The organism is Thermogemmatispora aurantia, assembly GCF_008974285.1.
Taxonomy (GTDB): domain Bacteria; phylum Chloroflexota; class Ktedonobacteria; order Ktedonobacterales; family Ktedonobacteraceae; genus Thermogemmatispora; species Thermogemmatispora aurantia.
In genome coordinates, this window is the sequence record NZ_BKZV01000004.1 from 339,041 (window position 1) to 454,383 (window position 115,343).

The following is a 115,343-nucleotide window of genomic DNA, read 5'->3' on the forward strand; positions in this document are numbered from 1 at the left end:
TATTGATTATTGCTCCCCTCGTCCGCTTTGGCCGAAACCAGTTCCAGTTGATCCCGGCTGCCCACTTGGCGATCTCGCTGTCTCACCCGACCAGCACGACGGGCACGCGGGCGCCGCGTGAGCCGAGGAACGGCCCGGCCAGAGGGCGAAGGGCGAGAGTGGTGAACTAGCTGGCCATGTCAAGGGTACGCCGCTCGCGGGACCACTGGCCGGCGGCCCGTCCAGCACGGCGTCCAAAGACCGAGCCGGCCATCAGACCGGCACCGCCCGGGTAGTTATGGTAGAAGAGGCCGCCGACCAGCTCGCCAGCAGCGTATAGACCGGGCATTGGCAGATTGAGCCGGTCCAGTACGCGCCCATTGGGATCAATGCGTAGCCCCCCGAAGGTGAACGTAATACCGCAGGTGACCGCGAAGGCGTAGTAGGGTGGCGTATCCAGCGGCTGGGCCCAGTTCGATTTTCTAGGGGTGATGCCGACCGTGCCCTTGCCATCCTTGATGGCTGGATTAAACTTCACATCGCGCATCACCGCAGCGTTGAAGGTGGCAACCGTCTCCTCCAGACCATCGGGATCGATTCCTGCCTTCTGCGCCAGCTCGCGAATCGTCAGCGCCTCGAAGCGCGAGACGCCGGGGGCAGTGTACTCATCCTTGCGCAGCAGCGGCTCAGTTTTGGCATCGAAGAGCTGGAAAGCGACGCCATCGGGTTGCTTCATGATCTCGGCGCCGTAGCGAGCGTAGGTATAGTTGCGGAAATCGGCCCCTTCATCGAGGAAGCGCTTGCCCTGGCTATTGACCACAATCCCCAGCGGGTAGGACTGCTTGGTCAGCAGGTTGGTCAGGAAGCGATCGCCGTGGGGAGGAGAGGCGATGTCCCAGGCCACCGAATGGCAGCCGCTCCAGTGGCCGTAAGCCTGCGCTCCCAGTGCCAGAGCAGCAAAGAGGACCTCGCCCGTATTGTAAGGCGTGCCACGCACACGCGCCAGATCCCAGCCGGGCCCCAGGTAGCAGGTACGAAGCTGCGGATTGGCCTCGAAGCCGCCCGCCGCCAGGACCACGGCTCCGGCCCGGATACGCTCCCGCTCTCTGCCTGGTGGGGAGCAAATCACGCCGCAGACTGCTCCCGTCGCGTCGCACTCTAGGTCGACCACCGGGCTGTTGAAACGCACCTCAATGCCGCTGGCCATCGCTGCCTGCAGGTGCTGCTCGATCAGTCCCTTGCCGCCGTTGACCGTCCCCAGGGCCAGCCCGCCCCAGAAACGGAACTCGCCATCAACCTGGAACGACTGGCGATCGTACATCAGGCGGAAGCGCAGTCCTTTCTGATGCAGCCAACGGATGGTCTCGCCGGCCTCCTGCACCAGAATCGCCGTCAACTCAGGATCACAGCGGCCCTTGGTGGTGCGCTGCATATCCTGCAAGAACTGCTCGGGTGTGTAGGGGGGGAGCGCGGTCCGCTGCAGAAAAGCCTCGTCACGCTCGTCCAGGAGCGGCAGCAGCTCCTCCAGACTGGAGAAGGTAGTGCGGAAGGCGCCCGCGGTGAAATAGCTGTTGCCGCCTGCCCAGTCGCTGCCGGCCTTCTCCAGCACTAGCACCTTGTCCACCTGCTCGCGCGCCGCCTGCGCAGCGCTGAGGCCGGCGTTGCCGCCGCCGACCACGATGACATCGTAGTACTCTGTCATTGGTCCTCCATTACCAGTTGTACCATTGCGCGCCCGTCTCTGTGAATCAGTTTGGACGTCAGACGCTGGCTGATCGCCACATGAGCGGGATGCTGCATATAACGCTCCCAGGCCCCCATATCGTCAAGATCAGCCACCAGCGCTACGGTGTACTGTTGATCGCGCGGACTGATGTTGCGCCCGGCCACCAGGCTGCGCAAGCCTGGCACCTGCCCGACGAGCGAGCGCCAGGCGGCGCACAGCTCCTCTAGCTGCTCCGGCGTCGCCTCGGCGCGGGCCTTGCCAAGAAAAATATGGCGTATCACCTTGCTGTGTCCCTCCTTTCTCCTGGCCTGCCATGAGCTAACTGAGCTTACTTGCTATCATGCTGACTGAGCAAGGCGCTTGGCGGTGGGGCCGTGATCTGCCCCACCGGCCTGCCTCGCTACATAGTGAGCCAGCCGCCGTCGACATAGAGCGTGATTCCCGTGATATAGGCCGACTCGTCGGAGGCCAGAAAGACCGCCGCCCCCGCCAGATCGCTCGGCTGCCCAACGCGCCCCATCGGAATATGAGCCAGCGTAGCCGCTAACGATTGCGGATCGTCCAGCCGGTCCTTGCTCAGCTCCGTATAGATCGGGCCGGGGCCGATGGCGTTGACGCGAATATTGGCCTTGACCAGCGCCAGGGCCATCGCTTTGGTCAAGGTGCGCACCCCGCCTTTGCTGGTGCAGTAATGAACGGTTGTCGGATTGACGCTCTCGGCATTGACCGAGGCGATATTGATGATCACGCCGCCCCCCTGCTCTTTCATGCAGCGGGCAAAAGCCTGGCCGCACAGGAAGGTTCCTTTCAGATTGATATCCAGCACCCGATCCCATTCAGCTTCCGTGATCTCCAGAAAATCGTAACGTCCAATGACGCCGGCATTGTTCACCAGAATATCGACCCGCCCGAATTCGCGAACTGTCCAGGCGGCCAGCTCATTGACCTCTGTCGCATTGGTGACATCGAGATGCCTCCCGACAACCCGTTGACCTGTCGCCTGAGCAAGCTCGGCAGCGGTCTGGCGGGCCGCATCCTCCATGATGTCGGCAATCACCACGGAAGCCCCTTCGCGGGCATAAGCTTCAGCAATGGCCCGTCCGTTGCCGCGCGCCGCACCGGTGATCACTGCAATGCGCTCCTTCAAACGCTCTCCCATGATGGTCTCCAACTCCTTTCTGAAGATTGCTTCTCTCGATGGACGGCCTGTCGCCTACCACAGGGCCAGGCGGATAGATGAACAGACAGCCAGTGGGGAGACGGCGGGCCGAGCCGGAAGCAGCCGGCCCGGTCTCCGCTGGCCGTGGTACTGATAGACGTCGCATCTCCAGATGGGCCAGCGCGGCGATGATCAGGCGCTGGGGCTGGCAGATTCGTCGGGATGGTCGACCTCGTCCTCGCGGCGGTCGCGGCGCTCCAGCTCGCCGGCGGGCACCGTCACCACGATGAAGAGCAGGTCCTCCAGGCCCGTATTGGCCAGAGAATGCACTACCCCGGGCGGGATGAAAATGGCCGTATGCGGCTCAACCACGTATTGGCGCTCGCCCAGGCGCATCAGCCCACGTCCCTTGAGAATGTAGTAGACATGTTCAGCCTCTGTGTGGGCATGATTCTCGGCATAGCCGCGCGGCTGATAGAGCGAGAGCCGAAAATCAAAGTAGCGCGTCCTGCTGTTGTCCGGGTTCACCAGCAGCTTAGAATAGGCCTGGTGGTGCTGCGGCGGCTCAACCCAAACCAGCTCTTCGGCGCGTACCGGGCGCACCTCGTCGACCTCCTTGAGGATCGACGAGGGCCGCGGATCAAAGGACGGCGAGGTACTCATAGCTGATCCTCCTGCCAGCCGAAATTGGGCAGCGGATAGGGCAACGGTGGCAGCTCCCAGCTGGCCGTGGCTGGTGGCTTGACCTCGCGATCGACGCGCACATCGAGCACCGTCGGGCGCCCGCTCGCCAGAGCCTGGTGCAAGAGATCGCCCAGGTCGCTGGGACGCTCGACCAGATAGCCATCGGCCCCCATAGCCCGCGCCAGAGCCGCAAAATCTGCCGAGAAGAGGCGCCCACTCTGCTCCTCGACAAAGCTCGTCATCAGCTCGCGCCCGCTGCCGAAGTAGCCGAGCTGTTGATCGCGAATCGAGCAATAGCCATAGTTGTTCCAGACCAGCCAGACCACCGGAATGGCGTATTCGACCGCCGTGGCGACCGTACCCGGCCACATCAAGAAGCCACCGTCGCCGCAGACACTGACGACGCTGCGCTCCGGGGCGGCCAGCTTGGCCCCCAAGGCTCCGGCGACGCCAAAGCCCATCGAGGCGAAACCGAAGCTCTGCAGCAGGGTCCGCGAACGATAGGCCGGAAAAGCTGAGACCAGCCAGTTATGGTGCACCCCCACATCGGAGACAACGATAGCGTCCTCGGGCAGGGCGGCGCGCAGCTCACTGATGACGCGCTCGGGTCGCAGGGGGACTGCCTCCGAGCGGCGCGGCTCATTGACGTGCGCCTCCCATTTGCGTTGCCATTCCCCGATCTTCTCCAACCAGGCCCGGCGCGCTGTAGCTCCCGCCTCCAGCGCTGTTGTGGCACATGACGACAGGGCCTCCAGTAGCTGGCGTAGCACCGTCCTGATATCGCCGACAATGCCGACCGCCGGCTGATAGTTTCTCCCGATCTCGCTGGGATCGATATCGACATGGATCAGCCTGGTAGGTGGAATGCGGTAAGTAAAGCCCGGCAGCCAGGAACTGGTTGAGCGATCGTCGAAGCGTGTCCCCAGGGCCAGGATAACATCGGCGTTGCGAGTGGCCGCATTGGCCGGGTAGCTCCCGTTGCGTCCCGTGGCCCCCAGGCTCAGCCGATGGCGCGCGTCGATGACGCCCTTGCCGAGCGGCGTGGTGACCACTGGAATCGACAACTGCTCGGCCAGGCGCAGCAGCTCCGGCTCGGCCTGGCTTAGCTCAACACCGTGGCCGGCGACAATCACCGGGCGCTGGGCAGCGAGCAAGAGCCGCAGGGCCTCCTGCAGATCGGCGGGATCAGCACCGGCCCGTGAAGCAATGGGGCAGTCCCATAACTCGCGCTCAGCCTCCTCACGCTCCACGGTCTCCACAAAGACATTGAGCGGTACATCGAGGTGGACCGGCCCTGGGCGCCCGCTCAGCATCAGCGTATAAGCCTGGCGTAGTGCCAGCGGTAGCATGTCGGCCCGCGTCGGCTGGAAGCTGCGCTTGACGTAGGGGCGCAGTACGTTGACAAACTCCCCCTGGAAATAGCGACCGCTCTCCTGAAAGGGGCCACGGTTCCACTGGGAAGTGGGAACATTACCAGTGATAGCCAGGAAGGCCGACGAATCCATGAAGGCCGAGGCGATCGCCGGCACCAGATTGGTCGAGCCGGGGCCGCAGGACGTGAAGGTTGCAACCGGCCTCTGGGCCACGCGGAAGTAGGCGTCGGCCATGAAGGCGGCGCAGGCCTCGTGGTGCACAGAGATAGCTTTCAGCTCGTCCCGACGGTCATAGACGGCATCCAGAAAGCCGAGAATGCCGTGACCGCAGAGACCAAAGACATAGGGGACGCCGCGCCTGATCAGAAAATCAACGATCAGTTCCGCCCCCTTGATCGCTGCCATTGATAATCAATCCTCCTCCTACGGATGGAATAAATAATGAACTGTCGGCTGCTATGGCTGACGTGCTCGCTCAGATGCGCTTGACCGGTTCTGCGTCAATCGAGCCGGAGCCTTAGCTGCTCGCCATTGGACTGGCCCGCCCGACGTAGGACTCTACCAGGCGGGGGTCATGCAGCAGCTCGCTGGCGGGGGCCACGCGCGTAATGTGACCATCCTCGAAGACATAGCCACGCTGGGCGAAGCGCAGGGCCGCGTAGGCATTCTGCTCGACCACAAAGACCGTCAGGCCGCTGGCATGTAAGGCCCGCAGGGCCTGGTACAGCTCGCCAACCACCCGCGGAGCCAGACCGGTCGACGGCTCGTCGAGGATTAGCAGCCGCGGCTGGGTCATCAAAGCCCGCCCAACCGTGACCATCTGTTGCTCGCCGCCGGAGAGCAGTCGACAGCGAGTCTGGCGCAGGCGCTGCAGCCTGGGAAAGATCTGGTAGATATAGGCCAGGCGCTGGCGAAGTTCGGTTCTGCTGGCGCGATAGGCGCCGATCTCCAGGTTCTCCTCGACGGTCATCTCGGGAAAGAGTGCACGCCCCTCGGGCACGTAGCCGATGCCCAGGCGCACACGCTCAAAAGTTGGCAAGCGCCCCAGATCATGGCCTGCCAAGAAGACCTGGCCACCGCTCGGCGGAAGCTGGCCCATGATCAAGCGCAACAAGGTCGTCTTGCCAGCTCCATTGGCGCCGACCGCGGCCACCGCCTCGCCCTCGGCGATGCTCAGGCTGACCTCATGGACCACGGTGCGACCGTGATAGCCGCCCGAGACCTGCTGTAACTGAAGCAACTCAGGCATTGACCGGCGCCTCCTCTCCCGTGCCCAGGTAAGCCTCGATCACAGCGGGATTGCGCAGAACCTCGTCCGGGCGGCCCTGGGCGATAGTGGTGCCGAAGTCAAGTACATAGACATGATCGGCAATGGGCATAATGGCGGGCACCACATGCTCAATCGCCACAACGGCGCAGCCCGCCGCTACCGCCTCGCGCAGCAGCGCGTGTACAAGATGGATCTCCTCGGGCGACATCCCTGCCATCACCTCATCAAGGAGCAAGACACGCGGACGCAGCATCAAGGCCCGTCCGATCTCCAGGAAACGGAGCTGACCCGGTGGTAGGCCCTCGGGTGAGGCATCCCACTGTTCGCGCAGGGCCAGACGCTCTAGCATCTGGGTGGCCGCCCTGATGGCTTCCTCCTTCGAGAGGCCCGCCGCCAGAGCCGGCAATAGCAGGGTCTCCCAGGCTGTCAGCGAGGGGAAAGGCCGGCAAGTCTGGAAGGTGCGCGCAATACCGGCCCGCGCAATGCGGTAGGGAGCCAGACGGTTGAGGAGCGTCTCCCCGAAGCGAATGGTCCCACCGTTGCAACGGTCAAAGCCCGTAATCAGGTTAAAGAGGGTGGTTTTGCCGGCTCCGTTGGGACCGATCACGGCGGCGATCTGCCCGCTGCGAGCTTCCAGGTTAACCCGCTTGAGCGCTGTCAGGCCACCGAAGCGCCGGGTAATCTCCTCGCAGCGCAGCGCCGGCTCTCCCGTACTGCTGACCGCGGCGGGGAAGAGTGCCCGAGGCGCCTCAGCCTCTATCATTGGAGGCGGCCCCCATACCGGATGGCGCCGCAGCCAGCCGAAGCGCTGGAAGAGCGAGACCAGACCGCCCGGCATCCAGATCACCGCGATCAGAATCAAGGCCCCTAGAATGATCTGCTGCTGCTGAGGGAACTGGGCCCAGAGGGCATTACTGATCAAGGAAATGACTACTGCGCCCAGCAGCGGCCCCCAGAGCGTGCCAATCCCGCCGAAGAGCACCATCAGGATCGTCTGCAGCTCATAGGTGTTGTTGAAGGCGCTGCCGGGATCGATGAAGCCCACGTTCCACACATAGAGCGCGCCCGCCAGGGCAGCCAGGCCGGCGCTCAAGCAGAAAGCCACCACCTTGCTCGCGTTGGTATTGACCCCCGAGGCCTCAGCGGCCTTCTCGTCGTCGCGCAAGGCCAGCAGGCGTAGCCCCAGCGGCGAGCGCAGCAGCCAGGCCGTTAGCAGAACGGACCCCACGGCGCAGACCAGCATAACCAGGGCGGTCTCCTGGGTGCTACCCACGATGGGCACTGGCTCGCCCATGCTCCCACCTACCAGCGGTGTCGAGGTGGCGATCAAGGCCCCGATGTGACTCAGTCCGAACATCCCCAGGGCGAAAAAGATGCCCTGCAGGCGCAGCATCACTGTCCCCAGCGGCAGGGCCAGGACCACTGCCGCCAGAACCGCCCCCAGCGCTGCCAGGTACCAGTCCCACTGCCAGGCGATCTGGCAGGTAGCGGCCACATAGGCCCCGATGCCGAAGAAGCCCACCTGGCCGAAAGAGACGTAGCCGCTCAGCCCACTGATAATGTTCCAGGCATAGGCCAGGACCACGAACAGGCAGGTGGAGAAGAGGAGCTGGGCCTGATCGCCGTTCCCAAAGAGCGCAATCAGGACCCCGGCAACGGCGGCCACCCCGAAAATCAGCCAGGCGCCCGCTTGCTTGAAGAGTCGTGTGGCTCGCCGCGCGGGAAAGGTCAGCCTGAAGTGCCTCTGTCTCATATGCGCCCCCTTTGGCCAAGCAGGCCCTGTGGTCGCACAATCAGCACCAGGATAAAGATCACATAGATCACTGCTGAGGCGGCACTGGCGCCCAGAAAGTAGCTGCTGCTAACCTCGATCACTCCCAGGAGAATGGCAGCCAGGAGGGCGCCCAGGTAATTGCCGAGGCCACCGAGAGCGATCAGGGTAAAGGCCTGGACCGTCATGAAGCCGCCGGAAGCAGCCTGCACTGGGATCAGGACCACTGTCAGAGCGCCGGCGGCGCCAGCCATCGCTGCCCCCAGCGCAAAGGTCAGCAGACGGATACGTCCCGTGTTCAGACCACAGCTCGCTGCCCCCAGCTCTGACTGAGCGGTGGCCCGTACCAGCCGCCCTGAGCGTGTGCGTGTCAGCCAGAGCTGGACAGCGAAGGCCAGGGCAAAGGCCAGCAGCGACGAGACCAGCAAGGACTCTGGGAAGAAGAGCGCCCCCAGGTGCACCGCCGATTGAAAGAACGGGACCGACTGGTACTGACCTCCCCAGATGAGCAGGGCGATGTTCGAGATGATTGAGGAGAGGCCGAAGGTAATGAGCAGCGTACGCAGCTCACCCTGTGGGGCCGTTGTCTCTACCCGAGCCAGCAGGCCACGGTAGATCAGACCGCCGACAAGCAGGAAAAGGAGCGTGGCCACAGGAATGGCCAGGGCTGGTCCGGCCCGGAAGGCGCCATAGAGGCTCACGGCCAGTAAACCGGCCACGACAATGAAGTCGCCGTGGGCCAGATTGACGACCTTCATGACGCCGTAGATCAGATTGAGGCCGGAGGCCATCAGCAAGTAGACACCGCCCCACATGATGCCGGTGAGCAGGAGCAACAGATAGGTCTGGAGCTGGAGCATTGTTAGTGTTTCCCCCTGTTTCTGGCTCAGATGTGCCTGTCTGCCCCGTGCGGAGCGACGCAGTGCCGGCTCCAGCATTTACCAGTTCGGATGCGGCAACTGCACCGGGCTGGTAGCCACTGCTGGCGGCCAGACCAGTTCCTGCTTACCGTTCTGCCACTGCAGGACATAGGCCTGGTAGCCCAGTTGCTGACCAAGGTTGTTCAGTTTGAACTCACCGGCCACTGTCTGCAAGTCGAGCTTGAGATAGGCGTCACGGATCTTGGTCTGGTCAAGACTGCCGGCCATCCTGACGGCTGCCGCCAGGGCCTGCATCGTAGCGTAGGCCATAGCGGCGTGATAGTCGGGGTCACGCCCAAAGTGGGCACGGAAGTTCTGAACAAACTCAGCATTGCCGGCGGTCTTGAGCGTCGGGAACCAGAGCGTCGTCCCCAGGATGCCATTGGCGGCGTTGGCCAGAGCGCTGCCAAATTCCGGCTCGACCGGTCCGATGCTGAAGGCGAAGAGCTTGGCATTGACATTGGAGGCGCGGGCAGCCCGGATAATGCCCTCAGCGTCGGCCAGATAGGTGGCACCGATGATCATGTCCGGCTTGGCGGCGCCGGCCTTGAGAACAAGGGCGGTGAAATCATTGGTGTCGGCGGGATAGGTCGCTTCGAAAACCACGCGAATGCCACGCGCCGCAGCTTCTTGCTTGATGCCCTGGGCCAGCTCAAGCGGAAAGGCGGTATCCTGGATCAGCAGGGCCAGCGTCTTATAGCCTTTGGTGGCTGCCAGGTCGATGACGGGAATCATATAACGAGGGGTCTGGGTAATCGACTGCACCAGGTAGGGATAGCGTCCGCTGAACGGCTCCAGGTTGGCGGCCATTGCGGGCATGGCCATCTTGTAGCGCGTCACCAGGGGAGCGATAGCCGAGGTCAGGTCGGTCTGGTAAGGCCCAACCAGCAGGTCTACTTTGTCGCTGGTGATGAGACGCTGATAGAGCTGGACAGCGGTCGAGGCGCTTCCCTGATCGTCATAGTAGACCAGCTGCACTTTGCGCCCGAGTAGCCCCCCTTGGGCGTTGATGGTGTCGGCGCCGAGCTGGTAGCCTTGCAGATCAAATTTGGCTGGAGCTGCGTCCGGCCCGGTTTCAGTAATGGAGAAGCCAATGCGGATCGGGGCCGAGGTCGAAGAAGCACCGCCGCCGGAGGTGGAGGAGGCGCAAGCCGAAAGCGCCAGAGCGATCAACAGCAGGCTCGCGATGAGGGTGTGGCCGATAGGAGGACGGGGCGCGCGCGGTCGCTGAAATAGTGCCATGTCGAGACACCTCCTTGTGATGATTGGATTGGGCCGCCTTGGTTCATGCGTTCGTCCGTTCGATAGGCTGGAGGCTCTTTCCTCCGGCGCTGCTGGTGTGGCCGGGCCCTGCCAGAGTGCGCTGGCCGGCGAGGCGTTCGCTACCGTAGGGCAGACAGGCTAAAAGACAAACAGGCGTAAGGCTGCTCTGCCGCTCTCCTCGGGAGCGGAAGATGACAGGGCAGGGAGCAGCTGCGGACCGGCTGGGCCGTTCTGCCTGCCAGTCGACTGGATGATCGCCTGGCTGGGCTGGCCGATTCTTGTCGTGCTCCTTGCTCTGATGGGCGCTTTTCCGCTCGTCCTATCGTACACCTGATAGGGCATACTGCTGTATGTACAACAACTGAAGAAAGATGTGCTGACGCACCTGTCAGCTCTACCCCTCCTCCTGAGCCGGGTAAATAGGAGCGTCTCAGCCAGGTCGCTGGTGAGCTGGGCATAATGGGAGAGCGAGACGATGGGACCATCCTGGACAGCGTCCGTTCCGTTCGCTGCGTCGCTGCAGCTCTTGGGGCCTGCCCTCCGCAAGTCTGCTGCAGGGGAGGGCTGGTGGTCCCACACCTGATCGCCCGTTGCCCGGCTCGCCACATCACAAACCTGTCACTGTATACAGTCGTATACAGTTGTATAACAGTTATATACACTGGCGAGAGGGCCTTGTCAAGGGGGCGGGTTGTCGGCTGGAGTGTGTTCATTGGCCCTCTGCTGAATGAGGGTAGAAGCGGTATCTGCTCCTTCTCAGGAAATTCCGGCTCTCTTGACAGCGTCTTGCATACGGATGTATACAATTATGGAGAGCAAGGAAAGCTCTCCATCACACTTCTCTCTCAGGAAAGTGGGTGAAGCACATGCCTCTCTCTCGAATCCAGCTCCCGGGTGAGCGTTCCAGAGCCCAGGAACTGTATGAATTTCTGCGCAATGCCATTCTTGACGGTACCTTAGAGCCGAATGAGCGCCTGGTTGAAGAGAATATCGCCGCGCTGGCCTCGGTCAGTCGGACGCCGGTGCGGGAGGCGCTGCGCAAGTTGGAAGCGGACAATCTGGTGAGGGACACTGGTCAGGGGATCGTGGTAGGAACCACCTCGCCGGAGGAATTAGAGGAATTGTGCGCGGTGCGTGAGACGCTGGAGGGGATGGCTTCGCGGCTGGCGGCGCGTTTGCGGTCGGAGCTGGAGGTGGCTAGTTTGCGGCGCATTCTGGAGGAGTATCGGGAGGCGACGCAGCAGCGCGATGTTGAACGGCTGGTGGTGCTCAACCATGCCTTTCACGAGACCATCTGGCAGGCGGCGCGCAATCGCTATCTGTTCCGTGAGCTGACGAATCTGCGCGACCTGATTGAGCGCTTACAGAAGACGACGCTGGATAAGCCAGAGCGCCAGCAGGCGGCTCTGCCGGAGCACGAGGCGCTCTTTGGGGCGATTGTACGGCAGGATGAGGATGAGGCCGAGCGTCTGGCTCGCCAGCATTTCCGCGAGGCGATGGCTATCCGCCTGATGATGGCCCGGCTGGCGCAGAAGCGGCTGTAGTCAGCCGGCTTCTCTCCTGGGCTGGGGGAGTAATCGGTCTGCTCTTTTCCTTTCTTGTCCTGAACGGTGCCTTTCTTCCTTTGTTGTGATCTTCCTGGTCGGGTTGGTCTGTCTGCTTGCCTGTATCTCTCCTCGTCCTGTGAGCAGCGCTGTCGCGGGTTGTGCAAGTGGGGGAGTAGGGGGACGGTCTGCTCTGGTGAAGAGGAGTGGTTGGGAACGGCCTGCTGCGTCGGTGCACGGCGCGGGGGAATTTTTTTGGTTTGGGCAGCGCTGGGCCGTCGCCCCTGGAGGACGGGCGGGTTGGAGAGTATTGAGCGAGGGCTGGGAACACGGGCTTCCTTTCTCTCTTCGTGGCCGGGTGAGGATCTCCATCGTTCTGGTAGAGCAGTGATAGTGCACGAGAAGGATGGGGCCGCTGCCGCGCTTCTCGCTGCTCTTGGCAGAGCTTGGCCTCCTGGCTGCTCTGCTGGACCATTCATCGCATCCTGCATGGAGGGACAGATCGACGCGATGCACGCTCCTCTACTGGTGGCTCTCGCTGAACCGGTACGGCAGGGGGAGCCAGTTGAAGCTTTTCTAACTTTTCTCTGGGGCCCTGGTGCTCGCTGGTCCTGGGATCTGAGGCGGCGGGCGCTGTCGGGGTGGGAATCGAAAGGAGGCGGCCATGTCTGACTGGCGTCCTTCCTCGTTGGGCGTCTATCCTGCGGGGCAGATGCCGCCCTCGCCTGCCCCCTCGCCCCGTCAATGGCAGCCGCTGCTGGTCAAGGTGCCGGAGATCACGGTCTACTTCTGGGTGATCAAGCTCCTGACGACGGCTTTGGGTGAATCGACCTCAGATTTCCTGGTCTACCAGATCAATCCGTATGTGGCGGTGGGCTTGGGCTGTTTTGGCCTGGTGGCGGCTTTGATCTTGCAGCTCTCGCTGCGCCGCTATATCGCCTGGGTCTACTGGCTGGCAGCTTTGATGGTGGCAGTCTTTGGGACGATGGCCGCCGATGTGCTGCATGTGGTGCTCGGCATCTCGTATGTGGTCTCGACGACTTTTTTCTCGGCTGCCCTGGCGGTGGTCTTTGTGGTCTGGTATCTGTGTGAGCACACGCTCTCGATCCACAGTGTCTATCGCGGGCGCCGCGAGCTGTTCTATTGGGCGGCGGTGATTGCCACCTTTGCCCTGGGAACGGCGGCGGGTGATCTGACGGCGGCAACGCTCAATCTTGGTTACTTCCCTTCGATCCTTCTCTTCGCGGTCCTTTTTGCACTGCCCGCGCTGGGATACTGGTTGCTACGTTTCAATGCAATTGCGGCCTTCTGGTGGGCCTATATTGTGACCAGGCCCCTGGGAGCCTCGATTGCGGACTGGCTGGGCAAGCCCTATCTGGGGGGCCTCGGCCTGGGTGATGGTAAGGTCTCGCTGGTCTTACTGATCCTGCTGGTCCTCTTTGTGGTCTACTTGAGCGTCACACATCGTGACGTGCAGGGTCGTTCCGCTGAGAGACGCTGATCAGCTCTGATCAGCTGACTAGCTGACTGAGAACGGACGGGCCTGTGCTGCGCTGGACAGGATCGTGATGGGTGCCTCACCGTCTTCAGCGGCAGATGGTGGGGCACCCTGTTTTTGGCTGGTTCTGTGCTGTGTGCGTGACTGGCCGGAGCTGTTCCTCATGGTGAGTCAGCTCAACTCCAGCCGGAGCCTTGACCGGGCCTGAGCAGGGCCGTGCTGGGGACGATAGCGTAGAGGCGCACACTGATGCCACCGGCGCTGCTCATGGAGGCGAGGAGCTGATAGTGTTGGTCTAGCCAGCTCTCGACGGCGCTGACTTGCTGGGCAGCCTGGCTATCGGGGACGCGCCCGACAATGTAGAAGAGGCGCGGGTGTTGGCGGGCGTAGGCGGCGACGGCGTTGATGTCGAGGGCGGCGTCTGGTGTGCGTCCCGGGGCGGCGTAGCCGCTGTCGGTCTGCCAGGAGAGCAGGTTACCCGGGGCGTCATTGGTGAAGTGGGCCTGGCTGATGGGGTAGGCGGCGAAATAGTATTCGAAGGAGACCTGACAGCCCTGGATAGTGTTGTAGCAAACAAGGCCGTCGTTGGGCTGATAGTGGTGCTGGAGCCACATGGCAGCGCTGCGCCAGTCTTCGAGCTGAGCGTGGGGGTAGTAGTTGAGGGCGTTGACGAAGGAGAGGGCGACGAGGAGGAGAGCGAGCGCTCCCTGGAGCAGGCGCGGACGCACGAGTGAGAGGCCCAGGGCGCTGAGGAGGGCGAAGGCGGGCATGGTGACCACCAGGTAGCGGGAGGAGAAGAGGCGGGCTGGTCCGAGTGAGAGGCCGAAGCTGAGCAGGATGGTCACGATGAACCAGCAGCTGATGAGCCAAAGCAGCGGCAGGTGGTCAGCGGCCAGATGCCTGGCATAGGTCAGCCAGCGATTGCCGTGCTGGACAGAGAAGGCTAAGCCCTGACGTTCGGCCCGGCGCAGGATGAGGGCCAGCGGGATCAGTAGCAGGGCTGGCAGGCAGCTCAGGACCAGCAGGGTCACGAGTGGATGATCGCCGCCGAGCATGACGGCCAGCAGGTTGAGCAGGTCGTGGAAATGTGGCTGTGCCAGCCAGTCGGTCTTACCAGTTTGCCTGGCGACGGGGATCAGCGGGAGGGCGAGCAGGCCAATAGCGACGAGGGCGCTGGCGATGAGCTTCCAGCGCTGGCGGGCGCCTTCGCGCCAGGCTGTGGGCAGCAGCCAGAGGCCGGCAATGGTTACAAGCTGGATGAAGAAGATGACCAGGCTGAAGAGCTGGGCGTAGAAGGCCAGGGTGGTGGTAACCACGTAGAGGGTCCACCAGCCGGCCAGGCGTCGGCGGGCGGTGTAGCAGGCAGCCAGGGCGTACCAGGAGAGGGTGAGCAGCAGAAGCTGCAGGGCGTAGGCCCGCGTTTGCTGGGCGTAGATGAGCGTCGAGTAGTTGAGCAGGTAGAGCAGGGCGGCGCAGAGACCGGCGGTGACGCTGAGGTAGCGTTTGCCGAAGAGGTAGACGACAATGACGCTGAGGGCGGCGCAGATGGCCGAGGGGAGGCGGACGATGAATTCGGTGGGTGCCAGTCCGAGAGTGCCGGTGAGTTGCAGCCAGAAATGCAGCAGGAGATAGTATAGTTCCATATTCGGCTCAGGTCCCCAGATGGCTTGCCAGAGCCGCGGCAGTGGTTGGCGCGCCAGTTCGACGGAGAAGGCTTCGTCAAACCAGAGGCTGGGCGATCCCAGAGCATGCAGGTAGAGCAGCAAGGCGAGTAAGAACAAACAGCTGACGGATAGCCAGGCTATGGCCAGGTCGCGCGACGCACGCGAGCGAAGCTGCGGGCTGAGTGGACCGGTTGCATTCCGGGCGACAGGGTTCATTCTTGCTTCATCCTTTATTAGGTAGAGTCACAGTCGCAAGCAAGCTTTCGATATGGATGAGCATATCATAAGCAAGCGAGAGGCAAAAGTGACCAGGACAGAGGTAATGGAGAGGGGAGGGAGAGGAGGCAGCCGTGGGCGAGCGGGGGAAGATAGCTGACACTGGGACATAACAATGAAGGCGTGCTAGCTAGGTAGGAGCCTCTGACTCGTGCTGTAGGGGTACGAGGTCAGAGAGGTGCTCGATCTGGCTCCAACCGCGGAGACGACGGTAGGTGCGGATGAGGTGGCCGAAAGTATTCTTGGGTAACATAACGAAGGCATCCTCCGCTTCTAATAGGTGACATTGTGTGCCGTCGTAAGGAACATGTAGCACCGTTATCGCCCTGATATTCCTGCTATGATACAAGTCAGAGAAGCATCTGACTATCTCGATGGACAGTATAGTCGTTCGACGAAGATACTGACAAGTAGAGAGGAGGGAACTTCAACATGGCCACCGCGCCCCAGCCCTGTCTCCCAAGCGTAGCGCGCAAACAGCCGCTCTGCGAGCGCTGCCTCTGCCGCAGCCTCTATTTCAACTCAACCAGCCGCAGCTTGCCGCCGTCAACCATCTCCCTCGCGAGCAGGTGGCCGAGACTCTCGCCGCTCTGCCCCAGGAATGGGAGCGCCTGCGCACCAGCAGCGGAGGACTGGCCGTCTGGGGGCGCAAACCATGAGCCGGCGCCGTCCTTCTCCTCAAGAGCGCCAGCCGAGACGCCCGCGCCGCCGTTCGCTGCTGGCCGGCATGCCGCAGTTTCCACTGACCACCCTGGTTGAATGGGTCCTTGCCGGGCGTCTGCTGGCCGAACTCCAGGAGCAGCTCTTTGCCATGCTCTCCCCTGGCGGACAAGCCTGCTGGGAGCACTGGCTCCAGGCGCGAGAAGTTCTCTGGCTCCAGGGACCCATTGCCCGAGAGCTGAGTGATGAGGAGCGAGCCACCCTGTCGGCATGCGAGAAATAGAGGAAGTGCTCACCTTGCTGCAGCGGCGCTGCCAGCAGACGATGACCAGCCGGACAGCCTGCCTGGTCTATTTCACCGAGCCGGAAATGCACCAGATCCGCTGGCTCCTGGGCCTGGTCGAAAGCTTACTGAGGCGCTTCTGCCATAGAGTGGAGACGAGAGATCTGTCGCTCGAACGGCGCCTTGGGAGAACCCTGCGCGACCAGCCGCGGCGCGAGAGCCTCAACTGAGCCGTCCCCCAAAAGTGCCCTTGTCAGCCTGGGCTGGCTCCGCTACAATAGGACCGACCGCGTCGCCTCAGCGCCTCGCCGGAGCAGAGCGCAACCGGGGCCACGAGGCAGAGCGAGCCAGAGACATCACAGCAGTGAGCGAGGGGGACAGGTAGAATGATGCAAGAGGGCAGGCCCCTGGATTTCATGCGCGAGCGGCTGGAGGCCCTGCGTGAGGCTCAACTCTATCGGCGGCTGCGCCCGGAACTGGGGAGTAGCGAACCCTGGCTAGAGTGCAACGGGCATCGCCTGCTCAATCTCAGCTCCAACAATTATCTTGGCCTGGCCACCCATCCAGCCCTCAAAACAGCCGCCAAGCAGGCCAGCGAGCGCTACGGTTGCGGCGCCGGCTCCTCGCGGCTCATCGCCGGCAGCAGCGATCTCCACGCCGAACTAGAGCGGCGCCTCGCCCGCTTCAAAAGGAGCGAAAGCGCCCTTCTCTTCAACAGCGGCTACGTTGCTAATGTCGGCGTCATCACCGCCCTCGTCGGTCCCGGCGACCTCATCCTCAGCGATGCCCTCAACCATGCCAGCATCATCGACGGCTGTCGACTCAGCCGCGCCACCTGCAAAGTCTACCCGCACAACGACAGCGATACCGTTGCACAGCTGCTTGCCGAAGCATATCGCAGCGGGCAGTATCGCCGAATCCTCGTCGTCACCGACTCCGTCTTTAGCATGGACGGCGACGTCGCTCCCCTGGAGGACCTGATCGCCCTCTGCCGTCAGTATGGTGCACTTCTGCTCGTCGACGAAGCCCACGCCACGGGCTGCCTTGGGCCGGGTGGGCGCGGGCTGCTCGCCGCCGTCGCCAGCGACTACGAGGGCATCATCGCCGTCGGCACTCTCAGCAAGGCCCTGGGCGGCTTCGGTGCCTTCGTCGCCGGTCCCACCCTCCTCATCGACTACCTGATCAACGTCGCGCGCCCCTTCATCTTCACCACTGCCCTACCTCCGCCGGTCATTGCTGCCTCCCTGGCTGCGCTCACCCTCCTTGAAGAGCAGCCCACACTCGTCGAGCGTCTCCAGGCCAACGCTGCCTACCTGCGTCGGGGACTGCAAGCCCTCGGCTATGACACCCTGACCTCCCGCACCCATATCGTGCCGGTGCTCGTCGGCGATGCCGGGCTGGCCCTCAAGATGGCGGCGCGCCTGCAAGATTATGGTGTCCTCGCCGTCGCCATCCGTCCGCCAACGGTCCCAGCGGGCATGGCGCGCATCCGGGCCAGCGTCATGGCCGTGCACGAGCGCAGCGACCTCGATTTGGCCCTCGAAGCCTTCGAGCGTGTCGGGCGCGAGCTGGCGCTGCTCCGCTGAGGGCGTAAGGCACGGCAGAGCTGAATCAGGCTCGGCCTGAGCAGCCCGAAGCAGGCCAGAACGCGGTAGAGGTGGAAGTCTGGACGTGCCGGCAGAGAGATGGAAAGAGACAACGGAGGAGAAAGGAGAAGCTATGGCCTCTCACAGCGAGAGCATTCGCTGGCAGAATCTCGACAAAAGCGTCCTCTGGCACCCCTTCACCCAGCAAAGCGACTGGGAGGCGGAAGCCCAGCTTGTCATCGAGCGCGCCGATGGCTGCTATCTCATCGACAGCGACAACAATCCCTACCTTGATGGCGTCTCATCGCTGTGGGTCAACATCCACGGGCATCGTCACCCGACCATCGATCAGGCCATTCGCGAGCAGCTAGAGCGCGTCGCCCACACCACCTTTCTCGGCCTGACCCACCCTCCTGGCATCGAACTGGCGCAGCGGCTCGTCGATCTCGCGCCGGGGCGCCTGCAGCGCGTCTTTTACTCCGACACCGGGGCTGCCGCAGTCGAGATCGCTCTGAAGATGGCTATCCAGTACTGGCAACAGTGTCCCTCGCCCCAGCCGCAGCGCACCAAGTTTTTCGCCCTGCACAGCGCCTATCACGGCGACACCGTCGGCGCCATGAGCGTCGGCGGTATCGACATGTATCGTCGTTCCTATCTGGCGCTGCTCTTCCCTCATGTTGAAGCTCGCAGCGCCTACTGCTATCGTTGCCATCTGCAAAAAAGCTATCCGGCCTGTCAGATGGCCTGTCTTGAAGAGGTGGAGCGAGTCATCAGCACCCATGCTCACGAGCTGGCGGCGGTCATCATGGAGCCATTGGTCCAGGCAGCGGCGGGCATCTATGTTTATCCCAAAGGCTACACGCGCGCCGTCTGGGAGATCGCCAAACGTCATGGCATCCTCTTCATCGCCGATGAAGTCGCCACCGGCTTCGGGCGCACCGGCAAGATGTTCGCCTGCGAGCACGAAGGTATCGAGCCTGACCTGATGGCCATCGGTAAGGGCCTGACCGGGGGCTACCTACCGCTGGCGGCCACTCTGGCCACCGAAGAGATCTATCGCGCCTTCCTTGGTCCCGGGCGCACCTTCTATCACGGCCACACCTATACCGGCAATCCGCTGGCCTGTGCGGCGGCCCTGGCCAACCTGAAGGTCTTCGAGCAGGAGGAGACTCTGCAGCGGCTGGAGCTGCGCATTGCCTTGATGGAGGAGTGGCTGCGCTCGTTCCGCGCCCTACCGATCGTCGGAGACATTCGCCAGTGCGGTTTTATGGTTGGGATCGAGCTGGTACAGGACAAGAAGACAAAGACGCCTTTCCCGCCCGAGCAGCGGGTGGCTGTGCGCGTTATCAAGGAAGCACGGAAGCGTGGCCTGATCTTACGTCCACTTGGCGATGTTCTGGTCATCATGCCGCCGCTGGCGATCTCGCATCCCGAGCTGGTGCGCTTATTGGACATTACGTATGCTGCTATCGAGAAAGTTGCGGAGGAAGTGCTCTCATGAAATGGGCCTGCTTTATTACTGGCACCGATACGGGCGTTGGCAAGACCGTGGTTACGGCGGCCCTGGCTGCGGCCCTGGTACAGCGCGGGCTGCGCGTCGGGGTGATGAAGCCGGCAGAGACCGACTGTCCCCCGGAGCAGGGACGTGAGGGGGCCCATGATGCGCAGTGGCTGCGTCAGGTGGCGCACTGTACGGCGCCGCTGGAGCTGATCGTCCCATATGCCTTGCCGCTGCCGCTGGCCCCGGCCCTCTCGGCGGAGGAGGCCGGGGTCACCATCGAATTGGCCGAAATCGTCCACTGCTATCGACAGCTCCTGGCGACCCATGATGCGGTGCTTGTCGAAGGAGCGGGTGGTCTCTTGGTGCCGCTGACGGCCCAGCAGACTATGCTTGATCTGGCCGTCACGCTGGGGCTACCGCTGCTGGTCGTCGCGCGCAACGTCCTGGGAGTCATCAACCACACCTGTCTGACCGTCGCCGTGGCCAACCGGCGGACGCGCGTCCTGGGCGTTGTGCTCAACCATCCGGGAGCACCTGACGAGAGCGATCTGTCGGTGCGCAGCAATGCCGACGCCTTGCGGCGCTGGTGTCCGGTGCCGTTGTATGGTCCCTTGCCCCATCTCACCGACCTGAACGAGGAGGCCCTGGCGGCTGCCGGCAGCCAGCTTCTGGGCGCCGGATTGCTGGAGAGCATGGCGCTGGACATCGCCGAGGGTCAGGGAGTTGGCACGACTGCGGCGGCATCGGCGTCGGCGACGGAAGAGGGGATTCCCACCGAGCCGCTCAATGAAGCGGGCGCCTGATTACCGGCAAGCTGCCTGGGGAGGAAAGAAGATTGATGATTGTTGATTTTCAGCATTTGGCTGACAAAGCCATCAATGGAGAGGTTTTGACGCGCGAGGAATGTCTTGCGGTGCTGACCTGCCCGGATGAGCGTGTCTTAGATCTCCTGGCTGCGACCTATCGCGTGCGACTGACCTTCTGTGGTCGGCGTGTGCATCTGCACATGCTCATCAACGCCAAGAGCGGGATCTGTCCCGAGGATTGTCATTATTGCTCGCAGTCGAGTATTTCGCGGGCGGCCATCGAGCGCTATCCGCTGGTCAGTCTGGAGCGTCTGCTGGAGGGGGCGCGCCGGGCGAAGGAGGCGCACTGTCGGCGTTATTGCATTGTCATCAGCGGGCGTGGTGCCAACAATCGTGAGATCGATTTTCTGGTGCGGGCCGTGCGGCGTATCAAAGAAGAGGTGGACATTGCCATCTGCTGCAGCGTCGGGCTGATCTCGGAAGAGAAGGCGCGCCGGCTCGCTGAGGCGGGAGTGGAGCAGCTCAATCATAACTTGAATACCAGCGAGCGCTACTATCCGACCATCTGTACGACACATACCTATGAAGATCGCTGGCAGACCCTCCAGGCGGCGCGGCGGGCTGGCTTGCACCTGTGTAGTGGGGCGATCTTTGGTCAGGGGGAGTCGCTGGAGGATATTATCGATGTGGCGCTGGCCCTGCGCGAGCTGGAGCCGCAATCGATTCCGGTGAATTTCCTGTTGCCAATTGCGGGGACGCCCCTTGAGAACACGCGCTATTTGCGCCCCTATGACTGCCTGCGCATTCTCTGCCTGATGCGCCTGACGAATCCAAAGCAGGAGATTCGCGTCTCAGCGGGGCGTGAGGTGCACTTGCGTTCATTGCAGCCATTGGCGCTCTATGCGGCCAATTCGGTCTTTGTGTCGGGCTATCTGACGACGCCGGGGCAGCATTATGAGGAGACGTGGCAGATGATTCGTGATCTAGGCTTTGAGATTGAGGAGCATGTCCCTGAAAGGCCGGAGGAGGCGGCAGCGGTCCTGACGGTTGATGAGGTCGGTGAGGCCGGCAAGTCGGTTCAAGCTGGTGGGGCTGACTGAGGAAGGCTGCTGGACCAGGCTGCCTGCCGGTTCATGGATCACGAAAAAGCAGAGGGCAACCGTCCTGCTTTGAGCGAGCGGGATGGTTGCCCTCTTTCTGCACAGGTCTGGGAGTGCGGGGGGGTGAGCTTTAGGGTTCAGTGTCGTCGCTTTCGTGCTCGAGGAGATAGGGGAGCAAGAGAGCGCGCAGGTGCTCGGCGTCAGGGGCCTGGCCGATCATGAGCAAGAGCTGATGGATGGTGCGCAGCGAATGGATGTGAGCGGCCACGGTGGTGGCGAGGGGCTCCAATTGGGGGAAGCAGCTGCGCACACCGGTGACGAAGTCTTCGCGGCCCTCTAGCAGGTCTTGCTGGATGGCTTGCTGAATACCTTGCTGCAGTCCTTCCTCAATGAGGGCACGGGCGGCGTCGGTCTGTTTGAGTTCGGCGATGAGGTCATCGAGTGACATAGCGGCCTGCGATCCTTTCCTTATCTTCGTAGGGGGTGAGTGATCAGCTCCCGCTCGTGACGAGTGGGAGCTGACCAGAGAAAGGGAGAAGCTAACTCCGACGGCGGTGAAAGTGGGTGATGAGAGAAAGGGTCTGGCTAAGGCTGGGAGCCGTTGCCGGTCGGCGGCTGACCCGTGTTGTCAGGCAGATGGGCGAGCAGCAACGACTGGAGCTCCTCGGCGCTGCGTGCGAGGCCGATCGTGAGCAGGAGCTGATGGATGGTGCGCAGCGAATGGATATGAGCGGCCACGGTGGTGGCGAGCGGCTCCAACTGGGGGAAGCGGCTGCGCACGCCAGCGATGAAGTCCTCGCGGCCCTCTAGCAGGTCTTGCTGGATGCCTTGCTGAATACCTTGTTGGATGCCTTGCTGAATACCTTGCTGCAGCCCTTCCTCAATGAGGGCACGGGCAGCGTCGGTCTGTTTCAGTTCTTGTAAAAATTCGGTCAGCATCGTGAACTGCTCCTGAAGCCACTGGCGCTCGCTGGCGGGAGCGTCGGCCCAGGCCAGCGAGGCTAACAACAAACCCACTTCGAGTAACTCATACTGACGTGCCTGCTGCAGGCGCTCGATCATCGCCCGGATGACCTGGCGACTGCGCCCCTCGCGAGTGAGTGGCAGCAGAGGTAATAACCCTGGCAATTGTCTCGCAAGCAACTCCTGCGCTGGCAGCTCCCAGAGCTTGATCACCTGAAAGTAGAAGTCGTAAACGGGGGTAGCGTTAGGCAGTTGACGCCGGTAGGGTGTCGCAACTACCCCGCAACGACGCAGATAGATCACGCAGGAGAGCACAGGATAGCCGTAGCGTTCGTCTGCAAGGATATTATACATCAGCAGACGCTGGGCCATCTTGCCATCGGCCCGGCTCTGAAACTCTAGATGAATGAGCAGCGTTTTCCCCTCCAGAGAGCAGGCGCTCAATGTGTCGGCGGCGAGCAGCCCTAGCTCAGGAAGGGACGGATCGGGTTTCAGGACAAACTCCCCAGAGGCATGCTGCAGCAAGCGAGCCTGCGGCAGAATAAAGGTGATCAGGTCCTGTGCCGCCAGCCCGAAGAGTCGCTTCATGCTCCGGTCCCAGTGGGAAACCATCGCCCGGTGCACTTCCTCCTTGATGGCAGAGCTTCTGAGAGGAGTATACCAGCTTGAGTAATAGAGATCAATATCTAAAACGATAAATTTTCCTGAGAATGTGTGATCATTTCTAAACAAGCAAGCTATATTTAAAGAAGAGAGCAGTGAAATGGGAGCCACGACTCTGCCCGGGTAGTGGTGGTGAGGAGGAGGGCCGTCAGCGCAGAGCGAGCAGGTGGGTGCGAGAGGGCGTGCTCGCTCTGCGGGCCGACGGGATCTCGGAGCAGGATCAGCTCTTGGACTCGCTAGCGGGAGCCGTGGTCGGTGGGAGCGCTTGGGGGCTGGTCATCGCTTGCGGGCAGGTGGGCGAGCAGGAGAGCGCGCAGACGCTCGGCGTCGGGCAGAGTAGCGGCCTGTCCAGTGAGCATCAAAAGCGTGTCAAGATCGCTGATGGCGGTAGCGGCCAGAGCGGCAAGCTCGCTGAGAGAGGAGAAACGGGCACTGACAATGTCTACCAGGAGCCGCCGGTTCTTCTGGAGACTTTCTTGTAAGCCCTCTTGACGGCCCTGCTGGAGGCCTTCTTGTAAGCCCTCTTGGCGACCCTGCTGGAGGCCTTCTTGTAAGCCCTCTTGACGGCCTTCCTGGATAAGAGCGCGGGCGGCGTCGGTCTGCTTCAATTCTTGTAAAAATTCGGTCAGCATTGTGAACTGCTCCTGAAGCCACTGGCGCTCGCTGGCGGGAGCGTCGGCCCAGGCCAGCGAGGCTAACAACAAACCAACTTCGAGTAATTCATACTGGCGCGCCCGCTGCAGGCGCTCGATCATCGTGCGGATAACCTGGCGACTGTGCCCCTCACGCGAGAGCGGCAACAAAGGCAGCAACCCCGGAAGCTGCCGCGCCAGCAAGGCCTGTGCCGAAAGTTCCCAGAGTTTGACGATGCGAAAGTAGAACTCATGCACAGGCGAATCATCAGGCAGAAAGCGCTGATAGGGCGTCGTCGGGACACCACAGCGGCGCAGGTAGATGACACACGAGAGCACCGGGTACCCGAAGCGCCGGTCTGCAAGAATATTATACATCAGCAGGCGCTGGGGCATGCTGGGGTCAGCCCGACTCTGAAACTCCAGGTGGATGAGCAGAGGCTTGCCCGCCAGCGTGCAAGTGCTCAAGGCATCAGCGTACAAGGCTCCTAGCTCGGTGAGCGGCGGATCAATGGCAAGCACAAACTCGCCCGAAGCCTGCTGGACATGGCTGGCCCCCGGCAAGACAAAGGTGATCAGATCCTGCGCGGCCAGCGAGAACAGCCGCTTCAGGCTGAGATCCCAGGACGAGACCATAGAGTGAGGCGCTCAACCTCCTTCAGCGTGCTGAGGGAAGTATAGCAGATTTGGAAACATAGATCAAGGGCTTTTGATGGAAAGATCGCTTGAAAAAGAAGTGATCATTTCTAAACAAGCAAGCGATATTTAGTAGAGCCACTGCGAAAGCCTCTCACAGCCGCTCGCCGGCCTGCTTGACGGAAGGAGAAAACTGCGGCAAGGCGCTGCCCCGTCCGTCCGCTCCGCGGGCAGGGACCTCACGCCGCCTGCTCGCGCTCAAGAGAAAGTCGGTCTGAAGGGGCCTGACGACGGCCAGACTGGCAGGCTGAAACTTCGAAGGCACACAGCATGATCAGTGAGGCAGTCGCCGGGAGCAGCTAGCCCATATCTCGGCGCTCACAGTGCAAGACGAATGGGGACAGGGAAGACGACGGCTCACTCTTCCTGGTCCTGGTGCCCGTTCTCCGCTTCTTCCTCCGGCCCCTCAACCTCTTCAAGCAGCTCTTCCATCGGCACCTTGAGGTAACGCGCTACTTTCCAGAGCGTCAGCGAACTCGGCATGTAGTGCTTGTCGTGTACCATGCGGTACACCATATTCAAAGGGATATTGGCTTCTCGTGATAATCGCCCCTGGCTGATCCCTTTCTCCTGGAGGACTTCTTTGATTCGGAGCCGTATCATGCAGATTCCGCCCTGGTGGACATATTCGCTCTGAGTATACAGAGCAGAGTGCCTCATGTTAACTCCTCTAGAGGGTAGCCACTTATCGATATACCTTGATTACGATATAGTCTTTGTGGTATTATGATAGAGGGTTAGCGAAAGAGAACACTGATAGATGTACTCTGTACGATAGCCACCGATTAGTGCCTTCTTAAAAAGAAAGGAGCGTGCAAGATGACGCGCCAGGAAGCTGAAGCGCTGGCCGAGCGCATCCGCAACGATCGAGAAGCGCGGGTCACGGTCCTGCGCATTCAAGAGCAGCGCGAGCCGCCGGGCAGCTATCATCTGCTCTGCGCCCATGCCAATGGTCTCTGTTTCCTGGTCACCAAAGAACAGGACTGGCAGCGCCAGCGCCAGCACGCGCTAGAAGGTCATCCCCTGACCAGGCTCGCTCTGGAGAAAGAGAGGTGGGAACCGTTGTCGCACTTCGACAGTGCCTTGTGAGGTGGTGAGGGCGGCCTGCCTTGCGCTGCTGGTCTTGCTTTGCCTTGCCTCGCCTCGCCTGATGTGATGGTGATGGCCTGCTATTTCGTGGAGTTGGCTTTGTTGCCTTGCTGAAGAAGTGGAGAGTGGTTCTGATGTTACGACGCACCCTCTTGCTCGGCTCGCCCGCGCTGGCTCTGGCCCTGACCGGGACCGGAACGGCTGCGCAAGACGCCGACGCCTGTGACGATCCGACCGTGGTCCTGGCGCTGGATAAAGACGAGTGTCAGGCGCGCCTGCTGATGCGAGCGGCGACGCTGGCCGAACGCAGCGGCAGGCTCGTCGAAGCCCTCCGCCTGACGCAGGCGGCCTCTGAGCTGGCCCGGCGCTCGACTTCTCCCTACGCCGAGGTCCCCATCGCCTATCTGGCGGTCCTCTGCGGCGAATATGCCCGTCAGCACCACGATACCCCCATGTTGGAGACGGCCCACAGCCTGGCGCACAAGCTCCGCGGCACGCTCCTGCACGATGGCGACCTGGCTCAGCTCCGCCTGCAGCTTGCCCTGTTGACCAGGCCCCAGGCCGCTGCTGAGCTGGCCCGTCTCACGCTCGACGTCTGGTGGCACCCTGAGCTGATGCTCAGTGACGGAACCTGGCACTGGGCACGCGGGGGCTTTGTGGTGAAGTCGCTGGAAGCTCTGATCCTGGGCGGCTACCTGGCGCAGGCCCGCGAGCTGGCCGACTATTTCGCCCGCCATCCGCAGACCTTCACCGCCTACGAGGCCCTGCGCTGGGAATGGGCCGCCATTCGCACCCGCCTCTACGGCAGCCTGACTGAGCGCCGCGCCTTCCGCCGCCAGGCCTGCTGTCGCGGCTACGTCCGTCAAGCCGTGGTTGCCCTCTAATAAGGAATGCCTGGAGGAGGCTCGATGCAATGATCACTGTTCAGGGAAGCGCAGAAGAGAGCCAGCCCACCACGATGGCCATCTATAAGGCGATCGCGCGCCGTCGAGAGAAGGATTACCGCCGTCGGCTGGTGGCCTCGGGACGCGCCTGCCGACCCTATGGCTCCTTCGGCGATGATCCTGTCGCCGTAATGGTGCTCACCCCACGTTTCGAACGTGCCGAGCGCGAATTTCTGCCGGCCCGCATTCGACGCCGCCTGCGCCGCTATCGCCTGGGCCAGACCTGCGCTGAGACACCCGCCAGACCCGCCAGCGCCCAGCCCGCTGCAGCGTCTGGCTCACAAGCAGACCCCTTTCCGATCCGCTCTTCGAGTGTTCGTTTGCTCTCTTAACCCTCTGGCCCGCTCAGGTTGGGGAGGGCGAGTCGGTCGCGACCGGTCGCTCTCCCCCGTCTTCTGATCCTGCCACCGGTCCGGGTGACGACGACGTGCAAGAGCGTCGCGCCGCCCGGACCGGTCCCGTGTCGACTCAACAGCCAGGCTGCTGGCCTGCTGCTGCCAGGGCAGGAAGCCGCAAAGTGGGGAATAATCAGGACATGGGGTGATTCATAAAGAAGGTGTACATGGCGTTGGTCGCGCTCGGTCCGGCGGGATCGGTATAGCTACCGCTGCTGCTGCCGCCCGACCAGGCATGGCCCATGCCGTAGACCTTCCAGTATTCCTGGATCTCTCTGCCACTGCTATCGGTCCAGGTCTGGACCGTATAGGCGTGTCCCCCAGGAACCTGGCCGTTGCTGCTGCTCGACGGGCTGCCGAAACTGGCGTTGTAGCTACCGCCCGAGGCGAGAGAGTCGGTCGTCATCCACTGCTGCACTACCTGATCACCATTGATCGGATAGACCACGTAGTCGCTCTGACCGTGGAAGACAATGGTCGGCACAACCCGCGCCCGGCTGCCCATCTCCTGGTAGGCAAGCTGGCCCTGCTGCTGCGGATCAGGGCCGCCATAGAGCTGGGCCAGCGGCGCAGTGTAGGCCGAGGTCGCCGCCTGGTATTCGAGGCCCGAAGCCACACCGATAGCCGCAAAGAGATCAGGATAGGTGACACCCATAATCACGCTCATCGCCGCCCCGGCTGAAAGGCCGGCCACATAGACACGCTTACGATCAATTGTCCACTGCGACGTATTCTGCTCAACGGTCTGGACAATGCCAGCGATGATGGCCGGCTCGCCATAACCTCGTACCTGGTTGCTTGGCAGGAACCAGTTCCAGCAGGCAGAAGCATTATACAGGGTCGTCTGCTGGGGATAGACCACAATGAACTGCTGCTGATCTGCCAGGGCGTTCATCTGCGTCCCAGCGGCGAAGTCAACGGGTGTCTGCAGGCAGCCATGCAGCATGACGATCAAAGGCACTGCAGTGCCGACATGGTAGCCGGCAGGGGTGTAGACGTAGTAGGGACGGCTCCCCGCTGGTCCGCTATAGAGATACTGGACAAAGGTGCCGCCGCTGGCATGGGCCGCCGGCGCTGGCAGAAGGAAAAGGCTCGTCAGCATGAGGACGAGAAGACCGACGAGCAGCCAACGGCTGTGAGGAAGAGGACCAGGGGACGTGGAGTTCGGCATACGGCAATCTCCCTTGCTTGCTCATGGATGCCCTCATGGCATCGCGAGGCCGCGGTCTGTCTGCGGACAGACCTGAACAGGTTGTCTGGACAGGAGGGGCAGCGCTGTCGCCATCCTGCGCTCGCCGCCTCCGGCCAGCCCCGAGCCGTTCGTGAGCACCCCAGCTCGACCAGGAGACTGATGGCTCCGCGACGGATCGGGCCTGCCTCGGCTGACCGGAGGAGCGAACATGACACATGATTCATGTATCATATTTCGCCTGATCCTGTCAAGGGTAGAAGGTGGAGAATTCCCCCTTGACAATGGCGGTTTTCCGACTATCATGATACATGAATCATGTGTCATATGATGAGTGACTCATGATTCACTCAGCTGATCACTGCGATAGCCCACGCATAGCCCAGCACAGCGATCGGTGTGGCTGCTAAGCAACGAGGCTGTCACCAGCGGAAGGAGGAAAGCGAGACCATGAGGCTTCAGCGACCACCAGCACCAATGGAGCAGCGCAGACGCGGCGGTTCCGGTGTGGGCCTGCTTCTCCCCAGCGTACTCCTGTTCCTGCTCCTCTTGAGCGCCTGTGGGAGCACCAGCGGCGGCGGAGGCGGGGGAAGCAGCACCAGCGCGCCTGGAGTCAACGCCGATACTATCACCATTGGAGGAGTGCTTGACACCACTGGCCCCATCAAAGTCATCTGTGCTCCTATCTTGCAGGGGGACCAGCTCTATTTTAACCAGATCAATGCCGCTGGCGGGATCAATGGGCGCAAGATCAAATTCATCCAGGTCAGCGACAACGGCGACTCCACGCGCACGCGCGATGCGGTGCGTCAACTCGTCGAGCAAGACCATGTCTTCGCCATCTTCCAGGTCTGCGGCTCCGGCAATGCCAACGTCGCCGAGAGCTACACCGTCCCGCGTGGCATTCCTTTTATTGATCCCATTGGCGGCGGCTCCCAATACACCGACCAGAGCGGTAAGGCCCTACCCTGGGTCTGGATGACCCAGCCCAACTATGGAGACGAAGGGCACGTCATTGGCTACTATGTCGCCACCACCCTCAAAGCGCGTAGTGTTGGCCTCCTCTATGAAGACGACGTCCTCGGGTTGCAGCAGAAGACCACCTTGGCTGAGGCGCTGCAAAAGTACGGCAGCAAGCTCGTGGCCTCCGTCGGCTACAACGCCACTCAGACCGACTTTTCGGCGGCTCTCCAGACCCTCAAAGCCGCCGCGCCCGACCTGATCGTCCTCAACGGCCTGCCCAGTCCCACAGCGCGCTTTGTCGCTACCGCTGCCGCCCAGGGCTATCGTCCGCGGCTGGGCTACCTGGCCAACTATCCGATGGCTGACAACTCCTGGGCCAAGGTCCTGGGTGCTGCCGGCGAAGGCATCTACGTCAGTGGCTACACCAGCATGGACACACCCGTGGCGCAGCAATATTTGCAGGCCACCCGCAGCGATCCTGTCTTTAGCGCCTACAAGTTCTACGGCTACATCAATGCCAAGATCATGGTCGATGCCCTGCGCAAGGCCGGCAGTAATCCCACGCGCGCCAGCCTGCGCGACGCTCTCGACCACGATTTCGTCAACTACGATACTGGCTTTGGGCCGACGCTGACCTGGACGCCGGAGCGTCACGGGGGGGTGAGCGACTTCATGTTCTTCCAGATCAAGCAAGGGCAGCTCACGCCTGTCAGTTCGTTCATCAAAGCCAGCGCCGTCTGGCCCTAGAGCCTGCTCTGTCTGCATGGGCGTGGGGTGAGCGACGGTGCTCGCCTGCCGCCTGCAACTCGACAGCCAGCGCCGCTGCTGTGGCCTTCCTTATAAAAAAATAAGAAAGGCGCCGGCGGTCTAAGGCTCTGGCTGTCGTTCTGCTTGTTTGCTGACTGGCTCGTCCTGGCTGACGAAGAGAGGAGGCACCTTGTGCTTGCACTGCTCCAGGTCCTGCTGTCGGGGCTGGTCACCGGCAGCCTCTACGGCTTGCTGGCGCTGGGCATTGTTCTGATCTATCGCACGACGGGCGTGCTCAACTTCGCCTACGGAGCGCTGGCTGCCACCTCGACCTGCTTACTGTATATCCTGCTGACGGGGCCGCGGCTTCCTTTCTGGCTGGCCGTCCTGCTCAGCCTGCTCTTTGCCCTCCTGCTTGGCGCCGTCGTTGAGCGCGCCTTTGCACGTCCGCTGCTGGCGGCCCCTATTCTCACCAAGGCCATTGCTACCCTCGCTTTAGCCCTGGTGCTGCAGACGCTCGTTCAGGCGCTCTGGCCGCAACTGACCTCGCCGGTGCACTTCCCAACGCCTTTCGAGGGCCACGCCCTGCGTCTCGGCGGCCTCTATCTCTCGCTGAGCGATGCTCTGGCGCTCCTGACGACGGGCCTGCTGCTCATCGTGTTGCAGCTCTTTCTGCTGCGCACGCGCCTGGGTATTGCCATGCGAGCGACCGCTGATAGTCTCGAGGCGGCGCGGCTGATGGGCATTCCCGTGGGGCTGATCTTCCTGCTCGTCTGGATACTGGCCAGCCTTCTGGCTGCCGTTGCCGGCATCCTGATCGCCGCCCGGCAGACCGTGATCGACGTGCAGTTCATGGACCCGGTGCTCTTACTGGCCTTTATCGGCGCCGTGCTGGGCGGCCTCGACCGTCTGGAGGGGGCGGTACTCGGCGGTCTGCTCGTGGGTCTGGCGGAGAATGTGCTGGCTCTGCTGCTGGCCGGCCACAGCCTGGGCGCCCTGGACCTGGGCAATCCGGGCGTCCGTGAGGCCCTGATCTTCGCCGGCTTTGTGCTCTTGCTGCTGCTGCGTCCCCGCGGACTCTTTGGCGGGGCCGCCCTGCGGCGTGTCTAGCGCGGAGGGAGATGAGTGGCCATGAAACGCATTGTCTCACCCCTGAAGAGGGGCCAGGTTTCGCAGGATGCCCCCATAGAGGAGGTGCCCCTGACAGCAAGCGGACGAGCGGAGAGAGCGTCGGGGGGCGCGCGTCACGCCTGGCCGCGAGCGACGGCGTCGCTCCTGGCGCTCATCGCCCTGGTCCTGCTGCCATCGCTCTTCGACCTGCTCTTTGGCGACAGCGCCGATTTCCAGCTGCACCGTGTCACGTTGATCCTGATCCTGGCGATCGCCGCCCTGGCCCAGAACCTGCTCACCGGCTATGCAGCCCAGCCATCGCTGGGCAACGCCGCCTTCTTTGGTGTCAGCGCCTATCTGTTGGCCTGGCTGAATAGCGACCTGCAGCAGCCCTACTGGCTGGCGGTGCTGGTCGCGCTGCTCGTCTGTGCCTTCCTCGGCCTGATCATCGGCGGCCCGGCCCTCAGCGTCTCGGGGGCCCATCTGGCCATCGCCACCCTGGGCCTGGTTGTCTTGACCGGTTCACTGCTGACGCTGTGGGATACCAGCGCTGGGCGCCAGAGCTACGAGCTGACGGCCCTACCCGAGGCCCTGGGCGACGATCGCGTCCTCTATTATCTGGTGCTGGTCCTGACAGCGCTTGTCTTCTTTTGTGCCTTCCACCTGCTGCGCTCGCGCATCGGGCGGGCCTGGATCGCTCTGCGCGACAGCGAGGTGGCGGCGGCGGCCTGTGGGGTGGCTCTGACGCGCTACAAGCTGTTAGCCTTTGTGGTCAGCGCGGTGCTGACCGGGCTGGCGGGCGTGCTCTATGCGACCTGGGGCACGACGGCCACGGCCAGTATGTCGAGCGTTGACCAGACCATCGCCTTTTTGACGATGATCGTCGTCGGCGGGGCCGGCTCCCTGTCCGGCTCCCTACTGGGGGCGCTCTTTGTGGGCCTTGTGCCGCTACTCTTAGGCGAGCTACCTGATCCGCTGACGCTGGGGCCGCTGCAGCTCCCAATTGCCACACTGACCACGGGCATCTACGGCGTGCTGCTGCTGCTCGCCTTGATTTTCTTCCCCGGCGGCCTGAGCGCAGTCTTTAGCCGAGGCGGGCGCCTGGCTCAGGGAGAGGGAGGAAAGCCATGAGTGCTGAGTGGCAGACAGCTGCACAGGAGGTGCGCCAGCGCAGGCCCTTGCTGGAGGTGCAGGGGCTGACCGTGCGCTTTGGCGGCCTGGTAGCGGTGGCCGATCTTGATCTGCGTGTCGAGGAGGGCGAAATCTTTGCCCTGGTCGGCCCGAATGGGGCTGGCAAGACGACGGTTCTCAATTGCATCAGTGGCTTCGTCAGGCCGAGCAGCGGCAGCATTCGCCTGGCCGGGCAGGATCTGCTCGCCCTGGGCGCGGAGCGCCGGGCAGCCCTTGGAATCGGACGGACCTTTCAAAATGGACAGCTGTTCAGCAGCATGACGGTCCTGGAAAATCTACTGGTGGGGCGCCATAGCCGGCTGCGTGCTGGTCTCTTCCAGAGCCTGCTTCCCATTGGCCCGGCCAGGCGCGAAGAGACAGCCGCGCGTCAGCGGGCAAGGGAGGTCCTGACCTGGCTCGGGCTGGAGAGCTACGCCGATCGCCTGGTGGCCACGCTGCCGGCGGGCCTGCAAAAGCTGATTGGAGTAGCGCGGGCCCTGGCCGGAGAGCCACGCCTGCTCTTGCTGGATGAGCCGGCGGCGGGGGTCCCTCTGCGCGAAGTAGCGGCCCTGGCCGAGCAGCTGCGACGCTGGAATGCGGAGCTGGGTCTGACCCTGCTGCTGATTGAGCACAACATGGAGGTGGTCCAGGCGGTAGCGCAGCGCGTCTGTGTCCTCAACTACGGGCGCAAGCTGGCCGAAGGCGAGCCGGCGACGGTGCTGCGCGAGCCTGCCGTCCTGGAAGCCTACCTCGGGCGCGAGGAGGAGATCGGCGCTCGTGAGGAATGGGAGGTGAGCGACCATGCTGCGGGTTGAGAATTTACGCGCCGGCTATGGGCCGCTGGAGATTCTTCATGGTGTCTCGCTGGAGGTCCCCACGGGGAGCCTGGTGGCCCTACTGGGGGCCAATGGGGCCGGGAAGACAACCCTGATGCGCACACTGCTGGGCCTGTTGCCGGCGCGGAGCGGGCGCATCCTGTTCGCTGGCCAGGAGGTACAGCGTGCCAGCGTTGAGCGGCGGGTGCGCCTGGGGTTGGGACTGGTGCCCGAGGGACGAGAGTTGTTTCCATCCTTGAGTGTGCGCGAGAATCTGCTCATGGGGGCCTTCACGCGCCGCGGGCGTGCGGCCATCGAGGCTGATATCGAGCGTGTTCTGACCTGCTTTCCGCGCCTCAAGGAGCAGTTGGCTCTGCCAGCAGCCAGCTTGAGCGGTGGCGAGAGCCAGATGCTGTCCATCGGACGAGCCTTGATGAGCCGGCCTCGTCTGCTGCTCATCGACGAGCTGTCTCAGGGCCTGGCGCCGGCCATCGTCGAAAGCGTGCTCGCCGTGTTGGCGCGCCTCAACCGCGACGAGGGGCTGACCATCCTGCTGGTCGAGCAGAATGCGCGCAAGGCGCTCAAGGTAGCCAGTCTGGCCTACGTGCTCCAGAGCGGCAGCATCGTCCTGCAGGGCCGGCCAGCTGACCTGGCAGCCAGCCCGGCTATACAGCATCTCTATCTGGGCGGCGAGGCGAAGGCCGAAGGGCCAGACGAGAAAAGCCTTGACGCGCGCTCCCTGGTGCGCGGGGGCCTGAACAACGAAGCAAGAGGAGAGGAGTGAGCAAGCAATGGAAGGTTTGACAGGCAAGGTGGCGCTGGTCACGGGCGCCGCCTCGGGTATTGGCTTGGCCATTGCGCGTGATCTGGCAGGGCATGGGGTGCGCGTGACGCTGTGCGATGTCAACGCCGCCCAGGGGGAGAAGGTGGCGGCGACCCTACCACAGGCGCGCTTTGTGGCGGCGGACCTGACGCACGAGGCCGACATTGAACGTCTCGTCGCCACAACGCTGGACGCTGAGGGGCGCATCGATATTCTGGTCAATAATGCTGGCTTCCAGCATGTGGCGCCGCTGGAGCAGTTCCCGGTCGAGAAGTGGCGTCAGATGATCGATCTGATGTTGACAGCTCCCTTTCTGCTGACACGGGCCGTGCTGCCCGGCATGTATGAACGTGGTTGGGGGCGCATTGTCAATATCGCTTCGGTGCATGCCTTGCGAGCGTCGGCGCTGAAGGCGGCCTATGTCAGCGCCAAGCATGGCCTGCTGGGACTGACGCGCGTGACGGCCCTGGAGGGGGCGCCCCACGGCGTTACCTGCAATGCTGTCTGCCCTTCGTACGTGCGCACGCCGCTGGTCGAGGGCCAGATTCCGGCCCTGGCCCGCCAGCATGGGATTGCCGAGGAGCGCGTGGTGGCAGAGGTGATGACGGCGCGCAGCGCGATTCGCCGCCTGCTGGAGCCGGAGGAGGTGGCTCAGTTGGTGAGCTATCTCTGTAGCGAGGCGGCGGCGGGGATCACAGGGAGCGCCCAGGTGATCGACTGCGGCTGGACGGCCCAGTAGCCCAGCCGGGGAAAGGGCGGGTGAAGATCGTGGGGACCGGCCTGGCCCGGCCCGGCTGGGCCGCAGTCAATCAGGCTGCGGCTCCGACGGCCTGGCCTCCGGTCCTGGCTCTGTCGGGGACGAAGTGAGGGCCAGACCGTGGGTGATGAAGTCCATGAGCGTTGCAAAGACCTGGGGTGGCAGCACCTGCTCTGCGCTCTGCTCGCTCTCGTCCTGGCTCTGGGGGGCTGCAGCAGGTGCAGTACGCGCCTCAGTCGCAGCGGCGGACTCCGGCGCGTTCGTCAACTGGGGCCAGACGATCCAGCGCAGGGCCAGGAAGTGGCCGATGCCCATCAGGGCGTAGGCCAGCGTCTCCGGGTCCATTGGACGGATCTGGCCGGCCTCCATCGCGGCACGCAGGCCGCGCGCATAGCCCCGGCTGATGCTCTGGTAGTATTCTTGCGCCGCTTCGGGGGCGACACGCTCAGCTTCTTCGACGATGCGGTAGACGCTGCGATGAGCGGCAGCAAAGCGGAAGAAGGCGATGAACCCCTGCCGCTCGATCTCCAGACGGTTGGTCAGACCAGCGGTGGCCGCCGCCGAGGCTTCGCGCAGGCGCCGACCCAGGTCTTTGACCAGCTCGACAAAGATCTCGCGTTTGGTACGGAAATAGATGTAAAACGTGCCTTGGGCGACGCCGGCGCGCCGCGTGATTTCTGAAATGCTGGCCTCATAGTACCCCAGCTCGCCAAAGACTGCTTCGGCGGCCTCCAGAATGCGTTGACGCGTGATCTCACCGCGCGAGGGACCTGGCGTGCTCAGGCTCTCTCTGGCCGGAGTGGCGCGCTCATTCTCTGGGGCACTGGGCTGAGCTGCTTCGTCCATCATGTACTCTTGACTCTTCCTCCTAGCCGTCCTTCTAACGGGCCTCACGTGGCCTCCTTTCTCTATGGTCACATACCGGGCGCTTCGTGTCCAGTCCCTGTTATCGCCTCTGGCCGTCGCTCTATCGCTTCGCTTCCTTGCTCTGGTGCGGCGATGGCAGCGCTCTGGGCTAGTGGCGAGATGCCGAGGATCGAGGAGCCTGCTGGCCCCCTCTGAGCTTGATTTTCGGCCCGGCCTCGGGTACAGTTAGCTACATGATATATGATTCACGTATCATATTTTAGCATATCGGCCAAGAACCTGGGTAGCCGAGTCGCGGCTGGCGCTGGTGCGAGCCGCAAGAGTTTCCTCTGTGAGGAGGTCCTGCATGGAGAAAACCTTTCTTGGTCTGGGCGAATGGTTGGAGCGCCGGACCCAGCTGACGCCCGAGAAGATTGGCCTGGTCGATGTTGAGAGCGGGACCCGGCTGAGCTATCGCGCCTTGAACGAGCGGGCGCGGGCGCTGGCGATCCTGCTCAGCGAGGACTACGGAGTCGGCCCGGGCGAGCGCGTGGCGGTGCTGGCCTACAATGCGCCCGAGTATCTGGATGCCCTCTTCGCTGTGGCTCTGCTCGGGGCTATTCTCGTGCCTCTCAACTGGCGCTTGACGATTCCTGAGCTGCTGACGATTATGCGCGATTGCGAGCCGCGCCTGCTCTTGCACGATGAGGAGCACAGTCAGCGGGCCAGCGAACTGGTAGAGGCGCTGACGTCTACCGCTGGGTCTGCAGGCCCGGCGCCACGCTTGCTCTCTTGGGCAGCCTTTCCAGGGGAGGATCAGCAACTGGCGGCGCGAGCGCATCCCTTTAGGAGTACCGACGGTGAGGAGCCGGTGCTCATTCTCTATACCTCTGGCACCACGGGCGTGCCCAAGGGGGCGATGCTCTCGCATCGAATGATTACCTGGAATGCCATCAATACACAAATCAGCTGGGGACTGCGCGATGACGATATCACGCCGACCTTTGCCCCCTTCTTTCATGCTGGCGGCCTGAACGTGTTGACGACGCCGCTCTACCACTGTGGCGGCACCGTGGTTCTGCTGCGCTCCTCTGATCCAGCTCTGATCTTGCACACGATCGAGGCCGAGCGCTGCACGGTGGTCTTTGCTGTGCCAACCGTCTTTCAACTCATGCTGGAGCACCCGGCTTTTGCTACTACGGACCTGTCATCGCTGCGCTTCTGCGTGACGGGCGGCTCTTCGTGCCCGCTGCCGGTGATTCGGGGCTATGGAGAGCGGGGCGTGTTGCTGCGCCAGGGCTATGGCCTGACCGAAGTTGGCGTCAACTGTTTCAGTCTGGCGCCCGAGGATGCCCTGCGCAAAGCTGGCTCGGTGGGGCGCCCGGTCTTCCATTCGCGGGCGCGTATTGTCGACGAGCACGATCAGGACGTGGCGCCCGGCGAGGTGGGGGAGCTGGTGCTGGCGGGACCGCATGTCTGCTCAGGCTACTGGCGGCGCCCGGCGGAGACGGCGGAGGCCACACGCGGTGGCTGGTGGCATACCGGCGATCTGGCGCGCTGCGATGAAGAGGGCTACTACTACATCGTGGGGCGCAAGAAGGACCTCTTCATTTCAGGCGGAGAGAATGTCTATCCCGCTGAGGTGGAGGCCGTGCTACTCTCCCATCCGGGTGTGGCTGAGGCGGCGGTGATCGGCAGGCCAGACCCGCGCTGGGGCGAGGTGGGCCTGGCGATTGTGGTGCCGCGCGCGCCCGGCTCCCTGCGCTCTGAAGAGCTGCTGGCCTTCTGTGGCGAGCGCCTGGCCCGCTATAAGATTCCCAAGCAGATCGTCTTTGCCGAGGCCCTGCCGCGCAATGCGATGGGCAAGGTACTCAAGGCAGAGCTGCGGGCGCGCTATGTGCAGGAAGGAGAACAGTAAGGCTCCCAACCGGCAGGCAGATCTGGGGCTGGCTTTCAGGCTGCCTGGCTCAGCCGGGCAGCCTGAGCCAGACGCGAGGCTTCGCTAGGAGGTAGCTGATGGCTGGGTTCGTCTCCAGCTGCCGGCCCCAGGCCGTTAGCACAGTCCAGAGGCCGCAGAAATCTTCTTGCTGCATGTCAGCGATGGCCTGCTGGTAGAGACGGCTTAGCTCGGTCTCGCTGGCCAACCCCAGCTTGAGGTAGAAGGGGCGACCCAGCTCCAGGGTCATGACGGCATCCTGGAAGACGCTCTCATGGGCCGGGGTACCATAGGACCAGTCGATGGCGCTGGCGCGCAATCGCACATCCCGGAAGCCGGCCCGGCGTAAAAGAGGCGCCAGCATGGGGGTCATGCCGCCGTGTCGGCCATCGGCTGAGAAGCTCTGGCCAGCCTGTTTGAGACCCGCTGTGGCCAGGGCCATGAGCTGTTCGAATGCCAGACTATTGGTGAGCGGCCCCTCGGTCTCGGTCAGGCGAATGGTTCCCCCGGGTTTGAGCAGACGGCGGCACTCAGCCAGCAGGCGTGGCCAGGATGCTGGCAACATGAAGCTGGCCATGAAGCGCCCATTAATGAGATCGAAGCTGGCGTTAGGGAAGGCCAGTGCCTCCATGATGTTCATGGTTTGAAAGCGCACGTTGGTCAGGCTACGCTCTCTGGCGCGGGCGGTGGCGCGCTCAACGGCTCGCGCGCTGAGATCGATGCCTACCACCTCAACGGCGGGAAAGGCGGCGGCGACCTCAATGGCCCAACCGCCGGGGCACAGGCCAGATCGAGCACGCGCCCGCCAGCCGGTAGGGTGTGCCCTTCTTCTGGCAGGAGGCCCCCCATACCGGCGGTAATCAGTTGATCCTGATGAGCCAGGCGGGTCAGCTCAGCCTCATCTTCGGCATTGAAAGGGTAAGTGGTGCCGGGAAGTGGCCTCGGCTCGGGAGCTGACTGTGGCTGGCTGCTTGCTGCTCGGTTGGCCAGAGACTGCCTCTGAACTTCGTGCTCGCTCATACGATCACTGCTCCTTCTTGGTGAGCATCTTGGAAGAGACGACAAGGCGCGGCTTTGTCCTTGGAGAGCGGCAGCGCTGCACGAGCAGAGCTTGAGCTTCTTCTTATGGCAGAGAGAAAAGTCTCTTTTTTCTCCTCTTTACAACCTGCAACTATCCCGGTCATTCTGCTAATATCTGCTGCTTCATAGATATGTGGCATCAGCATAACATCGGTAACGCTGTATTGCAAGGGAGCGGCATAATCGGGAAGGATGAAACAGAGCAAAGGGTACAGCTGTCTTGGCCAGACTTGGGCAAGAGAACGAGCAAGATGGGCGCCCCAGGTGATGGCGATGGTGCTATAATAGCAAGGGACTTCTCCCGTGTGATATGTGAAGAAAGGAGGCACCGGACGTGAGCGAAGCAGCAGAGAGCGGCGAGAAGCGGCGTCGCGTCCTGGTGCCCGTTCGTGAGCGGGCCTTGCGCGTCGAAGATCTGGTCGTCATCGACGGCCATCGAACGCAGCGTCGCGTGCTGGCCGAGCGCTTGCAGGCGGGGGGCTATCGGCTGCAGCACACGCCCCACTTTCTCATGGCGGAGCGGGCCGAGGAGCCGCGGCGCCTGCTCGTGCACTTTTTCGCACGTCAGGAGCTGGATGCCGATCTTGGGGCCTGTTTTCTCGAAGAGTTGCGTCCTGCCGGCTGGCTGGCGACCCCTGCTGACCTGGCTCAGCTCTTTGCTGGAGTCATTGGTTCCTGTTCCCCCCGTGATCCGGCTCTGGCCTGGCGACGCTACGGCGAAAATACTCTCCAGCGCTATCGTCTTCTCCTGCAGAGCGCTCAGCCGCAGGAGCTGCCTGGACCAGCCTCGCCCATTGCCGTCTTCTCCAGCCTCTATCGTCGTGTCGCGGCCCTCATCGGGCGAGAGCCTGCCACTGCCGCTGGCACTCTGCTCGATGCCGGCTGCTCCTTCGGTTTTCTGCCTTTGCTGCTCGCCGAGGTCTGTCCCGAGTTGAGGGAGATCGTCGGTCTCGATCTGCTCCCCGACGCCTTTCTCGTTGCCCGTCAGCTAGCTGCTGAACGCGGTTGGCCGCAGGTGCGCTTTGTGCAGGCTGACCTGCGGGTGGCCGGCGAGCTGGCCCCGCTTGGGAGGTTCGACACAGTTGTGGCCCTGCACGTCCTGGAGCACTTCGGTCCCGAGGAAGGTGAGCAGGTCCTGAACAATCTGCTGGCGGCCACCAGGCGTCTCCTGGTGATCGCTGTCCCCTATGAAGAGCGGCCTGAGCCGGTCTATGGGCATCTGCGGGTCTTCTCGCCTGCCACCCTGGAAGCGCTGGGGAAGCGCTGTCTGGAGCGCTGGGGAGGACAGGGGGGACGCTACTGGTGTGAGGACTGCGCGGGCGGCCTGCTCATTGTCGAGCGCAGCCAGGACGAGGCCGAAGCGGCGAGCACTGCCGCGACGCTCTCAGGAGCACCTGCTGAGGCTTAAGGCGCCAGCGCCTGGCTGCTAGACGCGAGCCTGCTCCGCCCTGCCGGGTCTCTGCGGCAGAGGCTGACGCGGTTGACAAGGGGAGTGCCTGCCTTTTACAATACTTCTCAAGGTTGCACGTTGGTGCAAAGATCGGCGTTTGTGCCGAAACGGGCGTGCGAACGATCTCTGTTGCTCAGGGAAAGGGCACAACAGTATGACTCAGGAAAGTGACGATATTTATCTCCTGACCGAGGTGGCCAGCCTCTACTATGAAGAGAACTACACGCAGGAGCAGATTGCCAAAATGATCGGCATCTCGCGCTCCGGCGTTTCCCGCTTGCTGAGCCGCTCACGGGAGCTGGGTCTGGTTGACATTCATGTCCATCAGGTGCTGCGCACCTCTGCCGCCCTGCAAGAGGAGCTGATGGCGCGCTTTGGTCTGCAGGATGCGCAGGTGCTGGAGGCGGCGGAAGCGGAGGGGGTGGCGCTAGACCGCGTAGGGGCACTGGCGGCGCGCTATGTTGACCGGCGCATCCAGGAATCGCACGCAGAGGGGAAGCGGCCCATTCGCACGGTCGGCATTTCATGGGGGACCTCAATGCTGGAGATGCTCAAAGCATTGCGACCCCGGCGGCGCCTGCCGCTCAACGTTATCCAGCTCATGGGCAGCGTTGACACCTCTGCCCGGCCCGACATCGATGGGCCGGAGATCGCCCGTCGCCTGGCGGATGCCTACGGTGGGCGCTGCTACTACCTGCATGCGCCCCTGCTGGTGGCCGATGCCACGGTGCGCGAAGGTCTGCTCAAGGAGCGCAGCCTGCGTCGCTCGTTCCAGATGATGGAGCAGATGGACATGGCGCTGGTGGGCATCGGTGGCGCACGCCCGGAGGCCTCTGGTCTCTTCCGCGCTGGCTACCTGGATGAGGAAGAGCTGCAGGTGATTCGCAGTCAAGGTGCCGTCGGCGATATCTGCGGCTGCTACTTTGATATTGAGGGCCGCCTCTGTGCCCAGGAGCTACTCTGTCGCACGGTAACCGTCTCGTTTGAGACCTTGCGCAAGGTCCCGCTGGTAATCGCCGTAGCGGCGGGTGCAGCCAAGAAGGAGGCCATGTTTGGGGCCTTGCGGACCGGCGTGGTCAAAGTGCTGATCACTGATGAACCGGGGGCGCGCGCCCTGCTGCAGCTTGCTTCCAGCCAGGAGCTGGCTCAGCTCCCTGGCTAAGCCAGGTGCTCGCCCGCCTCGCCTGCCTGAGAAACCAGGGGACGGTGCCGCGCCGTCGAACACAGTGAGTGGGCGCCAGGCCCGCGCCGTGCTCGATCAGTCTGTCGTCCGTCCCCTCCTCCGTTCAGAGTACCACTCTGTCACCTCCTATGAAGAGGGAGGCAGAGCTTCCTCGGCAAAGTCGCGCTCGATCAGGTCGACCAGGGCCGCAACGGCCTGCTGCTCGTCTTCGCCTTCGGCGGTGATCTCCACCTCGGTGTTCTTCCCCACGGCCAGCGTCAGAATCAGGACCAGGCTCTTGGCGTTGACGCTCTTGCCTTTGCTGCTGATGGTGATTTTGCTCTTGAACTGATTGGCCAGCCTGACGAATTGCGCTGCAGGGCGGGCGTGCAGGCCAACCTCATTGCGCACAATGGTTTTTGCTTGCTGCATGCACCTCTCTCCTTCAGTCGGTGGTAGAGCACTCTGCTCCAGAGGACAGTGTACCATCTCTGCCGCTCTCTGTCGCCTCTCTGGGGCCAGCGCCGGAGCAACCCGCGATCAGAGCCGTGGGCACCGATGAGGACCGTTCACCCTGCCTGCTGGCGGATGAAGGCCCGGCACCGGTGCCCACTCCTGTTGCTGAACGGGGGGAGTGGCCAGATAGTGCCTCTATTCCGTCCGCTCGTCGAGAGCGCCGCCGTGCCTTCGACAGGGCCTCCTGGACCAGCCGAGCCGCAGCTGCGCTTAGAGCAGTAAATAGGGGTTTTCCAGCAGCTGCTTGCAGCGCTGCAGGAAGCGGCTGCCTGTAGCCCCATCGAGGACGCGGTGGTCGGCGGAGAGCGAGACCTTCATCACGGGGCGGATCTCCAGATGGGCCGTCGGCTCGGCTGGGCCATCCTTGCGCTCTTCGACGACCACGCCGCGCCGCGTCACCTTGCCGACGGCGAGGATGGCGCTCTGGCCCGGGGGAATGATAGCGTGGAAGGTATCAATGCCGTACATGCCCAGGTTGGAGATGGTGAAGGTGGCTCCGCTGAGGTCGTCGGGTGAGAGCTTGCCGGCCCGTGCTCCCTCCACGAGACGGCGCAGATTGCGGGCCAGTTCAGGCAGGCTCTGGCGATCGGCATAGCGGAGGACGGGTGTCAGCAGAGATTGGCCGGTATCGACGGCCACGCCAATGTGAACCGCGCGCCAGCGGCGAATAACCTCCTTGCCTGGGCCGCGGCTATCGTCGAGCGTGGCATTGACCTCGGGAGAGGCACGCAGAGCAGCAGCCACCGCGCGAATGATGATGGCCGTCAGGGAGGGGACCTCTTCGCCCTGGGCTGCGAGGCTGGCGGCCAGGCGCTGGCGACAGCGTTCCGCCTCGCTCATATCGATCTCCAGGTCAAGATAAATATGGGGCATGGTAGTGACGCTGGCCAGCATGCGCTGCCCGATGAGGCGCCGCGTCGGCGAGAGTGGGATGACCTCGGCCTCCTCGCTCTCTGCTGAGGTGGCCACAGGCGTGGGCGCTGCAGGAGCCTGTGACCGGGACTGGGCCACTGCCGCACTGGCCGTGGCGCCATCGACCGGGGTGCTTTGAACCGTCTCCTGCTGCTGGCGGAGCGCCAGGGCTGTCTCGACATCGGCGCGCGTCACCTTCTCGCCTCTCTTCTGCTCGGCCAGAGCCGCCAGGTCTACCTGATGCTCGCGAGCCATCTTGCGCGCCAGCGGCGTGGCCCGCACCTCTGGGCCTGCCTGCTGAGCCGGCTGGGTGGCCACGAAGGCCAGGATATCGGCGCGCGTCAGCGGAGGCTCGAAGCCAGCCGCTACCACGGCGCGCAAATCGACGGCGTGCAAAGCCGCCTCGCGCTTGGCTGCGGGCGTACTGGCGATGCGCGTTTCTTCCGTGGGTGCCTCTGCCGGGCTGGACGGGGCTGAGACTGCGGTTGAGGAAGGAACGTCGGCGGCAGGAGAGGAGAGAGAAGGATGCTCCTGGCGATGGGCGGAGGCCACAGCCGCAGTGGCAGCCGAGCTAGCAGCAGCGGCAGCAGCAGCCGGATCGCGCCCCTCCGCCAGCAAGAGGGCCAGCGGGGCGCCCACCTCCAGTGTCTCCTCCTCGCCGGCCAGAATCTTCAGGAGCTGACCCGTACAGGGGGCCTCGACCTCCAGAGCGACCTTATCGGTCATCACCTCGACCAATGGCTCCCCTTTCTCAAAGCGCGCCCCCTCGCTGAGAAGCCAGCGCACCACCGTGCCTTCGGTCATCGTCATGCCCAGCTTGGGCATTGTCAGCGTACGTTGCTCATGCTGCGTCTGCATCGCGCCGTCACCTCTGCCTTGTCTGCTTAGCTGGATTACCTGGGACTGCCCGGCGGCTGAGCCAGCTCACAGCGGCCTCCGCTGCAACAGGCGTCTGGCGGCCTGATAAATATCCTCTTCCTGGGGCGTGGCCCGTCGTTCGAGAGTTCGGTTGTAGGGAATGGGCGTCTCGGCCCCGCCCAGGCGCAGGATCGGTGCATCGAGATAGTAGAAGGCCTCGCTAGAGGCAATGCGGGCCGCGATCTCACCACCGAAGCCGCCGGTCAGCACGGCCTCATGGACGATCAGCACCCGCCCGGTCTTGCGCGCCGAAGCGATCAGGGTCTCCTCATCGAGGGGACGCAGCGTGCGGGGATCGACCACCTCGGCCTCGATACCCTCCTCGGCCAGGCGTGCGGCCACGGCCAGGGCGCGCGGCACCATAATCGAGAGGGCGATAATTGTCAGGTCCTTGCCGGGACGCTTAACTTCGGCCTGCCCGATAGGGATCGTCCATTCGCCACGAGGCACGGGCCCTTTGTAGCGATAGAGCAGCTTGTGTTCGAGGAAGATCACCGGATTGGGGTCGCGGATGGCCGAGAGCAGCAGCCCCTTGACGTCGGCAGGCGTCGAAGGGAGGACCACCTTCAGACCGGGCACGTGGGCAAACCAGGCCTCCAGGCTCTGCGAATGCTGAGCTGCCGCGCCGGTGCCCGAGCCGAGCGGGGCGCGGAAGACCACCGGCACCTGCGCCTTGCCGCCGAACATAAAGCGTAGTTTGGCCCCCTGGTTGACGATCTGGTCCATGCCGATGGCCATGAAATCGCTGAACTGGAATTCGGCGACCGGGCGCATACCGGTGAGGGCGGCGCCGATGGCACAGCCGGCCAGAGCGGCCTCCGAGATCGGTGTATCGCGCACGCGCTCCTCGCCAAACTCATCGATGAGGCCATAGGTCACGCCGAAGGCCCCGCCATAGATACCGATATCCTCGCCCATCAGGAAGACGCGCGGATCACGCCGCATCTCCTCGCGCAGGGCCTCGCGAATGGCCTCGGCGTAGGTCATCTCCTGAACCTGGCTCTGAGCCGCTTCTGCCTGCTGAGGCGTGCCGGCGGCGACGGTTGTCGGGAGAGAAGAAGGACCGCTCATGCGTACACTCCTTCCAGCAGAGAGTCGGGATCGGGTTCGGGGCTGGCCAGGGCGAACTGATAGGCTTCCTCGATAGCCTGGTAGGCCGCAGCTTCCTCGCGCTCGATCTCCTCTTGAGTCATCAGGCTGTGCTCGCGCAGATAGGCGGTCAGCCGCTTGATGGGATCGCGCTCCTGCCAGGCGCGGATCTCATCGCGTGTGCGGTAGCGGTTCTGGTCGCTCTTGGAGTGACCTTTGTAACGATAGGTGACGGCCTCGATCAGAGTGGGACCCTGGCCGGAGCGGGCGCGAGCAGCGGCGCGTGAGACGGCTTCGTAGACGGCAAAGACATCGTTGCCATCGACGCGCTCACCGGGGATACCGTAGGCCACAGCGCGCTGAGCAATGGTCTCGCAGCGCATGGCCTTCCGTACGGCCATCGACATGCCGTACTGGTTATTCTCACAGAGGAAAATGACGGGCAGGTCCCAGATGGAGGCCAGGTTAAGTGACTCGTGGAAGGTGCCTTCGTTGGCGGCGCCATCGCCAAAGAAGCAGAGACAGACACGATCAAGACCCTGCATCTTGATGCTGAGGCCGACACCGGTGGCAATGGGAATGCCGCCGCCGACCACGCCGTTGGCTCCAAGGTTACCGGAGGCCACGTCGGCGATGTGCATCGAACCGCCGCGTCCGCGGCAGTAACCGGTCTCCTTGCCAAGCAGCTCGGCCATCATCAACTTGAGGTCTGCCCCTTTGCTGATGCAATGACCGTGACCACGGTGGGTGCTGGTGATATAGTCATCGGGCCGCAGGGCCTGTAAAGCCCCAGCGGCGGTGGCCTCTTCTCCGATGGAAAGATGGGTCGTGCCGTGGACCTCGCCGCGCATGAAGAGTTCGTCCACCTTCTCTTCGAAGGCGCGAATGCGGTACATGGTCTGCAGCAGGCTGCGCATCTGCTCGGGGGAGAGGGCGGGAACCGCTTCAGACATAGCTGGCGTCTCCTGCTGTGTTGCACAAATATTCAATGATGCACACATATTCAATGTACCATGAGAGGGAGAGCCTGTCAATAGGCGGGGCGGGAGGCCACTTTCGGCTCTCCAAGCCGGGTTTCTCTAGAGAGAGCATGATCAAGAGGCTCTTGGAGAGCTTTTACTATGAAGCCAGTTTTCCTGCTCAGGGGGTGCTGGAGAGAAGCCCTGAATGAAGGGAGGCATAGCCGGGCAGCCGGGGTCCTGCTGGGACAGGAGTGCTGGCTGACCTGTCGCCAGCAGGACTGGCCTCTTGCTACCCCTCGTTCACGGCGATCTGCAGCATGCTTTGCAGGCAGGCACTGATCTCCTGGGGCGTCTGCAGGGAGATAAGGCGTGTGTAGAAACCGGGTTGCTGCAGCGCGCAGGTCACGGCCTGGAGGAAAGCCAGCTGTGTATCACCCGAAGTCAGCACGGGGAAAATAGCCAGCCGGCAGAGATGCTGCCGTGTGGGATCATCCATTGCCTGAAAAGGCAGGGCCTCGCTGAGCAGAGCCACGACCAGCGCTGGGCGCAAGACGTGCTCGAAGTCGACGTGGGGTAGGGCCACGGCGAAATCGCCGAAGTCCAATCCTGTTGGATACTGCCGTTCGCGCTCCTGGACCCCCTCCAGATAGCTCGGGCGCACCTGGCCGCGCCGCAGCAGCTCCTCATGCACGCGGGCAAACAACTCCTCCTTGCTCCTGACCGTCAGGCCCCACAAGACCAGCACTGGCATCGTGACCCCGTTGAGGGTCAACTCTAGCTCGATCGGTTCCATTTCCCGAACAATACTCTCTCCTCGCGTAGTCGATCGCTTCCTTTCTTATCTGATGCTGTCTCCTGATGAGTCGGGCGAGTGGCCCACGGGCCAGGCTCTCAACGCCGTGTCCGATTCGTGGCGCTGGCGGGATGAAGGTGCCGCACTGGCTGGTGTAGCTGACGCGGCGCTGCCGACTGAGGGGCCAGGCGAGCCAGTAAACGGGCCAGGCCCTCTGCAGTAAAGCCCGCCTCTGCGCGCAGGGCCTCGGGAGTGGCCCGCCGTATCCAGAGGCCGTGGCGCGTTGGCATATAGCGCACGCGGGCCGCCGCTTCCTGCCAACGCGGCTCCAGAGCCTGCAGAAGCTGCTGTGGCGTCTCCGGCTGAGCGGGATCGTAGGCCGGTAGCAGCTCCTGCACCCAACGTCGCAGCTGCTGGCGCAGACGGATCACCCCCCGCAGGCCCCAGCAGACCACGCCCATCCAGGCCAGCAAGAGCAAACCAATGGGCAAGGAATGGGTCAGATAAGCGTTTTCCAGGGCGCGCCCCAAAGGCCCCATCAAATAGTCGACCAGAACGCCGATCATCGTTGGTTGGCTCCCTTTCTTCTGCTTGCTCTCCGTCCCATTAGCCTGGCCAGGCCAGGCAGGCCCTTCCTCGGCCCACAGCCAGCCGGGCGCTCGATCGCCCTGGTTCCAGCCGCACCGCGGCGGGCCAGAGCGATCCGCCCGCTGACCGTGTAGTGAGCCTGGCCGGCAGGCAGACAGACAGGCAGACAGGCAGGCAGACAGACAGACGGTCCAGAGCTGCCTTTAGCCCTGGCCAGCGATCGCCTGGCCGCCGGCGCCCTCGGCCTCGATCCCGACCCCGGTTTCGTTCTCCGGTGTCTCTACCTCCTCGCGCACGTAGAGGGCCTTATCGTCGATGCCCGGCACATGCGAGCGGCAATAGAGGAAGTAGGCGATATAGCAGGCCACCGTGAAGGCCACCCACAGTGCCGACCAGATCAAGAAGACCGGTCCGTAGGAGCCAACCTGCTGCAGCGAGAAGAAGAAGACCAGTGCAAAGGAAATCAAGTGAGCGCCGGAGTCGAGGCTAGAGATCGAGATCGCTCCCTTGGGGATAGCGAAGTGAGCGCCCTTAGCCAATACCACCGTCATCGGTGCCAGGAAAGTACCCACCGACAGAATGCCGGCCATAAAAATCGTGGCGATGATCACCCCACGGATCACATTGCCGCGTGACCAGGTGGTGGCCCAGATCACCAGGAAGGGCAGGACCGCCAGATCGGTAAAGGGCAGCACATGGTTCAAACCGAGGAAGCTGAGGACGATCGCCAGGATGAGCGTAATCGGCACCATCAGCAGGGCCACCGTCATGTTATTGGCGAAGCCGATCACAATGGCGGCATCCAGGCCGATGTAGAGTTCCCGGCCCGGGAAGCGCTGGCTGATGAACGTCTGTGCGCCCTCCGAGAGCGGAACCAGACCCTCCATCAGGATAGCCACCATGCGCGGCAGGACCAGCATCACGGCGCCCAGCGTAATGCCAGTCGTCAGGATCTTGGCGAAGGACCCACCGAAGTCGCTGCTCAGGCCCGGGAAATAGGCCAGGAGGCCAATGAGCAGGCCCAGGACCAGCCCGATGATCATCGGCTCGCCGACGATGCCGAAGCGCTCCTGAATGGTGCCGGTATCGGCGTGCAGCTTATTGAGGCCGGGAATGCGGTCCAGCAGCTTGTTCAAGACCCAGCCGACCGGCGACCAGTCGACGGTACTGCTGTGCGGCAGCGAGATGCCCGGCAGGCCGTAGTAGTCCTGAACGATGGGCGCTGAAAGATCGGCCAGCTTGAGGATGAACAGCTCAGTGAGCAGAGCCAGCGCCAGGGCGATAAAGAAATTCCCGGTGATGACGTAGACGAAGGCCGCGGTAAAGATAAAGTGCCAGTAGTTCCACATGTCGATGTCGAGCGTCTTGACGAAGCGCACGACAATCAACAGCAGGTTGAGCAGGATACCCAGAATGAAGACCCAGGGAACAACGGAGACGGTGCCGAAGGAGATGGCGGCGGCCACCGGCCAGCCAACATCGATGACGTCGAGATGGATGCCGAGGTTGTTGACCATCGCCTGCGCCGCCGGCCCCAGCGTATTGACCAGTAGGCCGATGACGAGGTTGATGGCGATGAAGCCAACGCCGATGGTGATGGCGGCCCGCAGCGAGCGCCCAAGAGGCATGCGGAAGATCATGCACAGAATGAAGATGATGATGGGCATCATGACGCTGGGGCCAAGATTCAAGATATAGTTGATAACGGCCATAACAGCGGACATGGCTGGTTCCTCCTACCCGTAGTGAGGATAAAAAGCCGACTCTTGGCGTACATCTTCGCTCTTGCTCGCGATGTACGCCCGTTCGCAAACCTTGCGGTGATTGTCTGCCGTTTTGCCTGCCTATCCTCTACGCACTTGCCAGGGGCCTTCCTTGTTGGAGCACCTCAGCTCAGCTGGCGCTGAGGGTCTTGAGATAGGCGGCAATCTCGTCGGCGAGCTGGTCGGCGCCCACGCCGCTGATGAGCGGCAGGCCATTAAAGACCTTGATAGGGACCTTCACAGCGACCTGGGTGGTCGAGACGATAGCGTGTGGTCGGAAGGTGGAGACTTTGCCAGCGACTTCGGCGGCTTTACACGAGGCGGTTGTAACGCTGAGGCCGCGACTCTTGAGCAGGCGCTTGAGTTTGTCGGCGGCCAGGGTCGAGGTGGCGATCCCGGTACCGCAACTGACGAGGATGCGTAGATCGGACATGGGCGGAAAAACCTCCTGGCAACTGGTCACAGCTCTGTGAAGTGCTCCCGACTCGTTTCTCCGCTGCCCAGCTGGAGACACGAGAGGGGCGACGGCTCTTCCTTGAAGAGAAAATATCAGGAAGGAAGGCTGATGCTTCTGCTGGCCTTGTCCCGCGACGCCGCAGGGGGCCATATGTTGCTCTCCTCTGCTCTTCTTGCTCTCCCTCCTTTCAAAGGGCACACCTGAAGATTTTAAAATGGTCGATCGCTCGATTTGTAAAGTTGTGCCCTTACTATAAACTGCTCCATTCCGGTTGTTTCTATGGTACCTGATGGTGACGACCGTTGTCAACCCTTGTGCATAAGTGGACAATTGTTCACTGCCGCTCGCCCGGGCAGGGAAATGTCGCTTGTGCGCGCTAGAGGGCTGGACGCTGGCCACAGTGGAAGGTCGCGTGGGGAGGCGACTGGGCGGTTTTTCTCTATGCCGCCCGCTTGACATTCGCCAGAGGGCAAGGTATACTATGCACAAAATATCGAATGTGCACAAAGGTGAAACGGTGTTCGACCAGCGGAGTGCAGCGAGGCACGTTGTGGCCATTGTCCTGGCGGCAGGTCAGGGCAGACGCATGGGGCTGCCGATCAACAAGATTTTCCTGCCGATTCACGGCAAGCCGGTGATTATCTACACGCTAGAAGCCTTTGAGCGCTGTCCTGTGATTGACGAAGTCTTGCTCGTTGCTGCCGCTGGCGAGGAGGAGCAGCTTGCCAAGCTGACGCAAGCGGCCCACTGTCAGAAAGTCAGGCGCATCGTCCAGGGCGGTCCGACGCGGCACGCCTCCGAGCAATGTGCGCTGGAGGCCCTGCGCCCGCGCATCGAAAGCGGCGAGATCGACCTGATTCTGATCCATGATGGGGCTCGTCCCTTTGTGCTCCCCGAGCGCATCCAGCAGCTGGTCGAGACGGCGCGTGCCTGTGGTGGGGCCATTCTGGCCATGCCGCTGCAGGAGGAGGAGCTGATCGTCGAGGTTGACGAGCAGCAGGCTATCTGTCGCCGCTTCGCCGGTCAGCGGGCCTGGCGGGCCCAGACGCCCCAGGCTTTTCGTGCGGCCTGGTTGCTGGCGGCCTACGATCGGGCGCGTCAGGACCAGTTTGAGGGGACCGACACGGCGGCCTCTCTGGAGCGTCTCGGCTATCCGGTGGCGGTGGTCGAAAGCGATCAGAGCAATCTGAAGATCACCACCGCTTACGACCTGTTGCAGGCCGAGCGGCTCTGTCGCCACTATGGCCTCTAGGTGGGTCAAGTCTGGCGTTGCTGCCAGGGAAGGAGGGGGGCGCCCTGCGGAAGGGGCTTCAGGTTCTGGTCTATTGCCTATTTCTTGTTTCTTGAGCGTTGAGTCGTCCATCTGTCTGTTTACGTCGCTGAACTTCGCCTTGCTGGCAATGCGTGATGGAGGGCAGGCCCTGGCCGGGTGAGCTGGGTGGGGTTGGGCTGAGCTGGCGAGAGTGCCTTGAGTGAGCGCTCCAGCTCCAGCCGAGCTGTCCTGTTCCTCTCCATCGCTGATCGATCGTCGAGGAAAGAGGGGGCGTCGCTCGCTATGATAGCCTGCCAGACTGAACTGGACTGCCTCTACTGCGGTCGTCCGACGGTGCACACGGTCTTTTATGCCTCGCTCTATATCAAGCGGATCGTCTGCCATCGTTGCGCCCACGCCGTTGAAAAGCCAGCGGCTGTCTTACTTCGTCAATATTGTCGTGATCTCCCCTGGCGGGCTACCGCCCTCGCGCGTCGCCTAAAGCATGAGGCGCAGGCCGATCCACTGCTCTTCGTCTCCAGCTTGCCCCGGCGCGTGGTCAACAAACCGATCGAGCTTTCCCGCGAGCTGGCCGAGGTCTGTCTGTAGGAGCTGAGCTGATCGCGGCTCTATCTGGCCCTGTGCCTGCCGCGTTAGAGTATGACATCAGGAGGTTCGTATGATCGAGCAAGTTGCCCTCGTTGCCCTGGTGGCCTGGTGCTTGCAGCTTGCCCTGGCCTACTGGCAGGCGCGGCGCTTCTATCGCGAGGTGAGCCGTCTGCGCCGGCTGGGGCCGTGTGCCACAGCCATGGCTGGGGGGCGCTACCGTGGACGCACCTATGTAGTACTTGTGGCCCATCCCCAGCAGCGCACTATTCTGGCGGCCCGGCAGCTTCGAGGCTTCACGGTCTTTGCACGGCTCCGTCCCCTGCCCCAGGTTGAGGGGTGGCCTCTGGACGAATTGCTCTCGCCCGAGCGGCTCAGCGCGGCTGGCCTGGCTCCACGTCTGGCCGAGGCGGTCGGGAGCGCTACCAATACGCTCCTGGAGGCGCTCGAGCGCCGAAAGGCGGGGGCCGCTGCAGAGGCTGACGGGGGTGTAGTCGCGCCGCGCCGGTCGCTGCAGCCGTTGGTCTGAGGGGAGGGTTGTCGCTCACTCGCTCAATTGCCGACTTCCTCGCTCGGTGGGAAAGCTGAGCGGTCCTCGCCGGGTGCTACCTGGCTCTGGCTGCGGCCTGCTGTCCTGTGTGGTGGCCTGAGAGGACAGAAGATTGTCACATTGTCCTTTTGTCTGGAGGTGATCTTGTGGAGATCGCAGCCCGTATTGCCGAGGGGTTCATCGGCATGTTCCAGAAGGGGGGCACGACCTTCGTCGGTCTGGTCACGGGCATCATTCCCCTGCTGATCGTGCTGATGACTGCCGTCAATGCTCTGGTGCGCCTCATTGGTCCTGAGCGCATCGACAAAGTGGCCATGATCAGTAGTCGCAACGTCTTGTTGCGCTATCTGGTTCTGCCCTTCCTGGCCGTCTTCTTCCTGACTAACCCGATGGCCTACACGATGGGGCGCTTTCTGCCGGAGAAGCAGAAGCCGGCCTTCTATGATGCGGCGGTATCCTTTGTCCATCCCATTCTTGGTCTCTTTCCCCATGCCAACCCAGGCGAGATCTTTGTCTGGGCCGGTATTGCGGCGGGCATCACGAAGCTCGGGCTGGGACTGGGAGATCTGGCGATTCGCTATTTCCTGGTGGGCCTGTTAGTGATCTTTATTCGCGGGCTGGTGACGGAGCGCATCACGGCCATCATGTGGGCGCGGCGCTCGGTGCCCGAGGGCCAGAGCCAGGGTGAGGAGTCAACGTCGGCAGCCGAGGCGGCCCCTGCTGTGGAAGCGGGCGGGGCGGCCTTCGCTAGCGGAGAGGAGGCGTAGTCATGCAAGTTGTGGCGCGTGGTCTGGAGGCCATTGGGCGGGCCGTTGGCAATGTGGTCGGCATTCTGTATCAGGCTGGCCGCGACACCATTGACCAGGTGATCCGCAATATTCTGCCCTTTATGGCCTTCATCAGCATGGTCATCGGCATCATTCTCTACACGGGGATCGGCAACATTATTGCTCATACCCTGTCGCCGCTGGCCTCAAATATTTTCGGACTGCTGCTGATGTCGGTGATCTGTGCCATTCCGATTCTGTCGCCGTTGCTGGGTCCCGGGGCGGTGATCGCTCAGGTGGTGGGGACGCTGCTGGGCGTGGAGATCGGTCTGGGCCATATTCCGCCGCAGTATGCGCTGCCGGCTCTCTTTGCCATTAATCCGCAGGTCGGTTGTGACTTTATCCCGGTCGGGTTGGCGCTTGGTGAGGCCGAGCCGGAGACGACCGAGATCGGGGTGCCAGCGGTTTTGATGTCGCGCCTGATCACGGGGCCGCTGGCGGTGGTCATTGCCTATCTGGCGAGCTTTGGGATGTATGCCGGCCACTGAGGCTGGCTGAGCAAAAGAGAGCGGACGCGCGGCGGGGTGTGCTGCGGCTCGGGCCAGGCGGGGTGACGGCCACGGCACTCGGGGACTGGCTGACCTGTCCTGCCTGCTACTGGCGCTGGTTGATTGACCTGAGATCTGGCCTGAGCCGAGCCTTGAGCTACTGAGTGAGGTGCGAAGAGAAAGGAGTGTGCGACGATGCCTTATCGTGCTGTCAAGATTTCGCGAGGACGCGGTGGCTGGGGCGGGCCGCTGGTTGTCAAGCCCGAGCCAGGAAAGGATCTGATCTATTGCGTGACCGGTGGGGGCATTCATCCGGTGGCGCAGCGCATTGCGGAGCTGAGTGGCGGGCGAGCTTTCGATGGCTTTCGTTCGTCGGCCCCTGAGAAGCAGATTGCCTGTGTGGTGATTGACTGCGGCGGGACGGCGCGCATCGGGGTCTATCCGATGAAGAAGATTCTGACTATCGATGTGAAGCCGAGTTCGCCCTCGGGGCCGCTGATGAAGTTCATCACGGAGCAGCTCTTTGTGTCGGGGGTGCGCCCCGAGGATGTGACGCTGCTTGAGGAGTCCTGATGACGGGGGCTGGTCGGGCCTCGCTCTCGTTGGCGCTGGCTGGTGCTCTTTGGGCTGCTGGCGAGGGTGGAGTCAGCGCAGGGGCGGGGCAAGGCTGGCGCTGAGTTGTCTAGAGGGCGGGCGGCTGTTGTGATCGCTTGCTCAAGGAGGGAGGAGGAGAGACGGCCATGTCGATGCTGCGTTTCAATCACTTTCCTGGGGCGGGAATGGCGGGCGCCGAGGGGGCGGGGACCGCTGGGGAGGGGATGGAGCTGGGTGTGGGGAGGCGGGTTTTGCTCAAGTATCGGGCGATGATTGGGGAGATTGGGCCGCAGGTGCCGGAGTTCCTGCCGCATGGCATTTTGATTTTCTTTGGTCCGCAGGCGCCGGCGGAGCTGCGCGAGGTCTCGCTTGTCCATTCGGGGGCGACGTTGCAGGGGGCGATCGAGGTGGGCGACTGGCTTTGCTTCCGGGAGCCGTCTGACGATGGCGGCGAGGTAGGTCGGGTGTTCACGTATCGGGTGACGGCGGTCGGCGAGGTGGCCAGTGCCAATCTGGCCGAGCTGGGTCATCTGGTGGTGCATTTCGATGGCGCGGCGGAGGCGGCGCTGCCCGGGACGATCTCGGTGGAGCCGGCTCTGCTCCATCTGCCCCCGGTGGGAACCATTCTGGAATTGCTCAGACTGGAGGATTGCCACGAGCTATGAATCTGGTTGCGGAACTTGAGGCGCGTCAGCGCGAGGGGCGTCCGATCCGTGTGGGGCTGGTGGGGGTTGGTCAGATGGGGGCGGGTCTGATTGCTCAGGTGAGTCAGATGCAGGGCATGGAGGTAGTGGCGGCTGCCGATATTGAGACGGAGCGAGCTGTGGCGGCCTTCCGCGCCTGTGGCTATAGTGAGGAGGAGGTGCTGCTCTTGCCGCCTGGGGCCAGCAGCCACGAGGCCGATGCGGCGGTGCGAGCTGGCAAGCGGGTGGTGACGGCGCGGGCGACCTTGGTCCCTGATATCGCTTCGCTGGATGCTGTGGTGGAGGCTACGGGCGTGCCTGCTGTGGGGGCGCTCGTCGCCTATCGGACGATTCTGGCGCGTCGTCATATCATCATGCTCAATGTGGAGACCGATGCTACAATCGGCTATTTGCTGAAGCGTATGGCCGATGCGGCAGGCGTGGTTTATACGACCTCGGCAGGCGATGAGCCGGGGGCGATTTTGGAGTTGTATGATTTTGCTCGCTCGCTCGGCTTTGAGATTGTGGCGGCTGGCAAGGGGAAAAATAACCCGCTGGACCGCGGTGCGACGCCGGAGCAGTTGGCCGAGCAGGCGCGGAGCCGGCATATGAGTCCCCATATGCTGACATCGTTTGTCGATGGGACGAAGACGATGGTGGAGATGACGGCAGTGGCCAATGCGACGGGGTTGGTGCCGGATGTCAGTGGAATGCATGGGCCGCAGGCGACGCCAGAGACGCTGGCGCAGATTTTTTGTCCGCGTGAGGATGGGGGCATTCTGGGACGACGGGGTGTGGTTGATTATGCGCTGGGAAGCGTGGCGCCGGGGGTCTTTCTGGTGATTACGACTCAGCAGCCGAAGGTGATTGAGGATTTGCGCTATTTGCGCCTGGGCGAGGGACCATACTGGGCGCTCTATCGTCCGTATCATCTGGCCAATCTGGAGACGCCGCGTTCGATTGCCCAGGCGGTTCTGTATCAGCAGGCGACGCTGGCGCCAGCGGGGCCACCGGTGGCGGAGACGACGGCGGTGGCGAAGCGCGATTTGCAGGAGGGGGAGGTGTTGGAGGGGTTGGGGGGAACGTCTCTCTATGGCAATATTGAGCGGGTCGAGGTGGCGCGGGCGCAGCGAATGCTGCCGTTGGGGTTGACGGCGCGGGCGCGGGTGCGCCGTCCAGTGGCTCGCGGTCAGACGCTGACCTACGATGATGTGGAGCTGGATGCCCATTCCTTTATAGTGCAGGCACGGCGTATGCAGGATGCACTGATTTACGATGGGGAGCCACCGCTGTAGCTGAGAGGATAGGCCCGGTGTCAAGGCAAGGGGGATTACGGTGGATGCACCTCTGATGCTGTTTGCCGTTGATGGCTGGACTGACTGGGCGGGGGCAGATGAGAGCGGATAGCCTGGCTCTCTGCTGCTCCCGCCTTCATTGTGACTGACTGGCTGAACTGACTGGGAGAGGGTCGAGGGTGGGCGTGAAAAGGCCCTTTTGAGGGGCTGATTCGAAACTCTCCGGGCTCTCCCCGGAAATGCGGTCAGATTCTGACCGCATTTCCCTGGAAGCATGCATCTTTTGCTGCTTTTATCATTGAAAGTATGTTGATGCTCTCTCGAAACTCGCCCCTTGCGGCTTGCAAAAAACGAGTTTCGAGAAAGGTCGTGATACGATAGATTTTGGCAGGCGGGAGGAGAAGAAAATGAGGCTCTCAGAAGCCAAAAACGGGGCCTCGATCGTTATAGAATAGGTGAGAAGTATCCCTAATGCTCCTCCGCTGCCTGCGGTTGCAGGGGAGTCGATCCGCACGAGGATACTGAAAGGAACAGGCAATAATGCGATGCCTGGCCAATGGTGTTCCGTTGCAGGGGAGTCGATCCGCACGAGGATACTGAAAGGCTCCCCTCACCCTCACGCGGGCGCGCCGGATTTCCGGGTTGCAGGAGAGTCGATCCGCACGAGGATACTGAAAGAGTCACGGCCTCGACGACGACTCTCCTGCTTTTTAAGGTTGCAGGGGAGTCGATCCGCACGAGGATACTGAAAGGAAAACATCTTGAGGTCAGCCGCGTTTTTGGTATACTGAGTTGCAGGGGAGTCGATCCGCACGAGGATACTGAAAGGCCTCACGCAGCACACGATTGCACGCGCGCAATCCACGTTGCAGGGGAGTCGATCCGCACGAGGATACTGAAAGTTGACGGCGGCAAGACCTGGCAGCCGGCGGCAATAGTTGCAGGGGAGTCGATCCGCACGAGGATACTGAAAGGCCTCACGCAGCACACGATTGCACGCGCGCAATCCACGTTGCAGGGGAGTCGATCCGCACGAGGATACTGAAAGCACACCGCTCCTTGAGCGGCTGGCGGACGAGCTTAGTTGCAGGGGAGTCGATCCGCACGAGGATACTGAAAGGTTACATTTACACCAGCGCAAAGGGCCAAAGGGCCAAAGTTGCAGGGGAGTCGATCCGCACGAGGATACTGAAAGCGCTTCCCCACATCAGCAGGGAGATCAGGGCAAACAAGAGTTGCAGGGGAGTAGATCCGCACGAGGATACTGAAAGGCAGCGGTAACTCTGTGCCAGGTATTCCAGATCTGACGTTGCAGGGGAGTAGATCCGCACGAGGATACTGAAAGTAGTGTTGGTAGGAAATGCTGTCGGTCAAAATATCACGTTGCAGGGGAGTAGATCCGCACGAGGATACTGAAAGCCACGAAATTGCGAGATCTTGCGCGTGATCTTGGGATCGTTGCAGGGGAGTAGATCCGCACGAGGATACTGAAAGCGTTCCGGTTGCCAGCGCAGGGTCGACGTCCGGGCACTGAGTTGCAGGGGAGTCGATCCCCACGAGGATACTGAAACACAAGGGTACTGAAAGAAAGCATGAAAAAAACGGCGCCCGCAAGTCAATCCCACGAGCGCCGTTAGCCGTTTGCGGTCACAGCCTACCTGGAGCCGGACATGGCACTATGAACCTCCTGCGCCACTCCCGGCAGATCGTGACGCAGCTCGTAGTCACTTACCAGACAAACCCTCGGTCCAAGCTCCTGCAAGGGATGTCCGGTTTGCTTATAGTCTTGCTCAACAGGATAAGTACCGACAGCGAGCAGGTTGCCATCCTCGTCCTTCGCAAGCAACGGCACTAACTGACCCGCCAGCCAGCCCGGCTGATGACAGTCGTAGCCCTGCAGCGTCAGAAACTGAGCCAGGCCCTCAAGCTGTCGCCTCTGCTCCTCCAGGGAGAAGGCCGCCGGCGCTCGCTGCTCGACAATCGCCTGCAGCAGGCGCCGGCCAAGATGACGGTCGAGGCGATAGTGCAGCATGCGGTTGCCATAGTTGCGCAAACAACGATAACAGGACTGCTCGCAGTTCTCTGGGCACTCCTTGAGAATCTCTAGCGTCTTGTCAAGCAACTGCTCGATCTCCTGGCCTACCTGAGTGGCATAGCCCGCCCCACCGGCCAGCGCATCGAACAGGAAAAAGTCAATACTGCGTCCTACCAGCACGCCATTGCCCATCGGCGTGTAGTTCCAGCCGATGCGCAGCTCGCCCGACTGGATGTCCAGCAGGCGAGTGGCTGCCAGTTGCAGGGCCTGGGCCAGCGTATGGGCGGCATCCGCCAGCCAGCTCTGCCCAACCTCATAGCGCGTCCCCCAGGGCAGCGTCAGGCGTAGCAACAACAGATCACTTCGGAAGATATGGCCGAGATAGCCATACCAGTATGAGCGGCTTTTACAATATTGCTCCTGGGCACTCAGGAAAGGACGCGGGTGAGCATGATAAGAGGAACCTTCCAGCGCCGCGCTGCTCGCCCCAACCACAGCGGCGCCACAGCTCCGACAGATAGTGAAGCCGGTGCCACCAGGGCCGGCATTGACGATGAGCAGCTCCTGATTCTCCTTGTATGCCCAGGCTGCGCCCCCGTTCGACGTCTCCCGATCCAGACGGTCGCGACTGGTCAAGGGCATCACCTGATGAGCCGCCGTGTAGATGACTCCCTGCTCTTGCTGAGCACTGTGGGCAGACGAGCGACGCTCACGCGAAGTGGCCCCCCACGGCGCAAAGGCTGGCGGATCAAGAATCTCCTGTTCTCGTAAGGGGGTATGACACTGGGGACAGGGCTGTTCCAGCACTCCGGTGCTGCCGTTTGCTCCCCTGCGGGTGGTGGTCTCTTCAAGATAGCCACAGACCTGACAGAGCAGAAAACGTCGTCGGGCCTGCTTAAAGAAGCGCTCCACCGGCGACGGTGCATTGCTGGGGGCCAGACCAGGAAAGAGCGTCACGTAGATGCCGCCGCTCTGATAGGTCTCCTTATTCACCACCAACTCACGCCCGGGCGCGTACTCCGTCAGTGCGATATCGACGCTCTGCTGCGGACGCTCCCGAAAGCCAAATCGCTGATGATTCTTCTTTTCGATGACGAAGCTGCGCAGCTCGCGCGGAAAAGCATACTGTGGCAGCAGGCCCTGATCAAAGAGCAGGTCAAGTAAGAGAACCTCTTTCACATCATCGGCGCTGCTGGCGCTCATCCAGCCCGCCGACAGGAGCAGGCGCTGCTCCTCGAACTCCCGCTGCAGCTCCTCCAGACGCTCGCAGAGCCTGGCCCCAATCTCGCCAACGATGGCAAACTTGCGCTCGAGATCGCAGCGCTGACCCTCGATCTCATCTGGCAGCCAGGCGATAACGTGGCGCCTGAACTCAAGGGGGCGCTCTCTGAGCATCTGCTTCAGCCACGTGCCGAAGCGGCTCAACGTCGCCGCTCCTTTCTCTTGGAAGAAATCACTGGCGCGCCCCAGGGCCTCGGGAAGCGAACTGCGCTGTAAAGCGGCCTCCGTCTTGCCCTCCACGTATTCGCGGAAAAAGGTCTGCAGGAGGGCGGCCTGAATGTGGCGCGTGAGCAGGCGCTTGTTAACGGGGGAGAGACGCGGGCAGGGCACCGGATCGCTGATCATCTCCTCGGGGTGGTCGAAGTAGTGGCCGTCATGGCTGCCGTTCTCGCTGTAGGCCAGCACCGTTGAGAGAGCGGCCCCGCGCCGTCCGGCCCGTCCGGCGCGCTGCTGGTAGCTGGAGCGCGTCGGCGGGATGTTGCGCAGGCCCACCCCCAGCAACTGGCCAATATCGACGCCGACCTCCATCGTGGTGGTACAGCTCAGCACGTCGATGGCCGGCTTCTCTGCTGAGATGCCGATCTCCTGAAAGCGCAGCTCGTACTCCTCAGTGGTCGACGAGACCGCCTGACTGTCGCGGTGGGAGAGCTGGGCGGTATGCTCCTCGGCGGTCAGGTGCATGGGACGGCGCTGTCCGGCCAGCACCTGGCGCAATGGCTCGCGATAGAAGGCCGTGCGGGCCTGTAAACTGATGTCCTCGGTAGGGAGAGGCTGCAGATTCTCGCTCCGACAGCTCCTGGCCGGGCAGCGTCCGCGCAGCGGCTGCCAGACGAGCTGTGTGCAGTCGCGACACTGATACCACTTATCGTCAAGAGTCAGACGCAGGGCTAGCTGTTCTGGGCGGAGAAAACGCGGCCCGTTGGAGGAAGAACTGCAGAGTACATCGATCATGGCCTGGCGAAACTCTTTTTCGTTGCCGACCTTGAGCAGCTCTCTGGCCATTTTTTCTGCCTCAAGCGGCGACTTGTCCTCCCGGAAACCTTCGCCGGGGACAGTCATCTGCCGATCCGAGAAGGCGATGCCATCGTCGAAAGCGCTCAATTCAAGCAGTTCGGCGATCCACTGGATCGCCAGGGCCCGCAGCTCCTCATCGCTCAGCCCGCTAGCGGAGAATTTACGGTGCAAGGCCCTGAACGCGGCTGGCGCCGGTTCAATAATGGCGATGCACATGCGTGGCAGCGAATAGAAGCGGTCGGCAACCTGGCGCAGGAGAGCGCGGCGATAGCCAGGGATCAGGGCCGGCGTCCAATCTTCAGCAATGGCCAGGTCTTCATTCCCCTGGTAATCCTGGCGGAACTCGTGGATGCGCCTGAGTAGCTCCTTCTGAGAGTCACCATCGAAAAAGTAGAGATCATATTTAGAACAGACGATGATAAACTCCCGCTGCAGCTTCCCATCGAGCGGCACCAGCTCCTGACCGTGGCGCTGGCGCAGGCGATCCGCGGCCAGGATGAGAGCCTCGCGGAAAGTGTCTAGCTCAACCTCGCGCGGTAGATCGCGCGCCAGACGCGCCGCACGCTGGCGGCCATCCGAAAAGAGCAGGACCTTGCGTCCCATGTTAGGGGCTGCCTCTCGGGCTGGTGTACGTGGCGGCTGCAGCTCAAACTGACGCCGCACCAGGTTGACAAAGGGTTGCTCGCCGCGCGTCGCCAGACTGGCCAGGGCATCAGATGTGGTCAACCGCTTGAGGCAGACCGGGCAGCTCTTCCAGCCATTGCCGGCTGCTGGCTGATCCCCTCCATTGCTGGCGTTAGAACTTGTTTTGCTCTTGTTCTCAGGAGCAGGTCGATAGAGGGTGATAAACTCTTCCTCGCGGCCCCAGGCCCATGTCGATTGTAGCCCTTTCCCGACCACGTAGGCATTGCCAGTTTGGATGTGCAGGCGCAGCTCCTGCAGATGCGACTGTGTGGAATGCTGCCGGGGATGGGGAGAGCCGATCAGGAGCAGCTCCTCATGGGCCTGGTTACGGTCCTCGCCCGGCTCGTGCCAGAGAAACTGAGTCTGGGGGCCAGCGCTGCCCGTCGTCGTGAAAACGCGCAGGAAGAGGGCCCCGCAGTTTCGGTGCGCATACAGCTCGTAGACGCGCGCGCCGCAGTCGCAGTGCAGGCGGGGACTCAGCCAGAGCCGGCCCAGCGTCGACGGTCCGTCTGTCTGGTGCAGGAGCGCGCTACAGCGTGGATTGACGCAGGCGTAGAGCGTCGGCAAGCCGCGAAAGAGGAAATGGGCGCGCACCGGCAGCAGGGGCTGATCATCCTCACGGCAGGCGGCGGCAGCCAGACTGAGCAGGGCACTGGTGGCGCGAACGCGCTCTTGCTCGGAGAGCGATGGGAAAAGCTGGGCGGCCAGCTCGCTCAAGGCGCGGGCCTTGCCGGCGGTCTGGCTCCACAGCAGACGGAAGCTTTGCAGACTGCTCAGGCAACGACCCAGATAGAGCGGTAACTCGGCCAGGGAGGATGGAGCTGGCCAGCCGAGGCGCTGGCTGAGGTCCTCTACGGCTCGCAGAGCAGCGCCCTCGTCCAGAACTCGATTGGCGAAAGCCGTCAGGTCGAAGGCCGCCAGCGCTGCGCCTTCGGTCTCTGGCGTCGGCCTGGGGAGCGGTCGCCCGTTGACGACGCTGGGAGCCGAGGGCGGCTGGCTTGGCTCGCCACGGACGATGGCAAAGCTGGCGCCGGCTGAGCCGCGGGCCCCTACCAGCCCTTCGGCAAAGGTCAGAATGCCCGTCTCGCCGGCGCTGGGGTCCAGACTGGCGCTGGTCAGAATGTAGCGCACACGCTCGCGCCCGATGCCAAGGCGGGCCTGCAGGCGGCGCAGGAGCAGCGAGATCTCTGCACCGGTGGCACCGCTATAGAGGTGCGCCTCATCGAGCACAATCAGCAGGCTGTTAGCCGGATGGCTCTCCAGCCATTGGGCGGTCTGGGCAAAGATGCTGCGCTCGATGGGGCGCATCAGCATATATTCCAACATGGAATAGTTAGTAATCAGGATGTCGGGGCAGCAGCGCTGGATTTGGTGACGGCTGTAGAGTTCGCGATCGTCAGCGTCGATCTCGACTGCTCCCCGGATGGCGGCATCGTGCAGGCGTTCCAGATTGCAGGCCGGCCAGCGTCCCCTCTCTTCCTGCTCCTGACGTTGCTCTGGGGATACATTGGCGTAGAAATCGAGCAGAGGGAGCAGTTGGGCCTTGTTGCGTTCCTGGCTCATCTGGCCTGGGTAGGGAGTACGTGAGGTATACATGCCGAAGCGAAGCGGGCGGCTAACGCCGTAGCGCTCTTTGAACCAGCGAGCAAAGGCGGCATGGCCGAAGAGACGGCGCAGGCGGATCAGTTGGTCGTTGACGAGGGCATTGGTGGGATAGAGGATGAGGGTGCGCATACCAGGTAGGGCAAAGCTCTCGCGGCGCTGCCCGGCTTCGTCGAGGCTGCGGGCAAGGATCGCGAGCAGGAAAACCTCCGTTTTGCCCGAACCGGTGCCGGTGGTCAGGATCAGATCGCGGTCTTGTCCGAGCAGGGCCTCCAGGGCCTCGCCCTGGTGGGGATAGGGCTGGGGAGGGATGAGCGGAGGCAGGCCAGTAGCCTGGCCAGCCAGTTCGGCCAGGGCCTGGCCTATGACGGGCGGCAGATCCAGGTTGGTATAAGAGCGCCCGCCAGGGTAGCCAGGGGTGCTTTCGATATAGGGTTCGCGTGCAATGACCTTCGGCTCCTCCAGCAGCCGGCGACGCTCCTCAACGACGTCGCTGTGACGAATAGGATATTGGGCCTCAATATAACGGATCAGTTGCTGCTGAAGCTCGCGCGCGATCGTTGAAAGGTCATAGTGCTGTTGGCTGGTGGTCTGATTCATAAGTGCTCCTTGTTTCAAGCTCTCACCGCAGAGTCTGCTGCCGGGAAGGTCGGTGAGGGCAAGGAAAGCTCAGGAACAGGTTTCCTCTATCGCTGTGGTGTCAGACCGTGATAGGCGAGGCGATCAAGACGGGGCGGGCGCTCAGCGCGGACAGTCCTTTCTGAGTGGAAGAGGGCCGGGCTGGGGAGCCTGCGCCGCTTCTCTCACGCTGGGAATCGAAGTGCTGCCAATTATAGCATGGCTCTGCTGCTTCAGTAAAGTGTGCCTCCTGTCTGCTCTGCTGGAGGCTGCCATAATTCGCTCTGAGGGAGTGGGCAGAGAGAGGGATCAAGCAAGCAATAGGTCTCTGCCCGGGGTGCGCGGGACGAGCCTGGCCAACCGATTGTTGGCTCGCTCAGGGCAGTGCTCTGGTTGGGGACTCTGGCCGTTGGGATGGCGAGGTAGGCTCTGCCTGCTCCAGCCAGAGGAGCAGCTCGGGCGGGCACTCTTCCCAGGGGACATAGTCTAGCACCGCCGAAGCCGGCACGTCGAGCGGCAGATCGAGGCGCTCGTGAACCTGTTGCCGGTGGGCGTAGACGGTGTTGCGACTCACTCCCAGGCGCCTGGCCACCTGGGCAGGTGTCAGGCCGAGACGCAGTAAGAGGAGCACCTGCCAGCGTCGCTGCCCGCGCAGGAGGCCGGGGCGGTTATTGGATTCTCGGGGGGGCGGGGCCTGGATGGCTGGCAGTGGCGAGGCGGGCGGCAGGGGAGGGAGTGGCTCAGGAGGGAGCAGCTCGGGTGGACAAAGCTCCCAGGGAATATGAGGCAGCAGATGGCTGCGACGTGGCAGGCCGAGGCGATGGCGTAGCTGTGCGAGCTGGACGGTGACCGTGCCGGGAGACAGGCCCAGCTGCGCGGCAATGGCCCGGCGCGAGTGGCCCAGGCGCAGCAAGAGGACGATCTGCCACTGGCGACGGGTGAGGGGGCGTCGGAGCCGCCGACTTGCTGATCCAGAGTGCGAGCGTGGTGAGGGTGAAGTCATGAGATGATCCTCCTTCTGACTGAAGCATCATATGGCCTGACCTGCCGACAGGCGATCAGCCAGAGAGCTGGCGGACCTCCTGCCGGTGGCCTGGCTGACGAGCAAGCGGATGAATGGACGAATAGCTATCAGGATGAGCAAGCAAGCTATCTATGATCAAGGGAAAAAGGAGGGGGGTGGCAGGGACTGGGCGGTAGGGACTGGGGGGAGCGCAGGCGGGGGAGGGAGTGGGGTGAGGTGTGGACCAGGCGAAGAGGATAGGAGATTGTGGACAATGGTGAGCAGGTCGGCGATGGTGAAGGGTTTGGCCAGGAAAGCGGAGGCGCCGGCCAGGCGAGCCTTGAGGCGGTCGAGGGTGCTGTGACGGCAGCTCAGCATCAGAATGGGCAGGCGGGACAAACGGGGATAGCGGGTCTGGTGGCGCAGGAGATAGGTGAGCTGGAGACCGGAGAGATGGGGCAGGAGCCAGTCGAGCAGGAGCAGATCGGGCGGGGGTGCTCCGGGGCTGGTCAGCGCTGAGAGGGCGCTGAGGCCGTCGCTGCAGGTCTGGACCTGGTAGCCGGCGCGGCTGAGGGCCACGCGCAGCACCGTTCGACAGACCAGCGAATCGTCAACTACGAGAATGGTCGGTCCTGGGCGCATGATCTTGGCCTCCTTTGCTTGGATGTATTCCTCACTTCCCTCTTGGGTTACTCATGTTCATAGATTGATTTTTTCTTGCACTCGATGTATGCTCAAAGGCATGAGGATATCTTACGGCACTCGCTTGTTCCTGCCAGCTCATCTGGCGCTCCTTTGATAGGGAGCTTGTTTTTGCAGAGAGTATAGCTGGGAAAAGTGGGAAAGCAATTGTATTCCTGAAACTTCAGCAACGACAGCTTATCTTCAGGCCAGCGAAGGTCGGGAGGGTTGGTAACGGTGATGAGAAGTGTACACCAGGCGCGTGACTTGGGGCTATTTGTGGAGAATCTGCGCGCCCAGGCTGGCCTTTCGTTAACCACGCTGGCCAGTCTGGTAGGAAGCAGCAAGAGTACGCTCTCGCGACTGGAACAGGGACAAATTCCTCTGCCCGCACGCGGCAAAAACCGTATGCTACTCATTGCGCTGGTGCATCTGCTCTGTAACGCGGCCAGCGAACGCGATCGTATCCTCTCTCTGGCTTCTATTGATCCGGCCTTGCTCACTCTTGGAGAGCTGATTGTCCTGGGCCTCTGGCCGCCATCTTCCTCTCACGGTGTTCGCTCGCTGCCCCGTGAGGATGTGGAACAAGGCAGGGTAGAAGTACTACGGCTGTTGACACAACTGGAAGAGTGGATGCGTGAGCCTGCGGTCTCTCATTCAGAGCAGGTGAGTACACTCCTACGTCGAAAGATCGCTCGCTATCGCGTATTGCTTGAAGAACTGGAGCAGCAGCTTACCTGGATTCAGCATACTTCCCACCTCGGAGAGCCAGGCGCTTCCCCAGGACATGGAACGCATCTCGATCAAAGCCGCAATATGCAAACTGGTACCTCTCCCGTTGAGGAACGATCACAGACATCTTCTTCCTCTGCACTATCTCCTGACCTCTTCAACCTGGCGTCAGCAAGAGCGCGCTGGCTGATGCAACAGGCAGGTGTTGAACGCTTTGCTGTCGACGAGTGTATTGTGCTCACCGCCAGCGAAGGCTTTAGAGGCTGGGACAAGAGGCAGATCCAGATGACGACCCTGGCGCAGCCGTGGCCCCTCCCCGAGGATCTGGCTGCCGTCCTGCGCGAGCAGCGGGCGGCATTGGAGGAAAGTGCGCTCAACGCTCCACACTATCAACTGGTCTCGCTGACCCCAGCCTGGAGTGAGCTTGATGGTTTGAAGCTCATCCTGGCCCCGCTCCGTTTCTACGATTATATGGCATTGCTTCCGATCCTTGATAAACCACTTCTCCCCTCTCAAGATGGTCGGCTTCTGAGTATTCGCGAGAAATATGGAAGTGCTGCCTTATATACCCGCTCTTACTCCCGCAGTGTGGCCTTGATACCAGCGCCGGTAAGCATTCAGTGTCTGTTAGAGACGCAAGATGAACGCCTGGTACTTGTGCAGCGCTCGGAAGCGGTGGCATTCTATCCTGGTTGCTGGTCAGCATCCTTCGAAGAGACCATGAATGCGCCAGGGCAGGTTGCTGGGTCCTTTCAGTCGGGCGATGCTCATGTCTTCGACGCTGCTTATCGCGGACTGGAGGAAGAGTTTGGCCTACCGGCGGAAGCGGTCGAGGAGATGAAAGCTCTCTCGCTCAACGTCGAATATCCGACGCTCTCGGTTGATGTCTTCATGCTGATCAAGCTGGCGCGGCCTTTCGCCGCTGTCAAGGAGCGCTGGCTCATCAGTGCGCGTCACCGCGACGAGGCGCTACAGATGACAGGGATCGCGTGCCGGCTTGACGAGGTGGTGGCGACGCTCTTTGCACCTCGCCAATGGCACCCGACGTCACGGATGCGCCTGGTTCAATGGCTCATTCAGCGCTATGGGTTGGATGCCGTGGTGGCGGCAATCAAGGAACAGAGCCAGAGTGTAGCGCTATCTGATGGACCAGCACAGGAAGATCAAGAACGCCGATTAGGGCTATCCGAGGCGACTGGTGCGGTACTGTTGGGAGCGACTGGAACGGCTCGTGACGAGCGAGAGGAGGTGAAGCCAGTGATTGGAGCGGCCTATGGCGCCGAGCAGAGGTCACGATCTGACAAAGCGCTCTCGCTCTCAGATCTGGCTGCACCTGAGACTGTGCAGTTGATGCAAGAGGCCGGGATTGACAGTCTGGCTGTAGATGGACTGATTATGCTCACCAGCAGTGCGGCCTTTCAGGGCTGGCTGCCTGCCGACATTGTGACGAGGCGGCTGGCCAGACCGTTGCCGGTTCCCGAGGAGGTCGAACGTTGTCGGCAACGCTATTTACCTCCGGTAGCCGCCCATTTTACCAATTCCTCTCATTATCGCCTGGCTACTTATACTCCCGCCTTCAGTGACCGTCGAGGGCTGGAAGTGATGCTAGCACCGATCGGCTTCCATGACTATTATCCGTTGGCATATGCTCTAGATGAACCGTTGTTGGAGGGTCCGACGGGGCCGTGTAGTCTGCGTCAGAAGTATGGGGTGACAGCTTTGCGTTATCTTCCCGGGGTCTATCCGGCGCTTCCCATGCCGGTGAGCCTGCAGGGAGTGGTACTGACCAGTGATCAGCAGGTCATACTGATGCGGCGCTCGGAGGCAGTAGCATTCTACCCTGGTTGTTGGTCAGTATCTTTCGAAGAGACTATGAATGCGCCGGGCCTGGACCCGCGCGGGCGCGAGCGTTCGGGTGATAGTGATTTCTTTGCTTGTGCTCGGCGTGGAATCAGGGAGGAATTTGGGCTAGGGCCAGAGGCGATTGAGGAGATCAGGATACTGTCGTTAAACCTTGAGTACTGGCTGCTGGCGGTCGCTGTAGTGGCGGTGATCCGTTTACGTGTTCCAGCGGATGAGGTACGTAGGCGCTGGCTGTTGCAGGCGGCTGATCGGGATGAGGCTGCCCAACTGAGCACGTTCACGCTGACTCTGGGAGCGGCTTTACAGGAGCTGGGCAGTGGGAGGCGCTGGCATCCGACGGCACGCATGCGTCTGCTCCAGATGCTTTTTCATGTCTACGGCGTTGATGAGGTGCAAAGAGCGCTGGCTCATCAGGTGTGATCTGCATTGAGGAGCGCCTGTTTGCAGCGCGGGCCGACGGCTGGTCCGCGAGCTTTTTGTTTTTGGGGAGGAGAGAAGAGAGGGAGGAAAGGGAGCCTGGCCAAAAAATGGCCCATTTGAGAGGCCGATTCGAAACTCTCCCGCGGGTGCCCCCCAATCCGGTCAGATTCTGGCCACTTTTGGCCGGAATCTCGCACCTTTTGCTGTTTTTATAACTGAACATATATTGGTGCTTTCTCGAAACTCGCCCCTTGCGGCTTGCAAAAAACGAGGTTCGAGAAAGGTCGTGATACGATAGATGTTGGTAGCTGGGGAAGGGGAAAAACGAGGCGTTCAGATGCCAAAAATGGGGCCTCGATCGTTATAGAATAAGTGAGAAGTATCCCCGATGCTCTTCCGCCGGCTGCGGTGGCAGGGGTCTCGATCCGCTTGAGGATACTGAAAGATTCGAAACATCCTCTAGTCGCGCAATGGCATTACGGTGTGGCAGGGGTCTCGATCCGCTTGAGGATACTGAAAGTTGCCAGGCCGCATCGATCAGCGCGTTCACCTCGGCGTGGCAGGGGTCTCGATCCGCTTGAGGATACTGAAAGTATGGCTATGACAGTGTGACGGACCTGCCCTTGTCTGTGTGGCAGGGGTCTCGATCCGCTTGAGGATACTGAAAGGGATTGCTGAAAGATGTTACAGCTTTCCGAAAACGGTGGCAGGGGTCTCGATCCGCTTGAGGATACTGAAAGGCAATTTCGCCTGTGGTAGCGGATCAGATGCCGTTGTGGCAGGGGTCTCGATCCGCTTGAGGATACTGAAAGACGAATGCAAACGGTGACCGGAGTGGCCTGTAAGTTGAGTGGCAGGGGTCTCGATCCGCTTGAGGATACTGAAAGATTTAATGCCCCCTTCTCACGGTAAATCTCTGGATAAGTGGCAGGGGTCTCGATCCGCTTGAGGATACTGAAAGCCTCTGGGAGAATCGGCTCAAACCGCTCGAACCAAGTGGCAGGGGTCTCGATCCGCTTGAGGATACTGAAAGTCGATCGTTTCGTTCGGATTGGCAAACCGCTTCGTCGTGGCAGGGGTCTCGATCCGCTTGAGGATACTGAAAGAACGAGCACGACCGGGCCGCTGATTGTCGGTTGCTGTGGCAGGGGTCTCGATCCGCTTGAGGATACTGAAAGAGGCGGGAGATTGGACGTATCCGGGGGAAAATTCCTGTGGCAGGGGTCTCGATCCGCTTGAGGATACTGAAAGAACGAGCACGACCGGGCCGCTGATTGTCGGTTGCTGTGGCAGGGGTCTCGATCCGCTTGAGGATACTGAAAGGCGGCATCCGCGCGCATATTGCGGTATACACGCGCTGCGTGGCAGGGGTCTCGATCCGCTTGAGGATACTGAAAGTCACCCCACTGATCGGGGGCTGTCTGATCATTCTTGGTGGCAGGGGTCTCGATCCGCTTGAGGATACTGAAAGACTTTTGAGATGATATTTGCCCCATCGTCCAGTACCGTGGCAGGGGTCTCGATCCGCTTGAGGATACTGAAAGCCTTTGAATTTCCAGATCTGGCCGAGGCTGAACAGTGGTAGGGGTCTCGATCCGCTTGAGGATACTGAAAGCGCACGAATTGCATCGACTAGCGGATCAGAAGCCGGAGTGGCAGGGGTCTCGATCCGCTTGAGGATACTGAAAGGGCCGGAGCTGCTCACCGTTTGCCACGTAGCGCCGTTGTGGCAGGGGTCTCGATCCGCTTGAGGATACTGAAAGACGATGGGAATCGGACACACATGCATTGGAAACGGTTTTGTGGCAGGGGTCTCGATCCGCTTGAGGATACTGAAAGGGCAAAGATGGAAGATCGGAACAGACGAATTACACGCTGAGTGGCAGGGGTCTCGATCCGCTTGAGGATACTGAAAGGTTGCACATGCTGATAGTAATTCTCGTTACTTTCGCGAAGTGGCAGGGGTCTCGATCCGCTTGAGGATACTGAAAGGCCCGCCGGGCCACGTCAGCCGGTCCCCGGGCCGCGGTGGCAGGGGTCTCGATCCGCTTGAGGATACTGAAAGTCCTCTTCTGCCCGCCGGTTTTTCCGGCTCTTCTGGGTGGCAGGGGTCTCGATCCGCTTGAGGATACTGAAAGGTTCATGCGCATAGTAAGCGTTCTTCTCACCATGCGTGGCAGGGGTCTCGATCCGCTTGAGGATACTGAAAGGGATTGACGCGACGCATGCGCTGGATGAGCAGCCGCGTGGCAGGGGTCTCGATCCGCTTGAGGATACTGAAAGCCACCAGCGGCCCAGCCAGAAGAGCCAGAAGAGAAGGTGGCAGGGGTCTCGATCCGCTTGAGGATACTGAAAGGAGAATTTCCCGGATGGTCATATGGAGCTGATCGCAGAGTGGCAGGGGTCTCGATCCGCTTGTGGATACTGAAAGAAGGAGAGGAGGAGGGGAGGAAAAGCGTCCAGCAATAAAACATGAGCGCCGGGCATGCCACCCGGCGCTCACTCTGCTTCTCTGCTCTCCTTACTCAGCAGATGGCAACGAGCAAAAGGAAAAGATCCATCCTCCATACTCAGGCAGAAGAAGAGCGCAACCTCAAGCCAGGTGCCACCTCGCCCAACACAGCATTCAAACGCTGCAAGGCCTCCCCCGTCACACGGCTGGCCGGCTCAACCTCGATCCCAACCTGAAGACGCAGAGTAAGATTGTAGTCCCCACAGATCTTAAACAGCTCGCCAACTACCTCAGCCAAATTCTGAAGCTCGCCGCTCTCAAGCGTCGCCTCAGCGCGCAGCGGCAACACATAAGCCGCGGGCTGCTCACGCGCGGCGCTCACACCTGCCGCCCCCATGAGCGTGCTCTGCAGGCCAGCCACCGCTACCGGCTCCTGGCGCGTCACCACAATCTTGACCGCCCGCGCCCCCGCATAGTCACACGGCCAGGGACCTGAGTCGACGCTGCGCTCCAGCAGACGCTGCTGAAAAGCATCCTCAATGACCGCCCGCACCGTCAGCCAGGGCAAGGGCACACCCAGACGCCTGGCCAACGCATCAGCGATCTCCCGCGCCGTCGTCTGCTCACCACGCCAGGCCTCCGGCAGCCGCTCAGGCAGAATCTCACTGGCCGCCAACGGCTCCGGCGGGCGCCTCAGACGTGCCCCCTCGCTCAACAGCACATCCTCAGCCACCTCCTCCCCCAAAAAGCTGCTCTGCCCGCTCAATAACCAGAGCTGTCGCCCCCGCACCGCCTCGCGCACCGCCTGCCTGATCACCCGCGGCTCAGCCTGCGGAATGGCCAACAGCTCACTGTAACCATCGCGCGGCTCATGGACGACTTGACCGCCGCCAAAGTAGATAGAGAGCCGACTGAGAGACAGCTCCTCACCCTCCCACAGCTCTGGCAACACCCCAGGCTGCAACAGCTCAGGCGCCAGCTCTGTCAGACTGGCCGCCTCGGGCAAGACCACCTCTAGCGCCGGATCGCGCAGCACCTCCTCATCGGGACGCTGCCGCCAGAAGGTGCGATAGCTGCGATCGGGCCGCGGCTGACGAAAAACAAAGCGTCCCTGCAGACAGCCATTGATCAGGGTCTGCCTGATGGCCTGGCGGTCGACAATACGCGGCAGGTGCACGAACTGGGCGAAGGCCTCCAGCACATCCTTGTAACGCCGCGCGCTCTCGCCCGGACGCCATAGCTCATAGGGGCCGCCCGGCAGCAGAGCCTCTGCCTCGATCGGCTGCTCCGAGATGCGCACACGCTCATCAGCCTTGAGCGAGGCGTACAGATTGCTCTCGGTGAGCTTGATCTGAAATGCCTCCGCCTCGTTGTTGACCGAGAGCGCCACCACAATGCAGTAGCTCTCGCGCACCAGCTCCTTGAGGCGCGTCTCGCTCTCTTTCTTCTCGCGTTCCAGCAGTGCCTGGCGATTGCTGTCGACCTCCTGCTCTTCACGCTTGAGTCGCTCCTCAACGTCGAGCCAGCCCAGATAGCTGCGCAGGGCCTCGCGGGCACCATCCAGCCCGCGCGTGTAGGGAGCTACCACGATGACGGCGTTGCGATAGACGCGCGGCGCCTCGGGACCGCTCTTCTCGTTCAGGATGCGCAGGGCCAGCTCCGAGGGATGCCCGGGACGGCAGGCCCCTTCTGGCCCCAGGATGACCAGATGTAGATCACCGTCGTCATCTACATCGCGTGGCTCCCGGGCAAGCTTGTGCACGCGCGGCGGATGCCGCTCGCCACCGGTCGAGAAGAGATAGCGACACTCCTCGATTTCACGGCGCAGATGGTGCTCGACAGCCTCGGGACTGATGTTCTGACAGGCATCGTGGTGCATCTGACGCAGGTTGGGTCGCGCCCCCAGACGCCAGACCTTTGGCAGCTCCTGGCCCTCCTCGTCCAGTTTCTCTCTCTCATGCCAGGTGCTCTCGTCGAGAAACCAGGAGACCTCGGTCCACTGCTTCAGGGCCTGCGTCAGAGCAATGCGATCGGGACTCATCTGGCCGATGAGGCGCAGCAGCTCATGCAGGTTGGCATCTTTGCCCACGGGCTGCGAGTGCAGGAAGGTGGCAAAAACCGCCTGCTCGACCTCGCGAAAGTGCCGCAATGAGGGAAAGGAGCGCTGGATCTGGCGCGCCTTCTCTAGCTCGCTCTCCAGGATCGCACTCCAGGCCTGGCGTCGGCCCTCGTACGATTCGTTTTCGGCGGTGGTGGCCAGCTCGTGGGCGACTTCCGAGAGGCCGCTGCCGTTGGGCGGGCCAATGAAGGCATTGACGGAGACCAGTGGGCAGGGGTCCCAGCGGGCGGCGTCGCGCAAGGCCAGGGCAAAGTTGCGCAGCGTGCCGCGCGTACCCTGGAAGGTCTGCAGGTCGGTCCATTTGCCGTAGAAGAGGTCGATGAGATCGGGATGAAAGGGATAGCTGTTGACAATGCGCTCCTCAAGTTCGTGACGATGCCTGGCAACCTCTTCGACAAGGGAGGCGATGCCGTTGACGGCAAAGATGGCCTGGGGACGGAAAAGGTCGCGGTTGCGGATGGAGTCGGGAGTGAAGAAGCGCCGGCGCAGCACCTCGGCAAGGTCCTCTTTTTCGACCGGCTGGAAAACCGGCTCGCGCTGGCGTCCGAGGATTTCTTGTAGCTCGTTGCTCAGCTCGCGCCCTAGCTCGTCGCGCTTGCGCGGGTCGCTGGCCAGCAGCGAGACGACGACGGCGCAGGTGGGCACCTTGTTGGCGGCCTGCGTCAAATATTGGAAGAAGTCGCTCATGCGCCAGCGCCAGACAGGATCAAGGCCGACCTTCTCTCGGACATAGATGAGGACCTCGTCCATGAGAACCAGGGTGGCATCTCCCTGGCGGGCCGGCAGCGAAAGGAGGTTGGCAAGCAGCTCCTCCGCCGGCGGCGTCTCGCGCTCCGCGTCCTGGTCCTCGCCGTGGATCAGGCGCAGCCCTTCGCTGCCGGCGAGCTGGTAGGCGAGGATGCTCCAGGGATGGCGCAACCGACGTCGCTCGCCACCAGGTCCCGGGATCTCCAGGCCCTTCTCTGGGTCAAGCTTGTCGAAGGCCAGCACGGCGATGCGCGCCCGCGGCAGGGCGCTCAGACCGATGGCTGCCAGAAATTCTTCGACGGCGGGCAGCTTGGGAAGCCTCTCGGGCCGACGAGCCAGGTGATAGAGGGTGATGAGGGTGTGGGTCTTGCCGCCGCCGTAGTATAGCTCGAGCTGATAGACAGCACGATCGCTGCGCCCGGCCAGGCGCTGCATGACTTCCCGCGCCAGACGGCGCATGTTGGCCGTGGGATAGGTGAAGGAGAAGAATTCGTCTGGCTCGCGGTAGAGCGAGTTGCCTCGCTGCATGACGACGTCATAGAGGTCGGCGGCAAAGCTGGCCAGGCTGAGGTCGCCACTCAGCAGTTCGTCGCGCAGGCGCACGATCCCATGCCAGGGATGCCACCGGTGTGTACTGGTGCTCATAGATTCCTCTCTCCCTCTTCTTTGCCTGTATTGCTCGTACATCTCCTCCAATCAGGGTACTTTCTCCTGGGGCTGACTGAGGCCAGCCTGCCCGCTCCGGCCTGGCCCACCGCGGCGATCGGAGCAGGAGCAGGTCGGGCGGCAGGTCAGGAAAGTGCGGCTGCCCTATTCTGGCCTGCTGCGGGATGGAACAGGGGGCCTTGCCTGGACCTGGCTGAACGGCAGGCTCTGGTTTGGCAAGCCTTTGCGCTGGTCAAGATAGTTGCTGATGCTCTCCAGCAGGGAGCGCTCATCGCTGCTCTCGGCGGCCAGCTCGATGAGGGCCTGCAGCAGGGCACGGAAGAGCGGCTTGTGGTCGAGCATCTGGTGGTCGAGATAGTCGTTGACGGGGCGGACGTCGCCGGCTTTCCACAGGTGCATGAGATGATGGACCTGGTCGATGAGCGGGGGTGGCTCGTCGTCTTTGCCGTTGACGCTCTGGCCGAGGTGCGGCTGACGACGCTGCTGCCAGCTTTTGAGGCGCAGGTTGCTGCCGCTGCTCTCGCCTGATCTCCCGTTGACCTCTTCGGCGCCCTCGTCCTCCTCCTCGTCGTCCTCGTCGGGGGGGCTGCCGTTGCTAGAGCTGGCTAGGGTGCCGCGGCTGAGCAGGTCGTAGCGCTGCACGAGGTCACGATCGCTGAGGCCGCAGGACATGGCGTAGAGGATGCAGACGCCGCTGGGTACCGGCTCGAAGCCGAAGCTGTAGCGGTGCAGCAGGTAGTAGGCGGTGAGGTCGTCCAGCTCGCTGATGCTGTCCCCGCTCTGGCTGAGGACGCGCCCAACCATGAAGTCGACGACGATGCGCCGGACGTGGCGCAGGAATTCGCTGATGTTCATGAGCTGGCCCGGCTGGTCGGCTTTTTTGACAACCGGGTAGCGGCTGTAGATTTCGAGGGCCGCGCCGGTGGCCGACCAGATGAAGTCGGGGCCGCGAATGCCGACGTCCCAGAAGTGGCGCAGGCGCTCAGTGATGTTCTGGCGCATCTCGGCAAGGACGGTCTTGTCCCAGCCGGGGCGCGTGCTCTCGGGCCGCCGCCGGCAGACCAGCCAGATGGAGGAGGAAAGGGAAGCCCTCTCAAAGTTACGGACTCCACCTCTCATCTCAGTGGCTATTGGCCAAGAGGCAGTGACGACGAAACCGGCGCGGATGAGGGCCGCGACCAGGGTCTCCCAGGCGTCGGGCTGCTTGTGGGCGAAGACGATGACCAGGCGCCCATCGGGGCGCAGGGCGCGGTAGCAGGCCTGGAAGGCTCGGTACATGCCATCTTCGTAGGCAGCCCGCGAGCGCTGGCGGTCGCCGCCGAAACGGCTGGCGTCGTCGATCAGCTCGCCGTCGTTGCGCTCATGATCCCACTTAGGGGCTAGCGGCGCGGCAAAGACGGCGTCGATCTCGGGGCTGAGGCCGTGCAGGCTGCGCCGCAGCCAGACATAGAAGAAGTCCATCAGGTCGGAGTAGGGGATGGCGTCGTAGTAGGGCGGATCTGTTACAACGAGGTCAAACTCTTCTGGAACTGGCTGCGTTGCGCTTTGATTGAGAGCAGTAGGTTTAGATGAGTTCTTCGTAATTTTAAGTAAATTCCCCAGCACTTGGGTGACGTTGATGATTGCCCCATTATAGAACCTCTCATTAAGGGACAGGGGATTAGCTTCAGCAAAATCCCAGCTGATAGGTAGAGCGAAGCGCAGGAAGGTTTGTTTGATTTCGCCAGCTACTGGTTCCCAGAAACAAAGGGTGCTCATATAGTTTGCTGTACGGTCTAAGGCTAGAGCCAGATAGGCGCTGATGGCCTCCACCCAGTGCGGTGGGTAGCCCAGGGCGCGCAGCTCCTCGCGTGCGGCGCGCGTCTCGCGCACGAAGGTCCCCAGGGCCAGCAACTGGCGCGGCGTAAAGAGCTGATGCCAGCGCGAGAAGCCGTAGAGGGGGACACGGATGCCCAGCGTCTCCTTGGAAGGCAAAGGCTCCTCTGGCAGACCGAAAGGGATCGCCGCAAACAGGGCCGGCAGCGCGTCAGCCGCCTCTTCGGCGGCGCGGCGCTCCTCCTCCGTCGGCAAGCGATACTCCTTCCCCTGCTTGCCCTCGACGATCACCGCCGTCAGCACTGTTCCCAGGCGGCCCGCCATCCCCTCGAAGCGGATATCCTCCATCTTGATCACCGTCCCGCAGCAGGGGCAGGTCACCCCCGTACGCGACATCGTCCCTCCGCCCACGCGGCGCTCAAAAGCCCGGCGCTCCTGGGCTGTCCCCGTCGGCAGCGGCACATCCTCCCAGATCTCGAAGGCCACGCCTGTCCGCTCAGCGTTTGGCTCCATCTTGAGCGCCACCCGTTTCTTCCCCGTCCTGGCCAGCCAGCGCGTCTTGAGCAGCGGCACCATCGCCCGGCAATTCTTGCAGCGCATCGTTCGCGCCCACAGGTAAGCCACCGTCGGCCTGTCATCGACCGTCGGATAGTAGCCTGCCAGCACCGCCCGCGCACGCTGCAGCACCCACTCGCCCCAGGCACGCACATGCCAGGCCGCCTCGGCCTCCAGACTCACAGCGACCTGCAGACCAGTTAACTCATGCTGTCGTGGCGACTCCTCCGCTTCTGCTCCCTCGCCTGCTTCATTCACTCCCAGCTGCCTTAGCGCCGCCTCCAGCCTCGTTCCCTTCAGGCCCTGAGCCTTCAGATAAGCCTCCATAAAAGGGCGCCAGCCCAGCACAAAATCCGGCAGCCGGCGCCGCTCCCCGGTCAGGTGCCAGGGATATTCCAGCGTGCACTTCAACAGAAACCAGGCCACCGGATTCAGATCGATGGCCGTCACCTCGCAGCCCAGGCGCATGGCCTCCAGCGGAATAGCCCCACCGCCGGCGAACGGATCAAGCACCCGCGGCGCCCGCCCGCCGAAAGCCGCCCGAATCTCCTGGCGAAACGGCTCCAGCGCCTCATCCGTCTCCCGTCCCCAGTGCAGGACCCCCCCCTCAGTCTCCTCCTGATGCTCCAGACGACGCGCCCCCTGCCGCTGGCGCTGGCGCGTCGGATCTTTCACTCGTCCGGCAATGCGCTGCAACAACTGGCGCCGCTGCTGCTCCGACTCCGGGGCCGGCAGCAAAGCCGTCAGCAGGGCCGCGCGACAGGCCGCCAGGGGACGGCGCGCCGGCCAGATATGCAACGTTGACAGATGCCCGTGGCGCACATTCTTCTCATGCACCGCATCAAGAGACGTCTGCTTCAAAGGAAAATCGACCTCAATCAGGCGACGCTCCTCATGCATAACCATATTCCTTAACAGCGATATACTGGGGAAAGAAATACCAGAGGAGAAAGCAGCTCACTCCTCGGCGGCGCGCTGAATATCCGTCGGCGAAAAGAGCACCCCGCCCTTTGGATAGGCGGTCAGCTTCGCGTGCGGATTCTGAACGCGCCGCAGCACCGGAGCCAGCTTCTCACATTCGAAAACGCAATATAACCAATATTTTGCACCCAGATTCTGCGCGCGCCGATACTCATTTTCCGTCATCTCAATCGGGCCAGTCCCGACACGCCCCTTCACCTCGATCGCCCGCTCCTCGCCCGAAGGGCGCCGCGAGAGCAAATCGAAGCCCGGCCAGGACTCCAGCCCGGCGGCCCGCGCCTTCTCCGGCGTCGACACATCCCACACCAGCGCCCCACGCTCCTCCTCATACGCGCGTGCCACCCGCATCGCCATCTCCTCCACCGCTGCCGCATAGCGCTGCTCATCCTCGGGATCAGTCGAAGGCAGGACCAGCGCCTGCGCCAGCAGACTCACCTCGCTCAGCGCCAACAGCTCCGGCTCACGGCTCAGCGTTGCCAGAGCTGCCGCCCGCCTCTGCTGCAGCGACTGCTGCAGAGCCTTCACGCGCGTCAGCTCCCCCTTCGCCCGCCCATCACCAGCCTGAACCTTCTCATACAAGCGCCGGCGCCGCTCGGCCAGCTCCCCCTCCTGATAGGTAAAAGCCCGCTCCAAAAACGCACGCCGCTCCCTCACTGTTCCCAGCAGCGCTTCCCGCCGCTCGGCCAGCAAGCGGCCCCCGATCGTCTCGCGCACAAAGGTCAGCGCCCGCGCCGTCAACTCCGACCAGCGCGGTCCCAGCTGCTGCAGCACCTGTCGCGCCCGCGCTTGCTGCTCGCCTCCACCGGCGCGCAAGAGCAGCAGCTGCTCCGCCGGGCACTGCCTGAGCGTCCCATCCTCCTCCTGACAAAGTCCGACCAGCGTCACCTGCACCAGCTCGGGGTGCTGCAACGCCCGCAGTCCCGGCTCAGCCTCGCGCCGCACCGCCAGGCGCAACAGCGAGAAGACATACGGACGGCGCGCCATCGGATCAACAAAGACCGCCCCGCGCCCGGCCTCCTCACCATAGCGCCCCCAGAGCAGATCACGCAGCCGATCAAAGAGCGGCTCGCCTGGATAGAGAAAGATCGCCTCCTCATCAGCGCGCGGCGGAGTCACCGTCAGACGCGCCCGGCAGCGCGGCGGATAGCGCTCCAGAGCTGGCTCCAACCAGGTCAGCGCCCCCGGAGTCTGCTCATGCAGGGCGAACGTCCCATCGCCATGCTCCTCGATCCTCAACCCGAGGAGGGGCGCCGCCCGCTCCACGAAGGCCCGCACATAGCCCGGCAGCACCCGACGATAGCCCTCGCGCTCCAGCTCCTGACGCAGACGTGGCAGCTCTCGCCTGACCGCATCGGCCCCCGGCTCCGCACTCAGCCCATAGTGGCGACGCTCCTCCTCCTGCGCGGCGCGCACCCGCTGGGCCGTCAGCGACTCCTCCAGACGCCGCCCGATCTCCTCCGTCTCCTCCGCCGGCCCCAGCACCACACGCTCCATATACTCGCGCAGCGACACACCCTCAAGCAGGCGCCCAATCACATCGAAGACCTTATCGCTGCCCAGCTCCTGACGGATCGCCTCCAACTTCTCCAGCAGGCGCTCCATCACATAGCCCTCGCGCGTATTGCCAGCCACCAGATTGATAATGTAAACCGAATCGTGGCGCTGGCCATAGCGATGGATGCGCCCCATGCGCTGCTCCAGACGGGCCGGATTCCAGGGCAGATCGTAGTTCACCAGCAGCCAGGCCACCTGCAGATTGACCCCCTCGCCGGCGGCATCCGTCGCCAGCAAATAGCGCGCCCCGCCCTCGGCCAGCGGCCTGCGGAAAAACGCCACCGCCTGCTCGCGCTCCGTATAGGTCATCCCACCGTGGATCAGCGCCAGCTGGCCCGTAAAGCCCAGCGCCTCCAGACGCCGCTGCAAAAACACCAGCGTATCGCGATGCTCCGTAAAAATAATCAACTTCTCGCCAGCGAAACGCGGATCGCGCAACACCTCGCGCAGCTTCTCAAACTTCGCCTCCGCCCCCTGCTCATAGACCCGACGAGCCTGCTGCAGCAGGCCGGCCACCTGAGCGCGCTCCGCCTCCAACTCCTGCAGCGACGCAGCCAGCACCAGTTGCAGGATCTCCTGCTCCACCCGCTCGTGCTCCTCCTCACCCGCCACACTCTCCTCCTCATCGGCGGTCTTCGTCTCCAGCGGATCGCTCAGGCGAGAGGAAGCCGCCTGAACCTGAAGCTGATGCAGGCGCGAGAGCGGCAGCTCGCCCTGGCGCACCTGGGCGATCAACTCATCGAGGCGCCTCAGCCGTCGCTCCAGCGAGCGCAGCAGAGCATAGGTCGAACTGGCCAGACGACGCTGAAAAACGCTCATCGCCAGACGGGCCGCCTCACGATTCAAAAGGAGCGCGCGGTTATAGGTCGTGCGAATATAGGCGGTCGTGGCCTCATATAACTCCTGCTCGGCGGGACTCAGCTCGTAGCGCAGCGTCGTCGCGATGCGCGGCGGATAAAGCGGGCGCCCATCGAGCGTCACCAGCTCCTCCTTCACGCGGCGCAGGAAATAGCGCCGGCGAGCCTGGGCCGGAAACTGCTCGAAAGCCTGGCGCGTCGAGAGCAGCTCTGGCTCCAACAAGCGCCACAGACAATAATAGGGGTCAGCCTTCCCCATATGGGGCGTCGCCGTCAACAACAACACATGATGGCAGCTCCACGACAGCGACCAGCGCGCGTCATCCGTGGGAATGCCGGCCAGGGCCTCAGCCAGGCGATAGCGCTCCGTCGCGCGCAGGCGCCCATCGCTATCGTAGCTCGCACTCAGCTTATGGGCCTCATCGAAGACCACCAGATCGTATGGCTCGACCTCCGGCTCCTGCAGCCGCCGAAAGAGGCGCTCGCCCGCCAGCGTATCGACGCTCACAATCAGCAGATCGCTCGCCGGCCCCACAAAAGGATTGCCCTCGCGCGCCTCGCTGCCCAACACGATGCGGAACGGCAGATTAAACAGCGAGCGCAGCTCGTGCTGCCAGTTGCCGACCAGGCCCGCCGGCGGCACGATCAAGACACGCCCAATCAGGCGGCGACTGAGCATCTCGCGGATATACAGGCCAGTCATAATCGTTTTCCCCGCTCCGGCGTCGTCCGCCAGCAGAAAGCGCAGGCGCGGCTGCGGCAGCATATGCTCATAGACGGCCATGCGCTGATGGGGCAAAGGATCGATGAGCGAGACCTCAGCAGCAAAGGTCGGATTCAGCAGAAAAGCGTACGAGAGGCGCTCACCCTCCACCACCGCCCGCACCACCTCGGGATCAGCGCCGAAATCGGGCGGCCCTGCTCGCCAGGAAACACCCTGCTCCCAAGCGGCTAGGACTTTTGGGGAAGAGATGGGCGCTGCCAACCCGGTCAGCGACTCAACGCCCTCGGCTGGCGGTCTGGGGTGGCTACCCTCTTGGGGATGTTGCACAAGATCAATATGAGAAGCTGACCGCTGGGCCTGCTCCTCCTCGTGAGGCCGGTGTCGACGGGGCGACTGCTCGGATGGAGGAAAGGCTACCGGGTCTGAAGGATCACTACCCGAACCACTCAAAGGAAACTGCTCCTTAGCGGACCTGACGCACATCGCAACCGTGATGCCTGCTGCCCAATTGTACTATATCGGCACCTCTAGATCAAGTCGGCAAACAGGGCATCTTGGGCGGAGCAGGGCCCGGCGCGCAAGCGGTGCTCTGTGGGGTTGGGGGGCTTCCTCCGCCGTTCATTGGAAAATTCTCATCTTTCTCCAATCTTTTTTCAAAGAAAGGCTCCTATGCTAAAGGCGACAGGGAGACCTGGAGACGGATGCCAATGGAGAGGCATCCGGGCGGGTGGCAAGCCTATCTATCTAGCGTCATCTGTCGTCAGAGCAACCTCGCCGAGGTGCTTCGGCCATGGATGATGCAGTTGCAGCAACGAAGCGAACACGCGAAGACCGCATCAGACATAGATCAAAACGGCAATCAAGCGAAGCAAGCAAAGGGAAGCAAAGCACACGAAGCAGAGAACAACCGAACGAGAAAGAGGAGAGACATCATTGATCCTGCTAGAACGGCCAGCCGGTAAACCCACCAGCGGCCCTACTCGGCAGAGCATGAACCCAGCGCGAACCACCGAGAGCGCGCGTCTTATACCCGAGTCACGAGCGATCATAGTTAGCCGTCCGCGGGCCGGCCAATGCCAGCCAGAGGCAGAGCGGTCCTGGCGATCCCGATCCTTGCAGTCCCTGCGGCCCACGCGGCTCTACCGGCTCACGCAGTCGCAGTCAGAGCCAGGAAGAGCCATCTCGCTGGCTCTCCCGCCAACCGACCAGGATGAGGAACCCATCATCAAGCAGGAGCAGGCGAGTCCGAGCCGGACCAGCCAGCCCGAACTGGGCTGCGGCGGCGATCAGCGGTCCTCGAACTGGAACGCAGGTCAGCTCCTGCGCTTCGCAGTCACTGGAGGCCTCAACACCCTGGTTGATATCCTGGTTCTCAACGCCCTGGTCTGGCTCTTAGCCGTCAGAAGCACGCCACTGCTGCTGGCCTGCAACATCGTCGCCTACTGCGCTGGAGCCATCAACAGCTTTATTCTCAACAAATACTGGACCTTTGGCCAGCGTGAGCCAATCACGAGCGGCGAACTCTGGCGCTTTGCCCTCATCACCATCAGCGGCAGCCTCTGGAGCAGTGGCATTCTCTGGCTGGCCGGCCTGGCCCTACAGCATATCCTGGTGAACCCGACCTTGTGGACCAACGCTGCCAAAGTCATCGCCATCGGCGGCACGGCTCTCATCTCCTACCTGGGACTGCGGCTGTGGGTCTTCGTCCAGCGCCGTCCTGGTCAAAGTGTGGCAGGTATGCATCTTTCTGCCGGGCAGCAGCGTTGCTCACAAAGGGGACCGTCGCCCGCTGAGGGCCACGGTCCAACGTCTGTAACACCGCACGCTTATCAAACCCTGTCGAAGAGGAAAGGACCCGAAACGCTATGATGGGAATACCGACCCCGGCTCCGACTCCGGCGCTCCCGGAGATCGAGCAGCCGCTGGCCCCCGATACAACACCAACATCGAGAACAAAGTGGGACTGGCCACCGCTCTGGCGGCGCCTCGCCTTAGCGGTGATTGCCCTGCTGTCAGTTTTTCTCAACTTCTACCAGCTCGGCGCCAACGGCTTTGGCAACCTCTACTACGCCGCGGGCGTGCGCAGCATGCTCGATAACTGGCACAACTTTTTCTTCGTCTCCTTTGATCCTGGTGGTTTCGTCACCATCGACAAGCCGCCCCTGGGCTTCTGGCTGCAGGTTGCCAGCGCCAAAATCTTCGGTTTCACGCCCTTCAGCATCCTGCTGCCCCAGGCCCTGGCGGGCGTCCTCTCTGTCCTGCTGCTCTACCACCTGGTGAGGAGACATTTCGGCACCACCGCCGGGCTGCTGGCAGCCCTGGCCCTGGCCATCAGCCCGATCAGCGTCGTCACCAATCGCAACAACACCATCGACAGCACGCTGGTCTTTGTCATGTTGCTTGGCGCCTGGGCTGTCATGCGGGCCGCCGAGACCGGTAAGCTGCGCTGGCTGCTGCTGTGCGCTCTCTGTATCGGGCTGGGCTTCAACATCAAGATGCTTGAAGCCTACCTGGTCGTGCCGGCCTATGGCCTGCTCTACCTGCTGGCCGCCCCACGGAGCATTTGGGTCCGCATCGGCCATCTGGCCCTGGCCCTCGTCGTCTTGGTCGCCGTTTCCTTCTCCTGGGCCCTGGCCGTCGACCTGACCCCGGCCTCAGCCCGTCCGTACGTCGGCTCCAGTCAGGACAACTCAGAGATCAGCCTTGCCCTAGGCTACAACGGCATTGAGCGTCTCCTGGGACATTTCGGCTTTGGCCCCGGCGCCCGCGGTAATTTCTCAGCCTTCGAGCGCCGCATCAATGGCACGAATAGTAGCAGCTCTAGTAGTGCAAATAATAATAGTGGCAATAACGGCACTAACACAACGCCGCCAGCGAGCAACTACTTCCAGCCTGGCAGCAACGCTAGTAGCGGTAGCGCGCCGGCTACTGAAGCGAGCACTACCCCGGGCTACAACAGCGGCCCGGGCAACGGGAATGCAGCTGGCACCCCTGGGCAAGTGCCCGAAGGCTTCCAAGGTGTGCGCAACGGCGGTGGGGGCATGTTCGGCACGGGCACACCTGGCCCCTTCCGTCTCTTCAACGAGCCACTTGGTGGGCAGATCGTCTGGCTGCTGCCGATGGCCCTGCTGGGCCTCGTGGCCGTCGCCTGGCAGCGGCGTCCGCGCTTCCGGGGCGACCCCGAGCAACAGGGGCTGGCCTTGTGGGGCGTCTGGCTGCTGACTACGGCTGTCTTCTTCTCGGTGGCGGGCTTCTTCCATCAGTACTACCTGACCACCATGGCCCCTGCGGTCGCTGCCCTCTTCGGTATCGGCGTTGTCGTCATGTGGCACGACTATCGTCGCCACGGCTGGCGTGGCTGGCTGCTGCCACTGGCTCTGCTGCTAACAGCCCTGGAGCAGCTGCACATCATCACCAGCAATCCGGCCTGGGGCACCTGGCTCATCCCCCTGATCGCCGTGCCTTGCGCCCTGGCGGCCCTGGTCCTCTTCATGGCGCGCCTCGTCCCCTTCCTGCGTGAGCGCGCGCAGGTACTGGTGCCCACCCTGGTGGTGGCCCTGATCGCTCTACAGCTCACGCCGGCGGTCTGGTCCTTTATTCCTGTCCTGCGCGGAGAGGCGGCCAGCCTGCCAACTGCCGGCCCCGGCAACCAGTTCGGCGGCCTCGGCGCTGGCGGCTTCCCGGCCTTCGGTAGGGGCAATGGCGACTATGCCGCACGCTTCCGCTCCTACTTTGGGAACTTTGAGCGCGCTGCCAACAGACAGGATGGAAGCAGCGCCCTGCCGGCGAATGGTCAGCTTCCTAACGGCGGAGGCGAGGGGATGACCGTCAATACGGCCCTCATCAACTACCTGGAGGCCCACCGCAACGGCGCCAAGTACCTGGTGGCGGTCATGAGTGCGAACGAGGCCGATTCGATCATTCTGGCTACCAACCAGCCGGTGATGGCGATGGGCGGCTTCTCTGGCAGCGATCCTATCCTGACGCCGGCCAAGCTGGCCCAGTTGGTGGAGAGCGGCCAGGTGCGCTTCTTCCTCATCAATGGCAGTGGGCGCGGCTTCGGCGGCGGTGGCCAGAGCGACCTGATTAGCTGGATTACCCAGCATTGCAAGCAGGTGCCAAGCAGCGCCTGGGAGTCCTCCAGCACTGGCAGCACGAGCACTGGCGGCTTCGGTGGCTTCGGCGGCGCCCAGCTCTACGAGTACACCGGCAGCTAAAGGTAGCAGATAACCCGCGAGGCAGGGCGTTCGGCTTGGCCCTCTGCTCGGGCCTGCCGGTGTCCGCCTCGCGCTCCCTTTCAATTCACCTGTCCTGTCCTACCTCGTTCCTACGGGCCTGCTCTCCCTGCCCTGGCAGGAAGGTAGGCCCACCTACTTTCCTGTTAGCGGCACGATCACGGGCGACACCGATGTCGACGTCGGCTCTAATACCAGCATCATAGGCGTAGGCTCCACGGCCTCGCTGGTCGGCATTAGCCTCTCTATTAAGGATGTCAGCAACGTTATCATTCGTAACCTGAGCATCTCCTTTGTACGCGCCGACGGCAACACCGCTGGGAATGCCATCCATATCGGGCACTCTCAATATATCTGAGTCGATCACAACAATCTCTTCTCAGACATGGACCACGGCAAGGACTACTACAGGCTGATCGATATCACCCACGCCGCTGACTACATCACTGGTCTCCTGGAATCGCCTGCGCGACCACTACAGGGTCTCGCTGGTGGGCCATTCCGACCTCTCCGCAGTGCCGGGCCTGGCCTGAGCCTCTTTGTGTCTCTGCTCACTCACTCAGGTTGGGACTCTCCTGATCTCGGGCGGTCCTCTCTTAGAAGCTGGTGAGAGGTCTCTCATCTTCTTCCAATGCAATTCTCATTATGGCGTGGCATAGCTAAGGATGAGTCATAGAAAGAAAGCCAGGAGGCAGAGGCCAACCAGACAGCCAGGCCTCCCTGCAAGGAGTAGCTGAGAGGAGCGCCTGAGTGAGAAGCTTCTCATCTTTCTCCAATGAAGGTCCAAGAAACGCTTGGTAAGCTAGAGGTTGTCAAACCGATGCTTTACTTTCGCGAGGCGCTCTACACACGAGAGGTGAAACCATGCACGATGAGAGAAATGGCCAAAACACTGGGGCCAGAGGGAGCAGTGGCGGAGCCTATGGTGGGAGCATCTATAGCAGCGGAGCCTATGGGGCCTACGGCGGCTATGGGGCTTACAGCGGTCTCAACACCCCTCCCAACGTCGCCCCTCACATCGCCCCTGGCTATCCTGGGGGGACAGGAGCAGCAGGCGCTCCCTACTTGCCTTCCTATTATCCTCCCTACGGGGGTGGGCCGGCGGGACGAACAGGCTGGGAGACGGTGCCCATGCCTGCCCCAGCTAGTGCCTGGCAGCAGCCGCTCTACACCCAGAGCATGCCGGGAGCCGAGAAGCTCACGCCCCCGACGCGCAAGCCGGCGGCAGCAAGAGCCGCCGGAGCCGGGGCAGCTTCCTCGAAAAAGCGGGCCAGCATGCCCAAGGAGCAGGCCCAGCGCCTGGCGCAGCGGCTGAAGCGCTGGGCTGTGGCGCTTGCTGTGGCGGGTTTCGGCACTTTTAGCGCACTGGTAGCCTTCCACCAGGCCAGCGCCTCTCAGGCCAACGTCAATAACTCCTCATCCTCCGGCTCGCAATCACAGGTCAGCGCGCCGTCCAGCGGCAATAGCTCGTCGTCATCATCGACCAATGCCAATAGCAATGGTGCCAGCTCATCTTCATCTGGCTCGTCTGTACAGTCTCCCGGCTCGACGAGCAGCGGCTCAAGCCAGGATAGCAATGGCTTCTTCAATCAACAAGGAGGGGATAACTTTGGCAGCCAGCCGACTTTCGGGCAGGGCCACAGTGGCAGCGGCGTCTCCTGAGCCTCAGTATGTGACACCGCGGGGGATGGTGCGCGGCAGCTTCCAGGCGATGGGGACCACCGTTAGCTACCTGCTGCCTGTTGAGGGGAGTGAGCAAGGAGCTGAGCTGATTGCCGACCTCTTTGCCCGCTGGGAAGCGATTCTGAGCCGCTTTCGCCCTCAGAGCGAACTGACGCGTCTTAACCGCAGCGCTGGCCAATGGGTTGAGGTGAGTGAACTCCTCTACGTGGTGCTCACGCGGGCTTTAGAGGCCGCGGCAGCCAGCGATGGCCTCTACGATCCAACGCTTCTGCCGCAGCTCCGGCAACTGGGCTACGATCGCAGTTTTGAACTCCTGGAGCGGGCGGGAGAGGCAGCGCATGCCGGGCAGGAAGGGGATGGGAGTGTCCAGCAGGGTGAGCCTTTGGAGAGCCTGCCTGGCGGGGCCTGGCGTCGTATTGAGGTTGATCCGGTGAAGCGGCGGGTGCGCCTGCCAGCTGGGGCACAGCTGGACTTCGGCGGCATTGCGAAAGGGATGGCTGTCGATACAGCTCTGGGGGCCTTGCGCCGCCGGGGTCTGGTGCCGGCTCTGGTCAACGCTGGCGGCGACCTGGCCGTGGCCGGTCTGCCGCCCGATAGCGAACACTGGGCCATTGCCATCCCGGGACGACGTGGTGGCTGGACCATTCCCCTGCGCCGTGGTGCCCTGGCCACTTCCGGGATTGCTCGCCGTCGCTGGTGGCGAGACGGTAGCCTGCGTCATCATCTGCTCGATCCACGCACGGGGCTGCCCGCCACTAACGGCCTCTGGTCGGTCACTGTCGTCGCCGACCGTTGTGAGCAGGCCGAGGTGGCCGCCAAAGTGGCTTTCATTCTCGGCCCTGAAGCAGGCCCGACCTTTCTGCGCCGTCACAGTCTCGCCGGCCTGTTTATCCACGAAGATGGAAGCTGGCAGAGCGTCGCTCCCTGGCCGACTCATCTTATGGCCGCCTGGCAAGAAGAAGCCGGGCAGCTAGCAGCGGAACAAAGGAAGCCATAGCTGGGAGGGTGGTACTGTCTACATGCGCCATCGAGGCGAGCGAGATAGCGCTGCCACTCATCCGCTGATGAATGAAAAAGGAAAAGCACTTCCTCTTTTCTATTCTAAAGAAAGAGAATGTCTATGTCGACGATCTGGCAAAACGTAACCTGGAATGTGGCGCGGGCGGGTGGTCTGACAGCTTACCTCCTGCTGACGCTGGCGGTCTGTGCCGGGCTGGCGCTTTCGGCGCAGTTGCAGTCGCCGGCGCGCTGGCCACGGCTGGTCAACAATGAGCTGCACAATTTTCTAACCCTGCTGGCAACCATCTTTGTCGGCCTTCATGTCCTGGCCGTCTGGGTTGACCCCTTTACACATTTCGGCTGGAACGAGGTCCTGATTCCTCTGGCCAGCCACTATCGGCCCATCTGGGTGGCACTGGGTATCTGTGCCCTCTACCTGGGGATCGCCATCGGCATCAGCACCTTGCTGCGTCCCCATATCGGCTATCGCTGGTGGCGTCGCTTGCACCTGCTCACCTTACTGCTCTTCGCTCTGGCTACCCTGCACGGGCTGGGAAGCGGCAGCGACAGCCAGAGCTGGTGGGCGCTGGCTCTCTATGGTGGCAGCCTGTGGGCGGTGGGCTGGCTGCTCTGGCGGCGGGTGCAGGTCGCGCGCCGCGCCAGGCAAGAGCGGGCCCAGCTACAGAAGCGGCTGCAGGTCCGGCAGGCCCAGAGGCAGCCAGCTCAGACGATGGCGCCCCCCCAGCTCCAGAGGCCAGGAGCGTGGGAGACTGGCACGGCGATGGCGGTCAGGCCACCAGCCCAGGGCGGCACCGCTACCCCTCGGGCCGAGCCCTGGCGGGCGTCCCAGCCGTCGCAGCCGTTGGGTCGCTACTAAAGTCGGGGAGATGCCAGGCCAGTGTTTGCTCCGCGGTGACCTGGGCAGGACCAGGGCCAGGGCTGGGTCGCCTGCCCTCTCTTCCTGGCCTGATCCACTTTCCTATTCCTTACTTAACTTATATCGGTGACGAGTGAACGGCGAAAAGCGACGTTGACAGAACGGTTGTCCCTTGTTACACTCGCTGATAGAGGGCCAGGCTCTAGCCTGGCCTGGCGGGGCAACGAGCATAGCGCGTCAATGGAAAAGAAGAGCCAGGGCCAGTGATGCAGCCCGATCCAGTGCGAGCGACCAGGAACGAGAGTGGCCTACGCCTGCTAGCCAGCCTCATGCTGATTGTCATCCCTATCAGCGGCGGCCTGGTTGTGCTTTCAGCCTACCTCAGCCCGCTTGTTCCCAGGCTGGCCCTCGATAGCGCCCAGCAAGTCACCTTTTTCCTCCTTCTCGCGCTCTGTATTCAGCTCGTTGGAACCAGTGCCCCGCTCGGCTCCTATCTCGTAGCCCTGCTCATCACAGTGGCTTTCTATCTGGCGGCCCTGCAGACCGCCCTTGTCACCCAGAGCTGGCCCCTGTTTGTCTGTCCCCTGGCCTTTGTGCTGCTTAGCCGCTGGGCGTCGGCGCCAACGCCTCAAGCTGCCGGGGCGGACAGCTTCAGAGCCTTATGCCTGGTGACTGTTCTCGTCATGATTATGCTGGCCGATCTGCTGGCGCGCTGGTGGCAGCCCCCACTGGTGAGCCTCCTTCTCGGCCTCCCGGCTATCCTGCTAGTCTGGCGTCTCCCGCGCCTGGAAGATGACAGGCGCTTGATCATCACGCGCGTCATCCTGCAAACCACGATTCTCCTGGTGGCTCTCTCGCTTCTGGTGGGCCTTGGGCAGCTGATCAGCTGGCCACGTGGCCTGGTGGCTCTCTTTTGCTGCTATCTGAGCACTGCCTGGGGTGCTCCGACTCTCAGCGCCCGTGATCGTCTCGGTCTCTGGCTCACCCTGGTCCTGCTCCTCCTCTGCTGCTCCTACTACCTTGCCAGCAGCAGAGTGCCCGACTCGCTCAGCTGGATCTTAACCCTCAGCAGCCTCACTTGCCTCCTGATGGCCATTCTTACCCTCTGGCTACTGCCACGACTGCACAGGCTGGCGCGACCATAATCCTCTCTGGTCGTGCTGCTCGCGCGCGAACGTTAACGGGAACTTTCGACCTCCGACCAGCGTCCTGCTTGCGGGGACTCGCTGACGGCGAGCGATCATGCACCGACAGAAAGGAGAGAGAAGGCGCATGCGTCCAAGCAGAGGAAGCACTCTCGGGCTGCGCCGCCATACCCGCCTCCTGCTGCTGATCGGCCTGCTTGTTCTCCTCAGCGCTTGCGCTGGGAGTAGTAGTACAGCAGGCAGCGGGCAAGGCTCAGGGCAGCTGGTCATCTCATGGGCCGAATTCTACCGGGACCTGGGCAGTCTGAAGCGGGCCTCTGCCCTGGCGGTCGAAGGAACCATTGTCGCCATTGACTCCCAGACCGTCGAAGATGACATTCCCTTCACCGACTTCCGTTTGCGTGTCAGCCGCCTCCTCTACAATCCACGGCACCTGCTGCAAGGAGATGGTCAAGGGAGCGAACTGATCATCCATCAGACCGGCGGCCTCCTCAACGGAGAGCAGGTTTCCGTCCAGGATGATCCGCTTTTCCAGATCGGTGAAGGGACCATCCTCTTTCTGCGCCCGTTTCGTCCCGGGCACTACCTGGTCGTCGGCGGCCCCAGTGGTCGCTTTCGCCTCCACAACGGGCTGGTCACCCCCATCACCGACGAAGGCATCAGGCTCAACTGGCCTCTGACCGAAGAAGAGTTCAAAGCTGCCCTTGACCGGGCCTGAAGCGGGCAAGCCGGGCGCGGCCTAGTCCGATGCTGACGGAGAAGCCTTGGGGGCGGCAGCGTCTGACACTGAAGCCGGAGCTGGTCTGGCCACGCCCAGCCTGCCCGCCACCAGCGGCACCGTTGTACCCTGCAACAGCACCGAGGCCAGGACCACGAAAAAGACCAGATCGAAGAGCAGTTCTGCACGCGGCAACCCGGCCAGCAAAGGAAAGGTTGCCAACACAATTGGCACAGCCCCGCGCAGTCCGACCCAGGCCACAAAGAGCTTCTCCCGCAGTGGCATCCGTCTCAGAGGCAGTAGAGCTAGCAGAACTGCCAGCGGACGAGCCACAAGGACGCTCACCAGCGTAATCAGCACACCGGCGAGAGCCACCGCAGGCAGACGCGACGGGAAGACCAGCAGACCCAGAATCAGGAACATGGCGATCTGCATCAGCCAGGCCAGGCTATCGTGGAAGCGCCCGATGCGCTCAATGCCCTCCACTCGACTATTGCCCAGCAGCAGCCCAACCAGATAAACCGCCAGGAAGCCGCTGCCGCCCAACAGTGCCGTGGCCGCGTAGGTAAAGAGTGCCAGCGCGATCGTCAGTACCTGATAGAGGCCCTCCACATCCAGGTGCAGCTGCCGAATCAGCCAGATTGCCAGGCCTCCAATCACCAGCCCCAGCACCAGACCGATCCCCATCTGCTGAACAAAGAGCAGGAGGACGCTCAGAAGTGGGGTCTCTGGCTCGCTCAGGAGACGGATCAGACCGAGTGTCAAAAAGACTGCCATCGGGTCATTTGTGCCCGATTCCAGCTCTAGCAGAGGGAGCAGCTGGCCACTCAGGTGCAGATTGCGCGCCGCCAGCACACTGAAAACCGCAGCCGCATCCGTGGCTGAGATCAGTGCCCCCAGAAGGAGGCCCTCCAGGGGCGAAGCATGGAGCAGCCAGGCGGAGAACAGGGCGACCACAAGAGCACTCAGCAGCACGCCAAGCGTCGAGAGTAGGAGGGCCCCGCCGAGGGCGGGCCGCACCATCGACCAGCGCGTCTCCAGTCCCCCGGCGAACAGAATCAACACTAACGCTACGATACCCACCGCCTGGGCCAGTTGGGCATTGTCGAAATAAATACCGCCCGGACCATCCGAGCCGGCGAGCATTCCCAGGCCCAGAAAGAGCAGCAGGGCCGGAATCCCCAGCTTACCGGCGATCTTCCAGGCCAGCACGCTCAATAGTAATAGCAAGGATGCGACCAGCAGCGCGCTCTCAAAATGCATTGGCTCCTCCCGTTGCCACACTCGCTGTCTTGCCCAGCCGCAGGCGCTGACCAGACAGCTTCTTTGCCTGCTTCTCTTCTCTCTTTTACGATAGCAGCAGGAACAACCATGATGCAGAGCAAAAAGTGGAGCGAGTCAGTGAGCGCGCGCTCTCCCTTACTGAGGACGCTGGCCGTAAATTACATAGAAATTACAGTAGCTACGGTACTGTTCGCACTCATGCAGCCAGGCGGTGGCGAGCTGCTGGTACTCCTCGATGCTGACTCCGGTAGTAGCCGCCACCAGAGGGGCAATCGTCTGGTTGCCGGCGGCGAAGTCCGTGCGCGCCATGTTGCCCAGACGCCCTCCCCAGTCACCGATAGGAATGGAGATGACCTGCGAAGTGACGTGCAGCAGGCCGGCCTCACGCAGCATTGGCTCCAGGCGCAGGGCCATCTTTAGATCGATGCCGCGGCTCTGGCAGGCGGCTACGATCAGCTGGAGCATGCGCGTTGTCGCCGGGCCGCTGCGCTGGAAGAGGGGATCGACCTCAACCAGCTCCAGCCAGCTGCCCGGGCGCGTCACGCGCACCAGGTCCTGGATCACTAGCGGCCAGCGATCTGCTGGTAGAGCGAAGACGAGCAGGCGCTGATGGACAAAATCGAAGCTGCCAGCGGCGAAGGGCAGGCCGTCCAGCAGGTTTCCCTGACGGAAGGTACAGTTCGGTGGAAACGAAGGTGAGGCGGGCGGCAGGTTGAGGTCGAAACCGATCAGATGAGCTTCGGGGAAGAGCTGCGCCATTTCAGCCAGCCAGCGCCCGGTGCCGCAGCCTACATCGAGAATGCGCTTCGGCTCTACGATGGGCGCCAGATAGTTGCTGCGCAAGGCGTAGCGTAGCATGTAATGCTGGAAATCCAAACGGTTGACCTCGCGGTCGTCCTTGGGCAGCATGTAAGGAGTGGGCACGTTATCCTCAGTCAGGCTGACTGATCGATTGGCGTAATCGTAGGTATTGGTGGTGGGTGGGCGGGATTGCGCAGATTTGCGGCGAAACCACCTTAGCATGTCCTACCTCTGCTTTCTCTCCATTGGTGATTAGGGTTTCTCAGACGAGCAGGTGATTGGGATGGCTATCTCACATGAGCCATTCGCGCATCACTCTCCTACGGGTAGAATTATAGGGACATATAGGCCAGCTGTCAAAAGAAGCTGACCAGGAAAGGGGCGCAAGACAGGAGGAGTCAGACGACTTGAAGGCTCTTGGGTCGCGTTGTCTTATGTTCTGTTGCCAGCGGAGGGAAGGATGGACCAGCTACACTCGCCGCCAGATGGCAGATCTGAGATATATGGCCATATGACCGGGCGCCGACTGCGGCGTGGAACCGTTGGCCTGGAGCTGTTTGCGCAAGGTTCGCCTGTGCTCGGTAGTGCACAAGGATCGTTGCAGTCAGCCTCTGCTCCTGACGATCTCTCGCCGTTTGTGCTCACCTTCTTCCTGACGGAGACGACCGTTGTGGTCTTTGCTCCCCTGCTGTTTGGAATCTCCTATAGTCTTTCTACCGGGCTGACTCTTTCCAGTAGATAGCTCTGCGCATCAGCTTGAGGCTGAAATCGTGCTCCGCTCCTGTCCTGGCTGGGAAGCCGGGCGACTGGTGAGCTGTTCGGGTCGCGGTCCCTCGGGAAAAGACCTGAGAGAAAAATACGGGAGAAGCCTCATGACAGCAGAGAAGGCGCTCTTGTATAGTCAAGACAGTGGCAGCCGGGGCCATTGGGCCGAACCCACCCTGTACAGGGCGGGTCAGGCCATTCTGGCCTCTCGGAGCCGCCAGTAAGTCTGTTCATGAAGGGATGGTGAAGGAGATGAAACAGGAGGAAGAGAGAGTGAACGTGCTGGAACAGCAGCTGACTACAGTGGTGTTGCACATCCCGAGTCTGCGCTGTGGGGGCTGCCTCAAGCGCGTCACGGAGGCGCTCCGGGCCTTGCCTGGCCTGGAGATTCTTACCGCTGCTCTACCAACCAGGAGCGTGACCCTGCGCTACGCACGGCAGCAGCTGGAACTAGAGCGGATCGTTGAGGCTGTACGGGCCTGTGGCCATGTGCCGGGTGAGCTGAGGGAGGCTGGCCAGGTGGTGGGAGAGCAGAGCGCTAACGGCCTCGGTGACTAGCTGCTGGTGAGGAGGGAGAGGCGACAGTCTGCGCCGGCTGTCGCCTCGATCGCTTTCCTCATGGAGTGCTGCCCAGCCTGGCCTGGCTTAGCGCAGTGGAGACTGCCAGGCGAAGAGGCCGCGTGGCGCTAGCGGGCCATTGTAGGACCAGGCGGGTGGCGTCCATGCCGGCTCTGGCTCGGCGGCGCGCAGCAGTCGGGCTGTCGAAGGGGCGAAATCGACGCGCAGCAGCGGTGTGGTTCCTTCCTGCTGGTAGACCAGCGGCACGGCGTAGACAGCCCGTCGGGTTGGCTGGGAGGCTGCTCCTTCCACCTCAGCGGGGAGGGCCTTCAGATATTGCTCGACCTCCTCTAGCAGCTTGAGTACGGTGGCCGGGTTGGCGGAGGTCTCGCACAAAATCACCTCCTGCCAGGAGGTCGGGTCGGCCTCTCGTTGGGGCAGCGCCAGACAGAGCAGGAGCAGCTCATGGCCGTGGAAGGAGATTTTCTCAAAGTGGCCCTCGACCAGCTGGTAGAGACTCAGGCGCCAGCCTGGCCAACGGCTGGCTCCGGGGCACTCGCAGGGGTTGCAGTCGCAAGGATTGCAGGAACAGCTACAAGCGCGGGCGCCGGCCAGGTTGCCCTTGAGCAGATACGACGCAGATAGGCGGGTTTGCACGGTCTGCATATGACTCTCGAACTCCTCTCCAGAGAAAGGCAAAGGCAAGAAAAGCGCTACAGCGGTCGCTGAGTACTTCTCTGTTCAGGAAGAGATAACATCGGCGTATAAAACGAGCTGGCGGGAGATCCGGCCTCGTTGCCGTCATCGGTGGCTGGCAGCCGAGACCGGGTGCGCATGCTTTCGCTGGCCGATGCGGGCTCGCTATGCGTGTGGTCGCTCACTTACCTCTCTCACCTCCTTAAGCATCACTAAAGCAACCAGGCGATAATAAGTCTCTCTGTAGAGAGTATACGCTATAGGTGCGTAGAAAATCCACCCGTATCTTTCCTGAGATACTGCCGGGGATCGCCCTAAGGAGAGAAGCGGAAGGGGGTCTGAGTGTTAAGTCGTCCCGGCCCACATTGTCTTCTTTCCTCTTCTATCCCTCTCAATTAACAGGAAAGTCGATCACACTTGACAGGCAGAGCTATTCCTGTTATACTCTCGGCCAGCAGGAGCCTTTCAAGGGAGAGCGATCGTAACAGGAGACATGGACGCAGCGCTGCACCTGTAGTAGCTTTCTCCATGCGAACTGCGTTGAGGCTGTCGGTGCCAGGCTGGACGACGTTGTTTGCAAAGGTCTTTTATTTTCCCTGCACTTGAATAGGAATCATTCCTGAAGCCTGACCCCTCGCCCCGGTCACTCCCCCCTCTCGGATGCTGCTTCTTTCCGCGTCTCCTGCTGTGGAGAGAAGCCAACAGGAAGGAGTAATTACGGACGGCTTGCCCCTTTAAAGGAGAGAGGTCCTGGTTGCCAGCCCGGCCTAGATGCAGGCAGATCCTTTTCCACGCGCTGCTTTTCTCCCCTCCTTCCCGGGGCGTCGGCTTGTTTCGGCCTGTCCATGTGCTTGAGTCTGGAGCAAGGGATCAGGGGGAGACCGCCAATCCAGAGGAAGCGCCTGCCCGCATAGCAGGTGCAACAGAACGGTTACGGCGGTCTCAACCGGCTGCTGTAGCCTAGCAGCAGCAACACCCCCACCGACGCCTGGGTCACCTACACCTACGACAGCACCGCCAATGGGAACATGGGCGTGGGCCGCGTGCCTGGCGAGCACTTCAGCGGTCCGGCCAACCTCAGCGGCTCCTACAGCGATGCTCCTGGGGAACAGACGCTATAGCTTCGCGCGTAGCGTTGACGCGGGGCTGCGGGTGACCAGCCTGGTCTACAAGAACCGGAGCAGTGGGGCGGTGCTCTATCAGGAGCAGCCGCAATACGATGCGGCTAACAGCGTGGTAGCGGCTACCACAACCCTGCCGACGGGGGATACGGACGTACAGGCTTTCTGCTATGATGCCCGCAATCGGCTGACGTGGGCGGGGGCGAGTGGGATGCCGCCTTGTGGGAGCACGCTGAACGCGGGAACGCTGACAGCGGCGCAGTACCAGCAGGGCTATAGCTACGATTGCTCCTGTTGCAGCACTGCGAGCACCTCGGTCAGAGAGCGGAGTCGCAGGGACAGGCAAGGCTGGCAATGTGGCGGGGGCAGCTGGGTCAGATGATCGGGGTCATGGTGCTGGGGATGGCCACAGGGGAGCTGGTTGCGTTGTTGGTGGAGCTAGAGCGGCGCCCCCTGCTCCGCTGGTCGATTAGACGATGGGGCGTGAGGGGTGTGGAGAGAGCTGCTAGCTAAAGGGTCCTTGCCAGACAGTTGATGAGTGCCTGTGCTCGCAAGGGAAGGAATGTAAGAGATGCGTAAAACTATGGACATCGCTGTGAAGGATCAGCAGTTGCTAGAGCGCCTGGGGCTGGGCAGGCCGCTGGCTGCCTTTCGGACGAGGCGGTGGTTGCGCGTGAGCTGGTGGGGACTGCTAGGAGTGGGGATTGGAGTGGTCGTCCTGGTCCTGTGGCGGAAGGGGCCAGGGGACCTCGCCTTCCTGTCAGCGCTCCTGCTCGGGTTCGGGGTGGGTTCCGCCGGGGAGCTGCTGGGCTTGCGGCGGAGGCTGGTGGTCGGTGAGGAGGGATGGGTAGAGCTGCAGGAGCTGGTGCGGAGAACCTGGGTGGTTCGCTGGGAGCAGGTGCGGGAAATCAGGCGGGAGCCGTGGGGCTGGCGAGTGGTCAAGAAAGGGAGGGGAGAGCCGGAGTGGCTGCTGCCGAGGCTCTATGAGGGGAAGGAGGAGCTAGAGCAGCTGCTGGAGGAGCGAGCGGCAGCCGTGGGGAGAACGCTGAAGGGGTGGGAGAAGGCGAGGGCAGAGAGGAGATGGAGGCAGGTGGTGCAGGCGGTGGGATGTGGGGCGGTGGTGGTCTGGGGAGGACTGGTCGTTGGGCTGGTGGCAGTCAGCCCGGAGGTGCGCCATGAGCTGCTCAGAGGGGTGCAGGAGGAGGGTCTGCGGGGGCTGGCGGGGAACCTGGTGGAATTGGGGGGGGCAGCGCTGTGGCTGATGCTGCCCATAGCGGCATTGGTATACACCATAGGCCTGCTGGTCTGGAGGGTAAGCCAGGGGCTGAGGGAGCTTGCTGAAGAAGAGGCAGCAGAGCAAGAGCAGAGAGGGGAATGAGAGCGGGGATCGATCGAGTGAGGGGGAGGGACGAAGGATCTGAGGAAGGGCAGTTCCTGACGGCGGACACGGTGCAGGGGAACGAGCAGGGGCAGGACCCGTCTGCGTCCGTGGAAGGCACATGCGGAGACGCGGACCGAGGCGACGGGACATGATGAGACGACGCTGGGAGGCATAGGAAGAGAGAGCTGGCAGAGCTGGCAATCCAGTAGATGAGCTATTTCGAGAAGAGTTGGAGGTGCCTCCTGCCCAGTTGCGCAAAGATTAGCAGAAGGGAGGGAGGCGTGAGATGGACGATGGTCTCCAGCAGAGGGCAGAAGGCAACAGATCGCTGGCGAGTTTTCTCGCTGGTAGTATTGACTATCGTAAATATATCTGCTATAGAGTAAATGACAGCAGGAATAGAATGTTGCAAATGGAAGCTGCTAATGAGGAATGTGTAGCTCCTGATGAGTCTGGTGGGCCTGCAGCGGAGGCTGCCGACTGCCTCATTGGGGGCGACCTTCTGTGCTACGGCCTGGCTGCAGACTCAGTATCAGCCCTGGTGAGCACTCGCTGGCGGGTAGAGAAACTGGCTCTCTGCAGGGGAAAAGCGCTACCCTAACGCTCTCCTCTCCTACGAGGGGGCCAGTCATGCGGCTCAGCCTGGCTTGACTGAGGTTGCTTGCTTCCCGACAGTTTGCTGCAAGCCCAGTCAGTCCGATGGCCGGCTGTCCATCTATCATAAGGAGCACGCTCATGGCCTGACAAAGCAATCCTAGCAAGAGGTCGGATGCGCTCTTTCCCCGGCTTTTAGGCTCGCCTCGCCGATTGAAGGGGGGAAGGAAGTGTCTCGTCAGCTGCTCAATGGAACAAAGTGGGAAGTCTGCAGGTGCTCAGCCTGGTCTTCCTCATAGGAACGATCTCCGCCTGTCAGCCATCGTCTCTCCTGCCGAGCGCTGTACCTCTGAGTACTGTTCCCTGTGGGGTGACAGGAGACCGGGTACTATCAGAGGGCAAGCACTGCTCTACGTAGGTGATCACGATCACCTCTACGCGATTGATGGGCAGCGGGGAAGAGTGCTGTGGTGCCGGCGGCTGGTGCACACGGATAGCGCGGAAGGGAGTGGAACCTCTGAGTTTGCGGCGCTGAGGCGCGGTGGTCGCAGCCTCTATAGCGGAACAGAGGAGGGGAGACTGGTGGCCCTCGATGCAGACAGCGGACAGGTAGAGGAGAAAAACGGCGCAGCGAACTGCACTCTATAAGAGAGGCCCAGGTCCTCATCAGCAAACTGTTGACTCTTTCGTCGTCAGCGTCTGCAGAGGATAGTGCTGAGAAAGGAGGAGCATTGAGATCATGAAAGGGCAGTCGCCCGAGTTTGCGCGCGCCTCCTGGAAGCTGCTCTTAGGAAGTGTCTGGCTGCTGGTAGGTCTGCTGGGTTGCCAGCAGACACCGATCGTGCGGATGGAGACGGTGTCCTGTCCTGCAGCTCAGTCGCAGGTGCAGTTCAGCAGGCTGGCCGAGCATCCAGGTGGGAACGAGCCAGCAGTGACCACTCTCTATGTAGGGCTGAGTACATGGCTCTATGCGCTGGATACCGGCAGTGGGCGCCCGCGCTGGTGCCGACTGCTGCGCTCGAAAGACACTTCTTACAGCCATCTGTTAGGGTTTATGACAATAACTCGTGCCGGGCAGAATCTGTACGCCAATACCGCGGATGGCTATCTGCTGGTCCTGAACGCTCAGGATGGAACGGTTCGCTGGGGTGCGGAGGATTCAGAGTCTCTTGATGACGGCTGGGGAGTGCCAGCGGTGGACAAAGCAGCCGGGCTGGTCTATCGGAGGGATGTGAAGGCGGTAGAGGCACTGGCAGCGAACGATGGGCAGAGCCGCTGGAGCTATCAGCTCCCTCAGAAGGAGGCCGGTCGGACAACGACGGGGGTCGTACTGATGCCTCTGGTGGGAGAGGGGGCGGTCTATGTCGTAGGGGATGATTTACTGACAGTGCCCGAGAGGTCTGCTCTGGTGGTGGCCCTGGACGCACGCACGGGGCAGCCGCGCTGGCAAAGGAGCTTTCCAGAAGGGCGCTATCAACGACCGATAGCTATGGTGCTGGGAGATGAGGTGCTTTGCCTGGATCTGGCACAGGGGGTTATCGCGGTAGACGCTAACGACGGGCGACAGCTGTGGCAAGCGAACGGATCACGCTGGCGTGCTTCCACATATCGGCTGCTTGCCGCCGGGCAGGGCTGGCTCTATGTAGCAAAGGAGGTGGAGCAAGACCAAAAGCTGCAGGTGAGCGCGCTGCGGCTGGCGGATGGAGAGGAGGGCTGGTCGATTGAACTGCCGGGCGTCTTCGGGTTCGATGTGGTGCCGGTGCAAGGGGTGGTAGACGGAAAGGTGCTCTATCTGCTGGACGGGCAAGGACAGTTGACGGCACTGGATGGGCAAAGCGGACGAGTGCTCTGGCAGAAACTGCCAGCCACCAGTGAAGAGCCAGGACCGAGCCGTCTGATAGTGGGAAAGAGCGAGATCTATCTGTTTACAACAGCATCGGGTGGAGTAGAACGATTTGTCCTGCATGCCCTGGCAAAGGAGAACGGGCAGGAGGAATGGAAGATAGTGCTACCGTTGCCCCTGAACGTGGGAGAAGACTGGGTGCCGGCGCTGACCGACTGAACAAGGCAAGGAGTCATCCAGGGGAAAGCAGAGCGCTGCCCACGACCTCCTCTCCCCTATAGATGAGCGCCAGCGACGGGAAAGGCCCACAGGCAAGTTCAGCTCCCTCCAGCTCTCTGGCTTAGCTGGATAGCTTTCAAATGACTGGGGAAGCCTGACGGACGGTCAGCAGATGCAGACACAGGCTCGGCTGACGCTAGTGACACACCGAGGACAGATCACGCCCAGACGTGGCAGCTTTTGATTATTGCATTGATTGACTTAAATCTCAAGATCTCTTCTCTTGAGAAGAAAGGAAAAGGACGAATGAAGAATATGAAGAGTGCTGAGACGGAGGGACAGGAGGAAGAGCCGCCGAGCTGGCAGCGCTATCTGGAGCAGGGAGAACGTTGGATGAGGAAGGGCCACTACAAGGAAGCTCTGGAGGCGGCAGAGCAGGCTCTGAAGCTGAGCAACCAGAGTGAGGAAGCGGCCTGGGATCTCTGGTTGTTGAAAGGAAGAGCACTGAACGCGCTGGAGCGCTATGAAGAGGCGCTGACAATCTTTGAGAGATTGAGCCGGATGCTACCGGAGAGGATGGAGCGTCAGGCCAAATGCTCCTATTACCTTGGAGTGACTCTCAGCGGGCTGGACAACAGTGACAAGGCTGTAGCCGCCTATGATCAGGCCCTAACTCTTTATGAAGAGCTATTGCAGAGGAATCCCCGCGAGGCGGAGAGCTGGTTGAGGAAAGGGTTCGTCCTGGAGGCACTCGAGCGAAGAGCTGAAGCGCTGGCAGCCTATGAGGTGGCCCTGCGGCTTGATCCCATGAATGTTGCTGCCTGGGCGTCAAAGGGCGACTGCTTGCTGCAACTGGAGCAATATAGCGAGGCGCTGGAGGCCTGCGATCAAGGCTTGCGCATCGATAAGGAAGATCTCTGGTTGTGGAAGAACCGCGGAGAGGCGCTGCTAGCTTTGAAGCGCTATGAGGAGGCGCTGGCGGCTTATGACCAGGCCCTGGATCTCTGTCCAACAGATCTCTTCTCCTGGGAAGGCAGAGGGAGGGCGCTGCATGCTTTGGAGCGCTATGAAGAGGCGCTGGCGGTCTTTGAGCACGCCCTTCAGCTGAAGTCAGGGCCATCGCTCTTCTGGAGAAAGGCCATAGCGCTGTTGGCTCTGCGGAGAGCTGAGGAAGCCCTGCAGGCGGCTGATCAAGGATTGCTCCTTGATGGTGCTGATTCCGACCTGCACCGGGCGCGCGGCTGGGCCTTGCAAGAGCTGGAACGCTACGAGGAAGCCCTGGCCGCCTATGAGGAAGCCCTGCGCCTTGACCCCGCGCAGGCCTGGGTCTGGAGTGACAAGAGCGAGGTATACGAGGAGCGAGAGCGTTATGAGGAGGCCCTGACTGCCTGCGAGCAAGCTCTCCAGTTGCAGCCAGACACCGCTTACTTCTGGCATCTGAAGGCCCGTATCTTGCTGAAGCTCGAGCGTGCCGAGGAGGCTCTCCAGGCGGTAGAGCAGGGGCTAGTACTTGACCAAGAGGATATCAATGTGCTATTGTGGCATAATCGCGCGCAAGCTCTGGCAACATTAGAACGCTACGAAGAGGCGCTGGAGGCCTTTGAGGAGGCGCTGCGGCTGGACCCTGAAGATGCCTGGGCCTGGGCAAGGAAGGGCGATGTATTGGAGCACCTGGAGCGCGATGAGGAGGCGCTGGAGGCCTTTGAGGAGGCGCTGCGGCTGGACCCTGAAGATGCCTGGGCCTGGGCAAGGAAGGGCGATGTATTGGAGCACCTGGAGCGCAATGAGGAAGCGCTGGAGGCCTTTGAGGAGGCGCTGCGGCTGGACCCTGACTATGGCTGGGCCTGGGCAGGGAAGGGCGATGTATTGGAGCACCTGGAGCGCGATGAGGAGGCCCTGGCCGCCTATGAGCGGGCCTGCGAGCTTGAGCCGGAAAGCGCTCCCTGGCTCGAAAAAGCTCAGGTGCTCCTGAAATTGCAGCGCGCCGAGGAGGCGCTGCAGGCGGTGGACCAGGGGCTGCAGCGCGATCGTGAGGATGCTAAGTTATGGTACGTACGGGTAGCGGCTTTATGGCGCCTGGCACGTGACGAAGAGGCCCTGGCTGCCTGCGAAGAGGCCCTGGCTGTGTGCGGCGAGGCCGGGCGCCTCGATAGTGAGAAAGAGGCCAGCTTTTCTTTCTTCAAGTGTGAGTTGTTGCTCACGCTGGGGCGTCCCGAGGAGGGCTTGCAGCTTGCTGCGCACGTCCGGCACCGCTGGCCGGACCTGGCTGGCTCCCACTACTATTACGGCCTGCCTCTGGAGCGGCTGCAACACTATCAGGAAGCCCTGGCGGCCTATGAGGAAGCCCTGCGTCTAAACCCGAGCTATGACCGTGTCTGGGTGCACAAGGGCTATGTCCTGCACCAACTGAAGCGCTATAGGGACGCGCTGGCAGCCTATGAGGAGGCCCTGCGACTCAGACCGGACTATGTGACCGCCCTCAACGGCAAAGGGACCGCTTTAGCGTCGCTGGGCCGCTATAGGGAGGCCCTGGCGGTCTTTGAGGAGGCCCTGCGACTTGACCCAGGCCATCGTTGGGCAGCTTCCAACAAGGCCGGTGTTCTGGCCAGCCTCTTGCGCTATCGCGAGGCGCTGGCCGCCTATGAGTACGCCCGCCAGCTCCAGCCCGAGAACACGAGGGTAGTCCTGCAGGAGAGCTGTGTGCTGGCAGAGCTGGGGCGCTATAGTGAGGCCCTGGGAACCCTGCTGCAGGCGCTGCGCCTCCACTGGCGGACTGCCTCCTCTCCCTCATCGCTGCTCCCACGGGAGACGGAGCAGCAGCCGATCCTCCGCCAGCGGGCCGAAAAGGAGCTGGCTGCTTGCGAGCAACGGCTGCGGCGCCGCCCTGACGATCGCCAGGCCCTCTATCAGCAGGCGCTCCTCTTGAGCGGTCTGGGCCGGGGAGAGGAAGCCCTCGCCGTTTATGAGCGCCTTGCTCTGCTGATGCCCGGCGACCCGGTACCTCGCTGTTGTCAGATTCTCCTGCTGGCCCTTCTAGGCTGCCTCGACAAAGCGAGCGAGCGCTATGAAGAGCTGCAGACCTTGCGGCAGCAGCCAGCCTCTTCGGACAAGCACCTGCGTGCGCTCTTCAGACCTATGTTCTCGCGTCTGTTAGCACTGATTCGCTAGCGCGCTCCCGCTTGAAGAGCGTCAACTCCTCTCTACAGACAGGAGAGTAAGCGAGCCGACACTATCCGACAATGGAGGGAACCAGATGCCTGCATCCAGCGATAGCAGTGAACAGCCGCTCCTGTGGGTACAGCCTGAGCGTAGCCGGAGCTACCTGGTCCTGCGCCGAGGGAGCGTCGAGCTGGCCACCTTTGAGCGGGATCGGCAGAGGCCGACGCAGATCCTGGCGACCTGCGGAAGTGAGAGCTGGCTCTTTGTGGGCCAGCGGCTCTTTGATCCTGCAGTCAAGATCTATCCTGACTCTGCCCGTGGCAGGACTGCAGAAGCTCGGCCACTGGCCTGGCTCGATGGCGCGAGCCGCTGGCCGGAGCTGCGCCTGCTGCTGGCCACTGGCCGCTGCTACTCCTGGTTCTGGCAGCGCGAGGTTCCGCTCGCCAGCTGTACCTGTCAGCCGGCTCCCTCGGCCCAGCAAGAAGCAAGACCGGCCCTCTTGCGCATACATATGGCGGCCTGGCAGCGTCCTGCTGCCCACCTGAAACACTGCCAGCTTCAGCTCTTTCCTGCCGCCGATGGCCTGCCCGAGCTGCCGCTGCTGATAACGCTCAGTCCCTACATCCTCCTGCTCGGACAAGAGCAGAGTGGTCCGCCTCCCCAGCGGCGCAGCCTCCTGGTCGAAGAGGTGGCTGGCGGCATACTCGAAACGCTGGCTACCTTCCTCGGGGAGCTACTGGCCCACTGGCACTAAAGCTGCCTCTCAGTGCGGGCCTTCGTCGGAGGGTACCAGCGTCTCTCTTGCCTGCTGATCAGGTGAATGAGTGAAAGAAGATAGCAATGCTGGCCTTGTTTAAAGGGATAATGCTCTTATTGGTTCTGCTCCTGGTGGCCATCGTGATCGTGTTGCCGCTGGCTTTGATTCTCTCGGCACGTTGGAACAAATGGAGAGATACACTGCAGCACGCGCGTAGGCGGCTCAAGCGTATGCTGACCGTTGGCCTCCTGGTGGCTCGACGTCGTCATCGGCGCTCCTTTCTGCTGGCCACCAGTGGCGCCATCCTGGTGGCGCTGCTCATCATAGCCCTGGGCTGGCTAAGCTGGCAATGGAGAGCGCTTGTGGCCCCAGCGCTCTGGCTGCCGCCCTTGCTGATCCTCCTCTGGGCCGAAGCGCTCTGTCTGGGAGAAAGCTATGTTCACTACCGCCTCTGGCGCCTGAGCGACCTCTGGCTCTTCGAGAGGGAGCATACGGCGCAAGTGCAGCCGTCCCAGCGTCGTGTTCGGGGACCTGGTCGTCGGCGTCGCTCTGCTGATCCCGAGCAGCCGCCGGAGCCATCTCAACCTCATCCCTGATCAGCAGCCGGCTCGCTGAGGAATGAAGCTGAGGCAACGGCCAAAGTGGCGGGAGGCGCAGCCAGGAGAGCTGCCCGAGCTGGTCCTGACCACCTTGGCCTAGCCCTGGCTGGCCCAACCGTGGCAAGGCTGGTACCAGAGACGCAGATCGCACGGGTCCTGCTCGCAGAGCGGCGCCTCCTGGGTTGTTGCCTGCCAGGCCAGGGCCAGCTCGCGCAACACGGGCGGCTTGTCGCCGTCCACCTGTAACTCGCTCACCCCAATGATAATGACGCGCAGGCAGGTACAGCCCTGCTCTGGCAGAAGCGACGACTCTGTCTGAGCCTGAGCCTGGCGACAGATGGTCGTTGAAAGCATCAGGACCTCCTGACAGGAAGGCTGCTGGCAGTGTTGGGCCAGCCGTCGACCGAGCAGACGCAGCACCCGATCGCCCGAGCGCTGGGTTGCCTCGAGTGGTGCGATCGAAGCTCTCGCCCATAGGTCCTGGGGCAGAGCTTCGAGCACCTCCTGTAGTCGCCGCTCTTTCGCTTGATAGGTGCACCATAGTACCAGGACCGGCCCTTGTTCTGTTAGCAAGAGGCGTGGCTCTAGCAAAGTGCCACGGCGATCCTCCAGGAAATCGCGCAGAGCCAGCAGCGTCTGACGGAGCGGCGAGCTTGACCGGCGGGCTTGCTGTGCCTGGGCTTCTGTGCGAGCCAGGGCCTCGTCGAGTTCCGCCAACGCCTCACGGATCGTCTCCTGCAAGAAAGGAAACTCGACCCTCTCCAGGGCCTCCAGCAGATAGGCCCGTGCCAGGCGCTTGCCCGACAAGGCCAGGGCCTGGGCTGCTGCCGCGCAGACCTCCTCATCGCCGTCGCTCAGCAGTACCTGGCGCAGCGCTTCCAGGGGGGCGGCCCAGCCTAAGCGTCCCAAGGCCCAGGCGGCGGCCTCACGCACCAGCCAGCAATCGTCGGCCTGCACCAGCGCGATCAAGGTTGTCCGCAGGCGGGCCAACCAGGCACTGCGTAGCTGCTCGTCGGCCAGGAAGGCAGGGATCAGGCGCCCCAGTGACCAGACGATGGCCTCGCGCACCGCCTCGTGGGCTTCCTGGCCCAGGGCCTTGAGCAGCAACTCGATCTGTGGCTCGCCGCTCAGGCCGAGCAGGCGCACCGCCTCAGCGCGTACGCGCCAGGAAGAGTGTGTCAGAGCCAACAGGAGCGGGCCGCGTGGCAAGCTAGTCTGTTGCTCCAGGGCTTGCGCCAGCTGGCTCACGATGGCCTCGCCGTCATCAGGCAGGGGGCGCAGCCGGGGGACTTCTCCGAGGGTCATCGCCGCTTCCTGGCTGCCTTGATCATCTTCCTCGCCCGCCGCTGCTCCGCCTGTAGGGGGAGCCTGAACAAGATGGGCCTCAGTGTCAGCGCTCGTGAGCTGATCCTCTCCGCTGGTGGGCACCAGATGGAGCGGACGGAGCGCCGACTGACGTACCGGGGAGAGCAAGCGTCGCCAGCTCTCGTGAGGCTGAGGGAGCAGCTCCCTGGCACGCAGCGGCCCCGTGCAAGGTTCAGCGCTGTTCTGATACATGAAGCGAATCCTCCCCTGCTGTCTTTCTCAAAGGTGCTTCTCTCTCTCCGCGCTCGTTTCCGCTGCGGCTGGCGCTACCTTGGCGTTAGCGCTGGCCGCCCAGTAGGGCGAGCGATTGTGAGCGCTTATTGGTCTCAGCTCATCATCAAGACAAGGGCAACTCATAGGAACCTCAGTCGATGTTGTGAACCAGACGGCGTAAGCGGCTGATCCCTCGACGAATGTCGTCGTTGACCGTCCTCCGGGGACGGCCTGTCTGGGCGGAGATCTCGCGTGCCGACTGGCCCGAGAAATGCAACATCACCGCCGTCTGCTCATAGCGAGGCAAGGCCTCAAGACTGAGAGCGAGCAGACGCGCCTGATCACGCCGCTCTACCAGTGCCTCCGGCTGCTGTTCAGCGTCATCGGCCAGATCATCGATCTCGGAGCGCAACTCGCCGTCAGCTGTCGAGTAATAGTGGATCTGACCCGTGCGCCGGCGCTTCTGCTCCTCTGCCCGATATTGAGCCAGGACGCGCCGTGCGATCTTAAAGAGCCAGGCGCGAGGATGGTAAAGGGGCAGGGCACGCTGACGTAAACTCTGGTAGGCGCGGGCGTAGGTCTCGTCCACGCAATCGTCGATCGCTGAGGAGTCGTGCAGCTGCCGCCGGAAAAAGCGCTCCAGGGCGGGGCGCAGGCTGACTAGCTCCGTTTCAATCCCTTGAGAAAGATCGTCCTGCTCCATTTGATGCCGAACTCCTCATCTACGACTTGACAGACCTCAAAAAATGGAGAAAGGTAAGAAAACGGTAGAACGCCCCTTGCAACCACTTCAGGAAGAAGCTCCCGTCCGCGCTCGTTACCACGCATCCCTGTCATGGCGGTCTCGCTGGCTCCTCCACACTCTGGCGTGGGCAGCAAGCGAGCAGAGCCAGTCAGCGGCGCCCGCAGGCCAGTCCTCTGCCGATCCGGGACCCGCTGAGTGATCTGTTCAGGAGCGTTATCAACAATCTTGTGCATTATTCGCTCCTTGTTTGAAAAGTTGTGATCCCTCTATTAAGCCCTTGCCACCCCTGAGCGGCGTGATACAGACATCAGCCAAGATGTCTGATACGCCTCTACTCTCTCTTGTGCTTCGCTGATGCCGAACTGGCGAGGAGCGCCGCCGGCATAGCCCAGATGGGTAGGGAGGGATCTCTGTGGGAAGGGCAATAGCGCGCTGGCTGGTACATGAGCAAGCCAGGCTGGCGTGGGGGCCTCAGCCTTGCGCTCGCGCTGAGCTGGGCTGGCGGCGACGGGCGTCCTCCAGCACCTCGTGTAGGCGCTGAGCGCAGCTCAGCGAAGTATTCACCAGATAGATGCGCTCGGCGGTGAAGTAAAAGCCATCTGAACCGTGCGGAGGGGCAGACCCCAGCCGCTGCAGGGCGTGCGCGTACTGACTGAGACGCTGTTTGGGAAGCGGATTTTCAATATCGACGAGGAAGATGGCCGCGAAGGGGCGGAGCAGGCGCGCTCGTGCCACAAAGCGCACGAAGTGGTCCTCCTCGATCGCTTTGCTCCGCGACTTGCACTCGATCAGCACGGGACCCTCATCGGGAAAGGCCAGGACATCCAGATCGTCCGGGATGGCTGGGGAGGCCAGGCTCACGCCGTGACGCACCGGCACGAGGCGCTCGTAGTGTTCCACACAGTAGAGCCGCAGCCACTCGGCGACCAGCCACTCTAGTGTATGGCCCAGATCGTAAAGGCGCTCCAAGGCAGGACCCGCTTTGACAGCGGCCCCCTCTCGGAGCAGCAGCTCCTGGTCGATGAGCATCTGCAGAAAGCGATCATTGGGCAGCTCACCAGGACTGGCTGCGAGGAGATCACCATAGAGGCAAGGAAGCCGCTCCAGCAGCCGGCGCAAGGCGTGACGAGCAGAGGTAGCCAGCAACAGCGGTAGAGGGCGCGCTCACTGTACTGGCTGCCATTGGGACAACGCAGCCAGGGCTGCCGAAGCACCAGGGGATCAGTATAGGGCCGGCGTAGCTGCTGCAATTGCCAGCCGCGCCTGACCAGCTCCTGGTCAAAGCTGTCTCCCAGGATGAAGGCTTCCCGGTCTTCGTAGGGTACCGGAACCGGAGTACTGGCCATTGGACTGCTCCCTCCATCTATCACGTGCCACCAGGTGACACTTCCTTCAGTAAGGAGATGCCTACCCAGACCCCACCCCATGCGGGTAGTTTCGCGAGCGCTCCTTCATGAGGATAGTCTCCTGACTGGCGTACCAATCAGACAGCGGCTGGTCTGATCCTCCCTGAGCGGTTCAGCTCCTGGCGCGTGGCGGGAAGATGCCTACGAGCAGAAAGATGCCGAAGATCAATGCAAGCAGACTACCAGTGAGGCCGACAACAACGGCTCGTCCGCCGGCGGCAAACCAGAGCACGAGCGGGAGAGCGATAGCGACGATGATCAGGCCGAGGCCGGCGGCAAGGCGCCCGGTGAATGCCTGTTTCACGAAAGCCTCCCTTCAAGAATATGCGCGAGACATCGTGCTGCGCGTCAGGCGTATCAGCGAGTGATCGCGCGAGCACTGCCCGTCGAACGTGAGAAGATCAGCAAACACAACTGTTTCTATGATAGCAGAAAGCGTGAGAGCAGAGCAATGTGAGCGACAGCTCACCACCTGCCCCTCGCCAGAGGAAGAAAGATCGATCAGGAGCCTGGTGCGCTGCGCTGGGCGTCCCAGGGAACAAGCCAGCGCTGTCCTGGCTACCGCTGCAAGGCCCTGGCCCTGAACGGAGCGGGGGCCAGAGCGATCGCGGCGGCCAGCGCGCAGGACAGCGCTATCGGGCGAGCCAGATGAGGGGAGGAGCCTTGAGCGGATCGGTTCGGTACCCTTTCTCTCTTCCTCTCTACTTACCATCGCAGGGAGGGAGAGAGAAAGACTCGCCTGACCTCAAGACGCCGTGGAAGAGAGGCCAGGCCGCCGACGGCCTGCTGCCAGCCTCGGGCGAAGACAGCCTGAGCTAGGTAGTGGTGCAATTGACGCCATTCAGCCTGAACCCTGTGGGCGGGGTATTGCTGCCGTTCCAGGTCCCGTTAAAGCCGGGCGAGGCCCCCAGAGTTGTGCCCGTTGGAATACTGGCGTTGTAGGAGAGATTGGTCACTGTGACTGTACTGCCGCTCTGACTGAAGGAGCCGTTCCAGCCCTGAGTGATCGTCTGCCCGTTGGGGAAGGTGAATTGAAGCTGCCAGCCGTTGATCGGGGTCGTCCCCGTATTGGTAATCTGGACCAGGGCACTGAAGCCACCAGGCCACTGCGAGTTGATCGCATAATGGATCGTACAGCTGGCGCCCGCTCCCGGAGTTGGGGAGGGCGTCGGCGTTGGAGTGGGGGCCGCGGTCGCTGTTGGTGTTGCGATAGGCGAAGGAGTAGGAGAGGGTCCTACTGTTGGCGAAGGTACGGGGGTCGGCGTTGCCGAGGAGCTGCCAGCGATCACGTAGGTCACCAGCTGGCGGGCGGCAATCGTCGCTGTGAAGCTGTTATTCTGAACGCTCAACGGCGCCTGAGCCTCTGTATTATGGCTGGCGTCGGTCACATAGGGCACGGCGCTTGCGTTGGTGGGCAGGGCGAGGCCCTGCAGCGAAAGCGTCACCGGTACCGCGCTATAGGAGGTATTGAGGATCACGATGGCCAGCGTCCCATCGGTATTGAGGAAAGCCGTCGCTTCCAGCGTAGTATCGCTGCTGGTGGCGCCGATGCGCGTCGCTCCGGGGCGCACAAAGCGGCTATAGTTGGCGAAGCTCCAGAGGCGCTTGGCCGGTGTCACGGTACCATTGACCACATTAATCAGATAGCCATTGTCGCTGGCGTTGAAGTTGACGCCCCACCAGTAGAAGAAGGCGTTCAGGTTGGCGGCGGTCAGACCGGTGTAAATCTGCTGGGCCCAGTAGAAGCCGGAGCCATCGCCGCCGTCGTCCCAGCTATAGTCTGCCGCATCGAACTTGGCCCATTCCGTTTGCCAGACATGGCGGCTGCCCAGTCCCGTGATGGGGGTGGTTGGGGGAGCGGTATAGCCGTGGCTGGAGAAGAGATCGAGATAGCTATTGGCCGTTGGGTTGGCGAGGATGCCGTTGGCGTAGCTCTGGGCGCTGTCCCAGCCCTCGCCGTCGCAGCAGACCACCTGTGGCGTTGCTCCTGCCGCGCGCAGGGTTGGCCCCAGGATGGCCACAAAATCGGCGGTCTGGGTGGGATTCATGACCATACTCGAATAGTAGGTCGAGAGATTCGGCTCATTGAAGGCACCAATCTGCGTCAGCCGAATGCCATCGCTGAGATAGTCGCGGTAGTACTGCAGCAAGTAATTGGCATAAGCCTGACGCCAGTCGCCGCTGCTGCAGCTCGCGCCCGGTGAACCGCAGAGGGCACCGCCGTTGGCTTCGTTGCCATTGGTCTTCATAAAGCCGGGTGCGCTCCAGGCGTCGCCGTAGAACTGCGTGACGCCGTAGCTCTGGGCCTGCTTAGAGAGCCAGACCTGGCCCCAGCTGTCGTGATCCCAGACATAAGTTGGGGTAGCAGTCGGGCTGCCGGGACTGTTCGGCTCGATGGTGTGGGCCTGGTCCGAGGGCAGCAGGTTGCGCAGAATGGAGAAGCCGGCTCCGCTGGTGGTGCTGAAGAGCAGATCAAGAATTTGACGCTGCATGCTGCTGGGAGACTGCTCCAATTCTTGAGCGGGACCGAAGGCACCAGAGAAGCCGAAGCCATCGATCGTCTGATAGCGCGTCGCCCCGTTCACGCTAATCGTTGAGGCGGCGTAGGCCGTGTGCGCTGGGAAGGAGAGGACCACGCTTGCCGCGAGGACCGCGAGCAGCAGTGCGCTCACGAGGATTGTCCCGGCTCTCCCTGCCGGTTGCTTGAACGACATGGGTTTCCTCCTTGAAGGCCCGCGAAGGGCAGAGGCCTGCTGACGTGACCTGGCGATCGTCAAGCCAGCCAGGCCAGGTACCGGGAAATGCAACGTCTCCCCTGACAGGGAAACGGGCACCACCCTGACTGTCCTGGATTCCCTGCTTGAAAATTTTCAGCTCATTTTATGGTCTGAAAATTTTCAAGCGGTTGATAAAGATTGAAAATTTTCAGAGTGCTTAGATCAGTAACCGAAGTGAATTTCTATTTAAGATGGAAAACGCTCAATAGAGATATAGCCTTACCGACTCCCTCCTGTCAAGGGGAGGGCTAGGCAGGAGAAGAGCAGTTTACAGACAGGGTCTAGGCAACGGTCTTCTCTAGAGCAGGGCCTGGTGGAGCAGGTGAGGAAGGCCGAGCCTGTCCCGTGGAGGGGGCGTCGCTGATCCTGAGTAACTGGACTGTAGTTGACTTTTCGCGTAGATCAGGTACACTTATAGCTGAGCAGGGAAGCCTGGTAGAGAAAGCAGCTCACCGGCGTCTTCGTGTCGTCTGCGATCCTCTCTTGTCTCTTCGCCGCTGACAGGATGATCGCGACGCCAACTCAAATTGAGGTTGAAAGGAAAGGAGCACTGGTCAATGAAAAGGATTTCAGTCCTGCTGCTCTCGTGCTCAGGAGCCTGTTGTCTGTTGCTCTCCCTGGTGCTTGTCGTGCTACTTGGGGCGGCTCCAGTGCACGCCGCCTCGGGAGCGCCAGAGGCAACCGTTCCCGTCGTCTCTGGTTGTCTGACGGCAGCGCCAGCGAAGCAGCAAGTCGCGGTTGGGCAGCCTGCCTACGTTGTCATTACGGTCTCCTGCTATCCACCGATCCCCTCTCCTGTCGTAATTGTGAACTGGGGAGATGGCAGCCTCTCCAAGTATCCTGTGTGCGTGGCTGCCTGTCCCGTGCCGCCGGTAGGGCTGGTTGCTTCTCACAGCTACACTGAGGCTGGCACCTACCTGCCACTCATCTGCCTCTCCGGGGAGGGACCGATTACACCCCTGCCCGAGTGTGTCAGCGTTGAAGTGATCGTTGTGCCTCTCACGCCGCAGCCGTTGAGCTAGATCTGCTCTCCACTCGCTGACGACCTGACCGGCAGCCCAGGACAGGGGCGGGGTTCGTAAGCAAGCAGCACCGCTGTGCAGCTGGCCCTGCCTGCTGGGGGCCAAGATGCTTCCCTGCTCGCACTCAGCCGGTCTGCGCTGCGCTCCTCGCTTCGGCGCATGTCCGTGCTGGGAAGAGGGCTGAGCGGCCTGGCGGCAGGGATTAGACCAGGCGGCGGCGTCCCCAGATCAGGATGTGCAGCTGCGGCAGCACGCGCACATTGTACTGATCCCAGAAGGGATCACGTACACGCTCAGCCAGCCAGGCCAGGGCCGCGGGATAATCGGGCAAGGCAGCATCGCCTTCGGGCTGCAGGATAATGGGCAGGTGTCGCTCCTTGAAGAACGGATGAGCTTCCAGCAAGGCGCGCAGGGCCTGCTCGTCGTAGTCGTCGCGCACGACGAACTTCCACTGCTGGTGCTCGGGTGCCAGGCTATGTAAAAACTGCTCAATGACTGGATGGCGCAGGTAGTTGGCCCCGCTGCCGGCGCTGGGCAGCTTGGGCGAGAGGCTCCACAGGTCGATCAGCGGCACGGCCAGAGCAGGGAAAATGGTGGCGTTCGTCTCGACAGTCAGGTGGTGGCCCTGGGCTTTCAGCAGGGTGGCGAGCTGGGGCAGCTCCTTCTGTAGCGTTGGCTCGCCGCCGGTGAGGACCACATGGCGGGCGCCGAGGGCGTTCACCCGCTCGGCGACGGTCTCGGGAGGGAGCGTTTCCCAGCTCCCACCTTCGCGCACGCTCCACGAGTACTTAGTATCGCACCACGAGCAGCGCAGATTGCAGGCAAAGAAGCGCACAAACGTTGTCGGCACGCCCATCAGGCTGCCCTCGCCCTGGATCGAGCGATAAATCTCCATCACCAACATCGTCAGAAACCCGTCTCTTCTCTTGATTGACCTCGTCTCTATCTTGCTAGCTCTCGGCTTGTCTTGCTGGCCGGCTCCCTGAGTGCTTCCCATTCCCGGCGCTCGACGTTCTCGGGAGAGGGAGGAGAGAGGAGCCGCCCGCGGTGGCTGAGGGTCCTTCTGGCTAGATTTTCTCTGGTCTGTCAAGCGTGCCTGGAACGGGGGGGACGGGACCTTCGATTCCCGAAAGCCCGTCCCAGCGGCCTCCATCTGTCCCCAGCGCTAGCCCTTGTAGCTCTGGCTGGATAGATTGCGGAATAGGAGCCGTTAGCTGGCGGCTGCCATCTCTGCAGCGCTGGCGGCGGGCCGCTGGCGCAGGCGGGGCAGGTTCAGCAGGAGGTAGAGGAGGCCGCTGACAACGGCCCCAATGATGCCGCTCAGGTCCATGCCGCCTAACAGGTGGGCTAATGGCCCCTGCCACGGCTGACTCAGCCAGGGTAAGGTCGCCGAGCCGATGAAGGGGATGGTAATGGCGAAGCCCACCAGCCAGGAGAGAACGGCTCGCCAGGCCACGCCGCCGCGATACCAGTAGCGTCCGGCCCGCCCGCGCGTCAGCTCTGCAGCGGCATAGCGTCCCCGGCGCAGCACGAAGAAGTCGATGAGGAGCACGGCGGCCCAGGCCGGCACCCACAGGTAGGTCAGGAGCAGGAAGTCGATGTAGACGTTGAGGAAGCGGTTGACCAGCTCGCTGTAGGTCTGGGCCTCGCTGAAGCTGAAGCGGGAGAAAAAGCCGATCCAGCCGACGCCCACCGCTCCGACGAGGCCGCAGAGGAAGGCCGACCACCAGCGCCGGAGCGGGATGTCCATCGCCAGGGCCACCAGGCCGGCGGTGTAGACGTCGAAGTAGTTGGCCCAGATTTCGCCCAGAACCACGAAGAGCAGGAAGGGGACCAGCAGCCAGGGAGGCGCGGCGCCGGTGATGACGCTCAGCAGATCAGGATTGGCCGGGTTGATGGTGGCCAGGGCGACGCCAAGGATGCCCAACAGGGCCGTTGGCAGGCCGATCCCCAGCCCTGCCCACCAGGCGATGCTGCCGGCGCGCGTGCGCGTGGGCAGGTAGCGCGAGTAGTCGGAGGCGAAGGGAATCCAGGAAGCAATGAGGGCGTAGATGAAGCCGCCACCGGTGACAATGGCGGCCAGCCGCGCCGGCCCGTGAACTGTGGTCGGCAGGCTCCAGTTGATGCGCGGGAAGAGGACAATGAAGAGCAGGAGGCAGAAGGCCATGAAGACGATGGCGCCGTACTTTTCGAAGACGTGGACGGTCTGATGTCCGTAGACGGCGACGATGACGGAGGCGATGAGGACGAGGGCGATGGCGATGAGGGCGGTCTGCGGCGTTCTGGGGAGGCCGACCAGGCTGGCGAGCTGCACCAGGGCCCAGCCGCCGATGACGCAGTCGACGGCGAACCAGCCGACGGCCATCAGCCAGGTCAGGAAGGCACCAAGATAGGCGCCGCGGTGCCCAAAGACGGCGCGCGCAAAGACCATTTGCGGAGTACCGGTGCGGGCGCCGGTGGCGCTGGTCAGACCGTGCAGGGCGGCGGCCAGGGCGCAGCCGATGACGATGGCAATGGCGCTGTCAAGCAGGCCAAGCTGTCCCTGGCTCAGACCCAGCACGAGCGGGGCCCCGATGGCCAGGGCCCCGGTCAGGAGCGATAGATAATTGGCCATTGCTCCAGTCCAGACAAGTGCCAGCTCGCGCGCGCTGCCATGCCGATCAGCTTCGGGAATCGGCTCCATGCCGTGGCGCTCGACTTTGAGGAAATCATCTGCTTCTACTCCCCGTACTTGCAGGATGCCGCTGCCTGATTCCTGTGGCTCCATTGCTGGCTCCATAATTGGCTTGCTCCTTTCTTTGACAGCTTGCGCTCTGTGGGGTGCGTCAAGCCGCTGGCTGGACTAACTACAGCCTGGATGGTTCACCAGGGGGCAGGCACTGGAGTGGCAGAGGTACCGGTCTGTCCCAAGGGCGACAGAGGGGCTGCGGCTGCTCTGTTTGCGTTGGTGGGGGAGCTGGCTGATCGATCGGGCGTTGATGCCAAGGAACGAGGGTGCTGGCTCGTGCCTGTCTCTCCGCCAGCACCTCGGGATCGTTAGGCTGCTCGCTTTGGGGGCTGCCCCAGCCTGCGGGGCAGGCAATAGGATCAAGCACGCTCCCTGCGCTGGCATTACCCAGATCAGGTTCTGGCGGTCGGTGACGGTACGGCCTGCTCGCAACGCGGCGCAGTGCAACCCACGGCGACAGGTCTGGTCACCCTCTCAGCCCGGCTCTCCCGAGCTCCCGTGACTGCCTGTTTCTCCTTTATCTGCAACGGTGTTGCCTGCTACCTGTATAGCAGATCGTGGCAGCCATGTCAAGCAAGCAAGAGTCGCGCCCCTCGGCGCTCTCTGGCAAAGCGGGACCCGGCTGGCTGGCTCGCCCGCGGCCTACGGCAGATGCTATACTGACTGCAGATGATGGACAATCTGGCATGGCAGTACGCCGGTGGCTGCGGTCGGTCGGCTCAGGCTACCGCGCCTGCGAGCGCCAAGGAGGCATGAGGTCGTGACCCACGTGAAGATCACCATGATGGGCGCCGGGAGCGCCGTCTTCGCCCGTCAACTGATGACCGATGTGCTGTTCTGCGAGGGGCTGGATGAGGGGACCTTTGCCCTGGTTGATGTGGATGCGCGCCGGCTGGAGCTGGCCCACCGTATCGCCGAGAAGCTGATCGAGCGCAGCGGCAAGCGCTGGCGTGTCGAAGCCTCGACGGAGCGGCGCAAGGTGATGGCAGGCAGCGATTTCTTGATCAATACGATCGAGGTGGCCGGGCTAGACTATGTGCGCCAGGACTACGAGATTCCTTTGAAATATGGAATCGATCAGTGTATCGGCGATACGATTGGTCCTGGAGGGATCTTCAAGGCGCTGCGTACGGGACCGGCCTGGCTGGCGATCCTGCGCGATGCCGAGGAGCTGTGTCCGCGAGCCTGGGTGCTGAACTATACGAATCCGATGTCGGCACTGACGCTGGCGGCTCTGCGGGGGACGCGCCTGCGCACGGTGGGGCTGTGCCATAGTGTGCAGTGGACCTCGCGCCGGTTGGCGCATTATCTGGAGGTGCCTTACGAAGAGCTGGAATGGCGCTGCGCTGGGATCAACCATCTGGCCTGGTTTACTGAGCTGCGCTGGCGGGGCGAGAATCTGTATCCGCGTCTGCGCGAGCGCGCGCGGCGCCCCGAGATCTACGAGCTGGACCCGGTGCGCTTTGAGACGATGCTCCATTTTGGGGCCTTTGTGACGGAGAGCAGCGGGCATTTTTCGGAGTATGTGCCGTACTTCCGTAAGCGCCCGGAGCTGATCGCGCGCTATTGTCGGGCCGGCTATCTGGGCGAGTCGGGCTTTTATGCCCGTAACTGGCCGACCTGGCGCCGCGAGGGCGAGCATGCCATTGAGGAGATGCTGACGGGCGAGCGTGATATTCCCTGGGAGCGCAGCCTTGAGTATGGTTCCCAGATCATCGAGGCCATCGTGACGGGCAGGCCAACGGTGATTTATGGCAATGTGCGCAACGTGGGACTGATTGAGAATCTGCCGGATGGCTGTGTCGAGGTGGCCTGTCTGGTGGATCGCAATGGGGTGCAGCCTATTCATTTCGGACGGCTGCCGGAGCAGTTGGCGGCCCTGGATCGGGCCCATATGGCGGTACACGAGTTGCTCTGTGAGGCGCTGCTGACGGGGCGGCGGGAGCCGGCGCGCTATGCTTTGTTCCTTGATCCGTTGAGTGCGGCGGTCTGTTCGCTGGAGGAGCTGAGCCAGCTCTTTGATGAGTTGTGGGAGGCTGAGCGGGCCGCTTTGACGGCCTTTACCTAGGTGAATGAGGGTGGAGCGTTGCCGTCTGGCTGCTGGTCAGAGAGAATAAAGCTCGTATATGAGAGTGTCGGCTGTTGTGGCTGCCTGCTGGGTTGGACCGGTTGGGCCTGTTGATGGTCTGTGTGTGGATAGCTGCAACGCGCTGGATATGAGAGGAGGTTTTGTTTGGTATGAGTCAGGCTGATAAGCCGGGGAGGTCCCACGGGGCCAGAGCCAGAGGTCAGGGATCTGAGGGCTTTTCGGAGGCCGAGCGCGCGGCGATGAGGGAGCGGGTGCGCGAGCTGAAGGCCAGTCAGGATCGGGAGCAGGGCGAGCAGGAGGTACTGGCGAAGATTGCCGAGCTGAGCGAGCCGGATCGCAGTCTGGCACTGCGCTTGCACGAGCTGGTGAAGGAGT

General features: G+C 62.4%; 90 protein-coding genes, 2 pseudogenes, 2 CRISPR repeat arrays and 1 riboswitch (1 of these 95 cut by a window edge). Of the genes and pseudogenes, 48 read left to right on the top strand and 44 right to left on the bottom strand.

What is annotated here, in order from left to right:
- Positions 1-166 precede the first annotated feature (166 nt).
- From tcuA to KTAU_RS13940, 9 genes are all read right to left on the bottom strand, one after another.
- On the bottom strand, positions 167-1,681 hold the full coding sequence (gene tcuA / locus KTAU_RS13900; RefSeq protein WP_151728951.1) for an FAD-dependent tricarballylate dehydrogenase TcuA: 1,515 nt from the start codon (positions 1,679-1,681) through the stop codon (positions 167-169).
- Positions 1,678-1,986 (bottom strand): Dabb family protein, encoded by a 309-nt coding sequence (locus KTAU_RS13905; protein WP_151728952.1) that lies wholly within the window; start codon positions 1,984-1,986, stop codon positions 1,678-1,680. The genes tcuA and KTAU_RS13905 overlap by 4 nt, the downstream gene beginning before the upstream one ends.
- A gap of 119 nt (positions 1,987-2,105) precedes the next feature.
- On the bottom strand, positions 2,106-2,864 hold the full coding sequence (locus tag KTAU_RS13910; RefSeq protein WP_151728953.1) for an SDR family NAD(P)-dependent oxidoreductase: 759 nt from the start codon (positions 2,862-2,864) through the stop codon (positions 2,106-2,108).
- A 192-nt stretch (positions 2,865-3,056) separates the two neighbouring features.
- A complete protein-coding gene (locus tag KTAU_RS13915) occupies positions 3,057-3,527 on the bottom strand; it encodes a cupin domain-containing protein (protein WP_151728954.1) in 471 nt (156 codons plus the stop codon).
- Positions 3,524-5,326 (bottom strand): thiamine pyrophosphate-binding protein, encoded by a 1,803-nt coding sequence (locus KTAU_RS13920; protein ID WP_151728955.1) that lies wholly within the window; start codon positions 5,324-5,326, stop codon positions 3,524-3,526. The genes KTAU_RS13915 and KTAU_RS13920 overlap by 4 nt, the downstream gene beginning before the upstream one ends.
- 112 nt (positions 5,327-5,438) lie before the next feature.
- A complete protein-coding gene (locus KTAU_RS13925) occupies positions 5,439-6,170 on the bottom strand; it encodes an ABC transporter ATP-binding protein (protein ID WP_151728956.1) in 732 nt (243 codons plus the stop codon).
- On the bottom strand, positions 6,163-7,944 hold the full coding sequence (locus tag KTAU_RS13930; RefSeq protein ID WP_151728957.1) for a branched-chain amino acid ABC transporter ATP-binding protein/permease: 1,782 nt from the start codon (positions 7,942-7,944) through the stop codon (positions 6,163-6,165). Before KTAU_RS13930 ends, KTAU_RS13925 begins: the two co-directional genes overlap by 8 nt.
- Positions 7,941-8,822 (bottom strand): branched-chain amino acid ABC transporter permease, encoded by an 882-nt coding sequence (locus KTAU_RS13935; protein ID WP_170293294.1) that lies wholly within the window; start codon positions 8,820-8,822, stop codon positions 7,941-7,943. Before KTAU_RS13935 ends, KTAU_RS13930 begins: the two co-directional genes overlap by 4 nt.
- A gap of 78 nt (positions 8,823-8,900) precedes the next feature.
- Positions 8,901-10,124 carry an amino acid ABC transporter substrate-binding protein gene (locus KTAU_RS13940; protein WP_151728959.1) on the bottom strand — a complete coding sequence of 408 codons (1,224 nt, stop codon included), beginning with the start codon at positions 10,122-10,124 and terminating at the stop codon, positions 8,901-8,903.
- Between the two features lie 887 nt (positions 10,125-11,011).
- Here KTAU_RS13940 and KTAU_RS13945 point away from each other — a divergent pair.
- Both KTAU_RS13945 and KTAU_RS13950 read left to right on the top strand, forming a co-directional pair.
- On the top strand, positions 11,012-11,689 hold the full coding sequence (locus KTAU_RS13945) for a GntR family transcriptional regulator (RefSeq protein WP_151728960.1): 678 nt from the start codon (positions 11,012-11,014) through the stop codon (positions 11,687-11,689).
- Between the two features lie 712 nt (positions 11,690-12,401).
- Positions 12,402-13,190, top strand: a complete 789-nt coding sequence (locus KTAU_RS13950; RefSeq protein ID WP_151729155.1) for a COG4705 family protein — start codon at positions 12,402-12,404, stop codon at positions 13,188-13,190.
- A 173-nt stretch (positions 13,191-13,363) separates the two neighbouring features.
- Here KTAU_RS13950 and KTAU_RS13955 read toward each other — a convergent pair whose 3' ends face one another.
- Together KTAU_RS13955 and KTAU_RS22170 are read right to left on the bottom strand one after the other, a co-directional pair.
- Positions 13,364-15,067 carry a glycosyltransferase family 39 protein gene (locus KTAU_RS13955; RefSeq protein ID WP_151728961.1) on the bottom strand — a complete coding sequence of 568 codons (1,704 nt, stop codon included), beginning with the start codon at positions 15,065-15,067 and terminating at the stop codon, positions 13,364-13,366.
- 190 nt (positions 15,068-15,257) lie between these two features.
- Positions 15,258-15,380, bottom strand: a complete 123-nt coding sequence (locus KTAU_RS22170) for a hypothetical protein (protein ID WP_265576276.1) — start codon at positions 15,378-15,380, stop codon at positions 15,258-15,260.
- A gap of 402 nt (positions 15,381-15,782) precedes the next feature.
- Between KTAU_RS22170 and KTAU_RS13960 the strand changes: the two genes are divergently transcribed.
- The 6 genes from KTAU_RS13960 (at position 15,783) to bioB (ending at position 21,063) form a co-directional block, all read left to right on the top strand.
- Positions 15,783-16,070 (top strand): hypothetical protein, encoded by a 288-nt coding sequence (locus KTAU_RS13960; protein ID WP_151728962.1) that lies wholly within the window; start codon positions 15,783-15,785, stop codon positions 16,068-16,070.
- Positions 16,058-16,300 carry a hypothetical protein gene (locus tag KTAU_RS13965; protein WP_151728963.1) on the top strand — a complete coding sequence of 81 codons (243 nt, stop codon included), beginning with the start codon at positions 16,058-16,060 and terminating at the stop codon, positions 16,298-16,300. The genes KTAU_RS13960 and KTAU_RS13965 overlap by 13 nt, the downstream gene beginning before the upstream one ends.
- Positions 16,301-16,456: 156 nt before the next feature.
- The gene (bioF, locus tag KTAU_RS13970) at positions 16,457-17,656 is read left to right on the top strand and encodes an 8-amino-7-oxononanoate synthase (RefSeq protein ID WP_228026467.1); all 1,200 of its coding nucleotides are present in this window, start codon (positions 16,457-16,459) and stop codon (positions 17,654-17,656) included.
- Between the two features lie 133 nt (positions 17,657-17,789).
- Positions 17,790-19,157 carry an adenosylmethionine--8-amino-7-oxononanoate transaminase gene (bioA, locus tag KTAU_RS13975; RefSeq protein WP_069804631.1) on the top strand — a complete coding sequence of 456 codons (1,368 nt, stop codon included), beginning with the start codon at positions 17,790-17,792 and terminating at the stop codon, positions 19,155-19,157.
- On the top strand, positions 19,154-19,960 hold the full coding sequence (gene bioD / locus KTAU_RS13980; RefSeq protein WP_151728964.1) for a dethiobiotin synthase: 807 nt from the start codon (positions 19,154-19,156) through the stop codon (positions 19,958-19,960). Before bioA ends, bioD begins: the two co-directional genes overlap by 4 nt.
- A gap of 35 nt (positions 19,961-19,995) precedes the next feature.
- The gene (gene bioB, locus KTAU_RS13985) at positions 19,996-21,063 is read left to right on the top strand and encodes a biotin synthase BioB (RefSeq protein ID WP_069804633.1); all 1,068 of its coding nucleotides are present in this window, start codon (positions 19,996-19,998) and stop codon (positions 21,061-21,063) included.
- Positions 21,064-21,193: 130 nt separating this feature from the next.
- Here bioB and KTAU_RS13990 read toward each other — a convergent pair whose 3' ends face one another.
- From KTAU_RS13990 to KTAU_RS14005, 4 genes are all read right to left on the bottom strand, one after another.
- Complete coding sequence (locus KTAU_RS13990) at positions 21,194-21,511, bottom strand: hypothetical protein (protein ID WP_151728965.1); 318 nt, start codon at positions 21,509-21,511, stop codon at positions 21,194-21,196.
- Between the two features lie 137 nt (positions 21,512-21,648).
- Complete coding sequence (locus KTAU_RS13995; RefSeq protein WP_151728966.1) at positions 21,649-22,638, bottom strand: RpnC/YadD family protein; 990 nt, start codon at positions 22,636-22,638, stop codon at positions 21,649-21,651.
- A gap of 287 nt (positions 22,639-22,925) precedes the next feature.
- A complete protein-coding gene (locus KTAU_RS14000; protein ID WP_151728967.1) occupies positions 22,926-23,957 on the bottom strand; it encodes an RpnC/YadD family protein in 1,032 nt (343 codons plus the stop codon).
- Positions 23,958-24,374: 417 nt separating this feature from the next.
- Positions 24,375-24,620 (bottom strand): helix-turn-helix domain-containing protein, encoded by a 246-nt coding sequence (locus KTAU_RS14005; protein WP_170293295.1) that lies wholly within the window; start codon positions 24,618-24,620, stop codon positions 24,375-24,377.
- 216 nt (positions 24,621-24,836) lie between these two features.
- Here KTAU_RS14005 and KTAU_RS14010 point away from each other — a divergent pair, with 216 nt between their 5' ends.
- The 3 genes from KTAU_RS14010 (at position 24,837) to KTAU_RS14020 (ending at position 26,382) form a co-directional block, all read left to right on the top strand.
- Positions 24,837-25,106, top strand: coding sequence for a hypothetical protein (locus KTAU_RS14010; RefSeq protein ID WP_052890258.1), 270 nt, complete (start codon positions 24,837-24,839; stop codon positions 25,104-25,106).
- 134 nt (positions 25,107-25,240) lie between these two features.
- Positions 25,241-25,990: a hypothetical protein gene (locus KTAU_RS14015; RefSeq protein ID WP_151728969.1), complete on the top strand. Its 750-nt coding sequence runs from the start codon at positions 25,241-25,243 to the stop codon at positions 25,988-25,990.
- A 29-nt stretch (positions 25,991-26,019) separates the two neighbouring features.
- Complete coding sequence (locus tag KTAU_RS14020; protein WP_069804640.1) at positions 26,020-26,382, top strand: hypothetical protein; 363 nt, start codon at positions 26,020-26,022, stop codon at positions 26,380-26,382.
- A gap of 196 nt (positions 26,383-26,578) precedes the next feature.
- Here the strand turns inward: KTAU_RS14020 and KTAU_RS14025 are convergent, their stop codons facing one another.
- Positions 26,579-27,616, bottom strand: coding sequence for an extracellular catalytic domain type 1 short-chain-length polyhydroxyalkanoate depolymerase (locus KTAU_RS14025; protein WP_151728970.1), 1,038 nt, complete (start codon positions 27,614-27,616; stop codon positions 26,579-26,581).
- 468 nt (positions 27,617-28,084) lie between these two features.
- On the opposite strand from KTAU_RS14025, the gene KTAU_RS14030 reads away from it, so the two are divergent.
- The 6 genes from KTAU_RS14030 to KTAU_RS14055 all read left to right on the top strand — a co-directional run bounded on the left by KTAU_RS14030 (position 28,085) and on the right by KTAU_RS14055 (position 34,001).
- Positions 28,085-29,344, top strand: a complete 1,260-nt coding sequence (locus KTAU_RS14030) for an ABC transporter substrate-binding protein (RefSeq protein WP_151728971.1) — start codon at positions 28,085-28,087, stop codon at positions 29,342-29,344.
- 192 nt (positions 29,345-29,536) lie between these two features.
- The gene (locus KTAU_RS14035) at positions 29,537-30,454 is read left to right on the top strand and encodes a branched-chain amino acid ABC transporter permease (protein ID WP_170293296.1); all 918 of its coding nucleotides are present in this window, start codon (positions 29,537-29,539) and stop codon (positions 30,452-30,454) included.
- A gap of 21 nt (positions 30,455-30,475) precedes the next feature.
- On the top strand, positions 30,476-31,585 hold the full coding sequence (locus tag KTAU_RS14040; RefSeq protein ID WP_151728973.1) for a branched-chain amino acid ABC transporter permease: 1,110 nt from the start codon (positions 30,476-30,478) through the stop codon (positions 31,583-31,585).
- Entirely contained in the window at positions 31,582-32,439 is an 858-nt protein-coding gene (locus KTAU_RS14045) for an ABC transporter ATP-binding protein (protein ID WP_069804643.1), read from the top strand. The genes KTAU_RS14040 and KTAU_RS14045 overlap by 4 nt, the downstream gene beginning before the upstream one ends.
- Positions 32,426-33,223, top strand: coding sequence for an ABC transporter ATP-binding protein (locus KTAU_RS14050; protein WP_151728974.1), 798 nt, complete (start codon positions 32,426-32,428; stop codon positions 33,221-33,223). The genes KTAU_RS14045 and KTAU_RS14050 overlap by 14 nt, the downstream gene beginning before the upstream one ends.
- A 7-nt stretch (positions 33,224-33,230) precedes the next feature.
- Positions 33,231-34,001 (top strand): 3-hydroxybutyrate dehydrogenase, encoded by a 771-nt coding sequence (locus tag KTAU_RS14055; RefSeq protein WP_069804645.1) that lies wholly within the window; start codon positions 33,231-33,233, stop codon positions 33,999-34,001.
- 66 nt (positions 34,002-34,067) lie between these two features.
- Here the strand turns inward: KTAU_RS14055 and KTAU_RS14060 are convergent, their stop codons facing one another.
- Complete coding sequence (locus KTAU_RS14060; protein ID WP_151728975.1) at positions 34,068-34,868, bottom strand: TetR/AcrR family transcriptional regulator; 801 nt, start codon at positions 34,866-34,868, stop codon at positions 34,068-34,070.
- Positions 34,869-35,232: 364 nt separating this feature from the next.
- On the opposite strand from KTAU_RS14060, the gene KTAU_RS14065 reads away from it, so the two are divergent.
- A complete protein-coding gene (locus tag KTAU_RS14065) occupies positions 35,233-36,783 on the top strand; it encodes an acyl-CoA synthetase (RefSeq protein ID WP_151728976.1) in 1,551 nt (516 codons plus the stop codon).
- A 49-nt stretch (positions 36,784-36,832) separates the two neighbouring features.
- On the opposite strand, the gene KTAU_RS14070 is transcribed toward KTAU_RS14065, so the two are convergent.
- Both KTAU_RS14070 and KTAU_RS14075 read right to left on the bottom strand, forming a co-directional pair.
- Entirely contained in the window at positions 36,833-37,531 is a 699-nt protein-coding gene (locus KTAU_RS14070; protein WP_265576280.1) for a class I SAM-dependent methyltransferase, read from the bottom strand.
- Positions 37,525-37,821, bottom strand: coding sequence for a hypothetical protein (locus tag KTAU_RS14075; protein WP_151728978.1), 297 nt, complete (start codon positions 37,819-37,821; stop codon positions 37,525-37,527). The genes KTAU_RS14070 and KTAU_RS14075 overlap by 7 nt, the downstream gene beginning before the upstream one ends.
- A gap of 394 nt (positions 37,822-38,215) precedes the next feature.
- Between KTAU_RS14075 and KTAU_RS14080 the strand changes: the two genes are divergently transcribed.
- On the top strand, positions 38,216-39,289 hold the full coding sequence (locus tag KTAU_RS14080; RefSeq protein WP_151728979.1) for a class I SAM-dependent methyltransferase: 1,074 nt from the start codon (positions 38,216-38,218) through the stop codon (positions 39,287-39,289).
- Positions 39,290-39,485: 196 nt separating this feature from the next.
- On the top strand, positions 39,486-40,493 hold the full coding sequence (locus KTAU_RS14085; protein WP_151728980.1) for a sugar-binding transcriptional regulator: 1,008 nt from the start codon (positions 39,486-39,488) through the stop codon (positions 40,491-40,493).
- 147 nt (positions 40,494-40,640) lie between these two features.
- Here KTAU_RS14085 and KTAU_RS14090 read toward each other — a convergent pair whose 3' ends face one another.
- The 8 genes from KTAU_RS14090 to KTAU_RS14125 all read right to left on the bottom strand — a co-directional run bounded on the left by KTAU_RS14090 (position 40,641) and on the right by KTAU_RS14125 (position 48,467).
- Positions 40,641-40,925, bottom strand: a complete 285-nt coding sequence (locus KTAU_RS14090; RefSeq protein ID WP_052890245.1) for an HPr family phosphocarrier protein — start codon at positions 40,923-40,925, stop codon at positions 40,641-40,643.
- 294 nt (positions 40,926-41,219) lie between these two features.
- Entirely contained in the window at positions 41,220-42,779 is a 1,560-nt protein-coding gene (locus KTAU_RS14095) for a dihydrolipoamide acetyltransferase family protein (protein WP_151728981.1), read from the bottom strand.
- Between the two features lie 66 nt (positions 42,780-42,845).
- The gene (locus tag KTAU_RS14100; RefSeq protein WP_069804670.1) at positions 42,846-43,826 is read right to left on the bottom strand and encodes an alpha-ketoacid dehydrogenase subunit beta; all 981 of its coding nucleotides are present in this window, start codon (positions 43,824-43,826) and stop codon (positions 42,846-42,848) included.
- An 80-nt stretch (positions 43,827-43,906) separates the two neighbouring features.
- A complete protein-coding gene (locus KTAU_RS14105; protein ID WP_151728982.1) occupies positions 43,907-44,881 on the bottom strand; it encodes a thiamine pyrophosphate-dependent dehydrogenase E1 component subunit alpha in 975 nt (324 codons plus the stop codon).
- 298 nt (positions 44,882-45,179) lie between these two features.
- Positions 45,180-45,683, bottom strand: a complete 504-nt coding sequence (locus KTAU_RS14110) for a PTS sugar transporter subunit IIA (protein ID WP_151728983.1) — start codon at positions 45,681-45,683, stop codon at positions 45,180-45,182.
- Between the two features lie 98 nt (positions 45,684-45,781).
- On the bottom strand, positions 45,782-46,249 hold the full coding sequence (locus KTAU_RS14115) for a hypothetical protein (protein ID WP_151728984.1): 468 nt from the start codon (positions 46,247-46,249) through the stop codon (positions 45,782-45,784).
- Positions 46,250-46,474: 225 nt separating this feature from the next.
- Positions 46,475-47,995, bottom strand: coding sequence for a PTS galactitol transporter subunit IIC (locus tag KTAU_RS14120; RefSeq protein WP_228026468.1), 1,521 nt, complete (start codon positions 47,993-47,995; stop codon positions 46,475-46,477).
- A gap of 169 nt (positions 47,996-48,164) precedes the next feature.
- Complete coding sequence (locus KTAU_RS14125) at positions 48,165-48,467, bottom strand: PTS sugar transporter subunit IIB (protein ID WP_151728985.1); 303 nt, start codon at positions 48,465-48,467, stop codon at positions 48,165-48,167.
- 505 nt (positions 48,468-48,972) lie between these two features.
- On the opposite strand from KTAU_RS14125, the gene ispD reads away from it, so the two are divergent.
- The 8 genes and pseudogenes from ispD (at position 48,973) to KTAU_RS14165 (ending at position 54,786) form a co-directional block, all read left to right on the top strand.
- A complete protein-coding gene (gene ispD / locus KTAU_RS14130; RefSeq protein WP_151728986.1) occupies positions 48,973-49,743 on the top strand; it encodes a 2-C-methyl-D-erythritol 4-phosphate cytidylyltransferase in 771 nt (256 codons plus the stop codon).
- Positions 49,744-50,046: 303 nt separating this feature from the next.
- Positions 50,047-50,352, top strand: coding sequence for a hypothetical protein (locus tag KTAU_RS14135; RefSeq protein WP_052890237.1), 306 nt, complete (start codon positions 50,047-50,049; stop codon positions 50,350-50,352).
- A gap of 70 nt (positions 50,353-50,422) precedes the next feature.
- On the top strand, positions 50,423-50,878 hold the full coding sequence (locus KTAU_RS14140) for a transcriptional regulator GutM (protein ID WP_151728987.1): 456 nt from the start codon (positions 50,423-50,425) through the stop codon (positions 50,876-50,878).
- Between the two features lie 167 nt (positions 50,879-51,045).
- Complete coding sequence (gene srlA / locus KTAU_RS14145) at positions 51,046-51,666, top strand: PTS glucitol/sorbitol transporter subunit IIC (RefSeq protein ID WP_084658874.1); 621 nt, start codon at positions 51,046-51,048, stop codon at positions 51,664-51,666.
- Between the two features lie 23 nt (positions 51,667-51,689).
- Positions 51,690-52,214 (top strand): annotated as a pseudogene (locus tag KTAU_RS14150) (PTS glucitol/sorbitol transporter subunit IIB); the annotation flags it as partial.
- Between the two features lie 195 nt (positions 52,215-52,409).
- Positions 52,410-52,778: pseudogene (locus KTAU_RS14155) on the top strand (PTS glucitol/sorbitol transporter subunit IIB); the annotation flags it as partial.
- Positions 52,779-52,954: 176 nt separating this feature from the next.
- Complete coding sequence (locus KTAU_RS14160; protein WP_151728990.1) at positions 52,955-53,473, top strand: PTS glucitol/sorbitol transporter subunit IIA; 519 nt, start codon at positions 52,955-52,957, stop codon at positions 53,471-53,473.
- The gene (locus KTAU_RS14165; RefSeq protein ID WP_069804658.1) at positions 53,470-54,786 is read left to right on the top strand and encodes an NAD(P)H-dependent oxidoreductase; all 1,317 of its coding nucleotides are present in this window, start codon (positions 53,470-53,472) and stop codon (positions 54,784-54,786) included. Before KTAU_RS14160 ends, KTAU_RS14165 begins: the two co-directional genes overlap by 4 nt.
- Before the next feature lie 491 nt (positions 54,787-55,277).
- Positions 55,278-56,357: a CRISPR direct-repeat array (repeat unit 37 nt; unit sequence GTTGCAGGGGAGTCGATCCGCACGAGGATACTGAAAG).
- A gap of 83 nt (positions 56,358-56,440) precedes the next feature.
- Here the strand turns inward: KTAU_RS14165 and KTAU_RS14170 are convergent.
- From KTAU_RS14170 to KTAU_RS14180, 3 genes are all read right to left on the bottom strand, one after another.
- Positions 56,441-62,002 (bottom strand): DEAD/DEAH box helicase family protein, encoded by a 5,562-nt coding sequence (locus KTAU_RS14170; protein ID WP_151728991.1) that lies wholly within the window; start codon positions 62,000-62,002, stop codon positions 56,441-56,443.
- A 394-nt stretch (positions 62,003-62,396) separates the two neighbouring features.
- Positions 62,397-63,023 carry a LuxR C-terminal-related transcriptional regulator gene (locus tag KTAU_RS14175; protein WP_151728992.1) on the bottom strand — a complete coding sequence of 209 codons (627 nt, stop codon included), beginning with the start codon at positions 63,021-63,023 and terminating at the stop codon, positions 62,397-62,399.
- A gap of 156 nt (positions 63,024-63,179) precedes the next feature.
- On the bottom strand, positions 63,180-63,665 hold the full coding sequence (locus tag KTAU_RS14180) for a response regulator (protein ID WP_151728993.1): 486 nt from the start codon (positions 63,663-63,665) through the stop codon (positions 63,180-63,182).
- A gap of 279 nt (positions 63,666-63,944) precedes the next feature.
- On the opposite strand from KTAU_RS14180, the gene KTAU_RS14185 reads away from it, so the two are divergent.
- Positions 63,945-66,719, top strand: a complete 2,775-nt coding sequence (locus KTAU_RS14185; RefSeq protein WP_228026483.1) for a helix-turn-helix domain-containing protein — start codon at positions 63,945-63,947, stop codon at positions 66,717-66,719.
- Positions 66,720-67,127: 408 nt separating this feature from the next.
- A CRISPR array of direct repeats spans positions 67,128-69,150; the repeat unit is 37 nt; unit sequence GTGGCAGGGGTCTCGATCCGCTTGAGGATACTGAAAG.
- A gap of 139 nt (positions 69,151-69,289) precedes the next feature.
- On the opposite strand, the gene KTAU_RS14190 is transcribed toward KTAU_RS14185, so the two are convergent.
- The 3 genes from KTAU_RS14190 to KTAU_RS14200 form a co-directional block, all read right to left on the bottom strand.
- A complete protein-coding gene (locus KTAU_RS14190; protein WP_170293298.1) occupies positions 69,290-72,682 on the bottom strand; it encodes a DUF499 family protein in 3,393 nt (1,130 codons plus the stop codon).
- 165 nt (positions 72,683-72,847) lie between these two features.
- Positions 72,848-75,979 (bottom strand): DUF1156 domain-containing protein, encoded by a 3,132-nt coding sequence (locus tag KTAU_RS14195; protein WP_151728996.1) that lies wholly within the window; start codon positions 75,977-75,979, stop codon positions 72,848-72,850.
- 51 nt (positions 75,980-76,030) lie between these two features.
- Positions 76,031-79,639, bottom strand: coding sequence for a helicase-related protein (locus KTAU_RS14200; protein ID WP_151728997.1), 3,609 nt, complete (start codon positions 79,637-79,639; stop codon positions 76,031-76,033).
- 483 nt (positions 79,640-80,122) lie between these two features.
- On the opposite strand from KTAU_RS14200, the gene KTAU_RS14205 reads away from it, so the two are divergent.
- From KTAU_RS14205 to KTAU_RS14235, 8 genes are all read left to right on the top strand, one after another.
- Complete coding sequence (locus tag KTAU_RS14205; protein ID WP_151728998.1) at positions 80,123-81,058, top strand: GtrA family protein; 936 nt, start codon at positions 80,123-80,125, stop codon at positions 81,056-81,058.
- Positions 81,055-83,406, top strand: coding sequence for an ArnT family glycosyltransferase (locus KTAU_RS14210; RefSeq protein ID WP_228026470.1), 2,352 nt, complete (start codon positions 81,055-81,057; stop codon positions 83,404-83,406). The genes KTAU_RS14205 and KTAU_RS14210 overlap by 4 nt, the downstream gene beginning before the upstream one ends.
- A gap of 175 nt (positions 83,407-83,581) precedes the next feature.
- Positions 83,582-83,782: a pectate lyase family protein gene (locus KTAU_RS22405; RefSeq protein WP_228026484.1), complete on the top strand. Its 201-nt coding sequence runs from the start codon at positions 83,582-83,584 to the stop codon at positions 83,780-83,782.
- 506 nt (positions 83,783-84,288) lie between these two features.
- Positions 84,289-85,086, top strand: a complete 798-nt coding sequence (locus KTAU_RS21615) for a hypothetical protein (protein WP_170293299.1) — start codon at positions 84,289-84,291, stop codon at positions 85,084-85,086.
- Positions 85,034-86,104 (top strand): FAD:protein FMN transferase, encoded by a 1,071-nt coding sequence (locus tag KTAU_RS14220; RefSeq protein WP_170293300.1) that lies wholly within the window; start codon positions 85,034-85,036, stop codon positions 86,102-86,104. The genes KTAU_RS21615 and KTAU_RS14220 overlap by 53 nt, the downstream gene beginning before the upstream one ends.
- A gap of 123 nt (positions 86,105-86,227) precedes the next feature.
- Entirely contained in the window at positions 86,228-86,983 is a 756-nt protein-coding gene (locus KTAU_RS14225) for a ferric reductase-like transmembrane domain-containing protein (RefSeq protein WP_151729000.1), read from the top strand.
- Positions 86,984-87,249: 266 nt separating this feature from the next.
- Positions 87,250-88,128 (top strand): hypothetical protein, encoded by an 879-nt coding sequence (locus KTAU_RS14230; RefSeq protein ID WP_151729001.1) that lies wholly within the window; start codon positions 87,250-87,252, stop codon positions 88,126-88,128.
- Between the two features lie 127 nt (positions 88,129-88,255).
- On the top strand, positions 88,256-88,846 hold the full coding sequence (locus KTAU_RS14235; protein ID WP_151729002.1) for a hypothetical protein: 591 nt from the start codon (positions 88,256-88,258) through the stop codon (positions 88,844-88,846).
- Positions 88,847-88,867: 21 nt separating this feature from the next.
- Here KTAU_RS14235 and KTAU_RS14240 read toward each other — a convergent pair whose 3' ends face one another.
- Entirely contained in the window at positions 88,868-90,109 is a 1,242-nt protein-coding gene (locus tag KTAU_RS14240) for a potassium/proton antiporter (protein WP_151729003.1), read from the bottom strand.
- 156 nt (positions 90,110-90,265) lie between these two features.
- Positions 90,266-91,153, bottom strand: a complete 888-nt coding sequence (locus tag KTAU_RS14245) for a class I SAM-dependent methyltransferase (RefSeq protein ID WP_151729004.1) — start codon at positions 91,151-91,153, stop codon at positions 90,266-90,268.
- Between the two features lie 289 nt (positions 91,154-91,442).
- Between KTAU_RS14245 and KTAU_RS14250 the strand changes: the two genes are divergently transcribed.
- Together KTAU_RS14250 and KTAU_RS14255 are read left to right on the top strand one after the other, a co-directional pair.
- Positions 91,443-91,673: a hypothetical protein gene (locus tag KTAU_RS14250; protein WP_228026471.1), complete on the top strand. Its 231-nt coding sequence runs from the start codon at positions 91,443-91,445 to the stop codon at positions 91,671-91,673.
- Positions 91,674-91,948: 275 nt separating this feature from the next.
- Positions 91,949-92,254 (top strand): heavy-metal-associated domain-containing protein, encoded by a 306-nt coding sequence (locus KTAU_RS14255; RefSeq protein ID WP_170293301.1) that lies wholly within the window; start codon positions 91,949-91,951, stop codon positions 92,252-92,254.
- 87 nt (positions 92,255-92,341) lie between these two features.
- Here the strand turns inward: KTAU_RS14255 and KTAU_RS14260 are convergent, their stop codons facing one another.
- Positions 92,342-92,920 carry a hypothetical protein gene (locus tag KTAU_RS14260; protein WP_151729007.1) on the bottom strand — a complete coding sequence of 193 codons (579 nt, stop codon included), beginning with the start codon at positions 92,918-92,920 and terminating at the stop codon, positions 92,342-92,344.
- Between the two features lie 1,125 nt (positions 92,921-94,045).
- Between KTAU_RS14260 and KTAU_RS14265 the strand changes: the two genes are divergently transcribed.
- The 6 genes from KTAU_RS14265 (at position 94,046) to KTAU_RS14295 (ending at position 102,620) form a co-directional block, all read left to right on the top strand.
- Positions 94,046-94,453, top strand: a complete 408-nt coding sequence (locus KTAU_RS14265) for a hypothetical protein (protein ID WP_151729008.1) — start codon at positions 94,046-94,048, stop codon at positions 94,451-94,453.
- A 189-nt stretch (positions 94,454-94,642) separates the two neighbouring features.
- Positions 94,643-95,449, top strand: a complete 807-nt coding sequence (locus KTAU_RS14270) for a hypothetical protein (RefSeq protein ID WP_151729009.1) — start codon at positions 94,643-94,645, stop codon at positions 95,447-95,449.
- A 1,336-nt stretch (positions 95,450-96,785) separates the two neighbouring features.
- A complete protein-coding gene (locus KTAU_RS14280; protein WP_151729011.1) occupies positions 96,786-98,108 on the top strand; it encodes a PQQ-binding-like beta-propeller repeat protein in 1,323 nt (440 codons plus the stop codon).
- Positions 98,109-98,414: 306 nt separating this feature from the next.
- Positions 98,415-101,276, top strand: coding sequence for a tetratricopeptide repeat protein (locus KTAU_RS14285; protein WP_151729012.1), 2,862 nt, complete (start codon positions 98,415-98,417; stop codon positions 101,274-101,276).
- An 85-nt stretch (positions 101,277-101,361) separates the two neighbouring features.
- Positions 101,362-102,021 carry a hypothetical protein gene (locus tag KTAU_RS14290; protein WP_151729013.1) on the top strand — a complete coding sequence of 220 codons (660 nt, stop codon included), beginning with the start codon at positions 101,362-101,364 and terminating at the stop codon, positions 102,019-102,021.
- A gap of 86 nt (positions 102,022-102,107) precedes the next feature.
- A complete protein-coding gene (locus tag KTAU_RS14295) occupies positions 102,108-102,620 on the top strand; it encodes a hypothetical protein (RefSeq protein WP_151729014.1) in 513 nt (170 codons plus the stop codon).
- A 99-nt stretch (positions 102,621-102,719) separates the two neighbouring features.
- Here the strand turns inward: KTAU_RS14295 and KTAU_RS14300 are convergent, their stop codons facing one another.
- The 6 genes from KTAU_RS14300 to KTAU_RS14325 form a co-directional block, all read right to left on the bottom strand.
- Positions 102,720-104,180: a HEAT repeat domain-containing protein gene (locus KTAU_RS14300; RefSeq protein ID WP_151729015.1), complete on the bottom strand. Its 1,461-nt coding sequence runs from the start codon at positions 104,178-104,180 to the stop codon at positions 102,720-102,722.
- Between the two features lie 172 nt (positions 104,181-104,352).
- Positions 104,353-104,904 (bottom strand): RNA polymerase sigma factor, encoded by a 552-nt coding sequence (locus tag KTAU_RS14305; RefSeq protein WP_151729016.1) that lies wholly within the window; start codon positions 104,902-104,904, stop codon positions 104,353-104,355.
- Positions 104,862-105,179, bottom strand: coding sequence for a hypothetical protein (locus KTAU_RS14310; protein WP_151729017.1), 318 nt, complete (start codon positions 105,177-105,179; stop codon positions 104,862-104,864). Before KTAU_RS14310 ends, KTAU_RS14305 begins: the two co-directional genes overlap by 43 nt.
- Positions 105,180-105,417: 238 nt before the next feature.
- Positions 105,418-106,092, bottom strand: a complete 675-nt coding sequence (locus KTAU_RS14315; RefSeq protein ID WP_151729018.1) for a hypothetical protein — start codon at positions 106,090-106,092, stop codon at positions 105,418-105,420.
- Between the two features lie 372 nt (positions 106,093-106,464).
- Positions 106,465-106,656, bottom strand: coding sequence for a hypothetical protein (locus KTAU_RS14320; RefSeq protein ID WP_151729019.1), 192 nt, complete (start codon positions 106,654-106,656; stop codon positions 106,465-106,467).
- 511 nt (positions 106,657-107,167) lie between these two features.
- The gene (locus KTAU_RS14325; protein WP_151729020.1) at positions 107,168-109,066 is read right to left on the bottom strand and encodes a cellulose binding domain-containing protein; all 1,899 of its coding nucleotides are present in this window, start codon (positions 109,064-109,066) and stop codon (positions 107,168-107,170) included.
- 620 nt (positions 109,067-109,686) lie between these two features.
- On the opposite strand from KTAU_RS14325, the gene KTAU_RS14330 reads away from it, so the two are divergent.
- On the top strand, positions 109,687-110,151 hold the full coding sequence (locus tag KTAU_RS14330; RefSeq protein WP_151729021.1) for a hypothetical protein: 465 nt from the start codon (positions 109,687-109,689) through the stop codon (positions 110,149-110,151).
- A gap of 202 nt (positions 110,152-110,353) precedes the next feature.
- Here KTAU_RS14330 and KTAU_RS14335 read toward each other — a convergent pair whose 3' ends face one another.
- Together KTAU_RS14335 and KTAU_RS14340 are read right to left on the bottom strand one after the other, a co-directional pair.
- A complete protein-coding gene (locus KTAU_RS14335; RefSeq protein WP_170293303.1) occupies positions 110,354-111,055 on the bottom strand; it encodes a 7-carboxy-7-deazaguanine synthase QueE in 702 nt (233 codons plus the stop codon).
- A 306-nt stretch (positions 111,056-111,361) separates the two neighbouring features.
- Complete coding sequence (locus tag KTAU_RS14340) at positions 111,362-112,930, bottom strand: purine-cytosine permease family protein (RefSeq protein WP_069805223.1); 1,569 nt, start codon at positions 112,928-112,930, stop codon at positions 111,362-111,364.
- 301 nt (positions 112,931-113,231) lie between these two features.
- Positions 113,232-113,389: riboswitch (TPP riboswitch) on the bottom strand.
- Between the two features lie 250 nt (positions 113,390-113,639).
- On the opposite strand from KTAU_RS14340, the gene melA reads away from it, so the two are divergent.
- The gene (gene melA / locus KTAU_RS14345) at positions 113,640-114,947 is read left to right on the top strand and encodes an alpha-galactosidase (protein ID WP_228026472.1); all 1,308 of its coding nucleotides are present in this window, start codon (positions 113,640-113,642) and stop codon (positions 114,945-114,947) included.
- Positions 114,948-115,117: 170 nt separating this feature from the next.
- Positions 115,118-115,343 carry the 5' end (the start) of an iron chaperone gene (locus tag KTAU_RS14350; RefSeq protein WP_069805221.1) on the top strand. It continues 239 nt past the right edge of the window, so 226 of the gene's 465 nt are visible here — the first part of the coding sequence; the start codon lies at positions 115,118-115,120; its stop codon lies beyond the right edge, outside the window.

Coding starts and splice junctions, on each gene's coding strand:
- KTAU_RS14170 (WP_151728991.1), bottom strand. CDS start 62,002: ATGAATCAGACCACCAGCCAACAGCACTATGACCTTTCAACGATCGCG.
- KTAU_RS14110 (WP_151728983.1), bottom strand. CDS start 45,683: ATGGAACCGATCGAGCTAGAGTTGACCCTCAACGGGGTCACGATGCCA.
- KTAU_RS14210 (WP_228026470.1), top strand. CDS start 81,055: ATGATGGGAATACCGACCCCGGCTCCGACTCCGGCGCTCCCGGAGATC.
- KTAU_RS14120 (WP_228026468.1), bottom strand. CDS start 47,995: ATGTCCGCTGTTATGGCCGTTATCAACTATATCTTGAATCTTGGCCCC.
- KTAU_RS14280 (WP_151729011.1), top strand. CDS start 96,786: ATGAAAGGGCAGTCGCCCGAGTTTGCGCGCGCCTCCTGGAAGCTGCTC.
- KTAU_RS13940 (WP_151728959.1), bottom strand. CDS start 10,124: ATGGCACTATTTCAGCGACCGCGCGCGCCCCGTCCTCCTATCGGCCAC.
- KTAU_RS14190 (WP_170293298.1), bottom strand. CDS start 72,682: ATGAGCACCAGTACACACCGGTGGCATCCCTGGCATGGGATCGTGCGC.
- KTAU_RS14065 (WP_151728976.1), top strand. CDS start 35,233: ATGGAGAAAACCTTTCTTGGTCTGGGCGAATGGTTGGAGCGCCGGACC.
- bioD (WP_151728964.1), top strand. CDS start 19,154: ATGAAATGGGCCTGCTTTATTACTGGCACCGATACGGGCGTTGGCAAG.
- KTAU_RS13950 (WP_151729155.1), top strand. CDS start 12,402: ATGCCGCCCTCGCCTGCCCCCTCGCCCCGTCAATGGCAGCCGCTGCTG.
- KTAU_RS14125 (WP_151728985.1), bottom strand. CDS start 48,467: ATGTCCGATCTACGCATCCTCGTCAGTTGCGGTACCGGGATCGCCACC.
- KTAU_RS22170 (WP_265576276.1), bottom strand. CDS start 15,380: ATGTTACCCAAGAATACTTTCGGCCACCTCATCCGCACCTACCGTCGT.
- KTAU_RS13935 (WP_170293294.1), bottom strand. CDS start 8,822: ATGCTCCAGCTCCAGACCTATCTGTTGCTCCTGCTCACCGGCATCATG.
- KTAU_RS13920 (WP_151728955.1), bottom strand. CDS start 5,326: ATGGCAGCGATCAAGGGGGCGGAACTGATCGTTGATTTTCTGATCAGG.
- KTAU_RS14020 (WP_069804640.1), top strand. CDS start 26,020: ATGATCACTGTTCAGGGAAGCGCAGAAGAGAGCCAGCCCACCACGATG.
- KTAU_RS13930 (WP_151728957.1), bottom strand. CDS start 7,944: ATGAGACAGAGGCACTTCAGGCTGACCTTTCCCGCGCGGCGAGCCACA.
- KTAU_RS14265 (WP_151729008.1), top strand. CDS start 94,046: ATGCTCCTGGGGAACAGACGCTATAGCTTCGCGCGTAGCGTTGACGCG.
- KTAU_RS13990 (WP_151728965.1), bottom strand. CDS start 21,511: ATGTCACTCGATGACCTCATCGCCGAACTCAAACAGACCGACGCCGCC.
- bioA (WP_069804631.1), top strand. CDS start 17,790: ATGGCCTCTCACAGCGAGAGCATTCGCTGGCAGAATCTCGACAAAAGC.
- KTAU_RS13925 (WP_151728956.1), bottom strand. CDS start 6,170: ATGCCTGAGTTGCTTCAGTTACAGCAGGTCTCGGGCGGCTATCACGGT.
- KTAU_RS14335 (WP_170293303.1), bottom strand. CDS start 111,055: ATGTTGGTGATGGAGATTTATCGCTCGATCCAGGGCGAGGGCAGCCTG.
- KTAU_RS14195 (WP_151728996.1), bottom strand. CDS start 75,979: ATGGTTATGCATGAGGAGCGTCGCCTGATTGAGGTCGATTTTCCTTTG.
- KTAU_RS14330 (WP_151729021.1), top strand. CDS start 109,687: ATGAAAAGGATTTCAGTCCTGCTGCTCTCGTGCTCAGGAGCCTGTTGT.
- KTAU_RS14095 (WP_151728981.1), bottom strand. CDS start 42,779: ATGCAGACGCAGCATGAGCAACGTACGCTGACAATGCCCAAGCTGGGC.
- ispD (WP_151728986.1), top strand. CDS start 48,973: ATGCACAAAATATCGAATGTGCACAAAGGTGAAACGGTGTTCGACCAG.
- KTAU_RS14250 (WP_228026471.1), top strand. CDS start 91,443: ATGACCGGGCGCCGACTGCGGCGTGGAACCGTTGGCCTGGAGCTGTTT.
- KTAU_RS14000 (WP_151728967.1), bottom strand. CDS start 23,957: ATGGTCTCGTCCTGGGATCTCAGCCTGAAGCGGCTGTTCTCGCTGGCC.
- KTAU_RS14340 (WP_069805223.1), bottom strand. CDS start 112,930: ATGGAGCCAGCAATGGAGCCACAGGAATCAGGCAGCGGCATCCTGCAA.
- KTAU_RS13945 (WP_151728960.1), top strand. CDS start 11,012: ATGCCTCTCTCTCGAATCCAGCTCCCGGGTGAGCGTTCCAGAGCCCAG.
- KTAU_RS14100 (WP_069804670.1), bottom strand. CDS start 43,826: ATGACCTACGCCGAGGCCATTCGCGAGGCCCTGCGCGAGGAGATGCGG.
- KTAU_RS14300 (WP_151729015.1), bottom strand. CDS start 104,180: ATGTATCAGAACAGCGCTGAACCTTGCACGGGGCCGCTGCGTGCCAGG.
- bioF (WP_228026467.1), top strand. CDS start 16,457: ATGATGCAAGAGGGCAGGCCCCTGGATTTCATGCGCGAGCGGCTGGAG.
- KTAU_RS14160 (WP_151728990.1), top strand. CDS start 52,955: ATGTCGATGCTGCGTTTCAATCACTTTCCTGGGGCGGGAATGGCGGGC.
- KTAU_RS14185 (WP_228026483.1), top strand. CDS start 63,945: ATGAGAAGTGTACACCAGGCGCGTGACTTGGGGCTATTTGTGGAGAAT.
- KTAU_RS14255 (WP_170293301.1), top strand. CDS start 91,949: ATGAAACAGGAGGAAGAGAGAGTGAACGTGCTGGAACAGCAGCTGACT.
- KTAU_RS14050 (WP_151728974.1), top strand. CDS start 32,426: ATGCTGCGGGTTGAGAATTTACGCGCCGGCTATGGGCCGCTGGAGATT.
- KTAU_RS14260 (WP_151729007.1), bottom strand. CDS start 92,920: ATGCAGACCGTGCAAACCCGCCTATCTGCGTCGTATCTGCTCAAGGGC.
- KTAU_RS14005 (WP_170293295.1), bottom strand. CDS start 24,620: ATGATACGGCTCCGAATCAAAGAAGTCCTCCAGGAGAAAGGGATCAGC.
- KTAU_RS21615 (WP_170293299.1), top strand. CDS start 84,289: ATGCACGATGAGAGAAATGGCCAAAACACTGGGGCCAGAGGGAGCAGT.
- KTAU_RS13960 (WP_151728962.1), top strand. CDS start 15,783: ATGAGCCGGCGCCGTCCTTCTCCTCAAGAGCGCCAGCCGAGACGCCCG.
- KTAU_RS14010 (WP_052890258.1), top strand. CDS start 24,837: ATGACGCGCCAGGAAGCTGAAGCGCTGGCCGAGCGCATCCGCAACGAT.
- KTAU_RS14085 (WP_151728980.1), top strand. CDS start 39,486: ATGACTCAGGAAAGTGACGATATTTATCTCCTGACCGAGGTGGCCAGC.
- KTAU_RS14230 (WP_151729001.1), top strand. CDS start 87,250: ATGCAGCCCGATCCAGTGCGAGCGACCAGGAACGAGAGTGGCCTACGC.
- KTAU_RS14140 (WP_151728987.1), top strand. CDS start 50,423: ATGATCGAGCAAGTTGCCCTCGTTGCCCTGGTGGCCTGGTGCTTGCAG.
- KTAU_RS14090 (WP_052890245.1), bottom strand. CDS start 40,925: ATGCAGCAAGCAAAAACCATTGTGCGCAATGAGGTTGGCCTGCACGCC.
- KTAU_RS14270 (WP_151729009.1), top strand. CDS start 94,643: ATGCGTAAAACTATGGACATCGCTGTGAAGGATCAGCAGTTGCTAGAG.
- KTAU_RS13915 (WP_151728954.1), bottom strand. CDS start 3,527: ATGAGTACCTCGCCGTCCTTTGATCCGCGGCCCTCGTCGATCCTCAAG.
- KTAU_RS14325 (WP_151729020.1), bottom strand. CDS start 109,066: ATGTCGTTCAAGCAACCGGCAGGGAGAGCCGGGACAATCCTCGTGAGC.
- KTAU_RS14225 (WP_151729000.1), top strand. CDS start 86,228: ATGTCGACGATCTGGCAAAACGTAACCTGGAATGTGGCGCGGGCGGGT.
- KTAU_RS13965 (WP_151728963.1), top strand. CDS start 16,058: ATGCGAGAAATAGAGGAAGTGCTCACCTTGCTGCAGCGGCGCTGCCAG.
- KTAU_RS14105 (WP_151728982.1), bottom strand. CDS start 44,881: ATGTCTGAAGCGGTTCCCGCCCTCTCCCCCGAGCAGATGCGCAGCCTG.
- KTAU_RS14290 (WP_151729013.1), top strand. CDS start 101,362: ATGCCTGCATCCAGCGATAGCAGTGAACAGCCGCTCCTGTGGGTACAG.
- KTAU_RS14175 (WP_151728992.1), bottom strand. CDS start 63,023: ATGACTTCACCCTCACCACGCTCGCACTCTGGATCAGCAAGTCGGCGG.
- KTAU_RS14030 (WP_151728971.1), top strand. CDS start 28,085: ATGAGGCTTCAGCGACCACCAGCACCAATGGAGCAGCGCAGACGCGGC.
- KTAU_RS14305 (WP_151729016.1), bottom strand. CDS start 104,904: ATGGAGCAGGACGATCTTTCTCAAGGGATTGAAACGGAGCTAGTCAGC.
- KTAU_RS14295 (WP_151729014.1), top strand. CDS start 102,108: ATGCTGGCCTTGTTTAAAGGGATAATGCTCTTATTGGTTCTGCTCCTG.
- KTAU_RS14015 (WP_151728969.1), top strand. CDS start 25,241: ATGTTACGACGCACCCTCTTGCTCGGCTCGCCCGCGCTGGCTCTGGCC.
- KTAU_RS14180 (WP_151728993.1), bottom strand. CDS start 63,665: ATGCGCCCAGGACCGACCATTCTCGTAGTTGACGATTCGCTGGTCTGT.
- KTAU_RS14055 (WP_069804645.1), top strand. CDS start 33,231: ATGGAAGGTTTGACAGGCAAGGTGGCGCTGGTCACGGGCGCCGCCTCG.
- KTAU_RS14075 (WP_151728978.1), bottom strand. CDS start 37,821: ATGAGCGAGCACGAAGTTCAGAGGCAGTCTCTGGCCAACCGAGCAGCA.
- KTAU_RS14245 (WP_151729004.1), bottom strand. CDS start 91,153: ATGCTAAGGTGGTTTCGCCGCAAATCTGCGCAATCCCGCCCACCCACC.
- KTAU_RS13910 (WP_151728953.1), bottom strand. CDS start 2,864: ATGGGAGAGCGTTTGAAGGAGCGCATTGCAGTGATCACCGGTGCGGCG.
- bioB (WP_069804633.1), top strand. CDS start 19,996: ATGATTGTTGATTTTCAGCATTTGGCTGACAAAGCCATCAATGGAGAG.
- KTAU_RS14285 (WP_151729012.1), top strand. CDS start 98,415: ATGAAGAATATGAAGAGTGCTGAGACGGAGGGACAGGAGGAAGAGCCG.
- KTAU_RS14060 (WP_151728975.1), bottom strand. CDS start 34,868: ATGATGGACGAAGCAGCTCAGCCCAGTGCCCCAGAGAATGAGCGCGCC.
- tcuA (WP_151728951.1), bottom strand. CDS start 1,681: ATGACAGAGTACTACGATGTCATCGTGGTCGGCGGCGGCAACGCCGGC.
- KTAU_RS13955 (WP_151728961.1), bottom strand. CDS start 15,067: ATGAACCCTGTCGCCCGGAATGCAACCGGTCCACTCAGCCCGCAGCTT.
- KTAU_RS14235 (WP_151729002.1), top strand. CDS start 88,256: ATGCGTCCAAGCAGAGGAAGCACTCTCGGGCTGCGCCGCCATACCCGC.
- KTAU_RS13995 (WP_151728966.1), bottom strand. CDS start 22,638: ATGGTTTCCCACTGGGACCGGAGCATGAAGCGACTCTTCGGGCTGGCG.
- KTAU_RS14025 (WP_151728970.1), bottom strand. CDS start 27,616: ATGCCGAACTCCACGTCCCCTGGTCCTCTTCCTCACAGCCGTTGGCTG.
- KTAU_RS14165 (WP_069804658.1), top strand. CDS start 53,470: ATGAATCTGGTTGCGGAACTTGAGGCGCGTCAGCGCGAGGGGCGTCCG.
- KTAU_RS14310 (WP_151729017.1), bottom strand. CDS start 105,179: ATGCACAAGATTGTTGATAACGCTCCTGAACAGATCACTCAGCGGGTC.
- KTAU_RS14240 (WP_151729003.1), bottom strand. CDS start 90,109: ATGCATTTTGAGAGCGCGCTGCTGGTCGCATCCTTGCTATTACTATTG.
- KTAU_RS14045 (WP_069804643.1), top strand. CDS start 31,582: ATGAGTGCTGAGTGGCAGACAGCTGCACAGGAGGTGCGCCAGCGCAGG.
- KTAU_RS14115 (WP_151728984.1), bottom strand. CDS start 46,249: ATGATCGGCGTTCTGGTCGACTATTTGATGGGGCCTTTGGGGCGCGCC.
- KTAU_RS14040 (WP_151728973.1), top strand. CDS start 30,476: ATGAAACGCATTGTCTCACCCCTGAAGAGGGGCCAGGTTTCGCAGGAT.
- KTAU_RS14135 (WP_052890237.1), top strand. CDS start 50,047: ATGATAGCCTGCCAGACTGAACTGGACTGCCTCTACTGCGGTCGTCCG.